This window comes from Streptomyces sp. NPDC005303 (genome assembly GCF_040607335.1).
In the GTDB taxonomy this organism is placed as follows: Bacteria; Actinomycetota; Actinomycetes; order Streptomycetales; family Streptomycetaceae; genus Streptomyces.
The window spans coordinates 1-114,086 of the sequence record NZ_JBEXGM010000013.1 but is presented as its reverse complement, the minus strand read 5'-3'; the positions used below and the strand labels follow the sequence as shown (position 1 = coordinate 114,086).

The 114,086-nt window shown below is 70.6% G+C and carries 101 protein-coding genes and 8 pseudogenes (1 of these 109 running past the window's edge); 70 read left to right on the top strand and 39 right to left on the bottom strand.

All coding sequences use genetic code 11. The annotated features are described in order from the left end of the window. Positions 1-74: the 5' portion of a TetR family transcriptional regulator gene (locus tag ABZT93_RS20300; RefSeq protein WP_356106222.1), read on the bottom strand. It extends 760 nt beyond the left edge of the window; the window shows 74 of its 834 coding nt (coding positions 1-74); the start codon lies at positions 72-74; its stop codon lies beyond the left edge, outside the window. Between the two features lie 142 nt (positions 75-216). Next, complete coding sequence (locus ABZT93_RS20295; RefSeq protein ID WP_356106220.1) at positions 217-2,022, bottom strand: 3-hydroxybutyryl-CoA dehydrogenase; 1,806 nt, start codon at positions 2,020-2,022, stop codon at positions 217-219. A gap of 376 nt (positions 2,023-2,398) precedes the next feature. On the opposite strand from ABZT93_RS20295, the gene ABZT93_RS20290 reads away from it, so the two are divergent. After that, on the top strand, positions 2,399-2,974 hold the full coding sequence (locus ABZT93_RS20290) for an adenylosuccinate lyase (protein ID WP_356106218.1): 576 nt from the start codon (positions 2,399-2,401) through the stop codon (positions 2,972-2,974). 4 nt (positions 2,975-2,978) lie between these two features. Here the strand turns inward: ABZT93_RS20290 and ABZT93_RS20285 are convergent, their stop codons facing one another. From ABZT93_RS20285 to ABZT93_RS20270, 4 genes are all read right to left on the bottom strand, one after another. Then, on the bottom strand, positions 2,979-3,509 hold the full coding sequence (locus tag ABZT93_RS20285; protein WP_356106217.1) for a GNAT family N-acetyltransferase: 531 nt from the start codon (positions 3,507-3,509) through the stop codon (positions 2,979-2,981). 41 nt (positions 3,510-3,550) lie between these two features. After that, complete coding sequence (locus ABZT93_RS20280; RefSeq protein WP_356106215.1) at positions 3,551-3,949, bottom strand: RidA family protein; 399 nt, start codon at positions 3,947-3,949, stop codon at positions 3,551-3,553. A gap of 57 nt (positions 3,950-4,006) precedes the next feature. Next, positions 4,007-5,593: an alpha/beta hydrolase gene (locus ABZT93_RS20275; RefSeq protein WP_356106213.1), complete on the bottom strand. Its 1,587-nt coding sequence runs from the start codon at positions 5,591-5,593 to the stop codon at positions 4,007-4,009. Positions 5,594-5,728: 135 nt separating this feature from the next. Further along, a complete protein-coding gene (locus tag ABZT93_RS20270) occupies positions 5,729-6,766 on the bottom strand; it encodes an Rv2578c family radical SAM protein (protein WP_356106211.1) in 1,038 nt (345 codons plus the stop codon). A gap of 134 nt (positions 6,767-6,900) precedes the next feature. Here ABZT93_RS20270 and ABZT93_RS20265 point away from each other — a divergent pair, with 134 nt between their 5' ends. From ABZT93_RS20265 to ABZT93_RS20250, 4 genes are all read left to right on the top strand, one after another. After that, entirely contained in the window at positions 6,901-7,344 is a 444-nt protein-coding gene (locus ABZT93_RS20265; protein WP_356106209.1) for an SRPBCC family protein, read from the top strand. Positions 7,345-7,492: 148 nt separating this feature from the next. After that, positions 7,493-9,877 carry an MFS transporter gene (locus ABZT93_RS20260; protein WP_356106207.1) on the top strand — a complete coding sequence of 795 codons (2,385 nt, stop codon included), beginning with the start codon at positions 7,493-7,495 and terminating at the stop codon, positions 9,875-9,877. 132 nt (positions 9,878-10,009) lie between these two features. Beyond that, on the top strand, positions 10,010-12,490 hold the full coding sequence (locus ABZT93_RS20255; protein WP_356106205.1) for a SpoIIE family protein phosphatase: 2,481 nt from the start codon (positions 10,010-10,012) through the stop codon (positions 12,488-12,490). Between the two features lie 136 nt (positions 12,491-12,626). Then, positions 12,627-13,352: a class I SAM-dependent methyltransferase gene (locus tag ABZT93_RS20250; RefSeq protein WP_356106203.1), complete on the top strand. Its 726-nt coding sequence runs from the start codon at positions 12,627-12,629 to the stop codon at positions 13,350-13,352. 21 nt (positions 13,353-13,373) lie between these two features. Here ABZT93_RS20250 and ABZT93_RS20245 read toward each other — a convergent pair whose 3' ends face one another. Then, entirely contained in the window at positions 13,374-14,492 is a 1,119-nt protein-coding gene (locus ABZT93_RS20245; RefSeq protein WP_356106201.1) for an acyltransferase family protein, read from the bottom strand. A 146-nt stretch (positions 14,493-14,638) separates the two neighbouring features. Between ABZT93_RS20245 and ABZT93_RS20240 the strand changes: the two genes are divergently transcribed. From ABZT93_RS20240 to ABZT93_RS20220, 5 genes are read left to right on the top strand one after another with little or no spacing between them, the layout of a single operon-like run. After that, positions 14,639-15,472, top strand: a complete 834-nt coding sequence (locus tag ABZT93_RS20240; RefSeq protein WP_356106200.1) for a M55 family metallopeptidase — start codon at positions 14,639-14,641, stop codon at positions 15,470-15,472. Further along, the gene (locus ABZT93_RS20235) at positions 15,465-16,769 is read left to right on the top strand and encodes a M20/M25/M40 family metallo-hydrolase (RefSeq protein WP_356106198.1); all 1,305 of its coding nucleotides are present in this window, start codon (positions 15,465-15,467) and stop codon (positions 16,767-16,769) included. Before ABZT93_RS20240 ends, ABZT93_RS20235 begins: the two co-directional genes overlap by 8 nt. A gap of 16 nt (positions 16,770-16,785) precedes the next feature. Then, complete coding sequence (locus ABZT93_RS20230) at positions 16,786-18,735, top strand: LpqB family beta-propeller domain-containing protein (RefSeq protein WP_356106196.1); 1,950 nt, start codon at positions 16,786-16,788, stop codon at positions 18,733-18,735. Further along, on the top strand, positions 18,732-19,655 hold the full coding sequence (locus ABZT93_RS20225) for an LD-carboxypeptidase (RefSeq protein WP_356106194.1): 924 nt from the start codon (positions 18,732-18,734) through the stop codon (positions 19,653-19,655). Before ABZT93_RS20230 ends, ABZT93_RS20225 begins: the two co-directional genes overlap by 4 nt. A gap of 23 nt (positions 19,656-19,678) precedes the next feature. Beyond that, entirely contained in the window at positions 19,679-20,242 is a 564-nt protein-coding gene (locus tag ABZT93_RS20220) for a GNAT family protein (protein ID WP_356106192.1), read from the top strand. Here the strand turns inward: ABZT93_RS20220 and ABZT93_RS20215 are convergent. Then, complete coding sequence (locus ABZT93_RS20215) at positions 20,214-20,561, bottom strand: DUF6204 family protein (protein WP_356106190.1); 348 nt, start codon at positions 20,559-20,561, stop codon at positions 20,214-20,216. The genes ABZT93_RS20220 and ABZT93_RS20215 overlap by 29 nt on opposite strands. 60 nt (positions 20,562-20,621) lie before the next feature. On the opposite strand from ABZT93_RS20215, the pseudogene ABZT93_RS20210 reads away from it, so the two are divergent. Further along, positions 20,622-20,795: pseudogene (locus ABZT93_RS20210) on the top strand (arginase family protein); the annotation flags it as partial. A gap of 29 nt (positions 20,796-20,824) precedes the next feature. After that, a pseudogene (locus ABZT93_RS20205) lies at positions 20,825-21,159 on the top strand (DUF5107 domain-containing protein); the annotation flags it as partial. Here ABZT93_RS20205 and ABZT93_RS20200 read toward each other — a convergent pair. Continuing rightward, a complete protein-coding gene (locus ABZT93_RS20200) occupies positions 21,152-21,502 on the bottom strand; it encodes a VOC family protein (RefSeq protein ID WP_020119141.1) in 351 nt (116 codons plus the stop codon). The pseudogene ABZT93_RS20205 and the gene ABZT93_RS20200 sit on opposite strands and share 8 nt — an antisense overlap. A 124-nt stretch (positions 21,503-21,626) precedes the next feature. Here ABZT93_RS20200 and ABZT93_RS20195 point away from each other — a divergent pair, with 124 nt between their 5' ends. Both ABZT93_RS20195 and ABZT93_RS20190 read left to right on the top strand, forming a co-directional pair. Beyond that, positions 21,627-22,133 carry a phage holin family protein gene (locus tag ABZT93_RS20195; protein WP_356106188.1) on the top strand — a complete coding sequence of 169 codons (507 nt, stop codon included), beginning with the start codon at positions 21,627-21,629 and terminating at the stop codon, positions 22,131-22,133. 33 nt (positions 22,134-22,166) lie between these two features. Then, positions 22,167-23,174, top strand: coding sequence for an SDR family oxidoreductase (locus ABZT93_RS20190; RefSeq protein WP_356106186.1), 1,008 nt, complete (start codon positions 22,167-22,169; stop codon positions 23,172-23,174). Between the two features lie 37 nt (positions 23,175-23,211). Here ABZT93_RS20190 and ABZT93_RS20185 read toward each other — a convergent pair whose 3' ends face one another. Both ABZT93_RS20185 and ABZT93_RS20180 read right to left on the bottom strand, forming a co-directional pair. After that, positions 23,212-24,303, bottom strand: coding sequence for an enolase C-terminal domain-like protein (locus tag ABZT93_RS20185; RefSeq protein WP_356106184.1), 1,092 nt, complete (start codon positions 24,301-24,303; stop codon positions 23,212-23,214). A 3-nt stretch (positions 24,304-24,306) separates the two neighbouring features. Further along, positions 24,307-25,266 (bottom strand): LLM class F420-dependent oxidoreductase, encoded by a 960-nt coding sequence (locus ABZT93_RS20180; RefSeq protein ID WP_356106182.1) that lies wholly within the window; start codon positions 25,264-25,266, stop codon positions 24,307-24,309. A 140-nt stretch (positions 25,267-25,406) separates the two neighbouring features. Between ABZT93_RS20180 and ABZT93_RS20175 the strand changes: the two genes are divergently transcribed. From ABZT93_RS20175 to ABZT93_RS20115, 13 genes are read left to right on the top strand one after another with little or no spacing between them, the layout of a single operon-like run. Beyond that, positions 25,407-27,086, top strand: a complete 1,680-nt coding sequence (locus tag ABZT93_RS20175; protein ID WP_356106180.1) for an FAD-dependent oxidoreductase — start codon at positions 25,407-25,409, stop codon at positions 27,084-27,086. After that, positions 27,083-28,930, top strand: coding sequence for a transketolase (locus ABZT93_RS20170; RefSeq protein ID WP_356106179.1), 1,848 nt, complete (start codon positions 27,083-27,085; stop codon positions 28,928-28,930). Before ABZT93_RS20175 ends, ABZT93_RS20170 begins: the two co-directional genes overlap by 4 nt. Beyond that, a complete protein-coding gene (ligD, locus tag ABZT93_RS20165) occupies positions 28,927-29,859 on the top strand; it encodes a non-homologous end-joining DNA ligase (RefSeq protein WP_356106177.1) in 933 nt (310 codons plus the stop codon). The genes ABZT93_RS20170 and ligD overlap by 4 nt, the downstream gene beginning before the upstream one ends. A gap of 44 nt (positions 29,860-29,903) precedes the next feature. Further along, positions 29,904-30,272, top strand: coding sequence for a gas vesicle protein (locus ABZT93_RS20160; RefSeq protein ID WP_356106175.1), 369 nt, complete (start codon positions 29,904-29,906; stop codon positions 30,270-30,272). Between the two features lie 58 nt (positions 30,273-30,330). After that, positions 30,331-30,759 carry a gas vesicle structural protein GvpA gene (locus tag ABZT93_RS20155; RefSeq protein WP_037706465.1) on the top strand — a complete coding sequence of 143 codons (429 nt, stop codon included), beginning with the start codon at positions 30,331-30,333 and terminating at the stop codon, positions 30,757-30,759. Then, positions 30,756-31,526, top strand: a complete 771-nt coding sequence (locus ABZT93_RS20150; RefSeq protein ID WP_356106173.1) for a GvpL/GvpF family gas vesicle protein — start codon at positions 30,756-30,758, stop codon at positions 31,524-31,526. Before ABZT93_RS20155 ends, ABZT93_RS20150 begins: the two co-directional genes overlap by 4 nt. A 6-nt stretch (positions 31,527-31,532) precedes the next feature. Further along, on the top strand, positions 31,533-31,796 hold the full coding sequence (locus ABZT93_RS20145; RefSeq protein WP_356106172.1) for a gas vesicle protein GvpG: 264 nt from the start codon (positions 31,533-31,535) through the stop codon (positions 31,794-31,796). Further along, positions 31,793-32,524: a DNA primase gene (locus ABZT93_RS20140; RefSeq protein ID WP_356106170.1), complete on the top strand. Its 732-nt coding sequence runs from the start codon at positions 31,793-31,795 to the stop codon at positions 32,522-32,524. The genes ABZT93_RS20145 and ABZT93_RS20140 overlap by 4 nt, the downstream gene beginning before the upstream one ends. After that, positions 32,524-33,654 (top strand): SRPBCC family protein, encoded by a 1,131-nt coding sequence (locus ABZT93_RS20135; protein WP_356106168.1) that lies wholly within the window; start codon positions 32,524-32,526, stop codon positions 33,652-33,654. Before ABZT93_RS20140 ends, ABZT93_RS20135 begins: the two co-directional genes overlap by 1 nt. Further along, complete coding sequence (locus tag ABZT93_RS20130; protein ID WP_007385866.1) at positions 33,651-33,989, top strand: gas vesicle protein; 339 nt, start codon at positions 33,651-33,653, stop codon at positions 33,987-33,989. Before ABZT93_RS20135 ends, ABZT93_RS20130 begins: the two co-directional genes overlap by 4 nt. Then, entirely contained in the window at positions 33,986-34,756 is a 771-nt protein-coding gene (locus ABZT93_RS20125) for a GvpL/GvpF family gas vesicle protein (protein ID WP_356106166.1), read from the top strand. Before ABZT93_RS20130 ends, ABZT93_RS20125 begins: the two co-directional genes overlap by 4 nt. Next, a complete protein-coding gene (locus ABZT93_RS20120) occupies positions 34,753-34,941 on the top strand; it encodes a gas vesicle protein (protein WP_037706474.1) in 189 nt (62 codons plus the stop codon). Before ABZT93_RS20125 ends, ABZT93_RS20120 begins: the two co-directional genes overlap by 4 nt. Continuing rightward, positions 34,938-35,225, top strand: a complete 288-nt coding sequence (locus tag ABZT93_RS20115) for a gas vesicle protein K (protein WP_356106164.1) — start codon at positions 34,938-34,940, stop codon at positions 35,223-35,225. Before ABZT93_RS20120 ends, ABZT93_RS20115 begins: the two co-directional genes overlap by 4 nt. Before the next feature lie 14 nt (positions 35,226-35,239). Here the strand turns inward: ABZT93_RS20115 and ABZT93_RS20110 are convergent, their stop codons facing one another. Both ABZT93_RS20110 and ABZT93_RS20105 read right to left on the bottom strand, forming a co-directional pair. Continuing rightward, positions 35,240-35,410 carry a hydrophobic protein gene (locus tag ABZT93_RS20110; protein WP_069760366.1) on the bottom strand — a complete coding sequence of 57 codons (171 nt, stop codon included), beginning with the start codon at positions 35,408-35,410 and terminating at the stop codon, positions 35,240-35,242. Between the two features lie 41 nt (positions 35,411-35,451). Then, positions 35,452-36,285: a class I SAM-dependent methyltransferase gene (locus tag ABZT93_RS20105; protein ID WP_356106162.1), complete on the bottom strand. Its 834-nt coding sequence runs from the start codon at positions 36,283-36,285 to the stop codon at positions 35,452-35,454. Positions 36,286-36,505: 220 nt separating this feature from the next. On the opposite strand from ABZT93_RS20105, the gene ABZT93_RS20100 reads away from it, so the two are divergent. Continuing rightward, positions 36,506-38,128, top strand: a complete 1,623-nt coding sequence (locus ABZT93_RS20100) for an ATP-binding cassette domain-containing protein (protein WP_356106161.1) — start codon at positions 36,506-36,508, stop codon at positions 38,126-38,128. 30 nt (positions 38,129-38,158) lie between these two features. Here ABZT93_RS20100 and ABZT93_RS20095 read toward each other — a convergent pair whose 3' ends face one another. Next, positions 38,159-39,262: a Vms1/Ankzf1 family peptidyl-tRNA hydrolase gene (locus tag ABZT93_RS20095; protein WP_356106159.1), complete on the bottom strand. Its 1,104-nt coding sequence runs from the start codon at positions 39,260-39,262 to the stop codon at positions 38,159-38,161. A gap of 82 nt (positions 39,263-39,344) precedes the next feature. Here ABZT93_RS20095 and ABZT93_RS20090 point away from each other — a divergent pair, with 82 nt between their 5' ends. Continuing rightward, on the top strand, positions 39,345-39,626 hold the full coding sequence (locus ABZT93_RS20090) for a DUF6158 family protein (protein ID WP_356106157.1): 282 nt from the start codon (positions 39,345-39,347) through the stop codon (positions 39,624-39,626). Positions 39,627-39,739: 113 nt separating this feature from the next. Here ABZT93_RS20090 and ABZT93_RS20085 read toward each other — a convergent pair whose 3' ends face one another. The 3 genes from ABZT93_RS20085 to ABZT93_RS20075 form a co-directional block, all read right to left on the bottom strand. Continuing rightward, positions 39,740-40,282, bottom strand: a complete 543-nt coding sequence (locus tag ABZT93_RS20085; RefSeq protein ID WP_356106155.1) for a type 1 glutamine amidotransferase domain-containing protein — start codon at positions 40,280-40,282, stop codon at positions 39,740-39,742. A gap of 62 nt (positions 40,283-40,344) precedes the next feature. After that, positions 40,345-40,797: a CBS domain-containing protein gene (locus tag ABZT93_RS20080; protein WP_356106153.1), complete on the bottom strand. Its 453-nt coding sequence runs from the start codon at positions 40,795-40,797 to the stop codon at positions 40,345-40,347. Next, positions 40,794-41,180 (bottom strand): DUF2795 domain-containing protein, encoded by a 387-nt coding sequence (locus ABZT93_RS20075; protein ID WP_356106151.1) that lies wholly within the window; start codon positions 41,178-41,180, stop codon positions 40,794-40,796. Before ABZT93_RS20075 ends, ABZT93_RS20080 begins: the two co-directional genes overlap by 4 nt. Positions 41,181-41,303: 123 nt before the next feature. On the opposite strand from ABZT93_RS20075, the gene ABZT93_RS20070 reads away from it, so the two are divergent. Then, positions 41,304-41,480 (top strand): hypothetical protein, encoded by a 177-nt coding sequence (locus tag ABZT93_RS20070; protein WP_356106329.1) that lies wholly within the window; start codon positions 41,304-41,306, stop codon positions 41,478-41,480. A 247-nt stretch (positions 41,481-41,727) separates the two neighbouring features. Here ABZT93_RS20070 and ABZT93_RS20065 read toward each other — a convergent pair. Then, positions 41,728-41,880, bottom strand: a pseudogene (locus tag ABZT93_RS20065) (SMI1/KNR4 family protein); the annotation flags it as partial. 95 nt (positions 41,881-41,975) lie between these two features. On the opposite strand from ABZT93_RS20065, the pseudogene ABZT93_RS20060 reads away from it, so the two are divergent. After that, positions 41,976-42,538, top strand: a pseudogene (locus ABZT93_RS20060) (cysteine hydrolase). Positions 42,539-43,103: 565 nt separating this feature from the next. On the opposite strand, the gene ABZT93_RS20055 reads toward ABZT93_RS20060, so the two are convergent. Then, positions 43,104-43,457: a helix-turn-helix transcriptional regulator gene (locus tag ABZT93_RS20055; RefSeq protein WP_356106150.1), complete on the bottom strand. Its 354-nt coding sequence runs from the start codon at positions 43,455-43,457 to the stop codon at positions 43,104-43,106. 172 nt (positions 43,458-43,629) lie between these two features. Between ABZT93_RS20055 and ABZT93_RS20050 the strand changes: the two genes are divergently transcribed. The 3 genes from ABZT93_RS20050 to ABZT93_RS20040 all read left to right on the top strand — a co-directional run bounded on the left by ABZT93_RS20050 (position 43,630) and on the right by ABZT93_RS20040 (position 47,176). Further along, a complete protein-coding gene (locus tag ABZT93_RS20050) occupies positions 43,630-44,976 on the top strand; it encodes an aldehyde dehydrogenase family protein (protein WP_356106148.1) in 1,347 nt (448 codons plus the stop codon). Positions 44,977-45,395: 419 nt separating this feature from the next. Then, the gene (locus ABZT93_RS20045) at positions 45,396-46,508 is read left to right on the top strand and encodes an alkene reductase (protein ID WP_356106146.1); all 1,113 of its coding nucleotides are present in this window, start codon (positions 45,396-45,398) and stop codon (positions 46,506-46,508) included. 179 nt (positions 46,509-46,687) lie between these two features. Beyond that, entirely contained in the window at positions 46,688-47,176 is a 489-nt protein-coding gene (locus tag ABZT93_RS20040) for a recombinase family protein (protein WP_356106144.1), read from the top strand. Between the two features lie 4 nt (positions 47,177-47,180). Here ABZT93_RS20040 and ABZT93_RS20035 read toward each other — a convergent pair whose 3' ends face one another. Then, positions 47,181-47,513 (bottom strand): hypothetical protein, encoded by a 333-nt coding sequence (locus ABZT93_RS20035; protein WP_356106142.1) that lies wholly within the window; start codon positions 47,511-47,513, stop codon positions 47,181-47,183. A gap of 81 nt (positions 47,514-47,594) precedes the next feature. On the opposite strand from ABZT93_RS20035, the gene ABZT93_RS20030 reads away from it, so the two are divergent. The 4 genes from ABZT93_RS20030 (at position 47,595) to ABZT93_RS20015 (ending at position 51,779) form a co-directional block, all read left to right on the top strand. Then, a complete protein-coding gene (locus tag ABZT93_RS20030; RefSeq protein ID WP_356106140.1) occupies positions 47,595-48,392 on the top strand; it encodes an RNA polymerase sigma factor SigF in 798 nt (265 codons plus the stop codon). A 199-nt stretch (positions 48,393-48,591) separates the two neighbouring features. Continuing rightward, complete coding sequence (locus ABZT93_RS20025) at positions 48,592-49,326, top strand: hypothetical protein (protein ID WP_356106138.1); 735 nt, start codon at positions 48,592-48,594, stop codon at positions 49,324-49,326. A 162-nt stretch (positions 49,327-49,488) separates the two neighbouring features. Further along, on the top strand, positions 49,489-50,733 hold the full coding sequence (locus ABZT93_RS20020; protein WP_356106136.1) for an aminotransferase class I/II-fold pyridoxal phosphate-dependent enzyme: 1,245 nt from the start codon (positions 49,489-49,491) through the stop codon (positions 50,731-50,733). Beyond that, entirely contained in the window at positions 50,730-51,779 is a 1,050-nt protein-coding gene (locus tag ABZT93_RS20015) for an MBL fold metallo-hydrolase (protein ID WP_356106134.1), read from the top strand. The genes ABZT93_RS20020 and ABZT93_RS20015 overlap by 4 nt, the downstream gene beginning before the upstream one ends. Positions 51,780-51,786: 7 nt before the next feature. Here ABZT93_RS20015 and ABZT93_RS20010 read toward each other — a convergent pair whose 3' ends face one another. Next, positions 51,787-52,407, bottom strand: a complete 621-nt coding sequence (locus tag ABZT93_RS20010) for a VTT domain-containing protein (RefSeq protein WP_356106132.1) — start codon at positions 52,405-52,407, stop codon at positions 51,787-51,789. After that, positions 52,404-53,177 carry an MBL fold metallo-hydrolase gene (locus ABZT93_RS20005; RefSeq protein WP_356106130.1) on the bottom strand — a complete coding sequence of 258 codons (774 nt, stop codon included), beginning with the start codon at positions 53,175-53,177 and terminating at the stop codon, positions 52,404-52,406. The genes ABZT93_RS20010 and ABZT93_RS20005 overlap by 4 nt, the downstream gene beginning before the upstream one ends. Before the next feature lie 83 nt (positions 53,178-53,260). On the opposite strand from ABZT93_RS20005, the gene ABZT93_RS20000 reads away from it, so the two are divergent. The 8 genes from ABZT93_RS20000 (at position 53,261) to dnaK (ending at position 63,471) form a co-directional block, all read left to right on the top strand. Beyond that, complete coding sequence (locus tag ABZT93_RS20000; protein ID WP_069760383.1) at positions 53,261-53,662, top strand: hypothetical protein; 402 nt, start codon at positions 53,261-53,263, stop codon at positions 53,660-53,662. A 64-nt stretch (positions 53,663-53,726) separates the two neighbouring features. Then, the gene (locus tag ABZT93_RS19995) at positions 53,727-55,811 is read left to right on the top strand and encodes a phage holin family protein (protein WP_356106128.1); all 2,085 of its coding nucleotides are present in this window, start codon (positions 53,727-53,729) and stop codon (positions 55,809-55,811) included. Positions 55,812-55,990: 179 nt separating this feature from the next. After that, positions 55,991-57,052, top strand: coding sequence for a MoxR family ATPase (locus ABZT93_RS19990; RefSeq protein WP_356106126.1), 1,062 nt, complete (start codon positions 55,991-55,993; stop codon positions 57,050-57,052). Next, positions 57,049-58,842 (top strand): hypothetical protein, encoded by a 1,794-nt coding sequence (locus tag ABZT93_RS19985; RefSeq protein WP_356106124.1) that lies wholly within the window; start codon positions 57,049-57,051, stop codon positions 58,840-58,842. The genes ABZT93_RS19990 and ABZT93_RS19985 overlap by 4 nt, the downstream gene beginning before the upstream one ends. A 63-nt stretch (positions 58,843-58,905) precedes the next feature. After that, positions 58,906-59,334 (top strand): OsmC family peroxiredoxin, encoded by a 429-nt coding sequence (locus tag ABZT93_RS19980; RefSeq protein ID WP_356106123.1) that lies wholly within the window; start codon positions 58,906-58,908, stop codon positions 59,332-59,334. Positions 59,335-59,427: 93 nt separating this feature from the next. After that, positions 59,428-60,771, top strand: a complete 1,344-nt coding sequence (locus ABZT93_RS19975) for a hypothetical protein (RefSeq protein WP_356106121.1) — start codon at positions 59,428-59,430, stop codon at positions 60,769-60,771. A gap of 6 nt (positions 60,772-60,777) precedes the next feature. Beyond that, positions 60,778-61,536 carry a glycerophosphodiester phosphodiesterase family protein gene (locus ABZT93_RS19970; RefSeq protein WP_356106119.1) on the top strand — a complete coding sequence of 253 codons (759 nt, stop codon included), beginning with the start codon at positions 60,778-60,780 and terminating at the stop codon, positions 61,534-61,536. Positions 61,537-61,599: 63 nt separating this feature from the next. Then, entirely contained in the window at positions 61,600-63,471 is a 1,872-nt protein-coding gene (gene dnaK / locus ABZT93_RS19965; RefSeq protein ID WP_356106118.1) for a molecular chaperone DnaK, read from the top strand. 7 nt (positions 63,472-63,478) lie between these two features. Here the strand turns inward: dnaK and narJ are convergent, their stop codons facing one another. The 4 genes and pseudogenes from narJ to ABZT93_RS19945 all read right to left on the bottom strand — a co-directional run bounded on the left by narJ (position 63,479) and on the right by ABZT93_RS19945 (position 66,001). Continuing rightward, positions 63,479-63,967 carry a nitrate reductase molybdenum cofactor assembly chaperone gene (gene narJ, locus ABZT93_RS19960; RefSeq protein WP_356106116.1) on the bottom strand — a complete coding sequence of 163 codons (489 nt, stop codon included), beginning with the start codon at positions 63,965-63,967 and terminating at the stop codon, positions 63,479-63,481. Continuing rightward, positions 63,967-64,146 (bottom strand): annotated as a pseudogene (locus ABZT93_RS19955) (hypothetical protein); the annotation flags it as partial. The pseudogene ABZT93_RS19955 and the gene narJ, both read right to left, overlap by 1 nt. 129 nt (positions 64,147-64,275) lie before the next feature. Beyond that, the gene (locus tag ABZT93_RS19950; RefSeq protein WP_356106114.1) at positions 64,276-65,076 is read right to left on the bottom strand and encodes an SAM-dependent methyltransferase; all 801 of its coding nucleotides are present in this window, start codon (positions 65,074-65,076) and stop codon (positions 64,276-64,278) included. A gap of 61 nt (positions 65,077-65,137) precedes the next feature. Continuing rightward, positions 65,138-66,001, bottom strand: a complete 864-nt coding sequence (locus ABZT93_RS19945) for a helix-turn-helix transcriptional regulator (protein WP_356106112.1) — start codon at positions 65,999-66,001, stop codon at positions 65,138-65,140. A gap of 215 nt (positions 66,002-66,216) precedes the next feature. On the opposite strand from ABZT93_RS19945, the gene ABZT93_RS19940 reads away from it, so the two are divergent. Next, entirely contained in the window at positions 66,217-66,642 is a 426-nt protein-coding gene (locus ABZT93_RS19940) for a hypothetical protein (RefSeq protein ID WP_356106110.1), read from the top strand. Here ABZT93_RS19940 and ABZT93_RS19935 read toward each other — a convergent pair. Beyond that, entirely contained in the window at positions 66,624-67,448 is an 825-nt protein-coding gene (locus ABZT93_RS19935) for a helix-turn-helix transcriptional regulator (RefSeq protein ID WP_356106109.1), read from the bottom strand. The genes ABZT93_RS19940 and ABZT93_RS19935 overlap by 19 nt on opposite strands. A gap of 461 nt (positions 67,449-67,909) precedes the next feature. On the opposite strand from ABZT93_RS19935, the gene ABZT93_RS19930 reads away from it, so the two are divergent. Both ABZT93_RS19930 and ABZT93_RS19925 read left to right on the top strand, forming a co-directional pair. Next, complete coding sequence (locus ABZT93_RS19930) at positions 67,910-68,215, top strand: 4a-hydroxytetrahydrobiopterin dehydratase (protein ID WP_356106107.1); 306 nt, start codon at positions 67,910-67,912, stop codon at positions 68,213-68,215. A gap of 435 nt (positions 68,216-68,650) precedes the next feature. Beyond that, the gene (locus tag ABZT93_RS19925; protein ID WP_356106105.1) at positions 68,651-70,528 is read left to right on the top strand and encodes a rhamnogalacturonan lyase; all 1,878 of its coding nucleotides are present in this window, start codon (positions 68,651-68,653) and stop codon (positions 70,526-70,528) included. A gap of 69 nt (positions 70,529-70,597) precedes the next feature. Here ABZT93_RS19925 and ABZT93_RS19920 read toward each other — a convergent pair whose 3' ends face one another. Both ABZT93_RS19920 and ABZT93_RS19915 read right to left on the bottom strand, forming a co-directional pair. Then, complete coding sequence (locus ABZT93_RS19920) at positions 70,598-73,267, bottom strand: cellulose binding domain-containing protein (protein ID WP_356106103.1); 2,670 nt, start codon at positions 73,265-73,267, stop codon at positions 70,598-70,600. Positions 73,268-73,561: 294 nt separating this feature from the next. Further along, positions 73,562-76,477, bottom strand: coding sequence for a glycoside hydrolase family 48 protein (locus tag ABZT93_RS19915; protein WP_356106101.1), 2,916 nt, complete (start codon positions 76,475-76,477; stop codon positions 73,562-73,564). A gap of 251 nt (positions 76,478-76,728) precedes the next feature. Between ABZT93_RS19915 and ABZT93_RS19910 the strand changes: the two genes are divergently transcribed. Continuing rightward, entirely contained in the window at positions 76,729-78,195 is a 1,467-nt protein-coding gene (locus tag ABZT93_RS19910) for a cellulose binding domain-containing protein (RefSeq protein WP_356106099.1), read from the top strand. 67 nt (positions 78,196-78,262) lie between these two features. Continuing rightward, the gene (locus ABZT93_RS19905; RefSeq protein ID WP_356106097.1) at positions 78,263-79,972 is read left to right on the top strand and encodes a glycoside hydrolase family 6 protein; all 1,710 of its coding nucleotides are present in this window, start codon (positions 78,263-78,265) and stop codon (positions 79,970-79,972) included. Between the two features lie 86 nt (positions 79,973-80,058). Here ABZT93_RS19905 and ABZT93_RS19900 read toward each other — a convergent pair whose 3' ends face one another. Beyond that, a complete protein-coding gene (locus ABZT93_RS19900; protein WP_356106095.1) occupies positions 80,059-80,835 on the bottom strand; it encodes a phytanoyl-CoA dioxygenase family protein in 777 nt (258 codons plus the stop codon). A 147-nt stretch (positions 80,836-80,982) separates the two neighbouring features. On the opposite strand from ABZT93_RS19900, the gene ABZT93_RS19895 reads away from it, so the two are divergent. Both ABZT93_RS19895 and ABZT93_RS19890 read left to right on the top strand, forming a co-directional pair. Beyond that, positions 80,983-81,843, top strand: coding sequence for a methyltransferase domain-containing protein (locus ABZT93_RS19895; RefSeq protein ID WP_356106093.1), 861 nt, complete (start codon positions 80,983-80,985; stop codon positions 81,841-81,843). A gap of 88 nt (positions 81,844-81,931) precedes the next feature. Further along, positions 81,932-82,644 (top strand): annotated as a pseudogene (locus tag ABZT93_RS19890) (SDR family NAD(P)-dependent oxidoreductase). 105 nt (positions 82,645-82,749) lie between these two features. On the opposite strand, the gene ABZT93_RS19885 reads toward ABZT93_RS19890, so the two are convergent. After that, positions 82,750-83,586: an aldo/keto reductase gene (locus tag ABZT93_RS19885; RefSeq protein ID WP_356106092.1), complete on the bottom strand. Its 837-nt coding sequence runs from the start codon at positions 83,584-83,586 to the stop codon at positions 82,750-82,752. A 299-nt stretch (positions 83,587-83,885) separates the two neighbouring features. On the opposite strand from ABZT93_RS19885, the gene ABZT93_RS19880 reads away from it, so the two are divergent. From ABZT93_RS19880 to ABZT93_RS19860, 5 genes are read left to right on the top strand one after another with little or no spacing between them, the layout of a single operon-like run. Continuing rightward, positions 83,886-85,064 (top strand): glycoside hydrolase family 88 protein, encoded by a 1,179-nt coding sequence (locus ABZT93_RS19880; protein ID WP_356106090.1) that lies wholly within the window; start codon positions 83,886-83,888, stop codon positions 85,062-85,064. A gap of 4 nt (positions 85,065-85,068) precedes the next feature. Beyond that, entirely contained in the window at positions 85,069-85,860 is a 792-nt protein-coding gene (locus ABZT93_RS19875; RefSeq protein ID WP_356106088.1) for a Tat pathway signal sequence domain protein, read from the top strand. Between the two features lie 12 nt (positions 85,861-85,872). Further along, on the top strand, positions 85,873-89,124 hold the full coding sequence (locus ABZT93_RS19870) for a glycosyl hydrolase family 28 protein (protein ID WP_356106085.1): 3,252 nt from the start codon (positions 85,873-85,875) through the stop codon (positions 89,122-89,124). Beyond that, the gene (locus tag ABZT93_RS19865) at positions 89,121-91,367 is read left to right on the top strand and encodes an alpha-galactosidase (RefSeq protein ID WP_356106083.1); all 2,247 of its coding nucleotides are present in this window, start codon (positions 89,121-89,123) and stop codon (positions 91,365-91,367) included. The genes ABZT93_RS19870 and ABZT93_RS19865 overlap by 4 nt, the downstream gene beginning before the upstream one ends. Positions 91,368-91,378: 11 nt before the next feature. After that, on the top strand, positions 91,379-93,409 hold the full coding sequence (locus ABZT93_RS19860) for a PQQ-dependent sugar dehydrogenase (RefSeq protein WP_356106081.1): 2,031 nt from the start codon (positions 91,379-91,381) through the stop codon (positions 93,407-93,409). A 23-nt stretch (positions 93,410-93,432) separates the two neighbouring features. On the opposite strand, the gene ABZT93_RS19855 is transcribed toward ABZT93_RS19860, so the two are convergent. Beyond that, complete coding sequence (locus tag ABZT93_RS19855; protein ID WP_356106080.1) at positions 93,433-95,259, bottom strand: AMP-binding protein; 1,827 nt, start codon at positions 95,257-95,259, stop codon at positions 93,433-93,435. Positions 95,260-95,579: 320 nt separating this feature from the next. Continuing rightward, positions 95,580-96,443, bottom strand: a complete 864-nt coding sequence (locus ABZT93_RS19850; protein ID WP_356106078.1) for a LysR substrate-binding domain-containing protein — start codon at positions 96,441-96,443, stop codon at positions 95,580-95,582. 182 nt (positions 96,444-96,625) lie between these two features. On the opposite strand from ABZT93_RS19850, the gene ABZT93_RS19845 reads away from it, so the two are divergent. Beyond that, positions 96,626-97,651 carry a bile acid:sodium symporter family protein gene (locus ABZT93_RS19845; protein WP_356106327.1) on the top strand — a complete coding sequence of 342 codons (1,026 nt, stop codon included), beginning with the start codon at positions 96,626-96,628 and terminating at the stop codon, positions 97,649-97,651. On the opposite strand, the gene ABZT93_RS19840 is transcribed toward ABZT93_RS19845, so the two are convergent. The 3 genes and pseudogenes from ABZT93_RS19840 to ABZT93_RS19830 form a co-directional block, all read right to left on the bottom strand. Beyond that, positions 97,587-98,813 (bottom strand): DUF4185 domain-containing protein, encoded by a 1,227-nt coding sequence (locus tag ABZT93_RS19840; protein WP_356106076.1) that lies wholly within the window; start codon positions 98,811-98,813, stop codon positions 97,587-97,589. The two genes, ABZT93_RS19845 and ABZT93_RS19840, sit on opposite strands and share 65 nt — an antisense overlap. 11 nt (positions 98,814-98,824) lie before the next feature. Continuing rightward, the gene (locus tag ABZT93_RS19835) at positions 98,825-100,687 is read right to left on the bottom strand and encodes a sialidase family protein (protein ID WP_356106074.1); all 1,863 of its coding nucleotides are present in this window, start codon (positions 100,685-100,687) and stop codon (positions 98,825-98,827) included. A 99-nt stretch (positions 100,688-100,786) separates the two neighbouring features. Further along, positions 100,787-101,470, bottom strand: a pseudogene (locus tag ABZT93_RS19830) (zinc-binding dehydrogenase); the annotation flags it as partial. Here ABZT93_RS19830 and ABZT93_RS19825 point away from each other — a divergent pair. Beyond that, positions 101,435-101,587, top strand: a complete 153-nt coding sequence (locus ABZT93_RS19825; protein WP_356106073.1) for a hypothetical protein — start codon at positions 101,435-101,437, stop codon at positions 101,585-101,587. The pseudogene ABZT93_RS19830 and the gene ABZT93_RS19825 overlap by 36 nt on opposite strands. On the opposite strand, the gene fdhD is transcribed toward ABZT93_RS19825, so the two are convergent. Then, positions 101,562-102,410 (bottom strand): formate dehydrogenase accessory sulfurtransferase FdhD, encoded by an 849-nt coding sequence (gene fdhD / locus ABZT93_RS19820; RefSeq protein WP_356106071.1) that lies wholly within the window; start codon positions 102,408-102,410, stop codon positions 101,562-101,564. The genes ABZT93_RS19825 and fdhD overlap by 26 nt on opposite strands. Continuing rightward, positions 102,380-102,580: pseudogene (locus ABZT93_RS19815) on the bottom strand (hypothetical protein); the annotation flags it as partial. The gene fdhD and the pseudogene ABZT93_RS19815, both read right to left, overlap by 31 nt. Before the next feature lie 197 nt (positions 102,581-102,777). Between ABZT93_RS19815 and ABZT93_RS19810 the strand changes: the two are divergent. The 4 genes from ABZT93_RS19810 (at position 102,778) to ABZT93_RS19795 (ending at position 106,130) form a co-directional block, all read left to right on the top strand. Next, complete coding sequence (locus ABZT93_RS19810; RefSeq protein WP_356106069.1) at positions 102,778-104,112, top strand: OFA family MFS transporter; 1,335 nt, start codon at positions 102,778-102,780, stop codon at positions 104,110-104,112. After that, positions 104,078-104,215 (top strand): hypothetical protein, encoded by a 138-nt coding sequence (locus tag ABZT93_RS19805; RefSeq protein WP_167364525.1) that lies wholly within the window; start codon positions 104,078-104,080, stop codon positions 104,213-104,215. The genes ABZT93_RS19810 and ABZT93_RS19805 overlap by 35 nt, the downstream gene beginning before the upstream one ends. Positions 104,216-104,406: 191 nt before the next feature. Continuing rightward, a complete protein-coding gene (locus ABZT93_RS19800) occupies positions 104,407-105,345 on the top strand; it encodes a beta-ketoacyl-ACP synthase III (RefSeq protein ID WP_356106067.1) in 939 nt (312 codons plus the stop codon). 107 nt (positions 105,346-105,452) lie between these two features. Further along, positions 105,453-106,130: a GntR family transcriptional regulator gene (locus tag ABZT93_RS19795; RefSeq protein WP_356106065.1), complete on the top strand. Its 678-nt coding sequence runs from the start codon at positions 105,453-105,455 to the stop codon at positions 106,128-106,130. Between the two features lie 640 nt (positions 106,131-106,770). Here ABZT93_RS19795 and ABZT93_RS19790 read toward each other — a convergent pair. Continuing rightward, entirely contained in the window at positions 106,771-106,926 is a 156-nt protein-coding gene (locus tag ABZT93_RS19790) for a hypothetical protein (protein WP_356106063.1), read from the bottom strand. Positions 106,927-107,170: 244 nt separating this feature from the next. Here ABZT93_RS19790 and ABZT93_RS19785 point away from each other — a divergent pair, with 244 nt between their 5' ends. The 6 genes from ABZT93_RS19785 to ABZT93_RS19760 form a co-directional block, all read left to right on the top strand. Next, a complete protein-coding gene (locus tag ABZT93_RS19785) occupies positions 107,171-108,352 on the top strand; it encodes an ROK family protein (protein WP_356106325.1) in 1,182 nt (393 codons plus the stop codon). Between the two features lie 114 nt (positions 108,353-108,466). Next, complete coding sequence (locus ABZT93_RS19780; protein WP_356106061.1) at positions 108,467-109,990, top strand: sugar ABC transporter ATP-binding protein; 1,524 nt, start codon at positions 108,467-108,469, stop codon at positions 109,988-109,990. Then, on the top strand, positions 109,987-111,006 hold the full coding sequence (locus tag ABZT93_RS19775) for an ABC transporter permease (RefSeq protein ID WP_356106060.1): 1,020 nt from the start codon (positions 109,987-109,989) through the stop codon (positions 111,004-111,006). The genes ABZT93_RS19780 and ABZT93_RS19775 overlap by 4 nt, the downstream gene beginning before the upstream one ends. A 17-nt stretch (positions 111,007-111,023) precedes the next feature. Further along, positions 111,024-112,076, top strand: coding sequence for a substrate-binding domain-containing protein (locus ABZT93_RS19770; RefSeq protein ID WP_356106058.1), 1,053 nt, complete (start codon positions 111,024-111,026; stop codon positions 112,074-112,076). 158 nt (positions 112,077-112,234) lie between these two features. Further along, on the top strand, positions 112,235-113,437 hold the full coding sequence (locus tag ABZT93_RS19765) for a Gfo/Idh/MocA family oxidoreductase (protein WP_356106056.1): 1,203 nt from the start codon (positions 112,235-112,237) through the stop codon (positions 113,435-113,437). Positions 113,438-113,451: 14 nt separating this feature from the next. Further along, positions 113,452-114,086, top strand: a 635-nt coding sequence (locus ABZT93_RS19760; RefSeq protein ID WP_356106054.1) for a sugar phosphate isomerase/epimerase family protein, incomplete at its 3' end; no start/stop codon positions are given.

Sequence of the window (114,086 nt, the reverse complement as noted above, 5' to 3'; positions counted from 1 at the left end):
CTCTCCGGCACGTCGGACGAGGCTGGTGTACGGGACGACTTGGCGGGCTGGGGCATGACCCGAACGTACTGCATGTGCGCAGGTTGGTGCGCGTGTCCGGGGTTTGTCCCGCCCGGGACCGGTCGGGCGCCGCCGGTCCCCGCGGGCGGGAGAGGACTGCCCGGATCGAGCAGTCCGCCCCAGTCCTCGCCGTCTGTGAACCAGTCGCCGCCGCGCTCAGCGGCGGGCATACTCGCGGAAGCCACGGCCGGTCTTGCGGCCGAGGCAGCCCGCGGCCACCAGGTGCTCCAGGAGCGGGGCCGGAGCCAGGCCCGGGTCACGGAACTCCCGGTGCAGGACCTTCTCGATCGCGAGAGAGACGTCCAGGCCGACGACGTCCAGCAGCTCGAAGGGGCCCATCGGGTAGCCGCCGCCCAGCTTCATCGCCGCGTCGATGTCGTCGAGGGACGCGTAGTGCTCCTGCACCATCTTGATCGCGTTGTTGAGGTACGGGAAGAGCAGGGCGTTCACGATGAAGCCCGCCCGGTCCCCGCAGTCGACCGCGTGCTTCCTGATCCTGACGCACACCTCGCGGACCGTGGCGTGGACGTCCTCGGCCGTCAGGACCGTGCGGACGACCTCGACCAGCTTCATCGCCGGCGCCGGGTTGAAGAAGTGCATCCCGATCACGTCCTGCGGACGCGAGGTGGCACGGGCGCAGGCGACGACGGGCAGCGAGGAGGTCGTGGTGGCCAGGACCGCGCCGGGCTTGCAGACCTTGTCCAGGGCCTGGAACAGCTGCTGCTTGATCTCCAGGTCCTCGGCGACGGCCTCGACGGCCAGGTCGACGTCCGCGAACGCCTCGTACGAACCCGCCGCGGTGATCCGGTCCAGGGTCTGCGCGGCCGCCTCGGCGGTCATGCGGCCCTTGTCGACAGAGCGCGAAAGAGACTTGCCGATACGGGACTTCGCCGTCTGCGCCTTCTCCTCGCTGCGGGCGGCGAGCACGACCTCGTACCCGGCCTTGGCGAAGACCTCCGCAATACCGGACGCCATGGTCCCGGAGCCCGCGACCCCGACGGAACGGACCTCGCGGCCCCCGGCCTGCGCGGAGTTCTCCGAGGGCGTCAGCGTGTCCGGCACGACCGTCGCGCTGCCCGGCGCCGCGTAGGTGTAGAAGCCGCGTCCCGACTTACGGCCGGTCAGGCCCGCCTCGCTGAGCTGCTTGAGGATCGGCGCGGGGGCGTGCAGCCGGTCGCGGGACTCGGCGTACATGGCCTCCAGGACCGTGCGCGCGGTGTCGACGCCGATCAGGTCGAGCAGGGCGAGCGGGCCCATGGGCAGGCCGCAGCCGAGCCGCATCGCCGCGTCGATGTCCTCACGGGAGGCGTACTTCGCCTCGTACATCGCGGCCGCCTGGTTGAGGTAGCCGAACAGCAGCCCGTCGGCGACGAAACCGGGCCGGTCGCCGACCGCGACGGGCTCCTTGCCGAGGTCGAGGGCGAGGTTGGTGACCGCGGTGACGGCCGTCGGCGCGGTGAGCACCGAGGAGACGACCTCGACCAGCTTCATCGCGGGCGCCGGGTTGAAGAAGTGCAGGCCCAGCACCCGCTCCGGGCGGGCCGAGTCGGCGGCCAGCCGGGTCACCGACAGGGCGTTGGTGCCGGTCGCGAGGATCGTCTCGGGCCGCACGATCCCGTCGAGTTCGCGGAAGATCTGGTGCTTGATCTCGTACGACTCCGGAGCCACCTCGATGACGAGGTCGGCGTCGGCCGCCGCGCGCAGGTCGGTGGAGGTGCGGACGCGGGCGAGGAGGTCCGCGCGCTCCTGCTCGGTGAGCCGGCCGCGCTCCACGCCACGGGCGGTCGCGTTCTCCAGGGCGGCGAGGGCCTTGGCGGCCTGCGCCTCGCTGATGTCGATGCCGACGACCTCGCGGCCGGCCCTGGCGAGGACCTCGGCGATACCGGTGCCCATGGTGCCGAGGCCGACGACGGCGATCGTCCTGAGCGGGGACAGAGAAGGGTCGGACAGGGGAGTGGCCATCGCGGAACTCCAGGAATGAGGGTGACGACTGGGAGCGCGACCCGGTACGCCGAGGGGCGCACCGGGTGCGTGAGGAACTGCTGAATGCGGGTGTTGCCGGGCTGCGAGCGCACACGCCCGGGCCGTCGTCGCGGACCTTGCACAGGCCCGGAGAACGGTGGAGCCGACCGGCCCTGTCCCAGGCCGGGTCGTACAGGTGGTACCTGAGGTACCGAACCGACTGCTCTCACGGCGGCTGCGTCACCAGGCCACCGCGAGGAGTTCCACGAGTGGGTAACTCGCTCGTCTGAGCTTAACCGGTGGGTAACGAGCGCGCCAGCCCCCGGATTTGTGATGTACGTCCCGCACCCCGGACCAGCCGCCTAACCTCGGGTTCATGGACGAAGAGTTGCGATCGCTCACGGAGCGCTTACGGCAGGAGTCGGGAGCGCCGGCCGCCGTCGACCGTCTGGTGGCGACGGAGGATCTGGACGAGCTGGCCGGAGTGCTCACCGAACCCGGACAGCCGCTGTGGGCCCGGGAGCTGGCCGCGTTCCGGCTGGGCCTCGCCGGGGACCGCCGGGCCTTCGAGTCGCTCGTCCTGCTGCTCAACCACCGCGATCCGCCGCGCTGCGCCGCCGCCGCGTACGCCCTCGCTCGGCTCGACGACCCGCGCACGGCTCGCGCGGCCGCCACCCTCGCCACCAACGAGCTGCGCGTCGCCTACGCCCTGCACCCGGTCCGGCTGCTGGCCGAACTGCGCGCCCCCGAGTCCGTCCCCGCCCTCATCACCACGCTGGAACGCCGACTGCGTCCGCACGACCCCTACCGCCGCGTGGCGCTCGCCTGCGTGGAGGGCCTCGGCACGCTGGCCGACGCCCGCGCCAGACCCGTACTGCACGAGGCTCTCGCGCATCCGTCGCTGGCGGAGGCGGCGGTGCACGCGCTCGCGCGGATTCCGAAGCAGCGGTGAGCTGTCAGGGGTTGAGGGTTCGCGCGTACCGCACCTCCGGCACCGGGATGCCGTCCGCCTCGAAGGGCTCCTCGGTGCCGTCGGCCTCGAAGCCCGCCCGCTCGTAGAAGCGGCGGGCACGGCTGTTGCCCTTGAGGACCCACAGGTACATGCGGTCGTGGCCCAAGGCCGTGCGGTTCCACAGGGCCTCCCGCAGCAGGGCGTGTCCGATGCCGGTGCCGTAGCGCCGGGGGTCGACGTAGACGGCGTACAACTCGGCGTCGGCGGTGCGGACTTCGCCGTCCCGGTACGGGCCGTGACAGGCCCAGCCCATGACCTCGCCGTCCCGCTCGGCCACGAGGTTCACCACTGTGCCGTCCCCCTGCCCGAAGCGGGCGCGGTGGCGCTCGGCGTCCCGCGCGACGCTCATCGCGTCGAGGTACGACTGCGGGATCAGACCCTGGTACGCGCTCTGCCAGCCGCGCACACGGATCTCCGCCACACGGTCGCAGTCGGCGAGCACCATCGGGCGGATGCGAAGGCGATCATCGTCCATGGCGGCACCCTAGGCATCCTCCGTCCGCTCCGGCCCCCGCATTATTCGGCGATCACCGCGAACGCCTCGATCTCCATCAGGAACTCCGGCCGCACCAGCGCCGCCACCTGGACCGCGGAGGCCGCCGGCAGCCGGTCGTCGGGTATGTGCTCGGCGCGGGCCGCGCGGATCGCCGGCAGGTGGGCCATGTCCGTGACGAAGTAGGTGAGTTTGACGACCTCGTCGAAGGTCGCTCCCGCGGCGGCCAGACAGCGGCGGAGGTTCTCGAAGACCTGGCGGGCCTGGGCGGCGGCGTCCCCGTCCCCGACGACCTTGCCGCCCTCGTCGACGGCGACCTGGCCCGAGACCGCCACGAAACGGCCGCGGCCCAGCACCACGTGGGAGTACTGGGCCGCGGGGGCGACCCCGTCCGGGGCGGGAATCCTGGTCAGCTCACTCATGCGTCCATGGTGGACCACGGCACTGACAACGCCCGCGCCCGGCGGAGCGTCAGACGCTCAGCCGCGGAAGCCGAGCAGCCCGTGCAGCGTCGCGCCGCGCGAGGACGTCGAGGCCGCCTTGGAGGTCAGAGGCTTCGGATCGGGCAGCGCCTGGCACACCGCGTCGGCCTCGCCGCCGCCCCGTGGCACCTTGCCGTCGGTCAGATACGCGGTCAGGTACTTGTCCAGGCACGTGTTCCCGCTCAGCGTGATGCCGTGGTTCCCGCCGCCCTGCTCGACGACGAGACTGGAGTCGGCCAGCAACCGGTGGACCGTGACACCGCCCTCGTACGGGGTGGCCGCGTCGTTCGTCGCCTGGAAGAGCAGTGTCGGCGGCAGCTTGCCGTTGGCGACGTTCACCGGGCTCAGCGACCTCGTGGGCCAGAACGCGCACGGTGCGTTGTACCAGGCGTTGTTCCAGGTCATGAACGGAGCCTTCTCGTACACGTCCCAGTTGTCCTTGCGCCACTGTCGCCAGTCGCGTGGCCAGGAGGCGTCACGGCACTGGACCGAGGTGTAGACGCTGTAGCCGTTGTCCCCGGACGCGTCCACGGCGCCGAAGTTCTCGTACACCTCGACCAGCGGGTCGGCGTTCTTGTCGTTCACGTACGCCGCGAACGCCTCGGCCAGGTAGGGCCAGTAGCCGTTGTAGTAGCCGCCCGGGATGTACGCGTCCTCCAGCTCGGAGGCGCCGACCTTGCCGTCCGCGGGCTTCTCGGCGAGGGCCGCGCGCATCGCGTACCACTTGGCCTCGATCTTCTCCGGGTCGGTGCCGAGCCTGTAGGTCGAGTCGTACGTGGCGATCCAGGCCATCAGCGCGCGGTGCCGGTCGTTGAAGGCGTAGTCCTGAGCGAGGTTGTCGTCGTACCAGACGCCGGTCGGGTCCACGATCGAGTCCAGGACCAGGCGGCGCACCCGGTGCGGGAAGAGCTTCGCGTAGACCGCGCCCAGGTAGGTGCCGTACGAGTAGCCGAAGTAGTTGATCCTCCTGGCGCCCAGGGCCTGACGGATCGAGTCCATGTCCTTCACGGCGTTGACCGTGTTGATGTACGGCAGGACGTCCGCGTACTTGCGACCACAGGCGGCGGCGAAGGACTTGGCGCGCTCCAGGTTGGCCTTCTCGATCGCGGGTGTGCTCGGCACGGAGTCGGGGCGCACCGGCTTGAAGTGGCCCGGCCTGCAGTTCAGGGCGGGTTTGCTCGCGCCCACGCCGCGCGGGTCGAAGCCGATGACGTCGTACTGCGCCGCGACCGCCTTGGGCAGGCTGGAGGCGATGAACCCGGCGAGGGTCAGACCGCTGCCACCGGGACCGCCGGGGTTGACCAGCAGCGGGCCTTGGTACTTCTTCGCGGTGTGCGGGACACGGGAGAGCGCAAGGGTGATCTGCTTCCCGCGCGGCTTCGCGTGGTCGAGCGGCACCTTGAGGGACGCGCACTGAAGCGTGGGGTAGTCGGCGGTGCCGCACTTCTTCCAGGTGGGTTTCGCGGCTGGAGCGGTCTGCGTGACGTGGGTGGGCTGCGGGGCGCTGGCGTCGGCGGGTACGGCGGTGAAGGTGCCCGCCACGACGACCGCGGCACCGCACAGCACGGCTGCGCGTTTTCTCATGGGGTCCTCCCAGGACGGAGGGTTCCGGACCGCGAGGGTCACGGTCCCTGCCGCATCGTCCCGGAAAGTACGCCCGGAAGAACGTGTTCTGATGATAGTTGACCCGATTGGGCAGTCCGATGCGCTCGAACGCTCTCAGATCAGCGTGAGTTGGGTCGGTTCGGACAGTGGCTCGACCTCGGGCTCCGGCTCCCGGATTTGCCGGGGCATCCCCGCGCCCGCGGGCCCGATGCCGTACTCCTGGGCCAGCTCATGTACCTGACGGGTGATCCGGCGCTGGTACCACTTGGGAGCGTAGGCGCCGTCCGCGTAGAGCCGCTCGTAACGGCGTACCAGATACGGGTGCTCCCGGTTCAGCCAGGCCATGAACCACTCCCGTGCCCCGGGCCGCAGATGCAGCACCAGCGGGGTGACCGAGGTGGCCCCCGCGGCGGCGATCGCGCGCACGGTGGCCCGCAGCTGCACGGGCCGGTCGCTCAGGAACGGGATCACCGGCGCCATCAGCACCCCGCACCCGATGCCGTGCTCGCCCAGCGTCCGTACGACGTCCAGGCGCCGCTCCGGAGCGGGCGTGCCCGGCTCCACCGTGCGCCACAGGTCCGGGTCGGTGAAGCCGACCGAGACCGAGATGCCGATGTCCGTCACCGCGGCGGCCTGCCGCAGCAGGTCGAGGTCGCGCAGGATCAGCGTGCCCTTGGTCAGGATCGAGAAGGGGTTCGCGTGGTCGCGCAGGGCGGCGAGGATGCCCGGCATCAGCCGGTAGCGGCCCTCCGCGCGCTGGTAGCAGTCGACGTTGGTGCCCATCGCTATGTGGTCGCCGGTCCAGCGGCGCGAGCCCAGCTGGCGGCGCAGCAGCTCGGGGGCGTTCACCTTGACCACGATCTGCGAGTCGAAGCCGAGACCGGTGTCCAGGTCGAGATAGCTGTGGGTCTTGCGGGCGAAGCAGTACACGCAGGCATGGGAGCAGCCGCGGTAGGGGTTCACCGTCCACTCGAAGGGCATGCGGGAGGCTCCCGGCACCCGGTTGATGATCGAACGGGCCCGGATCTCGTGGAACGTGATCCCGGCGAACTCGGGTGTGTCGAAAGTACGGCTGACCACCGCGTCGGCGCCGAAGAGGGCGGCGTCGGCCCGTCCGTGTTCGGCGGACTCGGTGAGGTTCTCCCAGCGCATGAGGCCTCCTCGGTAGCACTGCCCTCCGAGTGAAACACTTGTTCGAATTCCTTGGCAACCCCGATTTGGGCGGCCGTGGGCGGGGGTGGTTGGCTTGCTCCAAGCCCGAGAACTTGAAGTCCTGGAGGAAGTCGATGGCGCAGGTCGAGGCCACTACGGAGCGGATCGTCGCGGCGGACGCGGAGAAGGTGTTCGACGCCGTCGCCGACTACACCGGCACGCGGTCGAAGGTGCTGCCCGAGCAGTTCAGCGAGTACGAGGTGTGCGAGGGCGGCGACGGCGAGGGCACCCTCGTCCACTGGAAGCTCCAGGCCACCAGCAAGCGCGTGCGCGACTGCCTCCTGGAGGTCACCGAGCCCACCGACGGCGAGCTCGTCGAGAAGGACCGCAACTCCTCCATGGTCACCACCTGGCGGGTCACCCCGGCCGGTGAGGGCAAGTCACGCGTCGTCGTGACCACCACCTGGCAGGGCGCCGGCGGCATCGGCGGCTTCTTCGAGAAGACCTTCGCCCCCAAGGGGCTCGGCCGGATCTACGACTCCCTCCTCGACCGGCTCGCCACCGAGGTCGAGAAGTAAGTCCCCCGCGCCGGGCGGAGGTTGATCTCGGTCACCGGATCGAGTGGATCTCCGTACGGCCCCCCGGCGTGCCGTAACTCGTCACGCTTGCTCGTAGTTGTCGCCTTATGCGGGAAATGCGTGGCAGGCGTGACGAGGGGAACGGGACATGGGCGTGACGACTGCGCCGCACGAGGAGCGGGTCGAAGCGCCCCCGGAGGCTCCCGCCCCCACCGGTGAACTCGGCCCGCGCCGGGTGCGGTTGATCTTCTTCGGGCTGATGCTCGCGCTGCTCCTCGCCGCGCTGGAGCAGATGATCGTCGCCACCGCGCTCCCGAAGATCGTCGGTGAGCTGCACGGCCTGGACCGGATGTCCTGGGCGATCACCGCCTACCTGCTCACCGCCACCATCGGCCTGCCGGTCTACGGCAAGCTCGGCGACCTGCTCGGCCGCAAGGGCGTCTTCCAGTTCGCGATCCTCGTCTTCGTCGCCGGTTCCGCGTTGGCCGGACGGGCCGCGACCATGGACCAGTTGATCGCTTTCCGTGCGGTGCAGGGCGTCGGCGCGGGCGGCCTCATGATCGGCGTGCAGGCGATCATCGCCGACATCGTGCCGCCCCGGCAGCGCGGCCGCTTCATGGGCCTGATCGGCGCCGCCTTCGGACTCGCCTCCGTCGCGGGCCCGCTGCTCGGCGGGTACTTCACCGACCACCTCTCCTGGCGGTGGTGCTTCTACGTCAACGTGCCCTTCGGCCTGCTGACCCTGGTCGTCGTCACCGCCGTACTGAAGCTTCCCAAGCCGCGGGTGAGGCCACGGTTCGACGTGCTCGGCGCCCTGCTGCTCGCCGCCGCCTCCACCTGCCTGGTGCTGCTCACCAGCTGGGGCGGCACCGAGTACGCCTGGGACTCACGGGTCGTCCTCGGCCTCGGGGCCGGAGCGGTGGCATCCACCGTCCTCTTCCTGGTCGCCGAGCACTTCGCCGCCGAACCCCTCATCCCGCTCCGGCTGTTCAGGGACTCCGTCTTCACCGTCACCGGCCTGGTGGGCCTGGTGATCGGCGTCGCGCTCTTCGGAGCCGCCAGCTATCTGCCGACCTTCCTCCAGATGGTCGACGGCGCCAGCGCCACCGAGTCCGGCCTGTTGATGCTGCCCATGATGGCCGGCATCGTCGGCGCCTCCGTCGGCGCCGGACAACTCATCAGCCGCACCGGCCGCTACCGGAGCTGGCCGATCCTCGGCAGCGCCCTGTCCGTCGTCGGCATGTGGCTGCTGTCCCGGCTCGAAGTCGACACGCCCCGGCTGCAGTACAGCATCTGGATGGCCGTCCTCGGTGCCGGGATCGGCATGGTGATGCCGGTGCTGATCCTCGCCGTGCAGAACTCCGTCCGCCCGGCCGACCTCGGCACCGCCACCAGCGCCAACAACTACTTCCGGCAGATCGGCGGGAGCGTCGGAGCGGCGATCTTCGGCACCCTCTTCGCCGACCGGCTCGCCGACTCGCTCCGACAGCGGCTCCCGGCGGCGGAAGGGCTCCCCGATCCCGAGTCCATCACCCCGCAGCTCGTCCACGCCCTGCCCCCGGCGCTCCGCGACGACTACATCCGCGCCTACGCCGACGCCATGCCGAGGATCTTCCTCTACCTCGTGCCGGTGCTCGTCCTCGGCCTGCTGATCGCCTGCTTCCTCAAGGAGAAACCGCTGGTGTCGCACGCTGCCGACACGGAGACCGCCCCGGTCCCGCAGGTTCTCCCGCACCCTCCGGGCGAGGGGACCCCCATCTCGCTGCGCTCGCCGCGCACCGCCGCGGCCCCCGTGTGCGGCGCGGTGCAGCGCGCCGACGGGAACGTCGTGCCCCGGGCCGCCCTCACCCTGATCGACGCGGCCGGAGCGCAGACCGGGCGCGGTGCCAGCGGCGAGGACGGGCGGTTCGCGCTGTCCACGCCCGGCCCGGGGGCGTACGTCCTCATCGCCGCCGCGAGCGGGCACCAGCCGCAGGCCGTCGCCGTCACGATCGGCGAGCGCCCCGTAGAACTGGACATCGTCCTCGGCGGCGCCGGACGGCTCACGGGCCGTGTGACTACCGACGGCACACCCGTACCGGACGCCACCGTCACCCTCACCGACGCGCACGGTGAGGTGGTGGCCACCACCCGCAGCGGACCTGAGGGCTCCTACGTCATCACCGAGCTGGTCGCGGGGGAGTACACCCTCGCCGCCGGCGCACCCGCGTTCCGGCCCGCCGCGCTCCCCGTCTCCGTCCGGGCCGCCCGCGAGACCCGCCAGGACGTCGAACTCGCGGGCGGCGCGGTACTGCGCGGAACGGTGCGGACCGGTGGCGGACGGTCCGTCGAGGACGCGCGCGTGACGCTCCTGGACGTCGCCGGCAACGTGCTGGACTCCCTCACGACCGACCCCGACGGAAGCTTCCGGTTCGTCGACCTGTCCCGCGGCGAGTACACCGTCATCGCCGCCGGCTACCCGCCGGTCGCCACCGTCCTCCAGGTGGCCGGGGGCGGCCGGACGGAGCTGGATCTCCAGCTCGGACACGACTGACGGCGCGTCAGCGCGGGGGTGTGCGCCGGGGCTTTCCGGTCCGGGCCAATTCCCACATTGCCGCCCACCGTGACCGACCGGCGCCGTACGGTGGAGCAGGCGGCACAGATCTTGCGGAGAGAGGGCTGGGCCATGGACCGTGGCACCGAGAGGGGCGCACCTCCCAGCCGCGGGGCTGGGAGCAGCGCGGCGGACGGACCCGCCGCGGCCGGACGTGTCCCGCTGGCCGTGGTCGTGGTGGACCGCGACGGCCTGGTCTCGCACTGGAGCCGGGGCGCCGGCAGGTTGTTCGGCGTCGGCAAGGAGGAGGCCATCGGCCGCTCGGCGGCCGACCTGCTGCCCGTCTCCGGAGCACTCCCCGTCGCGGAGGACACCCCGCCCTACGCCGGGTACGCGGCATACGACGGACTCGGGCCCGACCTCGAGTCCTCCCTCGACAGCGGGCTGTCCTACCCGGCCGCCGGGCGCGCCCGGCTCACCGCGCCCGGCGCGGACCGTGTCGACGTCCTGTGGTGGGCCTACCCGCTGGTGGGCCCCGGCAGGGAACGGCTGCTGGTCCTGGCCGCCGACGCGGGCGGACTCCACCAGGACCTCGACCAGGACCTCGATCTGGACGAGGGCGGCAGGGGAGTGGAGCGGATCGCACCCGTCTTCGCCCTGCACACCGACTTCCCCGGCGCCGACGAACTCGCCCGCAGGCTGCCCGAGATCCTGCCCAGCATGAGCGTCGGGGAGAGCGCCCGCATCGTCGCGCAGATACTCGAACTGGGCTATCCCGTGCTGGAGTTCAGCCAGAACGACCGGGTGCCCGTCACCCCCGACTGGGGCGTGCCCCGGCGTGCCGAGCGCAGGGCCCGCCGCGAGCGGGCGGCCCGGGCGGTCGCGGCGGGCCTGCCGCTGCCGCAGGACGAACCGGACGAGGGCGAGGACCTCGAGTACGTCGCCGTACGCGAGCGTCTGGAGTTCCTCAACGAGGTCAGCGGGAAGATCGGCACCTCCCTCGACCTGGCGCAGACCATCGTCGAGGTCAGTCGCGCCGTCGTGCCCCGCTTCACCGACGTCGCCGGCACCTATCTGCGCGAACAGGTCGTCGCCGGCGAGGGATTCCCCGACGGCGTGCCGGACACCACGACCATGTGGCACCGGGTGGCGCTGGAGCACACCGACGAACCCGGCCGCTGGGACGACGTGGTGCCGGTAGGCGAGGCCATGCCGTTCCCCGCCCACACCCCGTTCTTCCAGTGCATGACCACCGGTGAGCCCGTCCTCGTGCCGCGCATCAGCGAACAGATGGGGCACGCGATCGCCTCGCAGTTCGAGAAGCGGGACATCAGGCCGCTGATCACCAGCCGCTCCATGCTCGTCGTACCGCTGAAGGCCCGCAACGTGGTCCTCGGGTTCATGATCCTCCTGCGGCACCCCGAGCGCGTGGAGTTCAACGACATGGACCGGGTCACCGGCGCCGAACTCGCCGCCCGCGCGGGCCTCGTGCTCGACAACGCGCGCATGTACACCTTCCAGGAGTCCGTCGCCGAGACCCTCCAGGACAGCATGCTGCCGCACATCCCGGCGCGCATGGCGGGCTGCGACATCGCCACCCGCTATCTGCCGGGCACGCTCCTCGGCCGGGTCGGTGGCGACTGGTTCGACTCCGTGAAACTGCCCGGCGCGCGGACGGCTCTGGTTGTCGGGGACGTCATGGGGCACGGGCTCAACTCGGCCGCCATGATGGGCCAGTTGCGTACGGCCGTGCAGACCATGGCCGCGCTCGACCTGCCGCCCGCCCAGCTGCTGCGCAACCTCGACGACCTCGCCCAGCGACTCGGCGACACCTACCTCGCGACCTGTCTCTACGCCGTCTACGACCCGATCGCGAGCGAGCTCCACATCGCCAACGCGGGGCACATTCCGCCGGTGATCGTGCGGGCCGGGGACGGGCGCAGTGAACTGCTCGACCTGCCCACCGGGGCGCCCATCGGCGTCGGCGGGGTGCCCTTCGAGGCGGTACGCGTGCGCGTGGAGCCCGGAGACCGGCTGCTGATGTGCACCGACGGGCTGGTGGAGGTGCGGGGCGAGGACATCGGGGTGGGTCTCGCGACGCTCACCGAGTCCGCCGCGCATCCGGCCGCCTCCATGGACGACGCCTGCGACGCGATCATCCGCGCGCTGAACCCGCGCGGTGGCCGCAAGGACGACGTGGCGCTGCTCATGGCCCGACTCAACGGCATCGAACCGGACGCCGTCGCCGAGTGGCGGATCTCCCTCGATCCGGTCGAGGTGGGGCGGGCCCGGGCAGTGGTGCGTGAGCAGCTGCACGACTGGGGGCTGGCGAAGCTGGCCGACGGCGCGGAGCTCATGGTGAGCGAGCTGGTGACCAATGCGGTGCGGCACTCCCACAGCCGTCCCGTCCAGCTGCGGCTCGTACGGGGGGACACCTTGCTGTGCGAGGTGGACGACGACGATCATGACCTGCCGAACCTGCTGAGTGCGGGCCCCACCGACGAGCGAGGGCGGGGACTCAGGGTGGTCAGCACGCTCGCCCGGGAGTGGGGCGCGAGTCGTACGAAGGCAGGGAAGACCGTCTGGTTCGAACTGACCCTGCCGCGTCGCTGAGGGGCGCCTGCGGTTGCGTGTCCGTCGAACTCACAGTGAAGGAATGCGCCATGCGCTTGTCCGCGTGACCTTGGCGCGATACACCGTACTGGCCCGTCAGTGTGGCGGGTTTGTGTCGCATCCTGGGGAGTTGGGCATGAGCGTGACTGGTCGGTACCGGGAGTCCTGGGAGGGCTTCTGGCGGGAGGCCCCGGGGCGGCAGGGGGCCGTCTTCTGGGACGCGGAGCCGGTGTTGACCGCCGGAGTCCACCTTGCCCACTTCGAGCCGCTCCTGGTCGACCCCGGGCTGCCCCTCGTGGACCTGGGCTGCGGGAACGGCACCCAGAGCCGTTTCCTCGCCGCGCACTTCACCCAGGTCATCGGCGTCGACCTGTCGCCCGCCGCCCTCGACCGCGCCCGCGACGCGGACCCCGAAGGACAGGTGACGTACCGGCTGCTGGACGCCTCCGACAAGCGCGAGCCGGAGAACCTGCACGCCGAACTCGGGGACACCAACGTCTACATGCGGGGCGTACTGCACCAGGCCGCGCCCGAGGACCGGCAGCAGTTGGTCGACGGGATCGCCACACTCGTCGGGGAGCGCGGCCGGGCCTTCCTCGTCGAGCTCTCCGAGGCCGCCAAGGCCATCCTGATGGGCCTGGCGCAGGGCCCCGACGGACCGCCCGCCAAGCTCGCGCCCATCTTCCGGCACGGCATCGCCCCCGGTGAGGTCGCCGACGAGGCGGTGCCCGTGTACCTCGGGGCTGCCGGGCTGACGATCGTGGCGAGCGGGGACCTGCCGCTCATCACCACCGAGTACCGGGCCGACGGCACCCGGATCGAACTGCCGTCGAAGTGGTGGGTGGTGGGCCGCACCGCCTGACGGCCCGGAGGTGAAGGCGTCCTATCGGCGTACCTGGGAGGGCACCCCGCCCGTGACGGGCGGGGTCTTCCGGAACGCCCACTCCATTCGTGGCTCCATCACACACCGGAAGACCCGCCGCACGGGAGCGGTGCACAGCACGGTCACCACGGCACCGGCGACGAGCGTGACGGCGATCTCGCCGAGCGGGGTGTGCGGCCAGCGGTGACCGGCCCAGTCGAAGTGCTTGCCGGCCTGGACGACGAAACCGTGCAGCAGATAGCCGTAGAGCGTGCCCGCGCCCAGGGTCGTGAACCACATCCGGCGCCCCGGCACCCAGGACAGGAAACAGGCGACCAGGACGAGCGAGCAGCCGAAGAGGGCGAGCGTCATCGGCGGCCCGTACCAGGCGGGCACCCCGAAGTCCTCGGCGGCGTCGCGGTGGAAGAACCAGGCGTAGTCCATGCGCGGGACCGCCCAGTACGAGAACACCACCGCGGCCGCGAAGACCGGCACCGCGAGCAGCCGCACCCGCCACTGCCGCACCAGCGAGAAGTGCTCGGGGCGCAGACACAGGCCGAGTACGAAGTACGGCAGGAACTGCAGGGTGCGTTGGAGGTCGAGGTCGTCGCCGATGGACGGGCTGAGCGTGGCGAGCGCGGCGATCGTGAGGGCGATCGGCAGCGGCCACCGCACGGCGCGCCAGATCGGCGTCGTCAGCCGCCAGATGAACAGGGCGGCCAGGAACCAGGTCAGATACAGCGGGTTCAGGAGGCTGATCGCCCGGTCCGGGACACCGTCCGACCACCGGGTGAAATAGGTGTACGCCGTCTCGAACACGACGTAAGGGACGACGACCCCGGTGACCAGCCGCTTGATCTTCGCCGGACTCGCGTCGAACGAGCGGGAGAAGTAGCCCGAGACGATGATGAACGCGGGCATGTGGAAGGCGTAGACGATCGTGTAGAGCGCGGTGACGGCACGGCTGTCGGAGCGCAGCGGCTCCCAGGCGTGCCCCATGGCCACCAGCACGATCGCCAGGTACTTGGCGTTGTCGAAGAACGCGTCGCGCTGTTTCGGGTGTCCGGGCGGGTTCTTCGGCGCGGTGGTCGCCGCCGTCCGCCGTGCCTGCGACCGGACGGGCTGTGCGGTGTCGCTCACTCTTCTCCTTGACTGTCTCCTGTGGAACACGCGAGGGAGGACAGTCGTCTTCTGTGCGTTGCCGGGGCGGCAGGGGTGAGCCGCATTCGGCTCGCCTCACCATTCGCGGGCGACGTAAACCTCCGGGACGCGTAACGTGGCGCACCATGAAGATCCTGATCAGCGCCGACATGGAGGGCGCCACCGGCGTGACCTGGCCGGCCGACGTGCTGCCCGGCACACCGCAGTGGGAGCGCTGCCGGTCGATGTTCACCTCGGACGTGAACGCCGCCGTGCTGGGCTTCTTCGACGGGGGAGCCGACGAGGTGCTCGTCAACGAGGCCCACTGGACCATGCGCAACCTGCTCCTGGAGCGGCTCGACGAGCGCGCGCAGCTGCTCACCGGGCGGCACAAGTCGCTGTCCATGGTCGAGGGCGTCCAGCACGGTGACGTCGACGGCATCGCGTTCCTCGGCTACCACGCGGGCGCGGGCCAGGAGGGCGTCCTCGCCCACACCTACCTCGCCAACTCCATCACCGGGGTGTGGCTGAACGACGTCCCCGCGAGCGAGGGGTACCTCAACGCGCAGGTGGTGGCCGAGTACGGCGTCCCCGTCGTCCTGGTCACCGGAGACGACGTGGCCTGCGAGGACGCCCTCGGCTACGCCCCCGAGGCGCTGAAGGTCGCCGTCAAGGACCATGTCTCGCGGTACGCGGCCGTGTGCCGTACGCCGGCCCGCACCGCCGCCGACATCCGGGCCGCGGCCAAGGAGTCCGTACAGCTGGCGGTCCGTCAGGAACCCGTACAGGCGGGGCCGTTCACGATCGCCGTCGAGTTCGACGCCGAGCACCTCGCGATGGCCGCCACCGTGGTGCCGGGTGTGGAGCGGATCGGGGTGCGGAAGGTGGCTTACACGAACGAGACCATGTACGGGGGAATCCGTACCTTCAAGGCGGTCACCACCATCGTCTCGGCCGCCGTGGAGGAGCAGTATGGCTGACCTGCAGGCACTGGACGAGGTCGTCCGGTTCACCTCCGACCTCATCCGCATCGACACCACCAACCGGGGCGGCGGCGACTGCCGGGAGCGCCCCGCCGCCGAGTACGCGGCCGAGCAGCTGGCCGGGGCGGGCCTGGAACCCCTGATGCTGGAGCGCACCGAGGGCCGTACGAACGTCGTCGCCCGTATCGAGGGCTCCGACCCGTCGGCGGACGCCCTGCTCGTCCACGGTCATCTGGACGTGGTGCCCGCCGAGGCCGCCGACTGGAGCGTGCACCCCTTTTCCGGGGAGGTCCGCGACGGGGTCGTCTGGGGGCGCGGCGCGGTCGACATGAAGAACATGGACGCGATGATCCTGGCCGTCGTGCGGTCCTGGGCGCGGCAGGGCGTACGGCCCCGGCGGGACCTCGTGATCGCCTTCACCGCGGACGAGGAGGCCAGCGCCGTGGACGGCTCCGGGTTCCTCGCCGACAAGCACCCGGAGCTCTTCGAGGGCTGCACGGAGGGGATCAGCGAGTCCGGCGCCTTCACCTTCCACGACGGCGGCGGACGGCAGATCTACCCCATCGCTGCGGGCGAGCGCGGCACGGGCTGGCTCAAGCTCACCGCGCGCGGCCGCGCCGGGCACGGCTCCAAGGTCAACAAGGAGAACGCGGTCACCCGGCTCGCGGCCGCCGTCACCCGTATCGGCGAGCACGAGTGGCCGCTCAGGCTCACCCCGACCGTCAGCGCGGCCCTCTCCGAACTCGCCGCGCTCTACGGCATCGAGACGGACCTCACCGACGTGGACCGCCTGCTGGAGAAGCTGGGCCCCGCCGCCAAGCTGGTCGAGGCGACCGTGCGCAACAGCGCCAACCCGACCATGCTGGAGGCCGGTTACAAGCTCAACGTGATCCCGGGGGAGGCCGTGGCCTACGTCGACGGCCGTTATCTGCCCGGCGGCGAGGACGAGTTCCGTGCGACCCTGGACCTGCTCACCGGCCCGGACGTGGACTGGGAGTTCAGCCATCGCGAGGTCGCCCTCCAGGCGCCGGTCGACTCACCGACGTACGCCACCATGCGTGCCGCCGTCGAGGAGTTCGCGCCCGAGGGACACGTGGTGCCGTACTGCATGTCCGGCGGCACGGACGCCAAGCAGTTCTCCCGCCTGGGCATCACCGGGTACGGGTTCGCGCCGCTGAAGCTCCCGGAGGGCTTCGACTACCAGGCGCTCTTCCACGGGGTCGACGAGCGCGTCCCCGTCGAGGCGCTGCACTTCGGCGTACGGGTACTCGACCGCTTCCTGCGAACGGCCTGAGCAAGTGGGGGAGAACGTGCAGACGTCGGCATACGGTTCCTGGTCCTCGCCCATCGACGCGGCGCTGGCGGCCGCGCACGACGGACACCCAGAATGGCTGGGCTTCGTCGGGGACGAGGTGTGGTGGACCGAACCCCGGCCCACCGAGGGCGGTCGCCGCACCCTGGTGCGCAGACACGCCGACGGGACCGAGGAGTCGGTGCTGCCCGCGCCCTGGAACGTGCGCAGCCGGGTCATCGAGTACGGCGGCCACCCCTGGGCCGGCGCGGTGGTGGCCGGCGAACCGCTCGTCGTGTTCGTGCACTTCGCCGACCAGCGGCTGTACCGGTACGAGCCCGGCGGCGAGCCGCGTCCCCTCACGCCCGTCTCACCGGTGGGCGGCGGACTGCGCTGGGCGGAGCCCCAGTTGAGACCCGAGCTCGGTGAAGTGTGGTGCGTCCTGGAGGAGTTCACCGGCGACGGTCCCACCGACGTCCGCCGGGTCCTGGCCGCCGTGCCGCTGGACGGCTCGGCCGTGCAGGACCGGGACGCGGTGCGTGAACTCACCGACGACCGCCACCGGTTCGTCACCGGGCCCCGTCTCTCGCCCGACGGCTCGCGCGCGGCCTGGCTCGCCTGGGACCACCCGCGGATGCCCTGGGACGGCACGGAGCTGATCGTCGCCGAGGTCCACGAGGGCACGCTCCGGGAGCCCCGCACGGTGGCCGGCGGTCCGGAGGAGTCCATCGCGCAGGCCGACTGGTCGTCCGACGGGCAGCTCCTGTACGCGAGCGATCGCACCGGCTGGTGGAACCTCTACCGCGACGGAGAGCAACTCTGCCCGCGCGAGGAGGAGTTCGGCGGCGCCCTGTGGAAGCTCGGCCACCGCTGGTTCGCCCCGCTGGACGGCGGACTGATCGCCGTCGTGCACGGCACCGGCTCGACCGCGCTCGGCATCCTGGACCCCGAGACGGGTGAACTCGTCGACGCGGCCGGTCCCTGGACCGAGTTCGCGCCCACCCTCGCCGTGCACGGCGAACGGGTCGTCGCCGTGGGTGCCAGTCCGCGCACCGCCTACGAGGTCGTGGAACTGGACACCCGCACGGGCCGGGCCCGGGTGATCGGAGCCGAGCACGACGACCCGGTCGACCCCGTGCACTACCCCGAGCCCCTGATCCGCGTCTTCACCGGCCCGGACGGCCGGGACATCCACGCCCACGTCTACCCGCCGCACCACCCCGGCTACCGGGCGCCGGGCGAGGAGCTGCCGCCCTACGTCGTCTGGGCGCACGGCGGCCCCACCGGCCGCGCACCCCTCGTGCTCGATCTCTCGATCGCCTACTTCACCTCGCGCGGCATCGGTGTCGCCGAAGTCAACTACGGCGGCTCGACCGGGTACGGGCGGGAGTACCGCAACCGGCTGCGCGAGCAGTGGGGCGTGGTCGACGTCGAGGACTGCGCGGCCGTCGCGCTCGCCCTCGCCGACGAGGGCACCGCCGACCGCGACCGGCTCGCGGTCCGCGGCGGCAGCGCGGGCGGCTGGACCGCAGCCGCCTCGCTCACCATGACCGACGTCTACGCCTGCGGCACCATCGTCTACCCGATCCTCGACCTGGCCGGCTGGGGCACCGGAGAGACCCATGACTTCGAGTCCCAGTACCTGGAGAGCCTGGTCGGACCGCTCGCCGAGGTCCCCGGACGGTACGTGGAACGCTCGCCCGTCGAGCACGCCGACCGGATCACCGCGCCCTTCCTGCTGCTCCAGGGCCTGGACGACGTGATCTGCCCGCCCGCGCAGTGCGAGCGGTTCCTCGCCCGGATCGCCGGCCGGCAGGTGCCGCACGCCTACCTGGCCTTCGAGGGGGAGGGGCACGGGTTCCGCCGCGCGGACACGATGATCCGCGCACTGGAGGCCGAACTCTCCCTGTACGCCCAGGTGTTCGGGCTGAACCCGCCCGGCGTCCCGACATTGGAGCTCACCAGGTGAAGCAAATCGTACGCCCGTCCAGGCTCGCGCCCGGAGCCCGCGTGGCCGTGGTCGCGCCGAGCGGGCCTGTGGTGGAGGAACGGCTCCAGGCCGGGCTCGACCTCCTGCGCGGCTGGGACCTCGACCCGGTGGTCGCCCCGCATGTCCTGGACACACACGGCGAGTTGGGCTATCTGGCGGGATCCGACGCCGATCGCGCCGCCGACCTCCAGCAGGCCTGGTGCGACCCCTCCGTGGACGCGGTGCTGTGCGCCAGGGGCGGTTACGGTGCCCAGCGAATGATCGACCTGCTGGACTGGGAGGCGATGCGGGCCGCCGGACCGAAGGTCTTCGTCGGCTTCAGCGACGTCACCTCGCTGCACCAGGCGTTCGCCACCCGGGCGGGACTGGTCACGCTGTACGGGCCGGCCGCCGCCGGAGCCGACTTCGTCAAGAACACCGTCGCGCAGGAGCATCTGAGGGCCACCCTGTTCGCTCCGGAGACCGTCCGCGTCCTCACCTCCCGGGGCGCCATACTGGCCCCCGGCAGGGCCCGCGGGGTCACGCTGGGCGGCTGCCTCAGCCTGCTCGCCTCCGACCTGGGCACGCGGCACGCCCGCACCGGGGCCGGGGACGGGCTGCTGCTGATCGAGGACGTGGGGGAGCAGGCGTACCGCGTCGACCGCATGCTGACACAACTCCTGCGCACCGGCTGGCTGGACGGCGTCCAGGGGATCGCCCTCGGCTCCTGGGCCGGGTGCGGACCGTACGGCCCGCTGCGAGCCGTCCTCGCCGACCGGCTCGGCGGTCTCGGCGTGCCCGTCGTGGAGGAGTTCGGATTCGGGCACTGCGAGGGGGCACTGACCATGCCGTTCGGTGTGTCCGCCGAACTCGACGCGGACACGGGCACGTTGACACTCGACGAACCCGCTCTGCGCTGAACGGGTCGTCGTAGGGTGACAGGATGCCGCACACCGCATCCCGCTATCTCGCCGAAGGCCCCCGCGTGGGCCTGCGTCACTTCACCTACGAGGACGCCGCCGAGTTCACCGCCCGGGCCAGGGAGAGCAAGGAACTCCACCAGCCGTGGCTGTTCCCGCCGGACAGTGAGAGCGCGTATCTCGCCTACGCCGGCCGGCTGATCGAGGACTCGACCAAGGCGGGGTTCCTGGTCTGCGAGAAGGACGGGGAGCGCGGCGAGGGGGCCATCGCCGGGTTCATCAACATCAACAACATCGTCGAGGGCGGCTTCCGGTGCGGTGCCCTCGGCTACGGCGTCTTCGCGCACGCCGCCGGGCGCGGGCTGATGCGCGAGGGGCTGAACCTCGTGGTCGACCACGCCTTCGGCCCGATGCGGCTGCACCGGCTCGAGATCAACGCACAGCCCGGCAACACCGCTTCCCTCGCCCTCGCCCGCAGCTGCGGCTTCCGGCTGGAGGGGTTCTCCCCGAAGATGATCTACATCGACGGGGACTGGCGGGACCACGAGCGGTGGGCGATCACCGCCGAGATGCGGGCTTCCGGTTGATCTTCATGGTGTCGAGGTCGGTGACCGTCGACTTCAGGACGCCGAAGCCGTAGCCGAGCTCCCGCAGGGCCGTCTCCGCGCGGTCCTCGGCGACCGCGCCCGCCATCTCCTCGCCGTCCGCCGCGTCCGACACCACCACGTACCGCATCGAGAAGTGCTTCAGCGGCACCGGCTCGTACGACAGCGAGCCCTCCTCGGAGAACCGCATGCTCGCCATGCCGTGATCCGCCGCCTCGGCGAGCAGCCGGGCACGGGCCTCCTCGGTGAGCCCCTCCCACGTGCCGCGGACGATCACCCGGTAGGTGTGCTGCTCGCTCACTGTCGCTCCCTCGCGTACCTCCGTGGACCGGCCGACTGTACGTCGGCGAGGACGATCCGCATGCGGAATATCGTCGTGCTGGACGCCCTCTCCAACCTCGGCCTGCGCCCGCCCGCCCCCGGCACGGTCCCCGGCTGCTACAAGCCGGCCGGAGCCCTGCGCGAGCAGCGGATCGTGCAGGGGCTGCACGCCGCCCTGGAGGGCGGCGTGGTGGTGCCGCCGCGCTACGAACGCAGTGACCACGAGCGGCGCGACGACGCGAGGCGTGGACGGCGGCCACCGCCGCGCTCGGCCGCGAGACGCTGGAGGCGCTGCTCGCGGCGGGGCGTACGGGCGAGGCGCGTTCCGTGTGGGAGCGGCTGTATCCGGCGATCCGGCCCGCGGCAGGTTCCGGCTGATCGAGGCCGGGCTGCTGCTCGCCGAGGGGCGGCCCGAGGCGGCCCGGGCCGTCTTCGACGAGGGCTTCGAGGTCGCCGACCTGAGGGAGGGCGCCGAGGCGATCGGCGGCCTGTGGAGCCGGATCAGCGACGAACCGCTGCCGCCGCACCACGACTCCCGGATGCGCGCGCCGATGGAGGGAGCCGGTCCCGCTAGGTGACGTTGCGGTCCACGTACTCGTAGACCACGCCGTCCGGATGCATCGCGATCAGATTGCGGCCCACCGGTGTGGGCACCGGGCCCGCGATGACCCGGGCGCCCAGCTCGCTGAGCAACTGGTGGGCCTCGTCGACGTCCTTCACCGCGATGGTCGCCGCGACCTTGCGCAGCACCTCCAGCTCGGCCTCGGGGCCGCTCATCAGCAGGAAGCAGCCCACCGCGGCCACCTGGACGCCGCCGCGCTCGAAACGCAGGGCCGTGGCGCCCGCGAGCCGTTCGTAGAAGACGACCGCGGCCTCCAGATCGTCGACACAGACACGCAGCGTGGTTCCCAGAATGTCCATACGGACGAGCCTAGTTGCGGCGGGCGGGCCGCGGAGATCGTTTCACGCGATCCTCCCGACCCGGCCGCCCGTACCGAAACGCGGCCCGGCGTTATGCGCACGCCTGTGCGGGTACCCGGCGGCCATGGAGTGCTTGGATCACCTGGAGCATCTGGACAGGCATCTGGTCGACGAGCTGGCGCAGGTGGCGCGCGAGACCGTACGGGACGAGCTGCGCGAGCAGACGCGCAAGCAGCGTCGTACGGCCATGCTGTACGCCGCGTCCGGCGCCGTCGCGCTGTACGCGGGAGCGGCCCTGGCACTCGCCGTGGGCCTCGCCCTCGCCCTCGGGCTGCCCGACTGGGCGGCCGCACTGATCACCGCGGTGATCCTGGGAGCCGTGGCCTACGTACTGCGCGGTGCGGCCCGGCCGTCCGCGTCCCGGCCGACCGCCGGGCGGGAGGCGGAGGCGACGGCGGCCGTGCAGGGCCGAGCCGCGGGGACGGCACCGGTGGCCGCCCCGACGAGCGGGCTCGGGACGCCGTACCCGCCCATGCCGCCCGTCGCCCCCGGAACTCCGGGCACACCGGAACCGGGCTCCGCGCCGCGGCAGGACGACAACGACCCCGAGCAGCCGCACCACCGGGCCTGACGCGTGGTGCGTGACGCAGGGAAGGAAACGCGTGTGAAGCACGGCAAGGTCGTCGTGGTGACCGGGGCCAGCGGCGGCGTGGGACGGGCCACGGCCCGTGCCTTCGCCGAACGCGGGGCCCGCATCGCCCTGCTGGCCCGCGGCCGCGAAGGTCTCGCGGCCGCCGCCGACGACGTACAGCGGGTGGGCGGTGAGGCGCTCGTCGTGAGCGTCGACATGTCCGACCCCAAGGCGGTCGACGACGCGGCCCAGCAGGTCGTCGACGCCTTCGGGCACATCGACGTCTGGGTCAACAACGCCTTCACCGGGGTCTTCGCGCCGTTCACGGAGATCACCCCGGACGAGTTCCGGCGGGTCACCGAAGTGACGTACCTGGGCTATGTGTTCGGCACCCGGGCCGCCCTCCACCACATGCTGCCGCGGGACCGGGGAACCATCGTGCAGGTGGGATCCGCGCTGGCCTACCGGGGCATCCCCCTGCAGTCCGCGTACTGCGGGGCCAAGCACGCCATCCAGGGCTTCAACGAGTCCCTGCGGTGCGAGCTGCTCCACTCGGGCAGCGGCGTCCGTACCACCATGGTGCAGCTGCCGGGCCTCAACACGCCCCAGTTCGACTGGGTGTTGAACCGGATGCCCGGGAAGGCCCGTCCGGTGGCCCCGGTGTACCAGCCGGAGATCGCCGCGCGCGCCATCGTGCACGCGGCCTCCCACGGACGGCGGCGGGAGTACTGGGTCGGCGGGTCCACCGTGGCCACGCTCCTCGCCAACGCGGTCGCCCCCGGGGTGCTGGACCGCTACCTCGCTCGCACCAACTTCGATGCGCAGCAGGAAGAGGGCGAGCACGGCGGTCCCGGGAACCTGTGGGCGCCCGCGGACGGGCCGCACGGACGGGACTTCGGGGCGCACGGGCGCTTCGACGAGGAGGCCGTGTCCAGGAGCCCGCAGGACTGGCTGTCGCGGAACCGGGGACGCATGCTCGTGGCCGCCGCGGCCGGTGGGCTGGGTGCCGCGGTGACCGCGGGGTTGCGCCGCCGGGGCTGAACGGCGGCGGGGCAGGGGAGTACCGGGGCGCCGGAGTTCAGGCCACCCGGTACTCCTCCACCTCCTCCGTCCGCAGCGTCAGACCGTGGCCCACCCCCGCCACCGGGCGGACCGTCCCTCCCGTCGGATCCAGTGCCCCGTCGAAGAACATGTCCTCGATGCGGACATGGTCGTGGAACCACTCCATGTGACGGATGTTGGGGAGCGAGGCGGCGGCCGCGGCGTGCGCGTGCGGGGCGCAGTGGGTGGAGATCTCCAGTCCGTGGGACTGCGCCAGGGCAGCCGCGCGCAGGAACTCCGTGATACCTCCGCAGCGGGTCGCGTCCACCTGGAGACAGTCCACGGCGCCGGCCGCGATCATGCGGGCGAAGTACGGCAGGTCGTAGCCGTACTCACCGGCCGTGACATCGCAGACGAGCGCGTCACGGACCAGGCGCAGGCCCGTCAGATCGTCCGAGGACACGGGCTCCTCGAACCAGCCCACGCCGTGCTCCACCAGGGCGTTGCCGACCCGGACCGCCTGCTTGCGGGTGTACGCGCCGTTCGCGTCGACGTACAACTCCGCGTCGGGGCCGATGACTTCACGGGCCGTACGGACCCGGGACAGGTCGCGCGGGACCGCCCGGCCCCAGCTCTCGCCGATCTTCAGCTTGACGCGGGGGATGCCCTGACCGTGCACCCAGCCATTGAGCTGCGCGGCCAGATGTGTGTCGTGGTACGTCGTGAAGCCGCCGCTGCCGTAGACGGGAACGTGCTCGCGGGCGACGCCGAGCAGACGCGCCAGCGGGAGTTCCAGGATGCGGGCCTTCAGGTCCCACAGGGCGATGTCGAGCGCCGAGATCGCGCACGCCGCGATGCCCGGACGGCCCGCGTTGCGGACCGAACGGCACATCGCGTCGTGCAGCGCGGGGATGTCCATCGGGCTGCGGCCCTCGACCAGCGGCCCGAGCTGCTCGGTGAGGAAGTCACCGACCGCGGCCGGGCCGTAGGTCCAGCCCGTGCCGGTCTCCTCGCCGGTCGTCACCTCGGCGATCACCATGGTCGTGGTGTCCCAGGCGAGCGTCCCGTCGGCCTCGGGGGCGTCGGTCGGCACCGTGTACACCGAGACGACCGGGCGGTGGAGTTTCATCGGTCACCCCTGCTGGAGCTGGGGCAGGACCTTCGTGCGGTAGAAGTCGAAGAAGCCGCGCTGGTCGGGGCCGATCTGGTTGACGTAGACCCGGTCGAAGCCGGCGTCGGCGAACGCGCTCAGCGCGGAGACGTGCTCGTCGACGTCGTTCCCGCACACCGCCTTCTCGCTCACCATCTCCTCGGTGACCAGCGGGCCCAGCTGTTCGAAGTGGCGCGGCGAGGGCAGGATCTGGGCCATCTCGCCGGGCAGGAACTGGTTGAACCACAGCTTGCGGACCGTACGGACGCACTCGGCGCGGTCGATGCCGTAGCAGACCTTGGTGCCGCCGATGACCGGCTTGCCGGCCCCGCCGCCCTTGCGGAACTGCTCCACCATCGACTCGTCCGGCGTCATCGTGATGAAGCCGTCGCCGACCCGGGACGCGAGCGCCGTGGCCGCCGGGCCGAAGCCGGAGATGTCGATCGGGACGGGCTCGTCGGGGATCGTGTACAGGCGGGCGTTCTCCACCGTGTAGTGCGTGCCGTGGTGGTTGACCTCCTCGCCCGTGAAGAGGCGGCGCATCACCTGGAGGGACTCCTCCAGCATCTCCAGGCGGATGTGCGCGGGCGGCCAGACATGGCCCAGCACGTGCTCGTTGAGGGCCTCGCCGGAGCCGACGCCGAGCCGGAACCGGCCGTTGGTCATCACGGCCGAGGTCGCCGCGGCCTGCGCCACCACCGCCGGGTGGATCCGCACGGTCGGGCAGGTCACGGCCGTCTCGATCGGAAGGGACACCGCTTCCGAGAGCGCGCCGATCACCGACCACACGAAGGGGCTCTGGCCCTGGGCGTCGTTCCACGGGTGGTAGTGATCGGAGATCCACAGCGAGCTGAAGCCCGCCTGTTCGGCCATCCGCGCCTGTTCGACGAGGTCCGCGGGACCGAACTCCTCGCACGACAGGAAATAGCCGTATTCGGGCATGGGGGGTACCTCCGGCGGTTCCGTGATGAGAGGGGCTCCGTCCGAGTACCCGGCGACCCGTACGGAAACCGGCGTTTGGGCGCCCTGGCCAGGGGGACGCGGAAGGCTCCCGAGGTACGCGACAGCCCCGGAGGCGAACCGTGAGTCGACCCCGCATCGTGATCGTCGGTGCCGGCTTCGCCGGGTACCGGACGGCCAAGGAACTGTCCCGAAAAGCCCGCGGCAAGGCCGACATCACCCTGCTGAACCCGACCGACTACTTCCTGTATCTGCCCCTGCTGCCCCAGGTCGCCGCCGGCATCCTGGAACCCCGACGGGTGACCGTCTCCCTCTCCGACACCCTGCCCCGGGTGCGGCTGGTCCTCGGCGAGGCCGACGGCATAGACCTGGACGGCCGCACCGTCCACTACACCGACCCCGAGGGCGGCCGCGGCACGCTCGGCTACGACCGGCTGGTGCTGGCCGCCGGGAGCGTCAACAAGCTGCTGCCCATCCCCGGGGTCGCCGAGCACGCGCACGGCTTCCGGGGCCTGCCCGAGGCGCTGTACCTGCGCGACCACGTGACCCGGCAGGTGGAGCTCGCCGCGGCCGCCGACGATCCGGAGACCTGCGCCGCCCGGTGCACCTTCGTCGTGGTCGGCGCGGGCTACACGGGGACCGAGGTCGCCGCGCACGGGCAGCTGTTCACCGACGCTCAGGTGCGCAGGCACCCGCTGCGCAAGGGGATGCGGCCGCGCTGGATCCTCCTCGACGTCGCGGAGCGGGTCCTGCCCGAACTGGATCCGCATCTGTCCCGTACCGCCGACCGCACGCTCAGGGAACGAGGCGTGGAGGTACGGATGGGCACCTCCGTGAAGGAGGCCACCCCGGAGGGGGTGCTGCTGACCGACGGCGAGTTCGTCCCGACGCGGTCGTTGGTCTGGTGCGTGGGCGTACGGCCCGATCCGCTCGCCGAGTCGCTCGGACTGCCCATGGAGCGCGGCCGGCTGCTCGTCGACCCGAACCTGCAAGTACCGGGCCGGCCCGAGGTGTTCGCGTGCGGTGACGCGGCCGCGGTGCCCGATCTGGAGAACCCGGGCCAGTACACGCCGATGACGGCGCAGCACGCCTGGCGGCAGGGCCGTACGGCGGCCCTCAACGTCGCCGCGTCGCTGGGAGCCGGGGTGCGCCGCCCCTACGAACACCGGGACCTCGGCTTCGTCGTGGACCTCGGCGGGGTCAAGGCCGCGGCCAACCCGCTGGGCGTCCCGCTGTCCGGCCTCGCGGCCGGTGCCGTCACCCGCGGCTACCACCTCGCGGCGATGCCGGGCAACCGGGTCCGGGTCGCCGCCGACTGGCTACTGGACGCCGTACTCCCGCGCCAGGCCGTCCAGTTGGGCCTCGTACGGTCCTGGTCGGTCCCCCTGGACACCGCCTCGCCGGAACTGGCACGGGTCCCGGGCCGACCGCAGGAACGCCACAAGACCGACGCACGCTCCGGCCCCGGCGCGGCCACCGAACCGGAGACCAGGCCGGGCGGGCCGACCGACGTGGGGAGCGCGGGCGAGGCGGTGATCGCGGAGGCGAAGGCACGCGAGACGGCCGAACAGGAGTCACCCGAGCGAGAGCCGGTGGAGTGGGAGTCACCGGAGTGGGAGTCCCCGGAAGGGGAGCAGCCCGACCATACGCCGCCGGACCGGTCGCCCGAGCCCGCCAAGAACCAACCGAGCCCCGAGCCCGCCAAGAACCAACCTGCCCCGAACCAACCCGGCGGTGAGCCGGGTCAAGACCCCGGCCCCGTCAAGCGCACCGACGCGGACCCCGTAGAAGGAGACTCATGAACACCGGTGAACTCGTCGAACTCGCCCAGCAGTTGCGTGTGGACAGTGTGCGCGCCTCGGCCGCCGCGGGCTCCGGGCACCCGACCTCCTCGATGTCCGCCGCGGACCTGATGGCCGTACTCCTCGCGAACCACTTCCGCTACGACTTCGACCGCCCCGAACACCCCGGCAACGACCGCTTCGTGCTGTCCAAGGGCCACGCCTCGCCGCTGCTGTACTCCGCGTACAAGGCGGCAGGCGTCGTGGACGACGAGGAGCTGCTGACCTTCCGCAAGCTGGGCAGCCGCCTCGAAGGACACCCGACCCCGCGCAAGCTGCCCTGGGTCGAGACGGCGACCGGATCACTGGGCCAGGGGCTGCCCGTGGGCGTCGGCATCGCGCTGGCCGGGAAGCGGCTGGACCGCGTCGGCTACCGCGTGTGGGTGCTGTGCGGCGACAGCGAGCTCGCCGAGGGCTCGATCTGGGAGGCCGCCGAGCACGCGGGCCACGAGCACCTCGACAACCTCACCGCGATCGTGGACGTCAACCGGCTCGGCCAGCGCGGCCCCACCCGGCACGGCCACGACCTCGACGCCTACGCCCGCCGCTTCCAGGCCTTCGGCTGGCACACCGTCGAGATCGACGGGCACGACGTGGACGCCATCGACCGCGCGTACGGCGAGGCCGAGTCCACCAAGGGCCAGCCCACCGCGATCCTCGCCCGCACCCTCAAGGGCAAGGGCGTCGCCGACGTGGAGGACCGCGAGGGACTGCACGGCAAGCCGCTCAAGAACGCCGACGACGCCATCGAGGAGCTCGGCGGCGTACGCGACCTGCGCGTCCAGGTGCAGGAGCCGCCCGCCGCCCGCATCCTGCACGCCGTCCGCGCCGGGCACGTCGAACTGCCCCGCTGGGACACCGGTGAGGAAGTCGCCACCCGTGACGCCTACGGACAGGCCCTCGCCGCCCTCGGCAACGGCCGCGGTGACGTCGTCGCCCTGGACGGCGAGGTCGGCGACTCGACCCGCACCGAGTACTTCGCCAAGGAACACGCCGACCGCTACTTCGAGTGCTACATCGCCGAGCAGCAGATGATCGCGGCCGCCGTGGGACTGGCCGCGCGCGGCTGGGTGCCGTACGCCGGAACCTTCGCGGCCTTCCTCACCCGTGCCTACGACTTCGTGCGCATGGCCTCCATCAGCGGGGCCGGCCTCAACCTCGTCGGCTCCCACGCGGGCGTCGCCATCGGGCAGGACGGCCCAAGCCAGATGGGCCTGGAGGACCTGGCGATGATGCGGGCAATCCACGGCTCGACCGTGCTGTACCCGTGCGACGCCAACCAGACCGCCCGCCTGATCGCCGAGATGGCGGACCTGGACGGCATCCGCTATCTGCGCACGGGCCGCGGCGAGAGCCCGGTGATCTACGGCCCCGACGAGGAGTTCCCGATCGGCGGCAGCAAGGTGCTGCGCTTCTCCCAGAGCGACCGGCTGACGATCGTCGCCGCGGGCGTCACCGTGCACGAGGCGCTCAAGGCCGCCGAGGCGCTGGACCAGGAGGGCATCCGCGTCCGCGTCGTCGACCTGTACTCGGTCAAGCCCGTCGACCGGGCCACCCTGCGCCAGGCCGCCGAGGACACCGGGTGCCTGCTGACCGTGGAGGACCACCGCGAGGAGGGCGGGCTCGGCGACGCCGTTCTCGACGCCTTCACCGACGGCCGGCCCGTACCGCGCCTGGTGCGCCTCGCCGTCCGTACGATGCCGGGCTCGGCCTCTCCCGAGGAGTCGCTCCATGCCGCGGGCATCGACGCCGAGTCGATCGCGGCCGCGGGCCGGCTGCTGGTGGAGCAGGCGATCGTGCCGTGACCAGGGACGACGTACGGACCGTACGCGCGGGGAAGCACACCGTCGAGGTGCACCGGCCGGACAAGGTGCTCTTCCCCGGCGGCGAGGGCGCCAAGGAGTACACCAAGGGCGATCTCGTCGACTACTACCGGTCCGTCGCGCCCTTCATGCTGCCGCACCTGCGGGGCCGTCCCCTGATGCTGGAACGGCATCCGGACGGTGTCACCGGCCCGCAATTCATGCAGAAGAACACACCGGACTCCTACCCGGAGTGGATCAGCCGGGTCGAGGTGCCGAAGGAGGGCGGCACCGTCTGCCACACCGTCTGTGACGACACCGCCACCCTCCTGTACCTCGCCGACCAGGCCTCCGTCACCCTGCACCGCTGGCTGTCCCGGGCCGGGAGCGTCGAGCGGCCCGACCGGATGGTCTTCGATCTCGACCCGGCGGGCGACGACGACTTCGCCGCGGTGCACGAGGCGGCCTGGCTGCTCGGGGAACTGCTCGACGAGCTGAAACTGCCCTCCGCGCTGATGACCACCGGCTCACGCGGGCTGCATGTGATCGTGCCCCTCAACGGCCGCCACGACTTCGACGAGGTCCGGGAGTTCGCCAAGGACGTGGCCGACACCCTGGTCGCGGGCCACCCCGACCGGCTCACCACCGCCGCCCGCAAGAAGGACCGCGGCGACCGCCTCTACCTCGACATACAGCGCAACGGCTACGCGCAGACCGCTGTCGCGCCCTTCACCGTACGCGCGAAACCAGGAGCCCCCGTGGCCGCACCGATGGCCTGGACCCAGCTGGACGATCCGGGCCTGGACGCCCGCCGCTGGACCATCGCCGACGCGGTCGAACAGGCCCGCACCAACCCCTGGGCCGGCGTCATGGCCAAGGGGCGCGCCCTCGGTCCCGCCCGGCGCAGGTTGAACGCCTTGATGCGCTCTTGAAGGTTTGGCGAAGGAACGAGCGGCCACCCGAGGTGAGAGGTGCCATGTCGAACACAAATAACTCATCCGAATCACCGAATTCACGAAACTCCCGCAAAGGGACAGAAGAGGACACGGAAGAGAACGTGGCGGAGAACCGGCGGCCGAACCCCATGGAGGTGCTGCGCAACGCGCGCAGCCAGCTCGCCGAGCTGACCGGCATGGACGCCGAGAACGTGTCGTCCTTCGAACAGACGGAGGACGGCTGGTCGCTCGAGATCGAGGTTCTCGAGCTGTCCCGCGTGCCCGACACGATGAGCCTCATGGCGAGCTACCAGGTCGAACTCGACCCGGAAGGGCAGCTCACCGGCTACCGGCGCGTTCGCCGTTACGAACGCGGGCGTGCGGACGCACAAAGGCACGGCGGCCGGTAGTCCGGGCCGCCGCACACACATTCGTTCACCAGCACACAGAGAAGGAGGCGCGGTCGACATGACCGTTGTCCCGGCACAACAGGGCGGTGGCGGAGGCGGCTCCAGCGGCCTCTACGACGTTCTGGAACTGGTCCTCGACAGGGGTCTCGTCATCGACGCGTTCGTACGGGTCTCCCTGGTCGGCATCGAAATCCTGAAGATCGACGTACGGGTCGTGGTGGCCAGCGTCGATACGTATCTGCGCTTCGCCGAAGCGTGCAACCGGCTGGACCTGGAGGCCGGACCGCGCAAGGACCCCGGTCTGCCCGACCTGGTCGGCGAGATGACCGAGTCCGGCGCCCGCGGCAAGTCCAAGGGCGCGCTCTCCGGCGCCGCGGAGACCATCTCCGACGCCTTCAAGCAGGCGCGTGAAGGGGACGGTCAGACCGAGTCCAGGCCGCGTGCCCGCAAGTCCACCGCATCGCGCAGGAAGGAGGAACAGGAGTGAGCACGTACGTGTACGGCATCACTGCCGCCTCCCATCCCACGCTGCCCGAGGAGCTGGTGGGCGTCGGCGAGCCCCCCATGCCGGTGCGGGTGCTGACGGAGGGCGACCTGGCGGCCATCGTCAGTGACTCTCCCGAAGGGCTGCGGCCCAAGCGCCGTGACCTGCTCGCCCACCAGAACGTGCTGAGCGAGGCGGGCGCGGACGGCTGCATCCTGCCCATGCGGTTCGGCAGCGTGGCCCCCGACGACGGCACCGTCACCTCGGTGCTCGCGGAACGCTCCGAGCACTACAAGGAGCGCCTGCGGACCCTCGACGGCAAGGTCGAGTACAACGTCAAGGCCACGCACGACGAAGAGGCCGTACTGCACCGGGTGATGTCCGACAACCCGGAGGTCCGCGCCATGACGGAGGCCAACCGGCAGGCGGGCGGCGGAAGTTACGACGACCGCCTCAGGCTCGGCGAGATGGTCGTGGCCGCGGTCAAGGCCCGCGAGGCCGAGGACGCCGGCGAGGTGCAGCGGGCCCTGGAGCCCGTGGCCGACGCGATCAGCGTGGGCCCCGAGTCCTCGGGCTGGCTCGCCAACGTGTCGTTCCTCGTGGAGCGCGACTCGGCCGCGTCCTTCCTGGAGGCGGTGGACGAGCTCCGCAAGGCCCATCCGCACCTCGACCTGCGGGTCAACGGCCCGCTGCCGCCGTACAGCTTCGTCGACCCGGGCCCGGCCGAACCCGCCGGCACCACGGTCGGCATCGACCACGCGGAGGAGTGAGACGCGGTGGGTCTCATCGGCGAGGTGCTGTTGCTGCCGTTCGCCCCGGTACGGGGCAGTGGCTGGGTGATCAAACAGGTGCTGCAGGAAGCGGAGCGCCTCTACTACGACCCGGCCACGGTCCGGGCCGAACTCGCCCGGCTCGAGGAGCGGCTCGAGGCGGGCGAGATCGACGAGGAGGAATTCGACCGACAGGAGGACGAACTCCTCGAACGACTGGAGATCGGCCTGCGCGGTGGCGCGGGGACTGGCGACGGGACGACACGATGAACCGAACAGGACTGGGCCTCGCCGTAGGGGCCGGATATCTCCTCGGGCGCACGAAGAAACTGAAACTGGCGTTCGCCGTCGGCACGCTCGTGGCCGGCAAGCGGATGCATCTGAGCCCGCGGGCCGTGGCCGATCTGGTCTCCCAGCAACTGTTGAAGAACCCGCAGTTCAAGGAGATAGGCGACACGCTCCGCCAGGACCTGCGAGGCGTCGGCAAGGCGGCCTCCGGTGCCATGGTGGAGCGGCAGATCGACGCGATCGCCGACCGGCTGCACGGCCGTACCGCCCAGGTCCGTGACCAGCTCTCGGACGTGGCCCCGGAGGTGCCGGGTCTCTCGGACGACGAGGACGACGAGTCCGAAGGGGACGAGGAGCCCGAGGAAGAGCAGACTGGGACGACGGAGGCCGAGGCCGACGAGGAGCCTGAGGACGAGGACGAAGAGCCCTCGGACGAGGACGAGGACGAGCCCGAGGACGACGAGGACGAGACTCCGGCTCCGGCGAAGAAGACCGCGAAGAAGGCTCCGGCCAAGAAGACGGCCGCGAAGAAGGAGCCGGGTCGCAAGCCGCCCGCCAAGAAGACGGCGCAGAGCCAGGGCCGCACGGCCGGCAAGAAGACCGCGGCCAAGAAGACCACGGCGAAGAAGACGGCCGCCAAGAAGACGACCGCGGCCAGGGGAGCCGGCCGGAGCACCCGGGCCCGGCTGCCGAAGGGAGGCGGTGAGTGATGACCGAGACGCTCGGATCCGCCACCGACAAGGCGAAGAAGAACCCGCTCACCGACGTGGCCCACAGCGAGGCCGCCGACCGGCTCAAGGAGGAGCTGCAGGAGTACGTCGCCGCACAGGCCCAGCGCATGCTGGTCGGCGTCGGCCGCAAGCTGGGCGAGACCACCGGCAAGCTGAACGACATCGCCGAGGGCAACAGCCCCGGGTTCGCCAAGCTCGCCCTCGACGGCGGCAAGAAGCTCGCCGAGGGCAAGGGGCCGCTGCGCAGTGCGCTGGAGCTCGGAGCGGGCAAGGCCAAGGACAGCGTGGTCGGCGCCTTCAAGAACCTCGGCGGCGGCAAGGGCAAGAAGAAGGGCGGCGTAGGCCAGAAGCCCACGGTGATCATCGAGTTCATCGATGTCGGAGTGGATCTGCGCACGGCCTACGACCAGTGGACGCAGTACCAGGACTTCTCCACCTTCGCGAAGGGCGTCAAGAGCGCGAACCGCGCCGACGACACCCACAGCGACTGGCAGGCGAAGATCTTCTGGTCCAACCGCGGCTGGAAGGCGACCACCACCGAACAGGTCCCGGACGAACGGATCCAGTGGACGTCGGAGGGCGCCAAGGGCACGACCAAGGGCGTCGTCTCCTTCCACAAGCTCGCCGACAAGCTCACCCGTGTCCTGCTGGTGATCGAGTACTACCCCCAGGGCCTGTTCGAGAAGACCGGCAACATCTGGCGCGCCCAGGGCCGCCGGGCCCGGCTGGACCTCAAGCACTTCGCCCGCTTCATCACGCTCAAGGGCGAGGCGGAGGACGGCTGGCGCGGCGAGATCCAGGACGGCGAGGTCGTCAAGAGCCACGAGGACGCGGTGGCGGAGGAAGAAGAGGCCGAGGGCAGCGAGGAAGAGGGCGAGGAAGAGGGCGAGGAAGAGGAAGAGCAGGAGGGCCCCGACGCCGAGTACGAGACCGAGGACGAGCCCGAGGAAGAGGGCGAGCCCGAGGACGAGTACGAGGAGTACGACGAGGAGGAGCCCGAGGAGGAAGCGGAGGACGAGGTACCCGAGGACGAGGAAGAAGTGTCCGAGGAAGAAATCCCTGAGGAAGAGGAAGAGGAAGAGTACGCCGAGGGTGGGAGCCGACGATGAGCATGCCCAGCCGGCTCCCGGATCCCTACGGCCAGGGGAGCGGAGCCAACCTGGCCGACATCCTGGAGCGTGTGCTGGACAAGGGCATCGTCATCGCGGGTGACATCCGCATCAATCTGCTCGACATCGAGCTGCTCACCATCAAGCTGCGGCTCATCGTCGCCTCGGTCGACAAGGCCAAGGAGATGGGGATCGACTGGTGGGAGGACGACCCGGCGTTGTCCTCCCGTGCCCGCCGTGACGAACTCGCCCGGGAGAACAGTGAGTTGCGTGAGCGGCTCGCGCGCCTGGAGGAGCTGGAGCCCAGCCGCCGTGCCGAGGAGGAGAGTTCATGACCGGACTGCGGTACGTGTACGCCGTCTGCCGCCCCTTCGGCACCCCGTTGCAGGCCCAACTGGCCGGGGTGGCCGGTGATCCGCCCAGACTGCTGCACCACCACGGTCTGGTGGCCGTCGTCAGCCATGTGCCGGAGCGGGACTTCGCCGAAGAGCCGCTCCGCAGGCATCTGGAGGACCTGGACTGGCTGACCGGGACCGTCCGCGCGCACCAGAGCGTCATCGACGCGCTCACCGTCGTCACCACCCCGCTGCCGCTGCGGCTCGGCACCGTCTTCCGTGACGACAGCGGGGTCCGGGTGATGATCGAGGAACGCGAGGAGGGTTTCCGGCGCACCCTCGACCGGCTTCAGGACCGGGTGGAGTGGGGCGTCAAGGTGTACGCCGAGACGGCGGCTCCGGCCCCCGCGGAGCCCGCCGAGACTCCGGCGAAACCGGCCTCGGGCCGGGACTATCTGAGGCAGCGGCGCCAGCGGGTGCGTTCGCGGGAGGAGATGTGGCAGCAGGCGGAGGCCTTCGCGACCCGGCTGCACGAAACACTTTCCGGTTACGCCGAGGACGCGCGGCTGCACGCCCCGCAGAATCCCACGCTTTCGGGGGCCTCCGGGCAGAACGTTCTGAATGCCGCCTATCTTGTGCCGCGCGGCGATTCCGAGGAATTCGTGGAAATGGTGGACCGCACCAAAGACGACGTCCCGGGAATGCGGGTGGAACTCACAGGGCCGTGGGCGGCCTATTCCTTCGCGGGGGAGGAACAGCAGCCGTGACCGTCATCGAACGTCGCGAGGTGGCTCTCGTCGACCTGCTCGACCGGCTGCTGGCCGGCGGGGTCGTCATCACGGGGGACATCACCCTGCGCATCGCGGACGTCGATCTCGTCCGCATCGATCTCAACGCGCTGATCAGCTCGGTCAACGCACAAGTTCCCTCACCGTTCGAGGAGTTGTTGTGACGGCTCGACAACGCAACCGGCTGGACCTGGAGCCCGACACGGTCGAGCGGGACCTGGTCAAGCTCGTCCTGACCGTCGTGGAGCTGCTGCGGCAGCTCATGGAGCGCCAGGCGCTGCGCCGGTTCGACGAGGGTGACCTGAGCGAGGAGCAGGAGGAGCGCATCGGGCTCACCCTCATGCTCCTCGACGACCGCATGACCGAACTGCGGGAGCGGTACGGACTGCGGCCCGAGGACCTGAACCTGGACCTCGGGCCGCTGGGACCGCTGCTTCCCCGGGAATGAATTCCCGGGAAATCTCACCACCTGTACCAACGACCCCTGCTTCCGCCCGATGTCGTCCCACGCATCAGGAACCCCAGCAACCACAGCACGAGCACAGCCAGTGCGATCCACCAGAGAATCTTCACCGCGAAACCGGCGCCGAAAAGAATCAGCACCAGAAGCAGTACGAGCAGGATGGCAATCATGATGGGACCTCCTGCTTTCCGAGTTTCCCGGAATCTGCCTCTCAGGCTTCCTTTCGGCACAGAATTTCTCCGTGCAGTACGCAGAACCAACCGTCGTCCTGCCTGCCCCACTCCCGCCAGGCCTCCGAAACGGCTCGCAGCCGCTCCACGGTGGCGTGGCCGCCCTCGATGGCCCGCTCCGCGTACTCCGAGGCCAGCGTGCGGTCCGCCCACAGTCCGCTCCACCACTCCCGCTCCTCGGCGGTGGAGTAGGTCCAGGTGCCGGAGCTCGCGGTGATGTCCGTCAGGCCCGCCCGCAGCGCCCAGGACTTCAGCCGCCGCCCGGCGTCCGGCTCACCGCCGTTGGCCCGGGCCACCCGGCGGTACAGGTCCAGCCAGTCGTCCAGCCCCGCGGACGCCGGGTACCAGGTCATGGCCGCGTAGTCCGAGTCGCGCACCGCGATGAATCCGCCCGGCCTGGTGACGCGCCGCATCTCGCGCAGCGCCTGCACCGGGTCCCCGACGTGCTGGAGCACCTGGTGGGCGTGGACCACGCAGAAGGTGTCGTCCGGGAAGTCCAGCGCGTGCACGTCGGCGACCGCGAAGTCGACGTTCGTGAGACCGCGTGCGGCGGCCGTGGCGCGGGCCTGGTCCAGGACGCCGGAGGCTTGGTCGACGCCGGTGACCTTGCCCTCCGGGACCAGTTCCGCGAGGTCGGCGGTGATCGTGCCCGGCCCGCAGCCGATGTCCAGGATCTTCATGTGGGGCTTCAGCGAGCCGAGCAGGTAGGCCGCCGAGTTGGCGGCGGTGCGCCAGGTGTGCGAGCGCAGCACGGACTCGTGGTGGCCGTGTGTGTAGACGGCGGTCTCCCGCGGCTTGTCCTGCGATTCCGGCATGACTGAGCTCCCCTTTTCGACCTGTCCGTCGGTACGCAGAACCGTACGCCCGTATGTCGAATAGTGAGACCCGTGTATTGGAATATGGACTGACGGATGATCAGTTTCCGTGAGCTCACGGGGAGAGCGCGCGACCGGCCACGGCGAACCCGCACCCGGCACGTGGCTGAGGCGATAAGCGTTTGCCCAGGTCCGGCTGCCACCTGCACAATGCGGCCTCATGGGACATCTGGAAGCCGCACACCTCGAGTACTACCTCCCCGACGGGAGGGCACTGCTCGGCGATGTGTCGTTCCGGGTAGGCGAAGGGGCAGTGGTGGCCCTCGTCGGGCCCAACGGCGCAGGCAAGACGACCCTGCTGCGGCTGATCTCCGGCGAGCTGAAACCGCACGGCGGGACGGTCACCGTGAGCGGCGGCCTGGGCGTGATGCGCCAGTTCGTGGGGTCCGTACGGGACGAGACGACCGTACGGGATCTGCTCGTGTCGGTCGCGCCGCCCCGGATCCGGGAGGCGGCGGAGGCCGTCGACAAGGCCGAACACCTGATCATGACCATCGACGACGAGGCCGCCCAGCTGAAGTACGCGCAGGCCCTGTCCGACTGGGCCGAGGTGCGCGGGTACGAGTCCGAGACGCTGTGGGACATGTGCACCATGGCCGCGCTCGGGGTGCCGTACGACAAGGCGCAGTTCCGGCAGGTGCGGACCCTGTCCGGCGGTGAGCAGAAGCGGCTCGTGCTGGAGGCGCTGCTGCGCGGCACGGACGAGGTGCTGCTGCTCGACGAGCCGGACAACTATCTCGACGTGCCCGGCAAGCGCTGGCTGGAGGAGCGGCTGAAGGAGACCCGCAAGACGGTTCTCTTCGTCTCCCACGACCGGGAGCTGCTCTCCCGGGCCGCCGAGAAGATCGTGTCGGTGGAGCCCTCGCCCGCCGGGGCGGACGCCTGGGTGCACGGCGGCGGGTTCGCCACGTATCACGAGGCGCGGCGCGAACGCTTCGCGCGTTTCGAGGAGTTGCGCCGGCGCTGGGACGAGAAGCACGCGCAGCTCAAGAAGCTGGTGCTGAACCTCCGGCAGGCGGCCAGCATCAGCCATGAGCTGTCCTCCCGCTATCAGGCGGCCCAGACCCGGCTGCGCAAGTTCGAGGAGGCCGGGCCGCCGCCCGAGCCGCCGCGCGACCAGGACATCACCATGCGGCTCAAGGGCGGGCGCACCGGCGTAAGGGCCGTCACCTGCAAGGGACTTGAACTCACCGGCCTGATGAAGCCCTTCGACCTGGAGGTCTTCTACGGCGAACGCGTCGCCGTCCTCGGCTCCAACGGTTCCGGCAAGTCACACTTCCTGCGGCTGCTGGCGGGGGACTCCACCGTGGCGCACACGGGGCAGTGGAAGCTGGGCGCGCGGGTCGTGCCCGGCCACTTCGCGCAGACGCACGCCCATCCCGAGCTCTTCGGCCGCACCCTCCTCGACATCCTCTGGAAGGAGCACGCCCAGGACCGGGGCGCCGCGATGTCCCGGCTGCGCCGCTACGAACTGACCGGTCAGGCCGAGCAGGGCTTCGACCGGCTCTCCGGCGGCCAGCAGGCCCGCTTCCAGATCCTCCTCCTGGAGCTCCAGGGCGTCACCGCGCTGCTCCTGGACGAACCCACGGACAACCTCGACCTGGAGAGCGCCGAGGCCCTCCAGGAGGGCCTGGAGGCCTTCGACGGCACGGTCCTCGCGGTCACCCACGACCGCTGGTTCGCGCGGTCCTTCGACCGGTTCCTGGTCTTCGGCTCGGACGGGCAGGTGCGCGAGACGCCGGAGCCGGTGTGGGACGAACGACGCGTGGAACGGGCCCGGTGACCGCAGGTCACCGGGCCCGTCCGAAGCCTCTCAGGCCCAGCGCAGCAGAGCTCCCAGGCCGCCCACCGGGGCCTCCTCGCCCGCCGGTGTCACCGACAGCGCCGGAGCCCCCGTCGCCACCACCGACCTGATCAGCGCGTCGTCCGCCCGGGCCGACCAGGAGTTCTGCTCACCGAGGATCTTCAGATCCGTACGGCGCACCGCCAGCTGGTCCGGGTCCTCCCCGACCCACACCACGCGGTGCGCGTCGGGCCCGTCCGGGCGGATCAGGAGTTCGTCGATACGGTGCTCGCGCGCGGCCTCGACCAGCGCGGGGACGCCTTCCACGGCCCCCGGACGGCCGTCGTCGCCCGGCGCGCGGGCCGCGAGGAACCGGTCCAGCTCCTGCTCCGCGCGCTGCCGTACGTGCTCGCTGCGGGCCCGCTCCACGTCCTCGTCGAGCAACCGGCTCCCGGCGCCGTGCTCGGCCTCCACGACCTGGCCGTACAGCCGCTTCGGCAGCCGCTCGTGCACCGACCGCTTCTCCCGGTCGTCACCGACCAGGATCAGCAGGTCGGCGCCGGTCTCCTCCTGGCAGACGGCGAGCGCGTCGGCGATCTCGGCGGCGTTGTGCTCCCAGGTGTTCTCCACCCGCAGCTGGAAGTGCCGCTCCGACCAGTCCGCGCTGCCCGTCCGGTGGACGGGCCACTGCCTGCCGGTGACCGACCCGGCGCCCTTGCGGCCCAGCGCCCCGCGCAGCTCGAAGTCAGCGCCCTTGCGGTCGACGTACGCCACCACGCACACCGGGTCCTCGCCGGCCAGCTCCAGCAGGGGCGCGGTGTGCGGCAGCGGGGCCCAGCGGACCAGGTCGGCCTCGGGCGACCTGGTCAGCGCCGGGTCCAGGACGACCTTCCCGGCCCGCGCGAAGACGGCCCGGCCGTGTGGTTCGGACGAGTGCCGCATTTCCTCCAGCGCCTCCCGCACGGCCACGCAGGTCTCCTCGTCGGCCCCCTGCGTGGACAGCTCGCGGGCGACCGCGACCGCCGCGAGATGCCGTTCGTGGGACGTGTCCTCCGTGGGGCGAGGGGCGTCGACGTACACGGAGGCCCAGGGGCCCGGATGTTCGTAGAGTGGATGCAGGAAAGCGAGATCCATGGTTCCCTCCCGGATGCCGCTCGGGGGCGGTGCGGTAATGCTTGCGGTGCGGTAATGCTTGCGGGGCGGGTACCCGAAGCGCATGAACGAACACGACGAGCGGGACACCACCATGACCGGAGTCGAACCCAGCCAGTTGGACGACCACCAGCTCATGAAGGAGCTGGAGACGATCCATCGCACCCGGCACGAAACGCTGCTCCACGGCTCGAACGACGCCCTCAGTGCCCACAACGAGCGCATGGCCCGGCTCGAAGGCGAGTATCTGCGCCGCAATCCGCGCCGGACGGTGGCCGCGGGCCGCACACGTGAGGGCGCACGTGACCGCAAGCCGGGGGAGTCGGCCACACCGGCGCTGGACTGACCGGGGAACCGCGGCAGACGGTGACCTGCCGATCACACGATCAGCAGGCCACCGGTGGTGTGCCCGGACGGTGCGCCCGGGTGGGGCGCCCGGACGGTGTGCCCGGAGTCCGCCTAAGCGGCTTCCTTCGCGAACACGTCGAGGAACGTCTCGCAGAACGCCTTGAGGTCGTCCGGCTTGCGGCTGGTGACCAACTTGTTGTTCCCGTGGTCGCAGACCTTCACCTGCTCGTCCACCCAGGTGCCGCCCGCGTTGCGGATGTCCGTCTCGAGGCTCGGCCAGGAGGTGAGCACCCGGCCCCGTACGACGTCCGCCTCCACCAGCGTCCACGGCGCGTGGCAGATCGCGGCCACCGGGCGTCCTTGGGTGAAGAAGTCCCGTACGAACGCCACGGCCTTCTCGTCCGTCCGCAGGAAGTCCGGGTTGGCCACCCCACCGGGCAGCACCAGTGCGCCGAAGGAGTCCGCGGACGCCTCGCCCACGACCTCCTGCACGGGGAAGGTGTCCGCCTTGTCGAGATGGTTGAACGCCTGGATCTTGCCGGGCTCCGTCGAGACGAGCACGGGCTCGTGCCCCGCGTCCACCGCCGCCTGCCAGGGATCGGTGAGCTCGATCTGCTCGACGCCCTCGGGCGCGGTCAGAAACGCGATGCGCATGATTCAACGTCCTTTCCTGGAAAGCTCTTTGCTAGTACGCCCCCCGGGTCGGCCGGCCCGGCTCATATGAGGTCGTGTCCATCGCTCGCGGGCTGCACGTCGGGTTCCGCGCTGCTGATGTCGGCGAGCGCCGAACCCGGATCCCGGGCCTCGGCGATGTCCCCGAGGCTCACCATGCCGACGGGCAGGCCGTCCTCCACGACCGGCAGCCGTCTTACGGCGTGGGCCCGCATCAGCGCGACGGCCTGCGTCACCGGGTCGCCGGGAGCCACCGTCAGCGGATCCGGCGTGCACACCGACTGGGCGCTCACGGTCAGCGGATCGGCCCCGTCGGCGACGGCCCGGACCGTGATGTCCCGGTCGGTGAGCAGTCCCACCACGCGCTGACCGTCGGCCACGACGACATCGCCGATGTCCTGCGCGCGCATCAGCCGCGCCGCCTCGACCAGCGAGGCGTCCGGGCGGACGGCCACCACACCGGGCGTCATCACGTCCCGCACGAGCTCCGCCGTCACGGGGTGCCCTCCGTCCGGGTCAGCGCCCGCGCGAGCTCCTGGACATTGGCGTAGCTCTCCTTGCGCGGCAGCGCCTCCACCGCCTCTGCGAGGGCGTCGGGGGCGTTCTTGCGGCGCAGCACCCGCACCAGCTCCACGGGAGTGGCGGGGAACGAACTGCGGCCCAGGAGCCGGGCCAGCTCCAGTCGGACGGTCTCCAGCGACGCCCCGTCGCTGCCCGGTGCCACGGGTCCGCCCCAGACCTGCGGATCGTCGTCGGCGGTCGGCTCCGGGTCGTTCCACTCCTCGGTCCGGGTGGGGTGCCCGGAGCGGAGCAGACCCTGGAGTTCGTGCTTCATCTCGTCGTCGCGGTGGCGGCTCAGCCGGTCGCTGCCTCGCTGCATGTCTCCCTCCAGATCTTCGGGGTCCGCACCGCGTACCCGTGCACCGGACGCCGACACAGGGTTTGCCGGACCGAAGTCGGGAGACTCGTTTCCGACCCCCCGCGCACCTCCCCTGGGAAGGACATGGCGATGGTCGTCCTCGCCGCGCTCATACCGATCCTCATGCTCGCCGCGGTGCTCGCGCTCGGCCGGTACGAGGAACTCCTGCTCCCCGAGCCGAAGGGCGACCGGCACGAACCGGCCGCCCTCCCGGCGGCCACTTCTCCCGCCCCGGCAGGAACTCCTGCACCGTCGCCTTGAGACCCGACCGAACGCCTCGAACCGACCGCGGACATCCCTTGTGCCGCGACCGCACGAGGCGTGGCTGGGTTCTCGGCCCGGCCGCGGTCCGCCGGCAGGCCGGGCACGGGGATGTGATCGGACACCCGGTGCCCTCCTGACAGAGAGCGTCATGCCGCACAGCGATCACCTGGCCCGCGCCGCCATGGGCCTGCGCCTGCTCGCCGCGCCGACGAACACCCGTGGCTGGAGGTCGCCCGGACCGCCGAATGTGGTTGAGCCAGCGTTCGTACCAGTCGAGGAAGTCGGTGGCGGAGGAGACGTTGGGGCCCCAAAAGCCGTCGCTGTTACCAATGAGGACGCGGCCGGTGAGGGGGCCGGCCACCGCGATGACGCATACGTCCGTGCAGCCCATCTCGATGGGCGACGCTGATGAGGATCTCCGAAACTTCCACCGCGGCTTGGTCGGTCCACCAGACTTGCTCTTGTTTCCCGACGGAGAAGGGACAGCAAAGCATGGCGAAGAGCGCACTTCTGGTGATGGACGTGCAACGGGACATCGTGGCCATCGCCGACGACGGTTCCGGATATCTGCCGCGCCTGGGCAGGGCGATCGACGGTGCCAGGGCTGCCGACATCCCCGTGATCTACGTCATGATCGCGTTACGGCCGGACGATCCGGAAGTCAGCCCTCGCAACAAGGTGATGACAAACGCCGTGGCGGCCGGCCTGTTCACCGAGGGGGCTCCTGGCACCGAGATCCATGACGACGTCGCGCCCCAGCAAGGCGACGTGGTGGTTACCAAGAGGCGGGGAGCGCGTTCTCGGGCAGCGACCTCGACTTGGTACTCAGGGCTCGCGATATCGACAGCCTGGTTCTCACCGGCATCGCCACCAGTGCAGTAGTGCTGTCCACGCTGTGGCACGCCATCGACCTGGACTTCGGCCTCACCGTCCTGTCGGACGCCTGCCTCGACACCGACCCCGAGGTGCACCAGGTCCTCACCGAGAAGCTGTTCCCCCAGTGGGCGGATGTCGTCACCGTCGAGGACTGGCTCAAGGCCGTCGCACCGCAATAGCGGGAGGCCACTCGGACCCTCGCGTGCGGTGGCAAGAAGGCATCACCTCCCGCTGGCCGGGTGCGGTCAGCTTGATCCGCTTAAGGGTGTGCCGCTGCTTGCGCGGCCCATCCAGACCCGCCCGCAGCATCTGGTCGATCACCGGCTGGATGGCCGCGGACAGATCGACATTGGGCTTCGGTGGCACCGGCGCTCCCTCACCGCGCAGAGCACTCCCAGCCTCTCACCGCAAACCCCAGGTGGTGTCGAAAGCCAGCGATATCGCTCCCTGCTGACACGGGGCGGCGTCGCCGCCGATCGACACCCGGTGTCAGCACTCGCATTTGCGTTTAGGCGGTCAGTGACCAGTCCGTGCAGGTGGTACGGCGGGATGGGTGGCCTGTCGCCTTGCTGGTGCACGGGCTACGGTCACTCGGCGGGTGGGCGGGAGGCCCCCCTCGCCCAACTCGGCCGTGGCATGGTCGACGTTGTGTCCGGGGTGTCGTTCCACGTGATCGAAGCCGACCGCAAGCTGGACGCCTTGCTGCGGCGGGTCGTCGCGGCCACGCAGGGGTGCCCCGGAGGGTCAGGCGCACTCGGTGTTCACGTAGGGCTCCACGCGGCCGACGCTCTCCTTGAGGACGAGGTCGAGCAGTCCGGGGAACCGCTGGTCCAGATCTTCCTTGCGCAGAGTGTTGATGCGGCGGGTGCCGACGTCGTGCTGCCGGATGAGACCGGCCTCGCGCAGGACGCGGAAGTGGCGGGTGAGCACGGATGCGGTGACGTCCTGCGTGAAGCCGCTGCAGGCCAGACCAGGGGAGACGGAGAGAGTGACGACGATGGTGAGCCGGGTCTCGTCGGTCAGCGCGCTCATGATCTTGAAGAGGTCGAGGTCGTCCGTGTCGGGGTGGACGAGGGGTGACGCGGTGCGACTGGCCATGAGGAAAGAATAGCCCCTGCCTCATGTTCGCGTTCGTGCGTACATGGGCTACAGTGAAGGCACGGATTGGCCCCCTCATCCGTCATCCACCGGGTTGCCCATCACCGGTACCACGGCATGCCACCAACGCCTTTTGACGGCGTGGCGTGCATCAAGAACGGAGCACACCCCCATGACCGTAACAACGGCCAATGAGTCCAGTACGCGCCAGAGCGAAACGGCCGCGGAGGCGGTCGGCCGCCTTCGTGCGACGTTCAACACCGGCGTCACCCGCCCACTGGACTGGCGCGTCGGCCAGTTGCAGCGGCTGCGGGCACTGCTGGTCGAGAACGAGCAGGAGCTGCTCGACGCGCTCTGGGCGGATCTGAGGAAGAACCCCGCCGAGGCCAAGATGCAGGAGATCGACTTCACCGTCGCCGACATCGACGAGACGCTGGCGAATCTCGAGAGCTGGCTTCAGCCTCGCCCGGTGGAGGTTCCTGCCCGCTTCGGTCCCACGACGACCGCCTACACCACGTACGACCCGCTCGGGGTCGTCCTGGTGATCGCCCCGTGGAACTTCCCGCTGCACCTGCTCATCGACCCCGTCATCGGCGCACTGGCCGCCGGGAACACCGTGGTGGCCAAGCCGAGCGAGATGTCGGTGCACACCTCGGCAGTGGCTTCACGCCTCCTGCGACAGTACTTCGACGCCGACGTGCTCACCGTCGTCGAAGGGGGAGCCGAGGAGACCACTGCCCTCCTGGCGCAGCGTTTCGACCAGATCTTCTACACCGGCAATGGCACGGTCGGCCGGATCGTCATGGCCGCAGCCGCCAAGAACCTCACCCCCGTCACCCTCGAACTCGGAGGCAAGTCACCGGTCTTCGTGGCGCCCGACGCCGACGTGGACGAGACCGCCAAGCGGCTGGTCGGCGCCAAGTTCGGCAACGCGGGGCAGCAGTGCATAGCCCCCGACTACGTTCTGGCTGACCCTGCCACCGCCGCCGAACTCGTCCCCGCCCTCCGCGCGGCGGTCGACGCCCAGTTCGGCTCCACCCCGCAGTCCTCGGCCGACTTCGGCCGGATCATCAACGAGCGGCACTTCGACCGGCTGACCCGTCTGCTGGACTCCGGCCGGGCGGCGGTGGGAGGCCGGCACGACCGTGACGACCTGTTCATCGCACCGACGGTGCTCACCGATGTCGACCCCGCATCGCCGGTCATGCAGGAGGAGATCTTCGGTCCGATCCTCCCCGTCGTCGAAGTCGACGACCTCGATGCCGCCATCGCCTTCATCAACGAACGCGACAAGCCACTCGCCCTCTACGCCTTCACCACGTCCGAGGCCGTCAAGTCGCGCCTGGTGAACGAGACGTCCTCCGGCGGCGTCGCCTGGGGCCAGCCGGTGATGCAACTGCTCATGCCCGGCCTGCCTTTCGGAGGCGTCGGTGAAAGCGGCATGGGCCGGTACCACGGCCGGTACTCCCTCGAAACGTTCAGTCACCTCAAGGGTGTCGCGGACGTCCCGCTCAGCTAGCCCCGCGCTTTCGTGAAGCAGGCTGCCCGATGGGCGATCGGCCGGCGGAAGTGCCTCAGGCCGGTGAGGATGAGGATCGCTGCAGACACCGATCCGTACCGACTGCGGCGGCACACCTGACTTCGTCACCTGGCCGGCTGCCGATCGTGCGCAAGGAGCGAACGCCCGTACTCCGGCAGGCAGTTGCGCTTGACCGGCGTCGACACAGGCACCGACGCCGACGCCGACGGCATGCGGCTCTCACCGCGTTCGCCGCCAACACCCCCTCGCTTTCCGGTCACGGTCCTGGAGCCGCGTCACCGTCAGCGGGCCCTCGCCTGCCCGAGGACCGTATCCGCGCCTCCTCCGGGACAGCGTGGACCTCCTGCGTCGCAGACCTTCATCCCGTTTTCCTCCGTATTGTAGAAAGAAAGAAACCCATGCCTGTCAACACTTCAGAAGTTTCACCCGTTCCATCACTTTTCTCCCCCGTCTCTCTCGGGAAGATCGAGCTCGCCAACCGCATCGTCATGGCACCGCTGACCCGGGTCCGGGCCGGTTCCTCCGGCATCCCCGGGGACCTCATGGTCGAGTACTACCGGCAGCGGGCGAGCGTCGGGATGATCATCACCGAGGGCACCTACCCCGACCACGCGTCGCAGGGGTACGTCGGTGAGCCGGGCATCGCCACCGACGAGCAGGCGGCCGGCTGGCAGCGGGTGTTCGAGGCAGTGCACGCAGAGGGCGGCCGCATCGTCCTGCAGATCATGCACGCCGGCCGCGGCACCCACCCCGACATCAACGGCGGCCGTCGCATCCTCGCCCCCAGCGCGATCGCCATCGACAACAAGACGTTCACCGAGAAGGGCGAGCAGCCCTACCCCGTACCGGAAGCGATGACCACCGCGGAGATCCGGGCAGCCCTGGAGGACTTCGTCACCGCGGCCCGCCGGGCCATCGAGGCGGGAGCGGACGGTGTGGAGATCCACGGCGCCAACGGCTACCTGCTCCAGGAGTTCCTCTCCCCGGCGGCCAACCAGCGCACCGATGGATACGGCGGCTCGCCGCAGAACCGCGCCCGCTTCGTCGTCGAGGTCGTCACGGCGGTCGCCGAGGCCGTCGGTGCCGAGCGGGTCGGGCTGCGGATCTCGCCGGAGGTCGACCTCGGGGACGTCTTCGAGACCGACCGGGACGACGTCCTGGCCACCTACGGCACCCTGCTCGACCAGTTGCGCCCGCTGGGCCTGGCCTACCTCTCCATCCTGCACGCCGAGCCGGGCGGCGACCTGGTACAGGAGCTGCGGCGGCGCTTCGACGGCAAGCTGATCGTCAACAGCGGCCCCTTCGGGGGGCAGACCACCCGCGAGCAGGCGCTCCAGCAGATCGAGGCCGACCACGCCGACGCCGTGGTCGTGGGCCGGGCCCTCATCGCCAACCCCGACCTGGTCGAGCGCTGGCAGGGTGGCCACCCGGAGAACGAGCCGCGGCCGGAACTGTTCTACGGGCCGGGCGCCGAGGGCTACACCGACTACCCCTTCGTCGAAGCGGCGTGAGACTCACGGTCACGCCTGTCCGTGCGGCAGCCCCACCCGCCCATGGACAGGCGCCCGACCGGCGACACTGTGCCCGCCCCTTTGAGCCCGCGGTCACACCGGCGATCACCGGCTCGAGGAACGTCGGGCCCGTCAGGGCGTTGACAGTCCGCAGGTTCCTGGTCAGCAGCCTGCGTTCGGTGACCTCGTCGAGAGCGCTCCAAGTTCTCAGCCGCCTTGGCTGCCTTGGCCGCCTTGAGGACCGACGACATCCTGACCGTGACCATGCTCGACGGCTCGGCCCCAACACGCTCGAGCTGATCACGTCCGCACAGGACATCGAGCACCGGGGCAACCGGCTGGAGATCCGCCAAGGCCCCCTCGCCGGCCTCTACGACCCGCACGGAGCCGGGAAGATCGTGTTCGCCACGTTCGCGGCGTTCGCCGAGGCAGAACGCGAATTCATCAGAGACCGCACCCCTGACGGGGTGGAGACCGCCACGGCCAGGGGCCGTTTCGGAGGCCGCCCGCGCGCCGTCGACGATGAAGTCCTGGCCGTCACGCGGTCCCGCCCGCTCCGCCGGCAGCCGCAGTCCGTCACCACCATCGCCAGGGATCTCGGTGTGGGCCGCTCCACCCTCTACCGCGCACTCGCCGACGCCGCCCGAACCGAGGAAGACGAGGCGTGACCCGTCAACGCTGAGGGCCAGGGTGTAGGTAGGGGTTGTAGTCGGGTTGCCGCCAAACCCCGTCGGTTCCCCCGAGTTCGGCGAGCAGGACACCTAGGTCGACCGCGGCGTCGGGGCGTCCGGCGTCCAGGGCTTGGCGGTACGCCTGCTCGGTTTCCTCGGCCCTGCCGGCGTCGGCGAGCAGGTTGCCGAGGTTGACCGCGGCGGCGGGGTGTCCGGCGTTCGTGGCCGCCTTCCGAAAACCTGCCCCGGTGTTTGGCCCGGAGGGCGGGGGGCAGGCGCACTCACAGTGCTTCAGACCGGAGGCACGTCCGTGGAAGCGGCGATCGGCCGCCACGGCCGCGCCTGTTCGCACGCGGACGCGCTTCCCACGCCCGATCGTCCACCCCAGAGCACCATCTAGGGAGTTGCGACGCAGATGCCCACTCAAGTGAGCGCGAAGCACCACCCGCACGACGACGCACCCGACACGGCCGAAGCCTTCCGCAGGCTCGCCGAGCTGCCCCCGGGACCCGAACGCGACACCCTGCGCGGACAGGTCGTCGAGGCCTGGCTGCCCATGGCCGACCGGCTCGCCGGACGCTTCCGCAGTCGCGGCGAGAGCTTCGACGACCTGCGCCAGGTCGCCGCCCTCGGCCTGGTCAAGGCCGTGGACCGCTACGACCCCGCCCGTGGCAGCGCCTTCGAGAGCTACGCCGTCCCCACCATCACCGGCGAGATCAAGCGGCACTTCCGCGACCACATGTGGACCCTGCACGTGCCGCGCCGGGTCCAGGACCTGCGCAACCGTGTCCGCCTCGCCTCCCAGGACCTCGCTCAGACCATCCCGGGACGCAGGCCCACCGTCGCCGAGATCGCCGAGCACGCGAACATGAACGAGGAGGACGCCCTGGTGGGCCTCGGGGCCCTGGAGAGCTTCACCGCCCTCTCCCTCGACGCCGAACTGCCCGGCAGCGAGGACGGCTACTCGCTCGCCGACGCCCTCGGCTCCCTCGATCCCGCACTGGACACGGTCGTCGACCGCGAGTCCGTCAAGCCCCGGCTGGCCGCGCTGCCCGAGCGGGAGCGCGCCATCCTCTACATGCGCTTCTTCGGTGACATGACCCAGAGCCGGATCGCCGAGCAGCTGGGCATCTCCCAGATGCATGTCTCCCGGCTGATCAGCCGCTGCTGCGGACGGCTGCGGGAGCAGATCCTGCGCGACGCCGTCGGCTGACGGCGTCGCGCCGACCTTCTGCGGCCCCGCGTCACCCACTCGGCCCTCCCCGTCCCGCCAATGGCCTTCGGCCGCGCGCGGGACGGGGAGGGCCGAGCTGTGATGACCGTGGGTGCGACCGTCGTGCCCCCGGTCCAGTCGTCGTGACCCCGACGCCCGACGACGGGCCCCGCAGCCGTCGGCCGAAGGAGTCCACCCCATGCGCCGCACCGCCCGTCTCCGGGCCCTGTCCGTCGTCCTCCCCGCGCTCGGCATCTCCCTGGGTGCCGCCGCGCCGAGCGCCTTCGCCGAACCGGCCGCGGAGGTCAGCCCGACCAGTGTGCAGCCGGGCGGCAGTGTCACCGTGTCCGTCTCCTGCGACCCCGGCACCGGGACGCCGCCCGCCACCGTCGACGCCACCTCGGAGGCCTTCGAGTCGCAGACCGTACGACTGCAGCTGGTGCCCGGCAACGACGACCAGGTCTCCGGACCCGCCTACAGCGGCACCGCCCGCATCGCCGCCGACCAGGAACTCGAGGACGGTGCCGACGGTGTCGGCCCGGACTCCGCGTGGACCGTCGACGGCACCTGCCCGACCGCGGACCGCGCACCGGGCAAGGCCTGGAGCGCCACCTTCACCGTCACCCGCGGTCCCGCCACCGACAGCAGCCACCGCCCGTGCACCGAGCCGCACACCGAGCCATGGACCGAACCGCGCACCGCACCGCACACCACGGAACCGCACACCACGGAACCGCACACCACCGAGCCGCCGACCGAGCCGCGCACCGACAGCTGCGCCCCCGCCGTCATCCAGAGCCCCGTCCACGCCGGTCAGGGCGGCTCCTTCACCGACTCCGTGCCCGCCCTGGTCACCGGCGGAGTGCTGATCGCGGGTGCCGCCGCGGGCGCCGTGTACCGGTTGCGCCGCAAGGCCCCCGCGACGGACTCCTGAGATCGAAACCTCAGGTCCGTGTGAGAGGAGCAACCCGCGCCCCGCCCATGGGCAGGCGGCTCCGTGGGTACTCGGAGCGCGAGGAGCACCCTCCGGCGCGAGGGGACGATACGGCGGACCGGACCGACCACCGGACAGCGCCTTACGGAGGTGGAGGTGACCATGCGGACCGACCCGGAGGGCCACGGCCCCGTCCGCTACGGCCCTCCGCTGCCCGACGACGGGCTGCCCGTACTGCCCGAGCTCACCGCCGTCCTCGCCGCCGCGGCCGCCCGCCCCCGCGCCGAGCCGGTCGGTGGCGGCCCCTCGCTCCTGGAGGCCGCCGGCGCCTACGCGGCCCGGCGTGGCCTGCCCGCCGACCCCGACCACGTGGCCGCCGCCCCCGGCGCCCCGGCCCTCCTGCTCGCCCTGACCGCCGCGCTCGGCGGTGACGTCCTGGTGCCCCGCCCCTGTGCCGCCTGGTGGGTGCCGGACGCGCGCCTGCTGGGCCGACGCGTCTTCCATGTGGCGACACCAGCTGAGTGCGGCGGTGTCCCGGATCCGTACGCCCTCCTGGAGACCGTGCGCCGGGTGCGCGCCGAGGGCGGTGACCCGCGACTGCTGGTGCTGTCCGTCGCCGACGATCCCACCGCCACCGTCGCCCCGCCCGAGGTGCTGCACGAGACCGTCGAGGCCGCCGCGGGGGAGGGCCTGCACCTGGTCAGCGACGAGACCTGGCGCGACACCGTGCACGCCCCGCACGAGACGGTCCTGTTCAGCCCGGCCGAGATGCTGCCCGACCGGGTCACCGTCGTCACCGACTTGGCCGGCAGCCTGCTCCCGACCGGCTGGCCCGCCGCCTTCGCCCGTTTCCCCCCGAACGGCAGCGGCGAGGGTCTCCGCGCCCGCGTGCTGGACATCCTGACCGCCCTCGGCGCCCACATCGCCGCCCCCGTCGCCGCGGCAGCCGCCCACGCCCTCACCGAGCCCGAACCGGTCACCGTCCGCCGCACCGCCGTAGGACACCTCCACGCGCGCGTGGCCGCCGCCGCGCACTCCGTGGTCGTCGGCGCGGGCGCGCTCTGCAGGCCCCCGCGGGCCGGCCGCCACCTGTACGTCGACCTCGGCCCGCTGCGCCCCGCGCTCGCCGCGCGGGGCGTCGGCGACGCCCAGGACCTGGAGGACTTCCTCACCGCCCGGCTCGGCATGCCCGCACCCGGCGGCCACCGCTTCGGCGACGACCTCGGCGCGCTGCGCGTACGGCTGTCCACCGGCCCCCTGCTCGGCGGCTCGGACGAGGAACGCGCGGAATGCCTCACCTCACCCGCGCCGTTGGAACTGCCACACGTGCAACGCGCGTTGAACACCCTGGAGTCGGTCTTCGACGAACTCCGCGACGACGCTCAGCGATGGGAGCCTCCTCGATGACGCAGCAGTCCGAGTCGACCACCAGCATGCGAGTGGCCGACGAGCCCTTGGCCCCCTCCTCCTTCGCGCCGCCGTCCCCGCCGCTCGCCGAACCCCGCCCGCTGGGGGAGCGCAGAGTGTGGCCGAAGTCCTTCCACGACCGTCTGACCGCCCCGCTGCCCGGCCTGAAGGCCATGGCCCGCTTCGCCCGCGAGGGCGCCGTACGGCCAGGACCCGAGGGTCTCGCCGACATCCCGAGGCTGCCCTACGCGCCCGGCCCGCTCCCCGCCGTCGACGTCCGCACGGTCGCCGTCTCCTGGGCGGGACACGCCAGTTGGGTGGTGCGGATCGGCGGCCTGACCGTCCTGACCGACCCCGTCTGGTCCCGTCGCATCCTCGGCACCCCGGCCCGCATCACCCCGGTCGGCATCGACTGGGACGCCCTGCCGCGCGTCGACGCGGTCGTCATCAGCCACAACCACTACGACCACTTGGACGCCCCGACCCTGCGCCGCCTGCCGCGCGACACCCCGGTCTTCGTCCCGGCCGGACTCGCCCGCTGGTTCCACCGCCGCCGCTTCACCGCGGTGACCGAACTCGACTGGTGGGAGGCGGCCGAACTGGACGGCGTCCGCTTCGACTTCGTCCCCGCCCACCACTGGTCCAAGCGCTCCCTCACCGACACCTGCCGCACCCTGTGGGGCGGCTGGGTCCTCACGGCCCGAGACGGCCGGCGCGTCTACTTCGCCGGCGACACGGGCTACGGCCACTGGTTCTCCCGCATCGGCCACCGCTACCCCGGCATCGACCTCGCCCTCCTGCCCATCGGCGCCTACGACCCCCGCTGGTGGCTCAGCGACGTCCACTGCGACCCGGAGGACGCGGTGCGAGCGGCCCAGGACCTCGGCGCCCGCCGCATGGCCCCCATGCACTGGGCGACGTTCGTGCTGTCGGCGGAGCCGGTACTGGAACCCCTGACGAGGGTGCGGGCGGCCTGGGAGAAGGCGGGCCTGGCTCGCGAGGACCTGTGGGACCTGCCGGTGGGAGGCTCCAGGGTGCTGGACTGACGAGCCCTCACCCGGTGGAGCGGACCCGCTTCCACACCGTCGGCGCTGCGCTGATCGCCACGGTCAGCGCGACCGCCGCCAGCACACCCTCCCAGGGCTCCTTGAACAAGGACCCGCCCAGGATCCCGATCAGCTGATACGTCACGGCCCACGCCAGACAGGCCGGCAGATTCCCCCGCACGAACCGCCGCAAGGGCCACTCGGCCATGAGGCAGGCCAGCATCACCGGAATCCGCCCCGCCGGCACCAGCCGGGACAGCACGAGGACGGCCACCCCGTGGTCGGCCAGCTTCCCCTGTGCCTGCGAGAGCCGCTCCTCCGGCGCCCGCGACCGAAGCGCCTCCAGCCACCGCGACCCGTTCTTCGACTTCATCCCACGCCGCCCCAGCCAGTACAGGGCGATGTCCCCGAGGAACGCGGCGGTGGCGGCCGTGACGAACACGTACAGCATCGAGAGAGGCGCCGCCTGATGAAACGCCACGACGGCCGCCGAACTCACCAGCGCCCCCGTGGGCACCACCGGTATCAGCGCCCCCAGAAACACCAGCAGGAACAACGTCGGGTACCCGATCGCCTGCCCGGCGGCACCGGGCGTCGCCCCCGTGGTGGCGGCCGCGAGCCACGTCACCGCGCGACCTCCAGCCGCACACTCTCCCCGTGCTCCAACCGGTGCACGTCCACGCCGGGCGCGAACCGAGCCGCCAGCCGCGCGAACTCGGCGCCCGGAGCATGGAACTCATGTGGCCGTACCGCGTCCATGCCGATCGGCCAGTACGTCCCGTAGTGCACCGGCACCGCACTGCGCGGCCCCAGCCGGGCCAGCGCCTGGGCCGCCCGCCCCGCGTCGAGGTGCCCCTCCCCGAGATACGGCCCCCACCCGCCGACCGGCAACAGCGCCACGTCGACCGGGCCGACCTCCTTGGCCATGTCGTCGAACAGCCCGGTGTCCCCGGCGAAGTACGTCCGCGCCGAGCCCTCGACGACGTAACCGAGCGCGGGGGAGCGGTGCGGCCCGAGCGGCAGCCGCCGCCCGTCGTGCCATGCGGGCACCGCGCGTATCAGCAGGTCGCCGACGCGTCGCTCGTCGCCGGGCGCCACCTCGTCCACCCGCAGGTGGGTGAGCCGGCGCAGCCCCGGCACCTGGCGTGGTGCACCCCGGGGCACGAACAGGCGCGTGCCCGGCTCCAGCCGCGCCAGCGAGGGAACGTGCAGGTGGTCGGCGTGCAGATGAGACACCAGGACCACCTCCGCGCGCCGGGCCTCCGGCGGGGGTACCGCCCCGCGGCGCCGGCGCAGATGCGCGAGCCGGCGGGTGAACAGAGGGTCGGTGAGCACACGTACGTCCGAATCCGTGACCGTGCAGGTGGCGTGGCCCCACCAGGTGATCTCCACCGGCACCTCTTTGCCTCCTTCGCGCGACTCCCCGAAGCCTACGGGCTGGAGTATGGTCGGCGGCGAAACCCGGAGGTGAGGGGGACACCATGGGAGCGGTCCATGTCACGGCGATCGCGAGTCTGACGCCGCTCGAGGAACTGGACGCCGATCCCTTCCTGGTGGACTCCCGCAGCCAGCACGCGATGTGCGCGCGCTGGGCCGCGGAGCGGGGGTACACCGTGCGGCGGGAACTGCTGGTGCGGGGCCTGCGCGCCGACCACTGCGTGCTCTGGGACGGGGTGCGCGCGGGGCGGGACCTCTTCGTGGCCCCCAGCCGCCGGGTCCTGGAGAGCGCCTTGTCCTCCGTGGAGGAGTTCACCGCCGAATGCGCCCGCCGCGGGGTGCGGGTCGAGACGGTCGGCTTCGCGGAACCCCTCTACGACGCCCAGATGAAGGCCAGCGTGCACCGCAGGCTGTCGATGCCTACGGCGGGATACGACGGACGCTGACTGTCCGACCCGTATGACACGCTGGTCCCAGCGCCCGCACCGACGACGGGCCAGGACGTGAGGTGTGCGGGGCGTGGGTGCGGGGCGTTGGCGAAGGGTGGCCAGTCAGGTCGGGCGGAGCATCACGGTATGGGTCGTCTCGACCCTGACCATGCTGGTGCTGGCCGGTATCCTGCCGGACTTCCGGCTGCAGTCCCCGACCGGTGACAGCGCGACCCGGATCGCCGTCACGGCGGCGTTCGGCGCCGGTGCCTTCGGTGTGCTGTCGGCCGTCGTGTGGCCGCTGCTCGTACGGCTGTTCCTGCTCGTACCGACACTCGTGCTCGGGCTCCTCGTCTTCTTCCTCAACGGGGCGCTGCTGCTGCTCGCCCTGCGCCTGAACCCCGCCGAGCGTGGCGACGCCGCCCCGGAGACCGCGGTCGTGGTCGCCGCCGTGATGTCCGCCGTCGCCTCCGCCACCGGCGGTGCCCTCGCGGTACGCGACGACGACGCCTACCGCCGCCGCCTGTACCGTCTCGCCGACCGCCGCCGCAGAGGCGGCCCCGCGGGCCCGGCCACCCCCGGCACGGTCTTCCTCCAGCTCGACGGCGTCGGCCACGACGTCCTGCTGGCCGCGGTCGGCCGGGGCCTGATGCCCACGATCGCCCGGTGGATCGGCCACAACGACACCCCCGGCCGCGCCCTGCGTCCCACCCACCGGCTCACCTCCTGGCGCACCGACTGGTCCAGCCAGACCGGCGCCAGCCAGCTCGGCATCCTGCACGGCAGCAACCACGACGTCCCCGCCTTCCGCTGGTACGAGAAGGACCGCGGTGAGGTGATGGTCTGCAACCGCCCGACCAGCGCCGTCGAACTCCAGCACCGGGCCGTGGCACAGGCGGGCCACGCCGGACTGCTCGCCGTCGACGGCGCCAGCCGCGGCAACCTCTTCTCCGGCGGCGCCGAGGAACAGGCCCTCGTCCTGTCCATCGCCACCCGCCGCCGCAGCCGCGAGACCCGCTCCCGGGCCGGCTACTTCGCCTACTTCTCGGACCCCGCCAACGCCGTGCGCACCGCCCTGTCCTTCTTCGCCGAGGTCGGCCGCGAGATCGGCCAGTCGACCCGCGCCCGGGCCCGCAAGGAGCGCCCCCGGGTGGGACGCGGCGGCCTGTACCCCCTGGTCCGCGCCTTCGCCACCGTCGTCGAACGGGACGTCGTGGTCGCCGCCGTCATGGGCGACATGCTCGCGGGCCGCACGGCCGTCTACGCCGACCTCGTCGCCTACGACGAGGTCGCCCACCACTCCGGGCCGACCGGCCGGGACGCAGCGAAGGTCCTGGAGCGCCTGGACCGCTCGCTCGCCCTCATCGAGAACGTCGCCGAGCACGCCCCGCGCCCGTACCGGATCGTCGTCCTCTCCGACCACGGGCAGAGCCCCGGCGAGACCTTCCGCACCCGCTACGGGCTCACCCTCGGCGACCTGGTCCGGGCCGGCTGCGGGCTGCCCGTGTCACGCAAGGCCGAGCGCACCCACAGCGGGGCCGAGGCCCGCGCCGCCGTCCGTGCCGCGCTGCGCCGACCCGGCAAGGAGGGGCGCGAGGAGTACCGGCCCGCCCGCGGCTCCGAGCCGATCGTGCTGGCCTCCGGCAATCTCGGGCTGGTCTCCTTCCCGGACGTGCACCACCGGATGACCAAGGAGGAGCTGGACGCGCGCCACCCGGCCCTGCTGACCACCCTCGCCAACCATCCCGGCATCGGCTTCCTCCTGGTGCGCAGCGAGGAGCACGGCGGGGTGGTCCTCGGACCGTTCGGCACCGAGATCCCGCTGGACCAACTGGACGAGAATCCGGGGCCGTTGGCCGACTTCGGGCCCGGCGCGGTGGAGGCCGTACGCCGCACGCACTCCTTTCCGCACACCGCCGACATCATGGTCAACTCCTGGTACGACCCGGCGGAGGGGGAGGTGCTGGCCTTCGAGGAGCAGATCGGGTCGCACGGCGGTCTGGGCGGCGCGCAGGCCAAGCCGTTCCTGCTGTCGCCGCTCGCCCTGTCGGCGCCGCCCGAGGGACTGGTCGGGGCGGAGCGGGTTCATCAGGTGCTGCGGCGCTGGCTCGACGAAGCGGGGGGTCCTCAAGTGCCGTTGACCGCGCGAGAGGAGAAAGCCGCGTAGCCGTCCGGCTGCGGGCCGGTGGGGGCCGGTCGCGCCCACGCGGCGGAGCCGCACATCGATACAGCCCCGCCCCCCTGAGGGCGCATCACTGGGCCTGAATAAATCAGCTGCGTCAGTTTCGCCCGGCGCGGACACTGTTCGAGTCGCCCCTCCCTCGAACACCCCCTGGAGCCACCGCTTTGCAGGCTGCCGTCACCGTTTCCCCCTCCCGGATACCCGAGCTCCTCCTCGGCCTCGCCACCGTGCGGCCCGTCTTCGTCTGGGGTGCGCCCGGGATCGGGAAGTCCTCCCTGGTCAGGGAGTTCGCCGCGTCGCTGGGGCTGGAGTGCGTGAGCCTGATCGGTACGCAGCTCGCCCCCGAGGACCTGATCGGGGTGCCGCAGATCCGGGACGGGCGGTCGGTGTTCTGCCCGCCGCAGTCCATCGCGCGCGACGAGCCGTACTGTCTGTTCCTGGACGAGCTGAACGCGGCCACCCCGGATGTGCAGAAGGCGTTCTACTCCCTGATCCTGGACCGCCGTATCGGGGACTACGAACTCCCCAAGGGCTCCATCGTCATCGGTGCCGGGAACCGGGCCACCGACAACGCGCTGGCCCGGCCCATCGCCTCGGCCCTCGTCAATCGCCTCACCCATGTGCACCTGGAGGCGTCCGCGAAGGACTGGCTGGCCTGGGCCGCGGGCAACGGCATCCACCCCTGGATCCTCGACCACCTCACCGACCGGCCCGACCACCTGTGGTCCAAGCCGCCGAAGACCGAGGAACCCTTCTCCACGCCCCGCTCCTGGCACATGCTCTCCGACGCGCTGCACTCCTTCGGCCGGGACCTCGACGAGGAGACCCTGAAGGTGCTGGCGCACGGCACCCTGACGCCCCGGCACGCGACCGCGTTCTGCGGGTACGTCAAGATCGTGCGCAGCCGGTTCGGCATCGAGGCGATCATCAAGGGGGACGCCGGCTGGCCGAACCGCCTGGAGGACCGCGACCTGCTCTACTACCTCGCCGAGTCCTTCCGCGGCCGCCTGGTCAAGGAACTCCCGGTCAGCAAGGAGCACATGTCGGCGAACGGCCGCCAGACCGCGTACCGCGCCAAGTCGCTGCTGGTGCAGCTCGCAGAGATCTCCGTGGAGGTCGCCCAGACCGTCATCGCCTCCGACGCCGACGGCAACCCCGTGCTGCCCTCCTGGTTCCTCGTCGAGGCGGCCCGGGACATGCCGCGCCTCGTGGAGGCGCGGCGGTGAGCCGCAGTCCCGTGAAGAAGAAGAAACGGGACCTCGCCGGTGAGGCGTTCGCCGAGGGAATGCGGCTGCTCAAGGGCAACCCCGCCCTCGCGGCCGTCGAGTTCGACGTCTGCCGCCAGGAGGAGTGCCGTCACGCACCCCGGGACGGGCTGGTGGTCGTCGACTCCGACGGCGATCTGCACGCCCACCCCGACCGGCTCGCCGAGCCCGCCGCCTGGGCCTGGGCGCTCGCCCACGCCGTCCTCCACCTCGGCTTCGGACACGTCCCGGCGGTCAAGGGCGCACGCACCCAGCCCGACCGTTTCGACCTCGCCGCCCGCTGTGTCGTCGTCAACCGCTTCCTGCTCGACTTCACCGTCGGCAAGACCCCCGAGCACCTGCCCGCCTCCTACCCCGACGGCGACGAGGAGCAGCTCGCCGCCCGCTGGCGCCGCGACGGCATCCCGGCCGTCTACGAACACTGCGGCACGGCGGGTCCCGAGCCCGATCAGCTGCTGCTGCCCTGGGCGGGCTGGCGCCAGCCCGTGGACTGGCAGCTGGCGTTCGCCACCGCCCTGACCCGGACCGTGTCTGCGGCGATGGACATGGCGGGCGGCCGCCGCGACTCCCTCGACGGCGAGGCGCCCGCGCTGCGCCCCTGGCAGCGGGCCCTGAGCTGGTTCGTCTCCTCCTACCCGCTGCTCGGTGGCATCGCGGCCGGCATCAAGCTGGTCGCCGACGCCGAACTCGCCCGCGCCCACGGCATCGCCATCGCCGCCGTGGACGCCGAGGCCGCCGAGATCTACATCAACCCCCTGCGCCGCTTCGACGACGAGGAATGGCGGTTCATCCTCGCCCACGAGATGCTGCACGCCGCCCTGCGCCACGGCGACCGCTGCGGCACCCGCGACCCCTACCTCTTCAACATCGCCTGCGACTACGTCATCAACGGCTGGCTGAACGAGATGCGGATCGGCACCATGCCCGAGGGCCTGCTGTACGACCCCGAGCTCACCGGCCTCTCCTCCGAGGAGGTCTACGACCGCATCGCCGGCGATCTGCGCCGCATGCGCCGGCTGGCCACCCTCCGCGGCAAGGGCGTCGGCGACATCCTCGGCGGCCCGCTCGGCTCGCCCCGCGACTACGTCGACCTCGACGAGTTCTACCACCGGGGTCTCGCCCAGGGCCTCGACCTGCACCAGCAGCAGGAGCGCGGGTTCCTGCCCGGCGGCCTCGTCGAGGAGATCCGCGCGCTCAGCCACCCACCGGTGCCCTGGGACGCGCGACTGGCCCGCTGGTTCGACGAGTTCGTGCCCAGCCCGCAGCCCGTGCGGTCCTACGCCCGCCCCTCGCGCCGTCAGTCCTCCACCCCCGACATCCCGCGCGCGGGCCGTTACTTCCCGCCCGAGGAGATCGCCCGCTGCACCTTCGGCGTGGTCCTGGACACCTCCGGCTCGATGAACCGCATCCTGCTGGGCAAGGCGCTCGGCGCGATCGCCTCCTACGCCGAGGCCAGGGACGTACCGGCCGCCCGGGTCGTGTTCTGCGACGCGGCCCCGCACGACGCCGGCTATCTCCCGGTCACCGAGATCGCCGAGCGGGTCCGGGTGCACGGCCGCGGCGGCACCGTCCTGCAACCCGGCATCGACCTGCTGCACCGCGCCGACGACTTTCCCGCGAGCGCGCCCGTGCTGGTGATCACCGACGGCTGGTGCGATGTGCTGCGGGTCCGGCGCGAGCACGCCTATCTGATCCCGCAGGGGGCCAGGCTGCCGTTCACCGCACGGGGGCCGGTCTTCCGCGTGAGCTGAGCCGTAGTGTGATCGGATGGATCCCGCATCCCCCGTCAGCGGGACCACACGAAAGGACTGACCGTGGCTACCACGCGCTCCGCACACACCGTCTGGGAAGGCAACCTCCTCGAGGGGAGCGGTGTCGTCAACTTCGACTCCTCCGGTGCCATCGAGGCACAGCCGGTCACGTGGGCCTCGCGCTCCCAGGACGCGAACGGCAAGACCAGCCCCGAGGAGCTGATCGCCGCCGCGCACTCCAGCTGCTTCTCCATGGCGCTGTCGCACGCCCTGAACGGCGCGGGCACCCCCCCCACCAAGCTCGTCACCTCGGCCGACGTCTCCTTCCAGCCGGGAGAGGGCATCACCGGCATCCACCTCACCGTCGAGGGCACCGTGCCGGGCCTGGACGAGGAGGGCTTCGCCGCCGCCGCGGACGACGCCAAGGCGAACTGCCCCGTCAGCCAGGCCCTGAAGTCCGTCCCGATCACGCTGGACGCCAAGCTCGCCTGAACCCGAAGGCGCCAGGTCGCGCAGACCGCTCGTCCGGGGCGGTCTGCGCGCTGCCGGGCTCCGGCGGGAGGTCCAGGTGCGGGAAGGGACGCGATGACCCTGGGAACAACGGCGGGCGACAGGGCGGAACTCGACTCCGGAGCCCGTCAACTCACCCGCGCCCTGGTGCTGTTCAGCCTCAGCGGCAGCCTGGATCCGCGGGTGCCCTCGCTCGGCAGTCTCGTCGACCGGTTCGACTTCGGCCGCTTCGCCCTGCACCTGAAGTCCAGCGAGGCGGTGCTTCCCGTGCCGGTGCTCGTGCGGGACGTGGCGCCCGGGGAGCTGCGGCTGCCCCATGGTGACCGCGGACTCGCCCTGGCGTCGGCCGAGTTCGCCGTTCTCGCCGCCCCGCGCGGTGACATCACCCTGGTCCTGGACTGCGAGTTCGCCGGGCCCACGCCCTCCGACGCGCTCGCCGCCTGGCTCGCCGACACCTGCTTCGACCGGGACCTGATCACACTCGACGGCCGGCCGCTGCTCGATGTGCTGGGACAAGGGCTCGCGCCCCGGGAGCCACTCGCCTTCGGTCAGAACGTCCACCAACTCGTCTTCCCCGGCGGGGAGTTGCGCGAGGAGCTGCTCGGTGTCGACGCGGCCCGGCAGTCGGCCGTGCTGAACGAGATCGTGTACCGCGGCCGGATGGCCACGGCGGAACCGCCCCATCTCAGCAATCATGGCACCACGCTCTCCGCGCACGGCCGCGGTGTCTCCGTCCACGTCGGCTGGGCCCGGCACGTGGAGAACGGCCTGACCCTGGTCGCCATCGGCATGGTGTCCGCGCTCGCCGTCCTCCAGCGCACACGGCTGGCCGCCTTCGAGACGATGCGGGCGAACGAACAGGCCTCGGCGAGCTCTCCGTACGAGGTCCGCTCGCTGATCTCACAGCTGTCCGCGGGGGTCAACGAGCTCCAGCTGGACCTGGCCTTCGGGGTGGAGGCGTACGTCGACAGCCTGCTGATCCCGGAGATGGTCATGGAGGCCTTCCAGTCCTCCCTGCGGGACGCGCTCGGCATCCGCGACAGCCTGGAGAACTCGGCCCGCATGGTGGAGCGCCTGACCTCGGTGATCAGTGCCCGCTCGGCGGCCCTGGACGCCGAGCTCTCGGAGCGCGACGACCGCCGGGACCGTACGGTGTCCGTGCTGGTCGCGATCGCCACCCTGATCGCCCTGCCGCCGACGCTGCTGCTCGCGTTCTTCGGCGCCAACGCCACGACCGTGAACTCCCACCGCTCCATCTTCGACCCGCGGTACCTCCCGGCGTACCTCCTGGCCTGGGTCCCCTTTCTCGTGCTCGCCGTGATCGGATACGTCCGGATCATCCGCACCGGCAGGCGCTCCGGCTCCCTGCTGACCCCGGACACCCCGACCGCCGCCCCGCACCCACCGGCCGGGAGCTGACCGCCGATGTCCCCACGACCCGCCGTCTCCGCCCACCGGGGCGGATCCGAGCGTGCCGGTGCCGCGACCTGGGAGGCCTACGAGGACGCGCTGCGGTCCGGGGCGGAGTACGTCGAGTTCGACATCCGGCGCACCGCGGACGGGGTCCTCGTCGTCCACCACGACGCCCGGGTGGGGCCGCACGGACCGCCGCTGTCCGGGATCCGGTATGCCGAGCTCAGCGAGCGCGCCGGATATCCCGTGCCGGTCGTCGACGAGGTCATGTCCCTGATCGCGGGCCGGATGGCCGGCCACCTGGACCTCAAGGAGGCCGGCTACGAGCACGAGCTGATCGACCGGGCGGTCGCCCTGCTCGGCGCGGACGGCTTCGTCGCCACCACCCTGGAGGACCGTTCCGTCGCCGCCATCGCACGGGCCTTCCCGCGGGTCCGCACGGCCCTTTCCCTGGGCCGGGACGGCAAGGAGATCGCCCGGTCCCGCCTGGCCGGCGTCCGGCTCAGCGAGCTGCTGCCGATGCGCCGGGTGCGCGCCTGCGGCGCGAGCGGGGTGGCCGTGCACCAGCGGCTGGCCCGCGCCAACGTGCTGCGTGAGGCGGTCCGGCACGACCTGTTCACCATGGTCTGGACGGTCAACGACGACACCCTGATGCGGACGTTTCTCGACCACCCGCGCGTCGACGTCCTGATCACCGACCGGCCGCGGCGGGCCGTCGCGCTGCGGGCGGAGCCGAGCGAAGAGCGTTCCGTGGGGTACCCGTCCCATTGACAGGAAGGCACTCAAGTTCTGTGCTGGAGTACGGGGACGCTCCCTGGGCGGAAGGGGACAGCGATGGGACGTGCGGTCGGGATCGATCTCGGTACCACGAACTCGGTGGTGGCCGTACTGGAGGGCGGTGAACCCACGGTGGTCGCCAACGCGGAGGGGGCCAGGACCACACCGTCGGTCGTGGCCTTCGCCAAGAACGGCGAGGTGCTGGTGGGCGAGGTCGCCAAGCGGCAGGCCGTGACCAACGTCGAGCGCACCGCGCGCTCCGTGAAGCGGCACATGGGCGACGGGAGCTGGCGCTTCCCGGACCAGGGCGACATCGACGGCACCCGGTACCGGGCGCAGGAGCTGTCCGCGCGGGTCCTGCAGAAGCTGAAGCGGGACGCCGAGTCCTATCTCGGCGAGGACGTCACCGACGCCGTGATCACGGTGCCCGCCTACTTCGACGACACCCAGCGGCAGGCCACCAAGGAGGCCGGGGAGATCGCCGGCCTCAACGTGCTAAGGATCATCAACGAGCCCACGGCGGCGGCGCTGGCGTACGGCCTCGACCGGGGCGAGGAGCAGACGGTCCTCGTCTTCGACCTCGGCGGCGGCACCTTCGACGTGTCCCTGCTGGAGATCGGCGACGGGGTCATCGAGGTCAAGGCGACCAACGGCGACACGCACCTGGGCGGCGACGACTGGGACCAGCGGGTCGTCGAGCACCTGGTGAAGACGTTCCAGGGGCAGTACGGCGTCGACCTCGGCAAGGACAAGATGGCGCTGCAGCGGCTGCGCGAGGGCGCGGAGAAGGCGAAGATCGAGCTGTCGTCGTCCTCCGAGACCACGATCAACCTGCCCTACATCACCGCCTCCGCCGACGGGCCCCTGCACCTCGACGAGAAGCTGACCCGCGCCCAGTTCCAGGAGCTCACCGCCGATCTCCTCGACCGCTGCAAGACCCCCTTCCACCAGGCGGTCAAGGATGCGGGCATCAAGCTCTCCGCGGTCGACCACGTGATCCTCGTCGGCGGCTCGACGCGGATGCCCGCGGTGACCGACCTGGTCAAGGAGCTCACCGGCAAGGACCCGCACAAGGGGGTCAACCCCGACGAGGTCGTGGCGGTCGGGGCGGCGCTCCAGGCGGGTGTCATCCGCGGTGACGTGAAGGACGTGCTGCTGCTCGACGTGACCCCGCTGTCGCTGGGGATCGAGACCAAGGGCGGCATCATGACCAAGCTCATCGAACGCAACACCACGATCCCCACCCGGCGTTCGGAGATCTTCACGACCGCCACCGACAACCAGCCCTCGGTGGGCATCCAGGTCTACCAGGGCGAACGCGAGATCGCCGCGTACAACAAGAAGCTCGGCGTCTTCGACCTCACCGGACTGCCGCCGGCGCCCCGAGGCGTCCCGCAGATCGAGGTGGCCTTCGACATCGACGCGAACGGGATCATGCACGTCTCGGCGAAGGACCTCGCGACCGGGCGCGAGCAGAAGATGACCGTGACGGGTGGGTCGGCGCTCCCCAAGGACGACATCGACCGCATGATGCGCGAGGCCGAGCAGTACGCGGAGGAGGACCGCAACCGCCGCGAGGCCGCCGAGACCCGCAACCAGGCCGAGCAACTCGTCTACCAGACCGAGAAGTTCGTACGCGACAACGACGACAAGGTCCCCGCCGACACCAAGACGGAGGTCGAGGCGGCCGTCTCCGAACTCAAACGGCTTCTGGAGGAGAACGCCGACACCAACACCCTCCGGGGCGGCGTCGAGAAGCTCGCCTCCGTCAGCCAGAAGATGGGCCAGGCGATGTACGCCCAGGCGCAGCCGTCCCAGGAGACACCCACGGAGGACGCCGGCCCGCACACGTCCCCCCAGGAGGACGAGGGCGTGGTGGACGCGGAGATCGTGGACGACGAGAGGGACCAGAAGGGCGGGGCCGCCTGAGATCCCGTCAGTCGTGCGTCCAGGCGGTCGGCAGCGTGGCGCACACCGCGTCGAGGACCGTCGCGTACGGCGTGCCGAAGTCGGTGAGCCGGGAACGGAGTTGCTCCAGGCCGTCCCGGTGCTCGGTGAGCAGGCCGAGGTCCCCGGTGCGGGCCGCGCACTCCAGCACGGCGGGGAGGAAGTCCGGCGGCTCCTCACCGGTGAACTCCAGGCCGGCGGCCCGGTAGACCTCCTCGAAACGGAGCAGCGACATCCCGCGCCGCCGGGTGTTCCCGTCCTGCCACCAGCTCAGATACAGACTGTGCCGGTTGTCGAAGTCGAAGACCCGGACGTAGTGCGCCGCCAGCTCCTGCGCGGGCGTCAGCGCCGCGTGGTCGACGAACTCCCGCAGCTGCGGGGCCGCTTCCCGCAGCAGCGGCAGGCGTGTGCGGAACCCGTCGTCGGGATACGTCAGGCAGAGCGCCGCCGCCTGGTACAGCACTGCGTCCGAGGGCATCACGCCTCCTCCGCGTCGTCCGTGGTCTGCCGTCCGCGCAGCACGTGGAAGCTCTCCACCGACACCGACACCGACACCGACACCGACACCGACACTGACACCGGCGGCAGCTGCCTGCGCCCCGAGTCCTGCCCGAACAACCCGTCCACGCCCATGCCGGGCCCGTCCGCGTGGTCGAGACCGCGACCGCCCGGCGGCGTTCACGCTCGGCACCGCACATTCCACACGTGCGCTCCCTTCCTTGTCCGCGGCTCCTTCGAACGTAGGGCGGGGCGCGGGAGCGCACCCGTTCACGGCACCCGTACGGGTCAGACCTTGCGCGCGACCCCCGCGTACACCGACACGATGCCCTCCGCCTGGGCCGCCACGTCCTCGGGGCCCGGACGCCAGCCCGACACGGGGATCACCCCGGGGCCGAGCAGCTCCAGACCGCCGAAGAAGCGGGAGAACTCGACGAGCGAACGGGGGTGGAAGGCCGTGCCGCTCCTGCGGAACTGCTCGGCCGCCTTCTCTATCGCCTGGGGGCTCAGATCGGGCGTGACCTGGGAGAGGATCACGTAACTGCCCGGGGCGAGCTCGGCGACGTACCGCTCGAGCAGCCCGTACGCCTCGTCGCTCAGGTAGTGGGTGAGCGCCACCAGGGACAGCGCGACCGGCTGGGCGAAGTCCAGGGTCTCGGCGGCCGGCCGCAGGATGGTGTCCGGATCGCGGACGTCGGCGTGGACGTAGTCCGTGGCGCCCTCCGGGGCGCTGTGCAGCAGGGCCTGCGCGTGCCGGAGGACGATCGGATCGTTGTCCGCGTACACGACCCTCGACTCCGGGGCGACCTCCTGCGCCACCTGGTGCAGGTTGGGCTCGGTCGGGATGCCGGTGCCGATGTCGAGGAACTGGCGGATCCCGGCCTCGGCGACCGTCCGCACCGCCCGGTGCATGAAGCGGCGGTTTGCCCGCGCCCCGCGCATCACCGTGCCGTCCACGGCGAGGATCCGTCGGGCCAGTTCCTCGTCCACCGGGTAGTTGTCCTTGCCGCCCAGCCACCAGTCGTACACCCGGGCCGGATGCGGCCGGCCGGTGTCCATGGCGGGGACTGCGGCGTCGGATCCGGTCATGCGGTGTCTTCTCCCCTGCGACGGTGGCATGGTGTCCCTGCCGTGTGGTCGTGCCGCCCGCTCAGAAGTCCTCGCGGCGCTCCCGCAGCAGCTTCTTCGTGCGCTCGGCCGACGCGGCCCGCGCCGACATGTGGTCCAGGACCTCCAGGTGCGTGGCGACCTCCTGGCGGGAGTCGAGATACAGCGCACCGGTGAGGTACTCGGTGAAGACCAGGTCGGGCAGCTCCGGCTCGGTGAAGCGGAACAGTGAGAAGGGCGCGTACGTCCCCGGGTGCGGGCCCTCCTCGAACTCGCACACCTGGAGCGTGACCCGGTCGCGCTCGGCGAACTCCAGGAGTTTGTCCAGCTGTTCGCGCATCACCTCGGAGCGGATGCTCACCGGGCGGCGCAACACCGTCTCGTCCATGATCGCCCACAGATGGGGCGGGTTGGGGCGCTCCAGCAGTCGCTGCCGGGCCATCCGCAGCGACACATGCCGCTCCACCGCCTCAGGACCCGTCTGCGCGATGGTCCCGGCCTCCATGACGGCACGCGCGTAGGCCTCGGTCTGGAGCAGTCCGGGCACGAAGTGCGGCTCGTAGGAGCGGATGATCCCGGCGGCGCCCTCCAGGCTCACGTACAGGCTGAACCACTCGGGCAGCACATCGTGGAACCGCTGCCACCAGCCCGGTCTGTTCGCCTCCTCGGCCAGCTGGACGAAGGCCTCGACCTGCTCCTCGGGCACGCCGTAGGTCTCCAGGAGCACCTGGACATACGGGATCTTCAGGGCGACCTCGGCCATTTCCATCCGCCGTACGGTCGCGGGGGCCACCCGCAGTACCTGCGCGGCCTCCTCGCGCTTGAGGCCGGCCGCCTCCCGCAGTTCCTGAAGCCGTCTGCCGAGCACCACCTGGCCCACGGTCGGCGCAGGTCGCCGCTCACTCACGCCACGCCTCCCCTACGCGTCGAAGCTTGCGTGCAGTGTGCCATGTTCCCGTGCCGGTCTCACCGCTCACGACCGTTCCTTCCTTACCTCCCGCGTAATCGACCGGGGCGCGGGCCGGCGGGATGGTGGATGTCAGGGGTTCCGGGCCGGCGCACTCCGGTCCGGAACCCTCCGTCCGCTTCCCCGTTTCCGACCTCGACGGAGGGTGATTCGTCATGTCCGCGACCCAGCTCATCGCGCTCGCCCGGACCTCGGACCCGCACACCATGCTGCGCCGCTTCCTCGCCCTGGACGCGGTCGTGACCGGTGCGAACGGTCTCGTGTACCTCCTCGGGTCCGGACCGGTCGGCCGGTTCCTGGGCGTCGACTCGGGGCTGCTGCTCGGACTCGGGGCCTTCCTCGTGGCGTACGGTGCCGTCGTGGGCGTCCTCGCCTCGCGCGGTCGTCCGCCGGCCCTCCCCGTGCGTGCCGTCGTCGAGGCCAACCTCCTGTGGGCCGCCCTGAGTTGTGTTGCCCTCGGACTGTGGCTGTCGCCGACCACGGCCGGTGCCGTGTGGACGGTGCTCCAGGCGGTCACCGTCGGCGGGTTCGCGCTGCTCCAGTACGCCGCGCTGAAAGCCTGTCAGGGCAGCAGTGAATGAAGGTGCTTGACCGTCGCCGGGTCGGCCGGAAGGAACGTCTCGATGGCCAGCTCGGCGACGGTCACGTCCATGGGGGTGTTGAAGGTGGACGTGGAGGAGATGAACGACAGCGTCCGCCCTTCGTGCTCGATCCGCATCGGCAGCGCGAAGTAGGGCACCTGCTCGGGCGGTTGGCCGTCGTCGAACTCCTCCGGGTCCGGCACCGGATAGGCCGCGACCTCCTCGTACAGCTCCCGCAGCCGCTCCGACCGGCGCAGGGCGATCTGCCGCCGCATCTGTTCCAGCAGATGGCCGCGCCACTCCCGCAGATTGCGGATGCGCGGGGCGAGGCCCTCGGGGTGCAGGGTCAGCCGCATGGTGTTGAGCGGTGGCTGGAGCAGAAACTCCGGGACACCCTCGAGGAGCATCATGATGCCCCGGTTCGCGGCCACGACGTGATACCCGGCGTCGAACACCAGGGCCGGATAGGGCTCGTAGCCCTGGATCAGCCGCTCGATCCCCTCGCGCACGGCGTCCAGCGCGGGGTCGTCCAGCGGGGTCTCCGGGAAGCGCGGGGCGTAACCGGCCGCGAGCAGCAGCGCGTTGCGCTCCCGCACCGGCACCTCCAGATGCTCGGCGAGCCGCAGCACCATCTCCTCGCTCGGACGGGAGCGACCCGTCTCGACGAAGCTGATGTGGCGGGCACTTGAGTCCGCCCGCAGCGCCAACTCCAGTTGACTGACCCGCCGTTGCTCCCGCCAGGCGCGCAGGAGGGGACCGACGCCCCGGTCGGACGGGGCGGCTGCAGCGGAGTGGACAATGGTCATGCGTACGACCGTAGCCGAGCAGCGGGCGCATGACCGGGCCCTGGACGACGGTGAGCGTGGCGGGGGACCGCGCCAGGGTGCGGGGCCGTCTGCCGGGGGTGCGCCGGGTGACGCCCTCGGCGCGGGCCGGGTCGCCGAGGAGGGGCTCGCCATCGGTGTCCACAGCGCGCCGGCCGGCGGAAGCGTCAAGCACGCGCTGCTGCTGTCGGTCGACCACTCGGGTGACAGCGACACGACCGGCCCCCTCTGCGGCACGGTGACGTCTGCCTGCCGCACGAGTGGGACCGGCAGGTCGAAAACCGGGCCCGGATCGCCGCGCTCGCCCGACGACCTTGCCGCCGAAGATGTCCCAGCTGGCCGCCGGGAACCCTCCTGGCCGCCGGGAACCCTCCTGACCAGGGCCGCAGCGGCACGGTTGTGGGACGCTGAAGACACCACGACCCCCAGGAAGGAGCCAGGTCATGCCCGTCGCACCCCTGTCGCAGAAGGAGATCGAGGACCGGCTCGCGGAACTGCCGGGCTGGTCCGTCGACGACGGCCGCCTCACCCGCTCGTACCGCCTCGGCACCCACTTCGCCGCGACCGCGATGGTCGTCCACGTCGCCCAGGTCCAGGAGGAGCTCGACCACCACTCCGACCTCACCCTCGGCTACAACACGGTGGCGCTGTCCGTGCACACGCACAGCGCGGGCGGCGCGCTCACGGAGAAGGACTTCGAGCTGGCGCAGCGGGTGCAGGCGCTCGCCGCCGGTCACGGAGCCCAGTGAGCCGGTGCCCGACCATGACAAGGAGGAGGCCGGCGCGGGTCCAGCCGTAGGCGCCCAGGTCGAAGCCCTCGGGCGCATCAAGGTGGAAGCAGCCACGCCCTGGTGACGGCGTCGAGCACACCGACGGGGAGCGGCGGCGCACGGTTGTCGGCGAGCACGACCGCGCCGGGCAGCCGTACCGCGGCCATGCGGGCCCTGCCGTACGTCAGGTCGGCGCCCGCGGTCAGGGCCGTGGCCGGACGGCGGCGAACCTGCGCGGGCCGGTCCCGGTGCCTCAGCCCACGTCGAGGAGGCGCGGGGTGTTCGCGGTCCCCATCGAGTCGAGCGCGCCCATGGCCAATGCCGAACTGGCCAAAAAATGCGGCAACTCGGCTCCTGCGTACGGCGACTGAGTGGGTGGAACCCGTCCGCCCCCACAGCTTCGGAGGTTCACCCGTGCAGCACCCGCACCCGCGCCCCCACCGCAGACGCCGCGCCCTCCTCCCGGCGGTGACCGCCGCGACGGCCCTCGTGGCCGCGGGACTCACTGTCCTGAACCCAGGCTCCGCCGAGGCCGCCACCGCCCGCCAGGTCGAGAAGCTCGACCGGGGCGTCGTCAGTGTGCACACCAGCAGCGGCAACCTGGTCAGCTGGCGCTGGCTCGGCACCGACCCGAACGACGTGTCCTTCAACGTCTACCGTGCCGGCACGAAGGTCAACTCGACCCCCGTCACCGGCTCCACCAACTACTTCCACTCCGGCGCGCCCGCCGAGGCCGACTACACGGTCCGCGCGATCGTCGGCGGTGTCGAGCAGGCGGACTCGGTCCACGCGGTCCAACTCCGCAGCGGCTACAAGGACGTTCCCATCAGCCCGCCGGCCGGCGGCACGACCCCGGACGGCGTCGCCTACACCTACGAGGCCAACGACGCGTCCGTCGCCGACCTCGACGGCGACGGGGCACTGGACTTCGTCCTGAAGTGGCAGCCGACCAACGCCAAGGACAACTCCCAGTCCGGCTACACCGGCAACACCGTCCTGGACGGCGTCAAGCTCGACGGCACCCGGCTGTGGCGGATCGACCTGGGCCGCAACATCCGTTCCGGCGCGCACTACACACAGTTCCAGGCATACGACTACGACGGCGACGGCAAGGCCGAGGTCGCCATGAAGACGGCGGACGGCACGGTCGACGGCACGGGCGCGGTGATCGGCAGTTCGTCGGCCGACCACCGCAACTCCAGCGGCTATGTACTGTCCGGCCCCGAGTACCTGACCATGTTCAACGGCCAGACCGGCAAGGCGATGCAGAGCGTCGACTACGTCCCGGCGCGCGGCACGGTCTCGTCGTGGGGCGACTCGTACGGCAACCGGGTCGACCGCTTCCTCGCGGGGACGGCGTACCTGGACGGGGCGCGCCCCTCGCTCATCATGGCCCGCGGCTACTACACCCGCACGGTGGTCGCCGCCTGGGACTGGCGCGGCGGCGCCTTCACGCGCCGCTGGACCTTCGACACCAACTCCTCGACCAACAGCGGCAAGGGCTACGACGGCCAGGGCTCGCACAGCCTGTCCGTCGGGGACGTGGACGGTGACGGCAAGGACGAGATCGTCTACGGGGCGATGGCGGTCGACGACAACGGCAACGGGCTGTGGACGACCAGGACCGGGCACGGCGACGCCCAGCACCTCGGCGACCTCGACCCCTCCCACGCCGGTCTTGAGTACTTCAAGGTCTCCGAGTCGACATCCCAGCCGGCGGAGCTGTACATCAACCCCGCGAACGGCACGGTGAACTGGAAACTGGCCGGGTGCTGCGACAACGGCCGCGGAGTGGCCGGTGACATCTGGGCCGGCAACGACGGTGCCGAGGTCTGGTCGGCCTCCGACACCTCGATCCGCGACGAGGGCGGTGCCACGAAGGGCCGCGAGCCGTCCTCGGTGAACTTCCTGTCCTGGTGGGACGGTGACACGGTCCGTGAACTCCTCGACGGCACCCACATCGACAAGTACGGCACCTCGTCCGACACCCGCCTCCTGACCGGAGCGTCGGTCCACTCCAACAACGGCACCAAGGCGACCCCGTCCCTGTCCGGCGACATCCTCGGCGACTGGCGCGAGGAGGTCGTGTGGCCGACCTCGGACAACACGGCGCTCCGCGTCTACTCCACGCCGTACGAGACGACGACGAAGATCACGACCCTGCTCCACGACACGATGTACCGCACGGGCCTGGCCTGGCAGAACACCGCCTACAACCAGCCCCCGCACCCGAGCTTCTTCATCGGCGACGGGATGGCGACGGCACCCAGGCCGACGGTGTACACCCCCTGACGGAGACACGGTGAGGCCCCGCCCGGTGACACCTGGCGGGGCCTCTTCGCGTGCGGAGCGGCGGCCGGTTCAGCTCACCGAGCAGTTCTGGTCGCCCAGCCTGAACGCGGTCGGTTTCCCGTTCGTCCCCGACCAACTGCCCGTGAAGCCGAAGCTGACGGAGGAGCCCGCTGCCACGTTGGCGTTCCAGCCGACGTTCTTCGCCGTGACGGTCGAGCCCGACTGGGTGGCCTCGGCGTTCCAGGTCTGGGAGACCGTCTGGGCGTCGGGGAAGGTCCAGCCCAGTGCCCACCCGGACCAGGCACTCGTACCCGTGTTGCTCAGCTGGACGTCTGCCTGGAAGCCGCCCGACCACTGGTTGGTGATCTTGTACGTCACCGTGCAGGCGCCCGTGGGAGTGGGATCCGGCGGGTCCGTCGGATCGGTGCCGCCGCCTCCGCCGCCGGTGTCGGACGTGTCGCCGTAGATCACCCCCCGGCCGTTGGTCGAGACGTACACCCGGCCGTAGACCCGGGGGTCACCCGTGATCGCCGCGCCGGTCCAACCCCACTGGTGGGCGTCGTCGTTGATGCGGGTCCAGCTCGCGCCCTTGTCGGTGGAGCGGAAGATGCCACGGACTCCGCCGATCTTCGCGCTGGCGTACAGCGTCTGGTACGACGCCCCCGTCGCCGCCTTCCCGAAGCCGATCGCGTCGGCCTGGTCGACGTTCGCGAGCCTCGTCCAGCTCGTGCCGCCGTCCGTCGAGTGCCACAGGCCGTACGCCCCGTCGCTCGCCCCGCCGGCCAGCCACACGTCGCCCTTCGCACCCGGCAGCGCCTTGAAACGCACGCTGTCACCGCTCGGGAGGCCGCTGGCCGAGGACGCCGCGAAGGTCGCCCCGCCGTCCTTGCTCATGTAGAACTTCCCGGACTTGAAGCCGTAGAAGGTCTTCGCGTCCACCCGGTCCGACTCCACGATCGCCCCGGCCGGGATACCGCTCGACGCCGACCAGGACGAACCGAAGCCCGTCGTGTACTGCACGCCCGCGCCCTCGGGGCTCCACACGAACCGGCTGCCGTCCGAGGCGGCGGCCACCGTCCCGCCACCGCTGACGCCCGAAGGGTCGGTCCCGGCGAACCAGTTGGCCCCGTTGTCCGTCGAGAACGCGACGTGCGGCCCCGAGTCCAGATTGCCGACCCGCACGACCGTGTTCGGGTTCGTCTCGGCGAAGTCCAGACTCGTGGTGGTGGTGAAGTTCGGCGACGTGAACATCATCGACGGGACCTTGGTGAGGTCCGTGTGCCGGAAACCGCCGACGTCACCGAGCGCGCTCAGCAGCGGGGCTCCCGAGGGCGGCGACGCCAGGTCGTTGACCGCCGTCTCCTCCAGGCCCTGGACCATCGGCTTGATGGTGAACTGCCCGCCGGAGTCCCAGTTCGTGAGGTTCTCCGTGCCGTAGAGCGTCGCTCCCGTCCCGTACATCATGCGATTCGAGTTGAACGGGTCGATCTCCAGCGACTCGGTCATCCACCCGAGTTTCGGGCTCTGTTCGGGTGGCGACGGGTTCGCGCCCCAGGTCAGCCAGGGGGAGGAGGAGACGTCCATCGTGTAGCGGTTCGCGCGGTTGGGGTACGACGAGTAGTCCCACGCCTTCGTCCAGGTCGCGCCGCTGTCGGTGGACCGGAAGATCTGGGTGTCGGGCCACCACGAGCTGTACGCCGTCGCCATCACCGTGCCGGGCTTCTGCCGGTCCACCGTCAGGCCGCTGAAGCCGTAGTAGGTGTCGGCCTCCGCGACCGGGCTGATGTTCGTCCAGGTGCCGGTCGCCGTCGCGTACCGCCACACTTGACCCTTGCCGCCGTCGTACGGCCCGCCCTTGTCGCTGTAGGAGAGATACAGATAGCCGCCCGCCGCGTCCAGGACACCCTTGTGGGCGAGGTAGCCCGTCGGCTGCCCGGCGAGCCTGCTCCAGCTCGCGCCGCCGTCGGTCGACCGATACACCGAGTTCTGGAGGTCGGCGACCCCGACGTAGATCGTCCGGGTCGCGCTGCCGGACGTGCCCGTGCTCTCGTCGAAGGTGACCCATACGATGCCCTGGTTGTCGCCGGCGTACCCGCTGGTGTCGCTCGGGTCCTGCTGGTAGTTGCCGACGTTCGGGAAGTTGGTCACCTGCGACCAGCTGACCCCGGAGTCCGTCGACCGCCACAGCCCCTTGCCGCTCGGCGCCCCGAGGTACAGCACGCTGTTCTTGTTCGGGTCGACCGCGAGCCGCTCGCCCATGCCCCGCCCCGGCATGTTGCCGCCGAGCTTGAAGGGCAGGTCGGTCTTCTGCCAGCTCGCGCCCCGGTTCGAGGAGCGCATGACCGCGCCGTTCGTCGGGTCCCAACCGTTGGTGTACGTCCCGACGGCCGCGTACACCTTGTTCGGGTCCACGGAGTCGGACGCCAGGCTGACCACGCCGGTGTGCCCCCAGTCGTCCCAGCCGACCGAGTCGAGCAGCGGGGTCCAGGTCTTCGAGGACTCCTGCCAGCGATAGGCCCCGCCGATGTCGGTGCGGGCGTACGCCAGGTTCTTCTCCTTGCGGTTGAAGACGATGCCCGGCACGAAACCGCCGCCGTCGATCCGGGCGTTCTTCCAGGTGTACGTGTCGGCGGCGAGCGAGACCTTCGCGGTGCTGTCGGCCGCCAGTGCGGGCGGCGTGCCGGCGAGCAGCCCGGCCGCGAGCGCGAGCACGGCCGTGAGAATGCGGGTTCTTCGCACGGGGGGTCCTTTCCGGAAAGGGGGAGGGTGGGGGGTAAGCGCTTTCCGTATGGTGCGAGAGGTGCCGGGCGACCCCCAGTGCGGGAGGGGGTCGCCCGGCTGTTCGGCCCCGCCGTCAGGTGACGGGGCCTTATACGCGGAGCCCTTCAAGCGGGTCCGGAGGAGAGACGGTGACGTGATGCGCCCTTCAGGGGCGCGGGGCTGCGTTCATTTGCGGCTCCGCCGCGCGGGCGCGACCAGCCACAACGGACCCGCAGACGACAACCGGCCTTCTCGCGGAGCGCTCGGCGGGGGCTATTCGAGAAGCTCCGCGTACGACCCCATGGCCAAGGCGATGTCCGCCTGGGCCCAGAACCGGTGATACGTGAACGACGGCACCGCGCCGCCCGCGAGATACGCCTGGATCTTCGACCAGGCCGGGTCGTTCTTGTAGAAGGAGCGGATGGACTCGAAGGTCGACGAGGAGTTGATCGCGTCACCGTTCGGCATGGTCCCGGTCCAGCCGCTCGGCACGTACACCGAGTCGTCGAAGCGGTTGTAGTCCGCCCGGTTCTCCGGCACCGCTATCCCCAGGCTGTCCTGGTAGTTGTTCCACATGCCGTCCAGCAGGGACTTGGCCGTGGAAGCCGCCTGGGTGTCACCACTGCGGTCCGCGTAGTACGTCAGGGTCTTGGCGTACGCGGCGGCCACGCCGACGTCGTTGGTGTAGTCGGCGACGGTGACGTGCAGTGAGCTGTTGGCGCCGGGGCTCGACGCGTTCCAGGTGTCGGGCTGGCCCGACCACTGCAGCGTCGACGGGATCTGGTACGTGCCGTCCGGGTTGATCGTGGTCTTGGACAGCGCCCACTTGACCCACTTGTCGAGGACCGCCTTGGCCTGCGCGTTCCCCGTCTGCTGGTAGTACTCGGCGACCCGCTCCATCGACCACGCCTGGAAGCCGAACCACTGGTTGGACGGCGGGTCGTGATAGACGGGCTGCTGGTCGTAGTACATGCCGTAGAACGTCGACTTCCCGGCCGGGGGAGTCGCGTAGCGGCCCGCCCAGCTGTTCGTCGCACCGCCCGCGATCGCGCCCTCGTCGGACTGCAGCCAGCGGTAGAACTCCAGCTGCCGGCCCAGCGAGGTGTTCCAGTCCGCCGCGCCCGTCGCCGACTTGGGCTTCAGGTCGGCGTAGGAGCTCAGCGCGTACGCGGCCATCGGGTTCTGGTAGCCGCCGTGCGCGTGACTGGATCCGATGCGCCAGGCCCAGCCCGCCGAGGTGTCGGTGGCGCCGCCCCAGGCGTAGTACCAGGACAGCAGGTACATCGAGGCGTCCTTGCCGGTACCGGCCGCGCAGGTGGACGGTCCGACACAGTTGCCGATCTTCTTGAAGTACTTGTCGTACATCGCGTAGCGCAGATAGTCGCCCATCTTCGCGGCCTTGCCCACCGTCGTGGAGACGTCGGAGCCCTTGCCCTGCTCCGTCGCCCACTTGTCGGCCCAGTACGCGGCCTGCACCGCGCGCGCGTCGGCGTCCGGAGCGTCGGTGAACTTCCACTGCTTGGCGTAGGAGGAGTCACCGGTGAAGAGGTCCAGGTAGCCGTTCTTGCCGCCGTACTTGAACTGGTCGCAGGTCGGCTGCGGCACCGTCTCCCACACCGACTCCTGCGCGCCGCGCTGGAAGGTGTTGATGTACGACGGTCCGGTGTCCGTCGGTCCCGCCTCGCACTTGCCGGGCGAGTTGCCGTAGCCGTAGACGTTGTCGACGTCCTGGAGCCAGTGCATGCCGTAGATGTCGTCCGTGCCGTACGCGCTCTTCAGCTCGCCGGCGATGGGGTCCGAGCCGACGGAGACCGAGGAGTCGAGCTTCGCCGGGTACTCGTTCGGGGTGTCCAGCTCGGGGGCGTAGGTGGCCGGCTTGGAGGCGTTGTAGAAGGAGTTGGTCGGCTGGTCGGCGTGCGTGGGGATCATGTACTTCTCCATGATGTCCCAGGCACCGTTGAACTTGGACCAGTCGCCCGTCACCTTGCCGTACATGGCCTGCAGCCACAGGAGGTAGCTGTACGCCTCCGACGTGGTCTCGTGGCCCTGGTCCGGAGCCTCGACGATCAGCGTCTCGACCGAGTGGTAGGGGATGCCCTCAGGGGAGAAGTAGCCGTTCGCCGGGTTGGTGATCTTGCCGTACAGATCCAGGAAACGGGCGTTGTACGTGCCCGTCGCCGCGATCTGGGTGACCGTCACCGAGGCCTTGGCGTGGCCGGTCGCCGTCGACTCGAAGGTCGCGGCCCCGGTGCCGGAGGCGTTGCCGGTGATGGTGACCGTCTGCGCGGTGCTCCAGTTCGACGGCGTGAAGGTGAGGGAGGCCCCACCGGTCACCGAAAGGCCGGAGTTGCCGCTGGTGCGGGCGGTCGTCACGGTCACGTTGGCCGAGGGCTGCGTCGACAGCTTCACGGTGTACGTGCCCGTCTTGCCCTGCTGGACGGCCAGTTGGGTGGCCGAGGCGACGACCGCGGGACCCGAGGCGACCGTGATGCCGACGGGCGTCGACTCACCGGACGCGCCCAGGCTGTCGTACGCCTTCGCTAGCAGCGAATGACTGCCCACGGTCAAGCTTGAGACCGAGAGCGAGTACGGCGAGGTCGTGTCGGTGCCGAGCAGCGTGGTGTTGTCGTAGAACTCCACCTTGCTGATGGTCGCGTTGTCCGCGGCCGCGGCTGTCGCCGCGAGCGGGACCGCGTCGCCCTGGGTGTAGACGGCTCCCGCGGTCGGGCTGGTCAGCACGGTGATCGGCGGCTGGTGGGCGCCGGTGCACGAGGTGCCGTTGATCGCGAAGTTCGTCGGCGCCGCGTTGGTGCCGCTGTAAGTGAACTGCGCGCCGGTGGTGACGGCGGCACCCGCGGCGATGTTCGCGTTGTACGTGGCGTTCTTGACCGTGACCGCCTGGCCGGACTGGGACCAGGTGCCGTTCCAGCCGTTGCTCAGCTTCTGGTTGCCCGCGTAGCTGTATGTCAGGGTCCAGCCGTTGATGGCGTCCGTGCCGCGGTTGGTGATCGTCAGATCCGCGGTGAAGCCGGAGCCCCAGTCGTTGGTCTTGTAGTCGACACTGCACTGAACTGACGCTGCTTGTGCGGGAGTTGAAGCCGCACTCAGCATCGCGAACGGCAGCGCCATGGCCGCCACGACAGCGGTCCACAATCGCCGGACGGTCCGGCGTCTCCTGGTGGGGGGCATTGCTGGTTCCTCCTTGTGCGGCTCGGAGAAGTCAAGGCTTGAACCAGTGGGAGCGCTCCCATAGTGAGGACGAGTGTTCAAGGGGTCAAGGTGCTTGAAGAGTCGAAATGATTCGACGGACGGGGCGACGGAAAAGTCAAGTAACCCCCTGTTCTTTGCTGTCACTTGGCGCTACCTTCCTTGACACCAGTGGGAGCGGTTCCATCAGTCGACGCGTCCGTAACGGCGCGCTGATCTGCAAGGAGTCGCTCATGCGACACCCCCCGCGTTCAGTACTTTTAGCCGGAGCCGGCGCGGTGGCCCTTCTCGGGTCCGTGACGGTACCGGTGGTCACGGCGTCCGGCGCCGCCCCCGCCTGCTCGGTGGAGTACTCCGTCACCAGCCAGTGGGACAGCGGCTTCCAGGGCGCTGTGAAAATCACCAACAACACGGCCGCCGTGAGCAGTTGGACTCTCACCTTCGACTTCGCCGGTGGTCAGAAACTCACCCAGGGCTGGAACGCGAAATGGTCCCAGTCCGGTACGACGGTCACCGCGGTCAACGAGAGCTACAACGGCTCCCTGGCCACCGGAGCGAGCGTCAGCGCCGGATTCATCGCCTCCAGGTCCGGGAACAACGCCGTACCGACCTCGTTCAAGCTCAACGGCACGGCCTGCAACACAGCCACCGAACCCACACCGGAGCCCACGGACCCGGCCCAGGAGACACCCCCCGCGCTCCGGGTCTCCGGCAACAAGCTCGTGGACTCCGGCGGCGCCACCCGCCGGCTGCTCGGGGTGAACCGGTCCGGCGGCGAGTTCATGTGCGTCCAGGGCCGCGGCATCTTCGACGGCCCGGTCGACGACGCCTCCGTCAAGGCGATCGCCGACTGGAAGGCCAACACGGTCCGCATCCCCCTCAACGAGGAATGCTGGCTCGGCCTGTCCAACATCAACCCGGCCTACGCCGGGACGAACTACATCAACGCCGTCAAGGACCTGGTCGCCAAGGTCAAGGCCCACGGCATGACACCCGTGGTCGAACTGCACTGGACCTACGGGCAGTACACCGGCAACTCCGCCGGCTGCTCCGACGTGCACGCCAGCTGCCAGAAGCCGATGCCCGACATGCAGTACACGCCCTCCTTCTGGGCCTCGGTGGCGAACACCTTCAAGAACGACCGCACCGTCGTCTTCGACCTGTTCAACGAGCCCTACCCGGACCGCGCCACCTCCACGACCACCCAGGCGTGGCAGTGCTGGCGGGACGGCGGCACCTGCCCGGGCATCGGGTACGAGGTCGCCGGTATGCAGGATCTCGTCGACAGCGTCCGGGGCACCGGCGCGACCAACCTGATCCTGGCCGGGGGGATCGCCTACTCCAACGACCTCAGCCAGTGGCTGACGTACAAGCCGACCGACCCGGCGGGCAATCTCGCCGCCGCCTGGCACGTGTACAACTTCAACACCTGCGCCGACGAGGGCTGCTGGAACTCCACGCTCGCCCCGGTGGCCGCACAGGTCCCCCTCATGGCGGGGGAGATCGGCGAGAACACCTGCGCGCACGGCTTCATCGACCGGGTCATGAAGTGGTTCGACGACCGAGGCCTGTCGTATCTCGGCTGGACCTGGAACACCTGGGACTGCTCCACCGGACCGTCCCTGATCAGCAGCTACGACGGCACACCCACAGCGTTCGGCACCGGGCTGCGTGACCATCTGCGCGCCCTGAACGGATAGCACCCGCTCAAACGCACAGCACCCGCTCGACGGACAACACCCGCGAATGAGAAGGAAACCCGCACTCATGAGTCGTACGAGAACAGCGCTCCTCGCTGCCCTGGCGCTCGTCGCCGGGGCCTCCGGGACCGCGCTAGCCGTGACCCCCGGGGACGCAGGCATCGCCGCCGTCCCCTGCACCGTGGACTACAAGGTGCAGAACCAGTGGGACACCGGCTTCACCGCCGCCGTCACTATCACCAACAACTCGACCGCCAAGTCGAGTTGGTCGCTGAAGTGGGCGTACGCCGGAAACCAGAAGGTCACCAGCGGCTGGAACGCCAAGATCAGCCAGAGCGGCACGGCCGTCACCGCGGCGAACGAGACCTACAACGGCTCGCTCGCCACCGGAGGTTCGGTCAGCTTCGGCTTCCAGGGCACCTACAGCGGCACCAACGCCGTCCCGGCCACCTTCACCCTCGACGGGGTGACCTGCAACGTCGACGGCGGCACCGGTCCGACCGACCCGCCGGACCCGGGGGGCGGCACCAAGGTCGACAACCCGTACGCCGGCGCGAAGGTGTACGTGAACCCCGAGTGGTCCGCGAAGGCGGCCGCCGAGCCCGGGGGCAGCCGGATCTCCAACCAGCCGACCGGGGTGTGGCTGGACCGGATCGCCGCCATCAACGGTGTCAACGGCGGCATGGGCCTGCGCGCCCACCTCGACAAGGCCCTGGAGCAGAAGGGCAGCGGCGAGCTCGTCGTCCAGCTGGTCATCTACGACCTGCCCGGCCGCGACTGCGCGGCGCTCGCCTCCAACGGCGAACTCGGCCCCACGGAGATCGACAAGTACAAGACGCAGTACATCGACCCGATCGCGGCGATCCTCGCCGACCCCAAGTACGCCTCGCTGCGGATCGTCAACACGATCGAGATCGACTCGCTGCCCAACCTCGTCACCAACGTCTCGCCGCGCGCCACCGCCACCGCCAACTGCGACACCATGAAGGCCAACGGCAACTACATCAAGGGCGTCGGCTACGCCCTGAACAAGCTCGGCGACGCCCCCAACGTCTACAACTACGTGGACGCCGGACACCACGGCTGGATCGGCTGGGACGACAACTTCTCGGCGACCGTCCAGACCATCAAGCAGGCGGCGACCGCCGAGGGCGCCACCGTCAACGACGTGCAGGGCTTCATCACCAACACCGCCAACTACAGCGCGCTGAAGGAGCAGTACTTCACCATCAACGACTCCGTCGGCGGCAAGTCCGTGCGCGAGTCGAAGTGGGTGGACTGGAACCGGTACACCGACGAGCTCTCCTTCGCCCAGGCCTTCCGCCAGGAGGCGGTGAACCAGGGCTTCCCCTCGGGCGTCGGCATGCTGATCGACACCTCCCGCAACGGCTGGGGCGGCTCCGCCCGGCCGACCGGGCCGGGGGCGACCACCGACGTCGACACGTACGTCAACGGCGGTCGCATCGACCGGCGCATCCACGTCGGCAACTGGTGCAACCAGGCGGGCGCCGGTCTCGGTGAGCGCCCGAAGGCCGCCCCGGCCGCCGGGATCGACGCGTACGTCTGGATCAAGCCTCCGGGTGAGTCCGACGGGTCCAGCTCCGCGATCGCGAACGACGAGGGCAAGGGCTTCGACCGGATGTGCGACCCGACGTACACCGGCAACCCGCGGAACAACAACAACATGTCCGGTGCGCTGCCGAACGCTCCGCTGTCGGGGCACTGGTTCTCGGCGCAGTTCCAGGAGCTCATGAAGAACGCGTACCCGGCGCTCTGAGTGGATGCGGGGGGCTGTGCGATGTCGGCCGCGGGTTCGTCGTGGCTGGTCGCGCAGTTCCCCGCTCCCGGAAAACCGGGGTTCGGTCAGTTCTCCTCGGCCAGGCCCCGGCGGATCGCGAACTCCACCGCCGAGTAGTCGCCGTCCGGACGCTCCAGCGCGTACGGCTCCGCCGGCAGCAGCGGCGGCTGCGCCATGAACCGGGGCCTCGTGCCGTGGTGGGGCTGGGCCGCGTGGACCAGGAAGGGGTGGCAGAGGTAGACGTCACCGGGGCTGCCGGTGGCGTGGGCGAGGGGGCGGTGGGCCGATGCCTTGTCCACCTTCGGGCCCAACTCCAGGAAGGACGCGCCCTGTTCGCCGTACGGCTCCAGGACCGGCGGTACGTCGAGATGGGAGCCCACCCTGATCCGGGTCGGGGCGTCGGCCTCGGTGACCTCGCTGAACAGGAACAGCATCAGCAGGGCTCGGTCCCTGGAGCGCAGGTTGGTGTGGTACATGCCGGGCGGCGCGTCCTCGGGGAGGTAGCTTCCTTCGATGTGCCAGCCCGCGTCGTCCGGTTCCTCCGCGTGCGGAAACCGCAACGGGAAGGTGCCCAGGGAATAGCGGGACTGCCAGCGGTTCTCGCCGACCAGCAGGTCGAACGCCTCGTGCAGGACCGGAGAGTTGACGGCCGCGGCGAAGGGCCCCTGTGCCATGTCGCCCACCCGGACCACGGGGTCCTTCCAGGTGGCCGGGTCCTCGCGGTCGTAGCCCGTCTCCCGCCACAGCAGCGACGCGCAGTGCTGGGCGACGCGGGGCGGGAAGGCGCCCTCGATCCTCACGAATCCGTCTTCGAGGAAGCGCTCCACCAGTTCGTCGTCCATGGGGTCATCCTGGAGGACCGGACGGGGCGGGCGCATCCCCTTTTCTTTGCGTCCGCTTTGCCGTGTTTTTTGCTGTCACGGCAACATCGCGGGCTTCTTCCGGTGCGTCGGCGCAAGCTGGCCCCGTCCCGAGGAGAGGCTGGCACCATGGCGCACGAACACACCGACATCGACTGGTCCAGGATGGCCGAACACCTGGAGACCCAGGCCGAACTGTTCACCCCCCTCTACGAGCGGGCCCTGGCCTGGCTCGGGCACAAGCAGACCGAGCCGGGGCTGATCGTCGACGCGGGCAGTGGGCCCGGGGTGCTTTCCTGTCTGCTCGCCGAGGCGTTTCCGGGGGCCCGGGTGGTCGCCGTCGACGGGGCCGAGCCGTTGCTGGAGCGGGCGCGGGACCGGGCCGAACGGCTCGGTGTGGCCGACCGTTTCGGCACGCTCGCCGGTGAACTGCCCGGCGTGCTCGACGACTTGGACTACCCCGCCGACCTGCTCTGGGCCAGCCGGAGCCTGCACCACCTGGGCGACCAGCGGGCCGGGATCGCCGCGTTCGCCTCGCGGCTGGCACGGGGTGGCACGCTGGCGTTGATGGAGGGCGGACTGCCGGCGCGCTTTCTGCCCCGGGACATCGGGATCGGGCGGCCGGGGCTCCAGGCGCGCGTCGACGCGCTGGAGGAGGAGTGGTTCACCCAGATGCGTTCGGAGCTGCCCGACTCCGTCGCCGAGGCCGAGGACTGGCCCGCGCTGATGGCCTCCGCCGGGCTGCGGCACACCGGCACGCGAAGCTTCCTGCTCGACCTGCCGGCACCGACGACGGATCGGGCCCGCGCGTACATCGCCGCGTCGCTGGGCCGGCTGCGGGAGGTGTTCGCGCAGCAACTGGACTCCGTCGACCGGGAGACACTCGACCGCCTGCTCGATCCGGAGGACACGGCGAGTGTGCATCGACGGGCGGATGTGTTCGTGCTGGCGGTGCACACCGTGCACACCGCCGTACGTGCTTCACCGTGACCGAGTGGCGGCGTTACTTCCCTCGGCCGACCACCGGCGAACCTGCGGCACTTGACCTGGAGACCGCTCCAGCTCACCTGTCGCGCTCATCACCGGCGGCGGCAGCGGTATCGGGGCCGCGGTCGCGCGGCAACTGCTCGACGCGGGGCACCGGGTGGCCGTCACGGGGCGGGGCGAGCCGCGGCTGCGGGCCTTCGCCGAGGAACTGGGCAACCCGGACGGCTTGTTGACGTTCGTCGGCAACGCCGCCGAGTACGGCGACATCAAGGCAGCCGTGGACGGCACGCTCAAGGAGTTCGGCAGGCTGGACTCGGTCGTCGCCAACGCGGGCTTCGCCACGCAGACACCGTGGCGACAGGGGACCCCGCCGGCTGGACCGAGATGGTGCTGACCAACGTGCTCGGCCCCGCCCTCCTCATCCGCGCCTCCATCGACGCGCTCAAGGAGACCCGCGGCCGGATCGTCCTGGTCGGCAGCGTCGCCGGGTTCGTCCACGGGCCCGGCAACATCTACGGGGCGACGACGGGGGTCCCCCCGCTCGAGCGGAGCCGAGAGTGAGGGAGGGCGGTGACCGGGCTCGCCGAGAACACCCGCCGTGAGGCGACCGAGTTCGGCGTCGGCGTCACGCTGATCGCCCCCGGCCGTGTGGAGACGCCGTTCTGGGACAGCTACGGCAGTCTTCCGCCCGGTCACCTGCGTACCGCCGACCGGATCGCCGACTCGGTCGTGTGGGCCGTATGGCAGCCGGAGGGCGTCGACATCGACACCGTGGTCGTGCGGCCGATCGGACAGCCCGTCTGACGCGCGGGGCGGAGCAAGAGGTTCGGCCGACCGGCGCCGGACACACATCGGCCGGCGGTGGGTCCCCTACGACAGGGCCCCGCCGCCGGCCGAACCGCTGTGCCGTCAGGCGGCGTTGAACGTCGACGGGTCCGGGCCCAGGCGCCGGTCCTCGTTGAGCGCGCTGATCGCCGCCAGGTCCTCGGTGTCCAGGCTGAAGTCGAAGACCTCGATGTTCTCCTTGATCCGGGACGGGGTCACGGACTTCGGGATCACGACATTGCCGAGCTGGAGGTGCCAGCGCAGCACGATCTGGGCCGGGGTGCGGTCGTGCTTCTGGGCGATGGCCACGATCGCCGGAACCTCCAGCAGACCCTTGCCGGAGCCGAGCGGCGACCAGGCCTCGGTGGCGATGCCCTGCTCCGCGTGGTACTCGCGGGCCGCGCGCTGCTGCAGGTGCGGATGCAGCTCGATCTGGTCGACGGCCGGGATCACGGACGTCTCGGCGATCAGCCGCTCCAGGTGGTCGGGTTCGAAGTTGGAGACGCCGATGGCCCGGATCCGGCCGTCCGCGTGCAGCTTCTCGAACGCCTTGTAGGTGTCGACGTACAGGTCGCGGTCGGGCGTGGGCCAGTGGATCAGGTACAGGTCCACGTAGTCCAGGCCGAGCTTGTCCAGCGAGGTGTCGAAGGCGCGCAGGGTCGAGTCGTAGCCCTGGTCGCTGTTCCAGAGCTTGGTGGTGACGAAGATGTCCTCACGGGCCACTCCGGAGGCGGCGATGGCCTTTCCGGTGCCCTTTTCGTTGCCGTAGATCGCCGCTGTGTCGATGCTGCGGTACCCGGCCTCGAGTGCTGTGGCGACGGCCTGCTCGGCCTCGTCGTCCGGCACCTGCCAGACGCCGAAACCCAGCTGGGGCATCTCCACGCCGTTGTTGAGGATGATCGGGGGGACCTTGCTGCTCACGAGCTCTTGATCCTTACGGTTGTCGTCGGGTGGCACTCCTATGGTCAACGATCACGAGCCGTGATGCATTCCTGACCGGAAAATCGGTCCGAACTGACCCGCCGGTCAGCAGGCGATGGCCGAAATTGGCCGGAAATGCATCCGATCTCTTCGGTACAGACCATTGACCGTCGACGGCACTGCCGCGACTCTGGATCGCGCCAACCGAGCGGAATCCTGAACTCGGTTCATGGATATGAATCTGTGTTGGCTTTCATCCGATGTTTCCCGTGTCTCCTGGCTCACGGAGAGGGAGGAACATGAGACGCCGTCGTCTTCGAGCCGTCCTGACGACCCTTGCACTCACCGCCGCGACCCTGGTCACCCTGCCGGCCGCCGCGCCCCCGCCCACCGGCTCCTCCACCGGCCCGCCCCCGGACCGGGACTGGTCCGTCGCCATGGTCGACTCCACCATGGCCCGCTACACGCCGAGCACCATCGGAGGCTGGTCCTACCCGGTTGGCCTGTATCTCTACGGCCAGTACCTCACCTACCGGCGCACCCACGACGCCCGCTACCTCGCGTACATCAAGAGCTACGTAGACCGCTTCGTCGGCGCGGACGGTTCCATCGGCCAGTCGTTCAACAGCCTGGACAGCATGCAGGCGGGCCGGCTGCTGGTGATTCTCCATCACGAGACGGGGGAGGCCCGCTACCGCACGGCCGCGCGCAAGATCCTCGACCGTCTCGCCACCTACCCGCGCACGGACGACGGCGGCTTCTGGCACGCCGACACCGCGAGCCGCGCCCACCAGCTCTGGGCGGACGGGGTCTACATGGTGAACCCGTTCCTCGTCGAGTACGGAGCGGAGTTCGGCGAGAGCGGCAGCACGGACGCCGAGGCGGCGCGGCAGCTCGCCGTCTACGGCGGCCACCTCCAGGTAGCGAACGGGCTGCTGAGACACGCCTACGACGAGTCGAGGACCGTGAGCTGGGCCGATCCGGAGACCGGGCTCGCCCCCGAGCACTGGTGCCGGGCGGTCGGCTGGTACTCCATGGCGCTCGTCGACGTCCTCGACGCCGTCCCCGCGGACCAGCCCCGTCGTCCCCGGCTCCTCGCGATCCTGCGGAAGCTGGCGGCCGGGCTCGAGAAGTACCAGGACTCGGCGACCGGTCGCTGGTTCCAGGTGATCGACAAGGGTGGCCGGAGCGACAACTGGACCGAGACGTCCTGCTCCAGCATGTTCACCTACGCCCTCTCGCGCGGCGCCCAGCGGGGATACCTGGACCGGCATTTCGAGGCCGTCGCACGCCGCGGCTACCAGAACGTGCTCGCCAGGCTCTCGGTCGGCTCGGACGGGCGCACCGACCTCGCCGACATCTCCGTCGGTACCAACGTCGGCGACTACGCGTACTACGTCGCCCGCACTCGGGCCACCAACGACTTCCACGGTCTGGGTGCCTTCCTGATCATGAACGAGCAACTGCGAGGTGATTAGTGGCATGAACACATCACGAAGGACGTTGCTGGGTGCCGCCCTCGGCGGTGCCACGGCGGCCGCGGTCGGTCTGCCGCAGGCGACCACCGCCCACGCCGCCTCCTGGCAGCAGAAGTGGGCCCCGTCCGCGAGCGGCGACGGCCTGGGCGCCTTCGAGACGATCGAGGACGACCGCGCCGACTCGCACACCGCCGGACAGCCGCACATCTACGCCACTGGCAACAACTGGCGTTTCAACATGCACACCGTCGACCGCGACACCTCCACCGACCGTCAGCGCCAGGAGGTCACCGGGCTGCGCAACGGCAGCGGCAGCGACTACCTGAAGTGGACGAAGGGCCAGACCTGGCGGCTCACCTACTCGATGTACATCCCGAGCTCCCTCAAGGCGACCACGACCTTCACCCACATCATGCAGATGAAGCAGCCCGGCAGCGGCACCTCGCCGATCGTCGTGCAGTCCCTGCGCCGGGTGAACGGCAAGCAGACCATCGAGCTCAAGCTCGCCATCGACGACATCCTCGTCGGCCGCACCGACCTGGACCCGCTGCACGACAAATGGACCGACGTCGACTTCCAGATCAAGGTCGGCGACGGTTCGGCGGGTTCGGTCCGCTGGATTCTGAAGTCCGGCGGCTCGACCGTCATCGACGCGTCCAAGACCGGCGTCGACACCTTCCTGGCCGACCGCGTCCGCCCGAAGTGGGGCATCTACCGCTCCCTCGGCGACACCTCCGGCTCCCTCCAGAACACCTACCTGCTGCTCACCAACCTGCGCGGCTACCAACTCGTCTGAGGAGCCGTCACCTTGCGACCCCCCACCGACCCACGCTCCCGCTCCCGAGCGGCCGCGATCGTCCTCTTCGTCGTCGCCCTCGTCCTCGGACTCGGCCACCCGGCGGCACCGGCTGCCTCGCAGGGCCCGCAGGACCCGTCCCCGGCCGCCGCCGTCTTCGACGTACGCGACTACGGTGCCAAGGGAGACGGCTCCACCAACGACACCCCCGCCGTCAACAAGGCCATCACCGCGGCAAGTTCGGCGGCGGGCGGCGGAGTCGTCCGCTTCCCGCCCGGTGACTACAAGTCGAAGAACACCATCCACATGAAGAGCCATGTGACGCTCCGGCTCGACAAGGGCGCCACCCTCCAGGGCGCCGGCGCCGACACCTACGACAAGGCCGAGTCCAACCCGTACGACGCCTACCAGGACTACGGGCACAGCCACTTCCGCGACGCGATGATCTACGGTGACCGGCTGGCCGACATCGGCTTCGTCGGTCAGGGTGTCATCGACGGCATGGGCAACCTGATCACCGGCAACCCGAAGTCAGGCGAGGCCGACAAGATCATCTCCCTGACCCGGTGTGACGGACTCACGATCGGCGACGGCCTCACCCTCCGCCGCGGCGGCCACTTCGCCGCGCTCATAAACGGCTGCAAGAACGTCACCTCGGACCACCTGACCATCGACACCGCGAGCGACCGCGACGGCTGGAACATCATCTCCACGACGAACGTCACGGTGACGAACGCGAACATCAGGGCCAACGACGACGCCCTGGTCTTCAAGAGCGACTACGCGCTGGGCGCCAAGCTCCCCAACGGCCACGTCCGCGTCAACGACAGCTTCCTTTCCGCCCGTTGCTGCAACGCCCTCATGTTCGGCTCCGAGACCTGCGGCGACTTCTCGGACTACCGGTTCGAGAACATCCGTATCGACGGCGCCGACAAGTCCGGCCTCGGCATGGTCTCCATGGACGGCGCGAAGATCTCCGACGTCCACTACCGCGACATCACGATGACGAACGTCCACTCGCCGATCATGCAGAAGATCGGCACGCGAAAGCGGTGCGGCAACAGTCCCGGTGTCGGATCGATCAGCGACATCACGTACGACGACATCACGGCCACCGGGAGCAGTCCGTCCTTCAGTCCGACCCTGTGGGGTGAGACCGGCCACCGCATCAAGGGCGTGACCTTCACCAACGTCGACATCACGGTCCCGGGCGGCAGCGGCACCATGTCCACCGGTGTGCCGGGCAACGACCCGAACGACTACAACCCCAAGGCCATCGGCACCAGGCCGGCCTACGGCTGGTACCTCCACAACGCCGACGACATCCGCTTCACCGACAGCTCGGTGAAGTTCGCCGCGGACGACGGCCGCCCGGCGTTCATCGCCAACGCGGCCGACGGCATCCGGCTCACCCGGTTCACCGCGCAGAAGGGCAGCGACTCGCCGTACGACGTCGGCCTCCAGGACGCGTCCGGTGTCTGCCTGACGGACAGTCACAACACCTCGGGAGGCGCCCTCCGCATCTCAGGCAGCCAGGACTGCGGCACGGCGGTGAAGCCGCTCGACCTGGACAACCCCCGCCAGGACTTCCTCCGTAACTCCGTCGGCGGCCTCTTCCTGCACTGGGGCCTGCGCACCGCGCCCGCCCACACCAGCTGCACCGCCTGGGAGAACGACGTCACGAACGGCGGCTGGACCCCGGACTACTGGGTGAAGGAGGCCCAGAAGCTGCACACCCAGTACCTCGTCCTCGCCTCATTCCACAGCCGTCTCGGCTACGCCCGCACCTGGCCGTCGAAGATCCCCGGCTCCTGCTCCACCAAACGGGACTTCCTCGGCGAACTGATCACCGCCGCGAAGGCCAAGGGGCTGAAGGTCATCCTCTACATGACCAACGACCCCCAGTGGTACGACGAGGGCGGCCACGAGTGGCTCGACTCGGCCGCCTACTCCGCCTACAAGGGCAAGAACATCGACCTGACCACCAACGACGGCTTCGGACAGTTCAGTTACGACAACTTCTTCGAGGTCATGGACCGCTACCCCGACCTCGGCGGCTTCTGGATCGACAACGACAACGCGTACTGGGAGAGCCACGACCTCTACCGGCAGATCTACGAGAAGCGTCCGAGCTACACGCTCAGCAACAACAACGAAGACACGCCGATCATGGACATGATCAGCAATGAGCAGAAGACGGGGATGACGCCGGCCTACGACTATCCGCAGGCGATCTACACCGCTCAACCACGGTTGACGGAGGCGGACTTCAAGCTGCCGTCCACCGGCGCCTGGTGGTACGACGGCTCGAACCCGTCCGTGGACAAGGCGCTGACCCTCGGCCGGCTCATCACCAACGCGGGCTCGTCCGTGAAGGCGCTGATGGCCGAGACCGCCCAGGTCAACGGCAAGTTCCCGGCCAACCAAGCCGCCTTCAACACCTTCGCCGACACCTACCTGGACCCCGTCTGGGAGTCCCTGCACGGCACCGAGGGCGGCGGCTACATGTACGGCGGCCTCAAGCCCGGCTTCTGGAACGACGGCGCGCACGGCGTGACGACCATCGCGAAGAACGACCCGAACCGCCAGTACATCCACGTCCTGACCCCGCCCAGCACCAGCACACTGCGCATCCGCGACAACGGCTACCGCATCGCCTCGGTCGCCAACCTCCGTACCGGCAAAGCGGTTTCGTGGTCCCAGTCCGGAGGCGTGCTCACCCTGACCGGGCTCGGCGACTGGGACCCGTACGACACCGTCTTCAAGGTCACCACCGCCGGCCGCCAGGGCATCCTCACCGGCGTCAAGGTGAGCGCGAGCGCCTCGGCGAGCGGGCACGCCGGACCGGCCGCGGGTGACGGCGACCACCTCACCTACTGGGACAACAACAAGACGCTGCCCGTGAACCTCACCTTCGACCTCGGCTCCGCAAAGAAGGTGCAGTACCTCGGGCTCAACCAGCGCGAGGACTCCGTCGCCTACGCCCGTTCCGACACCGAGCAGTCCGCGCGGATCAAGGACTACAAGGTGTACCTGAGCGACGACGGCTCGACCTGGGGGAGTGCCGTCAAGACAGGCCAACTCCCCAGTCGTCGTGGAATCCAGGGCATCGACCTGACCGCGGCCAACGCCCGGTACGTCCGCCTCGAGGTCGACACCACCTGGGCCGCCTCCACCGACACCACCCGCTACCAGCGACTGCGCATCGACGAGGCGTGGATCGGCACGTCGTACGCCACACCCGCGAACGGGGGACAGTCATGATCCGTATCAGATCGCTCACGGCCACGGTGGCCGGCCTCTTACTCGCCGCGGCGGTGCCGCTCGTGGGCACCGCCCATCCGGCGGCCGCCTCCGACAACGGCCAGTCCGTCCGGCCCGCCATGGGCTGGTCCAGCTGGAGCTTCGTACGCCGCACGCCGACCGAGGCGAAGATCAAGGCGCAGGCCGACGCGCTGGTCGCCAGTGGTCTCAAGGACCACGGCTTCGTGCAGGTCAACCTCGACGACTTCTGGCAGAAGTGCGACTCCAACGGTTTCGTCGTCGACGACTACGGCCGCTGGGCCGTCGACACGGCCAAGTTCCCCGGTGGGATCAAGGCCCTGGCCGACTACGTCCACTCCAAGGGCCTGAAGTTCGGCTTCTACGTGACCCCGGGCATCGCGAAGAACGCCGTCACGAAGAACACGCCGATCGAGGGCACCGCCTACCACGCGAAGGACATCGCGGACACGTCCAGGACCGAGAAGAACTACAACTGCAAGAACATGTACTACATCGACTACTCCAAGCCGGGCTCCCAGGAGTTCGTGAACTCCTGGGCCAAGCAGTTCGCCTCGTGGGGAGTCGACTACCTGAAGATCGACGGCGTCGGCAGCCAGGACGTCCCAGACGTCCAGGCATGGGACAAGGCACTCAGGGCCGCCGGACGGCCCATCACCTTCGCGCTCTCCAACAACCTCCCGATCGCCGACGCCTCCAACTGGCGCAAACTGGCCAACAGCTGGCGCACCCAGGGTGATGTGGAGTGCTACTGCGGGCCGGGGAGCAACGGCAGCGGCTATCCGCTCACCGACTGGTCCCACGTCTCCAAGCGCTTCGACGCGGCGGCCTCCTGGCAGCCGTACGCCGGACCGGGCGGCTGGAACGACCTGGACTCGCTGGAGGTCGGCAACGGCGACCAGGTGGGCCTGACCGCAGACCAGCGGCGCTCCCACTTCACCCTGTGGGCGATGGCGGCCTCGCCGCTGCTGCTCGGCACCGACCTCACCCACCTCGACTCCGTCGACAAGGCGATGCTGACCAATGACCGGCTGATCGGCGTCGACCAGGACGGGGTCGCGGCGAAGCGGATCGTCAACAGCGGTGCACGGCAGGTCTGGAGCAAGAGGGAGAGCGACGGCCAGTACGTCGTGGCCCTGTTCAACACCGGCACCTCGGGCAACGCGACCGTGAGCGTGAACTGGTCGCAGGCCGGCTTCACCGGCTCCGGTGACGTCACCGACCTGTGGTCCGGCTTGCACAAGGGCGTGATCGCGGACTCCTACAGCGCGACCCTGCGCCCGGGCGAGACCCGGCTCATCCGCGTCAAGCCCGTGAGCTCCCTCTCGGCGGCCGCTTCACCGGGCATGGCCGTCGCCCCCTACGAGTACCTCGGCTGGGGCAGCCCTCAGAACCCCACGTCCGTGATGGCGGCGACGGGCGTCAAGTGGTTCACGCTCGCCTTCGTCCTCTCGGACGGCACCTGCAACCCCAAGTGGGACGGCTCCCGCCCGCTCACCGGCGGCGACGACCAGGCGAAGATCAACGCGATCAGAGGGGCCGGCGGGGACGTGATGGTCTCCGTGGGCGGCTGGAGCGGTACGAAGCTCGGCGAGAAGTGCTCCAGCGCCTCGGCGCTCGCCGGCGCCTACCAGAAGGTGATCAACGCCTACCGGTTGAAGGCCCTCGACATCGACATCGAGAACACCGAGTGGTCCAACGCGACCGTCCGGCAGCGGGTCGTCGACGCGCTGAAGACGGTCAAGGCGAACAACCCGGGCCTGAAGACCGTCATCACCTTCGGCACCACCACCAGCGGCCCCGACTCCACCGGCGTCGACATGATCAAGCGGGCGGCGAACTCGGGTCTGGCGAACGACGTGTGGTGCATCATGCCGTTCGACTTCGGCGGCGGCGCCACGAACATGGGCACCCTGACCACGCAGGCCATGGAGGGCCTCAAGGCGCGGGTCAAGTCGGCGTACGGATACAGCGACGCCACCGCCTACGCCCACATCGGGCTGTCCTCGATGAACGGCAAGACCGACGACTCCGGTGAGCGCGTCCGGATCGCCGACTTCAAGACCATGCTCGCCTACGCCCAGCAGCACCACATCGGGCGCCTCACCTACTGGTCCGTCAACCGCGACCGCTCCTGCGGCTCGGGCACCGACGGTGACTCCTGCAGCGGCGTGACGCAGCAGCCGTACGACTACCTCAAGGTCTTCACCCAGTACACGGGCTGAGGGGAACAACCGTGAAAACCAACAGACTTCTGCCCTACGGCCTCGCCGCCGCCCTCGCTCTGCCGCTGGCCGGGCTGAGCCAGGGGAGCGCGCTCGCGGCCACCGACTACCAGGCGGAGGACGCGACCGTCGTACAGGGCACGGTGGCCACCAACCACACCGGATACACCGGCACCGGCTTCGTCGACTACACCAACGTCAAAGGCTCGTACGTGGAGTTCACGGTGAGCGCGGCCTCCGCGGGCACCACGGCCGTCACCTTCCGCTACGCCAACGGGACTACCACCGACCGTCCCATGGACATCTCCGTCAACGGCACGGTCGTGTCGCCGGCCGTCTCCTTCCCGGCCACCGCCGACTGGAACACCTGGGCCACCAAGACCGTCGACGTCCCGCTCACCGCGGGCTCCGCCAGGATCCGCGCGACCGCCACCACCGCGGGCGGCGGTCCCAACCTCGACCGCATCGGCGTCGACGCGGCCACCGACTCCCAGGCCCCGAGCCGCCCCGGGCAGCCCAGTTGCTCCGACATCGGCGAGGACGGGCTCACGCTGGCCTGGGGCGCCGCCACCGACAACGTGGGCGTGACGGCGTACGACCTCTACGAGCACGGCAACAAGATCGGTGAGGCGCCCGGCACTTCGACCAGCAAGGCGCTCACCGGCCTCGCTCCCGGCACCACCTACAACCTCACCGTGATCGCCCGTGACGCGTCCGGCAACACGTCCCCGGCGAGCCCCGTCGTCGACTGCACCACCAGGCCCAGCTCCGACACCACCCCGCCGACGAGACCCGGCACCCTGTCCGCGGCGGACGTCACGGCGAACAGCGCCGCACTGAGCTGGGGTGCCTCCACCGACGACCGGGCGGTCGCCGGCTACGACGTACGCAGTGACACCACCGTCTACAAGTCCGTCAGCACCGGCACCTCGACCACGCTGACCGGGCTGGCCTGCAACAGCCCGTACAGCCTGAACGTCGTCGCCCGCGACGCGGCCGGCAACGTCTCCCAGCCGAGCAACACGGTCACCTTCACCACCAAGGCGTGCGCCACCGACGGCGGTGTCCCGTCCTCGGTCTCCACCCTCTCCTCGGGCTGGACGATCCCCTGGGGCGTCTTCTGGATGCCCGATGGCAAGAGTGCGCTGGTCACCGAGCGGGACGACTTCCGGGTCCTGAAGGTCACCAAGGACGGCACGAAAACGCAGGTCGGCACCGTCCCGAACGCCGTCACCACCAACGGCGAGGGCGGACTGCTCGGCGTCGCCGTCGACCCGAAATGGGAGACGAACCACCACGTCTACTTCATGCACACCGCGTCCGAGGGCAACCGCGTGGTCCGCATGACGTACGACGGGACCACGCTGAGCGAGTACAAGGTCCTCCTGCAGGGCATCAAGAAGAACCGCTACCACAACGGCGGCCGCCTCGCCTTCGGCCCCGACGGCTACCTCTACGTCTCCACCGGCGAGGCCCAGACCCCCGACCTGGCGCAGGACAAGAACTCCCTCAACGGCAAGATCCTGCGCATGACCACAAACGGTGACCCGGCCCCCGGCAACCCGTTCGGCACCTACGTCTACAGCCTCGGCCACCGCAACCCGCAGGGCCTCGCCTTCGACCGCAACGGTCGTCTGTGGGAGGCGGAGTTCGGCAACAGCTCCAAGGACGAACTGAACCTGATCAAGCCCGGCGCCAACTACGGCTGGCCGATCTGCGAGGGCACCTGCTCCACCGCGGGGATGACCAACCCGAAGGCCACCTGGAACGTGTCGGAGGCCTCGCCGAGCGGCATCGCGATCGTGCGCAACGTCGTCTACATGGCCTCCCTGCGCGGCGAGCGGCTGTGGCGGATCCCGATCAACGGGGACAGCGAGAGCGTCGGCACGCCGACCGCGTACTACGTGGGCACCTACGGGCGGCTGCGCACGGTCACCAAGGTGCCGGGCGCCGACCAGCTGTGGCTGTCGACCACCAACTGCGACAACAACGGAGGAGCGGCGGACGGATCGGACAAGATCTTCCGCGTGACGATCAGCTGACGGGCCGTCAGGGCGATAGGCCGTCAGGCCCGGTACAGGGCCTCGACCTCGCCCGCGTACGCCGTCTCGATCGCCTTGCGCTTCAGCTTCAGCGACGGGGTCAGCAGCCCGTGCTCCTCGGTGAAGGGCTGCGCCAGGATGCGGAACGTGCGGATCGACTCGGCCTGCGAGACCAGGGTGTTGGCGGCCACCACGGCGCGCCGCACCTCGGTCTCCAGGTCGGCGTCGCGCACCAGCTGCGCCGGGGGCATCCGGGGCTTGTCACGCATCGCCAGCCAGTGCTCCACGGCCTCCTGGTCGAGGGTGACCAGGGCGGCGACGTAGGGCCGGTCGTTGCCCACGACGATGCACTGCGAGACCAGCGGATGGTCACGCACCCGCTCCTCCAGCACACCGGGGGAGACGCTCTTGCCGCCGGAGGTGACGAGGATCTCCTTCTTGCGGCCGGTGATGGTGAGATAGCCGTCCTCGTCGAGGGAGCCGAGGTCACCGGTGGCGAGCCAGCCGTCGTGCAGGGACTCGTCGGTGGCCTTCTCGTTGTTGAGATAGCCCTGGAAGACGTTGGCGCCGTAGAGCCAGATCTCGCCGTCGTCCGCGATGTGCACGGTCATACCGGGGATGGGCTGTCCGACCGTGCCGTAGCGGGTGCGCTCAGGCGGGTTGGCGGTCGCCGCCGCCGTCGTCTCGGTGAGGCCGTACCCCTCGTAGATGTGCACGCCCGCGCCGGCGAAGAAGAGCCCCAGCTTGCGGTCCATGGCCGAACCGCCGGTCATCGCGTGCCGGATCCGGCCGCCCATCGCCGCCCGCATCTTGGAGTACACGAGCTTGTCGAAGAGCTGGTGCTGCATCCGCAGCCCCGCCGACGGGCCGGGACCAAGACCCCAGGCCTTGGCCTCCATGGCTTCGGCGTACTTCACCGCCACGTCGACGGCCTTCTCGAACGGCCCGGCCTTGCCCTCCTTCTCGGCCTTGCGGCGGGAGGCGTTGAAGACCTTCTCGAAGATGTACGGCACCCCGAGGAAGAAGGTCGGCTTGAACGCGGCGAGGTCCGGCAGCAGGGCGGCCGCGTTCATCTGCGGCTGGTGACCGAAGCGGACCCCGCCGCGGACCGCCGCGACCTGGACCATCCGCCCGAAGACGTGCGCGAGCGGCAGGAACAGCAGGGTCGCCGCCTCGTCGCCCTTCTTGGAGTGGAACACCGGCTCCCAGCGCTCGATGACGGTGTCCGCCTCGTACATGAAGTTGCCGTGGCTGATCACACAGCCCTTGGGGCGGCCGGTGGTGCCCGAGGTGTAGATGATCGTCGCGACCGAGTCCGGGGTCACGGCCTGCCGGTGGCGGTGCACCACCTCGTCCTCGATGGCGGCGCCGGCGTCGTACAGCTCCTGCACCGCGCCGGAGTCCAGCTGCCACAGTCGGTGCAGCTGGGGGAGCCGGTCGATGACGGTGGCGATCGTCATCGCGTGGTCCTCGTGCTCCACGATCGCGGCCGTGCACTCGGCGTCGTAGAGCGCCCAGAAGCACTGCTCGGCGGAGGAGGTCGGGTAGACCGGCACCACCTGCGCGCCGATCGTCCACAGGGCGAAGTCGAACAGGGTCCACTCGTAGCGGGTGCGGGACATGATCGCGACCCGGTCACCGAAGCGGATGCCCTGGGCAAGCAGTCCCTTGGCGAGGGCCATGACCTCGTCGCGGAACTCCGCGGACGTCACGTCCCGCCACTGTCCGTTCTCGTCCTTGCGGCCGAGGGCGATGTGCACGGGGTCGTTCTGGGCATGCTCGAAGACGACGTCGGCCAGTCCGCCCACGGGGGGTGCCAACGCCAACGGAGGGTTGGTGAACTCGCGCAAACCCCGCTCCCCGCTCTCCCTGGCGCTCAGTGAAGCTCCGCACAGCGCCGTGAAAGCTACCACCCTGACATCCGGCGGGAGGGGGGCCGAAGCCGAGCGGTGCTCACGTATGGCCTGGTCAGTATCGGAAAATGCCCTCACATGGGGAAGGGTCGGACAGAAAACTGACGGTTGAGCGAGTTTCTGGCCCCGTAATCTCCACTGAATCTGTACGTCCCGATTACGGCTCGCAGCCCTGGTGAAACGGTTGTTCACCGGGGCGCCGTCCTCTTCTTCCCTCAGCGTCGCCGCCCCGGAATCTGTCACTCCGGTCGGAGGTCTCACCGTCGGTGCAGCCGGTCCCCGCCCGCCAGAATCGCGGAGGCGAGCGCGTCGGCCGCCCCCTGCGCCGCCGTACGCCGACGGCCGTGGACCAGTACGAAGTCCACCCGCCCCAGCTCCGGCAGCGTGAACCGGTCGGGCACCCGCACAAGGCCCGGCGGCACCAGCCCCCGGGAGTGCGCCATCACCCCCAGTCCGGCCCGCGCCGCGGCGATCAGGCCGTTCAGGCTCCCGCTGGTGCACACGATCCGCCACTCCCGCCCCTGCCGCTCCAGCGCCTCCAGAGCCAGCGTCCGAGTGATCCCCGGCGGCGGGTAGACGATCAGCGGCACCGGACGGTCCGCGTCCAGGCGGAGCCGCTCCGCGCCGATCCACACCAGCCGGTCGTGCCACACCAGCTCACCCCGGCGGTCCTCCGGCCGCCGCTTGGCGAGCACGAGGTCCAGCTTCCCGGCGGCCAGCTGCTCGTGCAGCGTGCCCGACAGCTCGACCGTCAGCTCCAGATCCACCTCCGGATGGTCGTACCGGAAGCCCTCGAGGATCTCCGGCAGCCGGGTGAGGACAAAGTCCTCCGACGCCCCGAACCGCAGTCGCCCCCGCACCCGCGTGCCGGTGAAGAACGCGGTCGCCTGGTCGTGCACCTCCAGGATCCGCCGCGCGAACCCCAGCATCGCCTCGCCGTCCTCCGTCAGCTCCACGGAGTGGGTGTCCCGGCTGAACAGCGTCCGCCCGGCGGCGTCCTCCAGGCGCCGTACGTGCTGGCTCACGGTCGACTGGCGCAGCCCGAGCCTGCGGGCGGCCTGCGTGAAGCTCAGGGTTTGCGCCACCGCCAGGAACGTACGCAACTGCGACGGATCGTACATAGTGCGAGCTTATCGCGGAACGTGATGACAGTCAGAGTGGTATGCGGGATTCCCGATCAAGGGGTGAGGGAGGACGATGGAGGGGGACCTTCCGTCCTGAGGGAGGTACCCGTCATGCCCCCGTACCGTCGTCGAACACGAGCAAGTGGAGCACCGTGAAGCGCCTGAAGTGGCCGGCCTGGATGCCGGTCGACCCGTACATCCTGCTGCTGCTCGGCACCGTGGGCCTCGCGGCCCTCGTACCGGCACGCGGGACCTCCGCGGACGTGGCCTCCGGAGCCTCCACGGCGGCGATCGCCTTCCTCTTCTTCCTGTACGGCGCCCGCCTGTCCACCCGTGAGGCCCTGGACGGCCTCAAGCACTGGCGCCTGCACGTCACGGTCCTCGCCTGTACGTTCGTGATCTTCCCGCTGCTCGGCCTCGCCGCCCGCGGACTCGTCCCGGTCTTCCTGACGGACCCCCTCTACCAGGGCCTGCTCTTCCTCACCCTGGTCCCCTCCACCATCCAGTCCTCCATCGCCTTCACCTCGATCGCCCGCGGCAACGTACCCGCCGCGATCTGCGCCGGCTCCTTCTCCTCCCTGGTCGGCATCGTCGTCACCCCGCTGCTGGCCGCCGCCCTGCTCGGCAACAGCGGTGGCGGGTTCTCGGCCGACTCACTGATGAAGATCGTGCTCCAGCTGCTCGTGCCGTTCGTGGCGGGCCAGTTGCTGCGCCGCTGGATAGGCGGCTTCGTCACGCGCCACAAGAAGGTCCTCGGCCTCGTCGACCGCGGGTCGATCCTGCTGGTCGTCTACACCGCGTTCAGCGAGGGCATGGTCCAGGGCATATGGCACCAGGTGAGCCCGCTCAGGCTCGGCGGGCTGTTGATCGTCGAGGCCGTCCTGCTCGCCCTGATGCTCGCCCTGACCTGGTACGGCTCCAAGGCGCTCCGCTTCGGCCGCGAGGACCGCGTCGCCATCCAGTTCGCGGGCTCGAAGAAGTCCCTCGCCTCCGGACTCCCCATGGCCGGCGTCCTGTTCGGCGCGCACGCCTCGCTCGCCGTGCTGCCCCTGATGCTCTTCCACCAGATGCAGCTGATGGTCTGCGCGGTGATCGCCAAGCGCCGCTCGCACGACCCCGTCCCGGACGAGGCTCGGGAGGTCAGCGCGGCGCAGTCAGCCGCAGCGTCACGAACCGCGGTCGGTACAGCGCCACGTTCCGGCTGAGCTGCGCCGAAGCGGCCCCCGTCTCCAGCCAGTTGACGTCGTAGCTGAGCACCAGGCGTCCCCCGCCACTGAGTTCGAGGTGCGCCTGCGGGTTGTACGCGGCGACCTGGCCCGACGGCAGGGACGGGGTGAAGTCCTTCTCCGGACCGTGCCACGGTCCGCTGGGGGAACAGGCCCAGTACGACGTCACGGCCGCGAGCCCCTTCGTCCCCGCGGCCATGGTGAACAGCACATACGTCCCGTCCTGCCGTACGACGGAGAAGGCGCTGCCCACCCCGGTGCGCCGCCCGTCGCCGAGTACCGGACGCGGGCGGGTACCGGTCGTCCACGCCGAGCCGTCCCAGTACTCCCAGGCGCCCGGCTCGGCCAGAGCGCCCCGCGGCACCCGGGCCACGTACGCCGAGGAGGCGGAACGGGACGCGGCCCGGCCGTCGTCGCCGCCGAAGACGTAGGTCCACTCACCGTCCTCGACCAGCGTGGTCCCGAACAGCACCCGCCGGGACGGATCCTTGACCCGCTGCTCGTCGAGGACCTTCGTGATCGACTCGACGCGCAGGTCGGGCAGCGAGAGCGTGGCGACCTCGGTGGCGGTCGGGACGCCGTAGATCCAGGGGAACTGCCCGGCGGTGCGCACCCACAGCAGGACCCGGACGACCTGCTCGTGCGAGCCGGGGGAGCGGGGTTCGACACGGGCCGCGACCGGCCAGCGCCACTGGTCCGGGCCGGGGTCCGGGAACAGGGGCGCCGGCAGGGTGCTCTCCAGGCGGCCGTCGCGCATCAGGACCGCCGAGTTGCGCACCAGGGGGGCGCTGGTGTCACGCCAGGCGTGCGGCTCGCCGAACGGGTTGGGCGGGCTGTACACCTGGCCGAGATAGGTGTCGGAGAACAGCCACAGCAGCCGCCCGTCGGGCAGCCGCACCGAGTGGGTGCCGTCGCCGCCGGTCCAGTCGTCGGCGCGGGCGCCGTCGTCGCCGTAGCGGGCGAACTCGGCGGTGAGAGGGTCGTCCGCGGACCAGGAGCCGACGGTGAGCGGTGTGCAGTCGCCGCCGCCCCGCCCGTCGCCGCCCGGGAGGGCCGTGAGCAGCATGGCTCCGAGCACCAGGGCCAGCAGCAGACCGACGCCGGTGCCGGTTCGCTGTCGTGCTCGTGCGTCCTCGGGCACGGTTCGCGACGTTAGCGGCTGTCGCCCACCTGGTCCATGGGCAGCCACAGGACGGTGCCCACGGGCGCGGCGCTCGCGCCGGTGATCTCCGCGTCGGTCAGGGCACGGTTCCAGACCCGGACCTCGTCGAGCGCGCCGGTGAAGAAGGCCCGGCGGTCCACGCGCTGCCCGATGTGCACACCGAACGGCGAGTTGCGGCTGACCGACCCCGGCACGTCCGGTGCGCCGGTCGCCGTACCGTCGACGAAGAGGGTGAGCCGGCCGCCGCCCCGACGCAGCGCCAGATGGTGCCACCGCCCGTCGTTGTACGCGCCGCTCGTGCTCACCCACGCCGTCCGCACGCTCGTCGCGCCCTCCCGAGCGGTGATCAGCCCGCGCACCCGGCCGCTCGCCGGTTCCCCGCGCAGCCACACCTGCGGCTGGGTGGTGCCGACGCCGCCCATCCACAGCAACGGCTGCTCCCCGGCCGCGGCCGAGTACCGGAACCACAGGGAAGCGGTGAAGTCCCCGGTGCCGAGCGGGAGTTCCGCGCGATACGGCAGACGTACGGCGTCGTCGGCGCCGTCGAAGTCCAGGGCGCCGCCGATCACCCCCGTCGTCTCGCGGGCGCCGCCGAGCACGGCCGCGGGCGGGGCGAGGGGAGCGAGGTCGGGGGTGGTCGGGTCGGGGCCACGGCGCGGGGTCAGCCAGTCCTCGGTGAAACGGGCGAAGCGGATCTCGTCGCGCGCGTCGGCGGTCCCGCCCTCGTACAGCAGGCCCACCGCGTCCTCGTCGACCGGGGCCAGGTCGGAGTAGCCGGACCAGTCCGTGGTGACGACGGTGCCCCGGTCCGCGGTGTCCCAGGTGCGGCCGCCGTCGTAGGAGGAACGGATCGTCATCGTGCGGCGGCGGTCCGGGTCCGCCGGGCAGGACAGCAGCAGGCGCTCACCGAGGCCGAGGGTGGCGCACTGCACCTGCGGTGCGTACAGGTCCGGCAGGGCCCGGAAGGGGGCGGTGAAGCTGTCACCGCCGTCGAGGCTGACGGCCTGGGTGCGGTGGCCGAGGTCGGTGCCGTCCTGTTCGCGTCCGCTGACGAGGAGGGAGCCGTCGGTGCGCTCGGTGAGCGTGACCTCGGAGGGCTTCTGCCGGAAGGTGCCGTCGGTGGCGACCGGCCAGGAGTCGGTGGCGCCGACCCGCCAGTGCTCCCCGCCGTCGTCGCTCACGACGAGCGCCGCGTGGTTCGCGGTGACCCGACCGCCCTCCCACGTCTCGGAGTTGACGCCGAAGACCAGCCGCCCGGCGTGCGGGCCGTGGGCGAGCTGGATGCCGTGCACGGGGCCGGTGGCGTACCAGGAGTTCTGCTGCGGCGACAGGATCTCGTCGCTCAGGTCGCGCGGCGCGGACCAGGTGCGGCCGTCGTCGTCGCTGTACTGGAGGTGCGGGGTGCGCTCGCACGGCACCGCGCAACTCCCGCTGTCCGTACGGCCCGTGTTGTACGTCTCGGCCAGCAGGACGCGGCCCGTCCGGCGGTCCACGACCGGGGCCGGGTTGCCGTGGGTGTCGCCCGCGCCCTCGTTGACCACCTGGAGGGGACCCCAGGTGCGGCCGCCGTCGGTGGACCGCTTGAGGACGATGTCGATGTCGGTGGCGTCGCCGCAGTTGAGGATCCGTCCCTCGGCGAAGGCGAGAAGGGTGCCGGCGGTGGTACGGACGATCGCCGGGATACGGAAGCAGGCGTAACCGGCGTCCCGGTCCGCCTTGAAGAGGATCCGCTGCTCGAATTCCGGTGCAGAGGCTCGGGGTTGGGCCTGAGCGGGGTCCGGCAGGGCGAGCAGGGCGGCGGTGACGGACACGGCGGTCAGGGAGGATCTCAGACGTGCGCGACTCGACGGCACGGGCGCCCTTTCAGTTCTCCGTATATCCGGATATATGACCTTCCGGTCACGGACCGTAACTCCGCGCCCCGCGCCCCACAAGAACCCCGCGCGTGTCCGTCACGGATGGAGTACGACTTTTCCGAGAGGGTGCGCCGCGACTCGATCACCTCGTGCTCCCTCGGTGTCTCCTCCAGGGTGAACTCCGCGTGGACGCGAGGCCGAAGGGTGCCGTCCAGGAACATCCGCCACAGCTCCCGTCGCCACCGCTCGTGCAACTCAGGCCGCTCGCGGGCGATGCGCGCCATCTGGAAGCCCGTCACGGACTCGGCGTCGACGAGGAGGTCGTACGCCTGGATCGTCCCGCCGCCCGAGCTGTACGCCACCAGCCACCAGCCGCCCGCCCGCTCGGGGCCGGGGCGGCCGGTGCCGGGGTGAGCAGCTCACCGCCGACCGCGTCGAAGACGTGGTCGACGGGATCCCCCCAACTGCCGTCCGTATACACGGCGATGGCGTCGGCGCCGAGCGAGCGCACGAAGTCCGCCTTGGCCGGTCTGAGACCGCGCCCACCATCCGGGAGGCACCCCGGACCCGCGCGAGCTGCACGGCGAGGTGATCCACGCCGCTCGCCGCCGCTGTGATCAGTGCCGTCTCTCCCGGCTCGGGGCGCGCCGCCTCCAGTGCGCCGAGCGCGACCAGTCCGCTGCGGACCAGTGCGACCGCGTCCACCGCCGAGGCGCCGTCGGGGACCGGGGAGGCTATGGCCTCGTGCCGCAGCGCGAAGTCGGCGTAGCCGTGGCCGAAGCGGAGCCGGACCAGGTGTTCCTGGCCTGGCAGGGCAGCCGGAGGTCGCCGCTGGTCGAAGCGTTCGTCGAGGACCTCGCCGAGGAGTCGGTCAGCTCTGGGCCGCCGTCGCCGTGAGGGTGAGTCGGTGTTCTCCCGCGTACACGTTCATGGAGCGGCCGCGCAGGAAGCCGATGAGGGTGAGTCCGGTTTCGGTGGCGAGGTCGACGGCGAGCGAGGAGGGTGCGGAGACGGCGGCGAGGACGGGGATGCCGGCCATGACGGCTTTTTGGGCGAGCTCGAAGGACGCGCGGCCGGAGACGAGCAGGATGACCCGGTTCAGGGGGAGGTCGCCCTGTTGGAGTGCGCGGCCGATGAGTTTGTCGACGGCGTTGTGGCGGCCGACGTCTTCGCGTATGTCGAGGAGTTCGCCGTGCTCGGTGAACAGGGCGGCTGCGTGCAGGCCTCCGGTGCGGTCGAAGACGCGTTGGGCTGCGCGGAGCCGGTCGGGGAGGTCGGCGAGGAGGTCGGGATCGATACGGACGGGGGGAGTGTCGGAGATGGGCCAGCGGGTCGTCGTACGGACGGCGTCGAGGCTGGCTTTGCCGCACAGGCCGCAGGAGGAGGTGGTGTAGACGTTGCGTTCGAGGGTGATGTCGGGGATCACCACGCCGGGGGCGGTCTTGACGTCGACGACGTTGTAGGTGTTGGAGCCGTCCACGGTCGCTCCGGCGCAGTAGACGATGTTCTGCAGGTCGCTCTGCTGGGCGAGGACGCCTTCGCTGACGAGGAAGCCCGCGGCGAGGGCGAAGTCGTCTCCGGGGGTGCGCATGGTGATGGCGAGGGGTTTGCCGTTGAGGCGGATCTCCAGTGGTTCCTCGGCGACCAGGGTGTCCGGGCGGGACGAGACGGCCCCGTCGCGGATGCGGATCACCTTGCGTCGTTCCGTGACTCGTCCCATATGTGCCTCAGTCCCGGTTCTGTACGTGTCTGTACGTTTTGGTAGCCGAAACGGCCCTTGCTGCAGAGACTCCCGAGGGTCACCGGTTCGTCGGGCGAGGTGGTGGCCTTCACGGTCTCATTGTCCTGCACATGGAGCGCGAGGCCGCAGCCCGCTCTGCAGCGCGCGCAGGGTGCCGGGCGCGGGACGCAATATTGTCTACAGTATGGACAGTGGTCGTGCAAGAGGGCAGGGCTGCCGCCCCGTGCCCCAACCCGCTTTGGAAACCGGCCGGTTCGACCGTTCGTCGCGTCCGGGATACCGCTCATCGCATACGGTCGACGCGCCGCCTTTTCAACTCGCTTGTTTGTTCCTACCGTCCGGGATCATGAGTCCCCCTGTCGCGCCCCCGGGCTGGAGCCGCTGGCTCGTCCCCCCGGCCGCCCTCTCGGTCCATCTCTCCATCGGACAGGCTTACGCCTGGTCCGTGTTCAAGCCGCCGCTCGAGTCCGCGCTCGGTCTCAGCGGCACACAGAGCGCACTGCCCTTCCAGCTCGGCATCGTGATGCTCGGCCTGTCCGCCGCGTTCGGCGGCACGCTGGTGGAGCGCAACGGGCCGCGCTGGGCGATGACGGTGGCGCTGATCTGCTTCTCGTCCGGCTTCCTGCTCTCCGCGCTGGGAGCGGCCACCGAGCAGTACTGGCTGATCGTCCTCGGCTACGGCTTCGTCGGCGGCATCGGCCTCGGCATCGGGTACATCTCGCCGGTGTCCACCCTGATCAAGTGGTTCCCCGACCGGCCCGGCATGGCCACCGGCATCGCCATCATGGGCTTCGGCGGCGGCGCGCTGATCGCCTCGCCGTGGTCGGCACAGATGCTGAAGTCCTTCGGCTCCGACAGCTCCGGGATCGCCCTCGCGTTCCTCGTGCACGGGCTGTCGTACGCCGTCTTCATGCTCCTCGGCGTCCTGCTGGTGCGCGTGCCGCGCAGCGAGAGGCCGGTCGAGAGCGCGCCCAGCGCCTTCGACGGCCCGCAGGTCTCGGCGCGCAACGCCGTGCGCACGCCCCAGTTCTGGTGTCTGTGGCTCGTGCTCTGCATGAACGTGACCGCGGGCATCGGCATCCTGGAGAAGGCCGCCCCGATGATCACCGACTTCTTCAACGACACCTCGACCCCGGTCTCGGTGTCGGCCGCGGCCGGTTTCGTCGCGCTGCTGTCGGCGGCCAACATGGCGGGCCGCATCGGCTGGTCCTCGACGTCCGACCTGATCGGACGGAAGAACATCTACCGCGTCTACCTGGGCGTGGGTGCGGTGATGTACGGGCTCATCGTCCTGTTCGGCGACTCGTCCAAGCCGCTGTTCATCCTGTGCGCGCTGGTCATCCTGTCGTTCTACGGCGGCGGTTTCGCGACCATCCCCGCCTACCTGAAGGACCTCTTCGGGACGTACCAGGTCGGCGCCATCCACGGCCGGCTGCTGACCGCCTGGTCCACGGCCGGTGTCCTCGGGCCGCTGATCGTGAACTGGATCGCCGACCGGCAGAAGGACGCGGGCAAGAGCGGGTCCGACCTCTACGGCCTCTCCTTCATGATCATGATCGGACTGCTCGTCGTCGGGTTCGTCGCCAACGAGTTGGTCCGCCCGGTCAGCACCCGCCACCACATCCCCGCACCGAGGGAGGCCGCCGATGTCACAGCCCGACAGCAGCCAGAGTCCGCCTGACCGGCGTCCGCTCATCGCCCTCGCCTGGGTGTGGGTGGGCGCGCCGCTCGCGTACGGGCTCTACGAGCTCGTACAGAAGGCGACGCAGTTGTTCACCAAGTAACTTTTCACCAAGTAACTGTTCACTGAGTGACCGTTCGGCAAGTAAGTGTTCGGCAGGTGTTCGGGCGTCCGAAGGGGTGAGGGAAGCCGACAACTCGGGCGCCCGTTTCCTGTGGCCTTACGTGCCCGCGTACCCGTGAGTCACTGATCAGACTGGAGGATCCCTACCCAAGGCAACAAGGGGGACCCTCCATGAACGGCTCGCGGATCGCCGCAGTCGGCCACTACCAGCCCGCCAAGGTACTCACCAACGAGGAGCTGACGGGCCTGGTCGACACCAGCGACGAGTGGATCAGGTCCCGGGTGGGGATCCGGACCCGCCACATCGCCGGTCCCGACGAGCCCGTCGACGAGCTCGCCTCGCACGCCGCCGCCAAGGCGCTGGCCGCGGCCGGGCTCGCCCCCGCCGACATCGACCTGGTCCTGGTCGCCACGTCCACCGCCGTCGACCGGTCCCCGAACATGGCCGCCCGGGTCGCCGCCCGGCTCGGCATCCCCTCACCGGCCGCTATGGACGTCAACGTGGTGTGCGCCGGCTTCACCCACGCGCTGGCCACCGCAGACCACACCGTGCGGGCCGGTGCGGCGACCCGGGCGCTGGTGATCGGCGCCGACAAGATGTCCGCGGTGACCGACTGGAGCGACCGCACCACCTGCGTGCTGGTCGGCGACGGGGCGGGCGCGGCGGTCGTCGAGGGGGCCGAGGTACCCGGCATCTCGCCCGTGCTGTGGGGATCGGTGCCCGAGATGGGGCACGCCGTGCGGATCGAGGGCGAGCCGGCGCGGTTCGCGCAGGAGGGGCAGAGCGTCTACCGCTGGGCGACCACGAAGCTTCCGGCGCTGGCCCGGCAGGCCTGCGAACGCGCGGGGCTCACCCCCGCCGACCTCGCCGCGGTCGTACTGCACCAGGCGAACCTGCGGATCATCGAGCCGCTCGCGCAGAAGATCGGCGCGGTCAACGCGGTGGTGGCCCGCGATGTGACCGAGTCCGGCAACACGTCGGCGGCGAGCATCCCGCTCGCGTTCTCCAAACTGGTCGAGCAGGGCCAGATCTCGACCGGCGACCCGGTGCTGCTGTTCGGGTTCGGCGGGAACCTGTCCTACGCCGGTCAGGTCGTCCACTGCCCGTGACGTGCGGGATGTGACGAGGCCGACGCGGGGTGTACCTGTTCTCACGACGCCGTAGACTGTAGACAAAACGCAATGGACATGTCCGCCTGTCGAGGAGGGGGACCGCGTTGTTGTCGACAGGACTGCCACAGGGATCCGTGCCGAAACTCGAACGTCCCGGTCCGTTGCGGGATCGCGTGTACGAGGCGCTGCTCGAACTGATCACGACGCGTGCGTTGCAGCCTGGCCAGCATCTTGTGGAGAGTGAGCTGGCGGGTCATCTGGGGGTGTCCCGGCAGCCGGTGCGTGAGGCGTTGCAGCGGCTGAACACGGAGGGGTGGGTGGATCTGCGGCCCGCCCAGGGGGCGTTCGTGCACGAGCCCACGGACGAGGAGGCCGACCAGCTGCTCACCGTGCGCACGCTGCTGGAGGCCGAGGCGGCCCGGCTGGCCGCCGCGAACGCGGGCAGCGCCGGTGTCGCCGCCCTGGAGGCCCTCTGCGCGGAGGGGGAGAAGGCCGTCGACGCCGACGACGTGGACGCCGCGGTCGCCCTGAATGCCCGCTTCCACGCGAAGATCATGGAGCTTGCGGGCAACGCGGTCCTCGCCGAGCTGGCGGGGCAGGTGGACCGCCGGGTGCGCTGGTACTACACACCGATCGCCCGGCAGCGCGGCCGACAGTCCTGGATCGAGCACCGGGCCCTGATCGCGGCGATCGCCGATCGGGACCAGGGGCGGGCGGCCGAGCTGATGCGGGAGCACACGGAGCACACGCGGACGTCGTATCACGCCCGTTTGCGGGGGTAGTGGTGTCGTCCGGGAGGGGCGGCCGCCAGGCGTGGATCGAGCACTGGGCCGTGTTCGCGGTGACAGCCGGCGGGGTTCAGTGTCGGGCGGCCGAGCTGATGCGGGAGCGTACGGGGCGCGCAGGGGCGTCGTATCACGCCCGTTTGCGGGGGTAGGGGTGTCGTCCCGGGAGGGGCGGCTGCCAGGCGTGGATCGAGCACTGGGCCGCGACCGCGGTGACAGCCGGCGGGGTTCAGTGTCGGGCGGCCGAGCTGATGCGGGAGCGTACGGGGTGCGCAGGGGCGTCGTATCACGCCCGTTTGCGGGGGTAGTGGTGTCGTCCGGGAGGAGCGGTCACCAGGCGTGGATCGAGCACTGGGCCGTGTTCGCGGTGACAGCCGACGGGGTTCAGGGGCGGGCGGCCGAGCTGATGCGGGAGCGTACGGGGCGTGCAGGGGCGTCGTATCACGCCCGTTTGCGGGGGTAGTGGTGTCGTCCGGGAGGAGCGGTCACCAGGCTTGGATCGAGCACCGGGCCCTGCTCGCGGCGATCGCTGGTGGGATTCAGGGGCGGGCGGCCGGGCTGCACCACGCGGCGCACTCCTGCGGCCCGCGCGTCCGCGCGTCCGCCAGGATCTGCCGCTGGCCGCCGTAACCGGGCATCAGGAACAGTGCTCGTACGCCGTCCAGCGCCCCCGCACACTCTCGGGCCGGTTCAGATCTCCCGCCACGGCCTCCACGCCCGCCGGTAACGCCTCGCGCCGCCCGGAACGGGTGACCGCCCGCACCCGCTCGCCGGACTCCGCCGGCGCGCGCACGGGTTCGGCACCCGCCTTCCCCGGCGTACCCCGTCACAAGAAGCTTGTGCTCCCCTTCGTCAGGCCCATCCTGAGGGGCCGCGCGCCGGGACACCAGAGTGCGACACGTCTTTGTCCTGAGAGTGGGGAAAGTCGGCAGCAATTTGTGCACAGCTTCTTCCCAGGTTCGGCAGCCGCTGCTACGTTCCCCTCGAAAGCACGGCAACCGGTGGCCGAATGAGGCGGGGAGGGGCTCGTGAGACGCATGACGGCGCGACCCGCGAACGCGCATCAGGCCCGGCTGCTCAAGCTGTTGCGCGACGGAGGCCCCAACTCCCGCGCGCAACTGGGCGATCAGATCGACCTGTCACGGTCCAAGCTGGCCGTGGAGGTGGACCGGCTGCTGGAGACGCGCCTGATCGTGGCCGACGGACTCGCCGCCTCCCGAGGCGGACGCCGCTCCCACAACATCCGGCTCGCCCCCAACCTGCGTTTCCTCGGCGTGGACATCGGCGCGACCTCGGTCGACGTCGCCGTCACCAACGCCGAACTGGAGATCCTGGGACATCTCAACCAGCCCATGGACGTCCGCGAGGGCCCGGTCGCGGTCTTCGAGCAAGTCCTGTCCATGGCAGCCAAGTTGAGGGCCTCGGGGCTCGCGGAGGGCTTTGACGGCGCCGGCATCGGCGTCCCGGGACCGGTCCGCTTTCCCGAGGGCGTACCGGTGGCTCCACCGATCATGCCCGGCTGGGACGGGTTCCCCGTACGGGAGGCGCTCAGCCAGGAACTCGGCTGTCCGGTCATGGTCGACAACGACGTGAACCTGATGGCGATGGGGGAGATGCACGCGGGCGTGGCACGCTCCGTGGGCGACTTCCTCTGCGTCAAGATCGGCACCGGCATCGGCTGCGGCATCGTCGCCGGCGGTGAGGTCCACCGCGGGGTGACGGGCAGCGCGGGCGACATCGGGCACATCCAGGCCGTGCCCGACGGCCGCCCGTGCGCCTGCGGCAACCGGGGCTGTCTGGAAGCCCACTTCAGCGGGGCCGCCCTCGCCCGGGACGCCGTCGAGGCGGTCGAGCAGGGGCGCTCCGAGGAACTCGCCGCACGGCACACGGCGAACGGCGGCCTGACCGCGGTCGACGTGGCCGTCGCCGCTGCCGCCGGCGACCCCACCGCCCTCGACCTGATCCGTGAGGGCGGCAACCGGACCGGTCAGGTCATCGCCGGACTGGTCAGCTTCTTCAATCCGGGCCTGGTGGTGATCGGCGGCGGGGTGACCGGCCTCGGTCACACCCTGCTCGCCGCGATCCGCACCCAGGTCTATCGCCAGTCGCTGCCGCTGGCGACCGGCAACCTGCCCATCGTTCTGGGGGAGTTGGGCCCCACCGCCGGAGTCATCGGCGCGGCCCGGCTCATCAGCGACCACCTGTTCTCACCCGCGTAAGCCACTTCTCGGTACGGCACTGTCCACCACGGCACCTTTCGATACGCCCCTCCGCACAGCGCTCCTGCTTCGCCCTGCCCTGAAACCGGCCCGCACGCCCGCCAAGGGGACCTCATGGCACCAGAACCACCGCTGCTCAGCATGTCCGGCATCACCAAGACGTTCCCCGGAGTCCGGGCCCTCGACGGCGTCGACCTCGACGTCCAGGCCGGCGAAGTGCACTGTCTGCTCGGCCAGAACGGGGCCGGGAAGTCCACCCTCATCAAGGTGCTGGCCGGGGCCCACCAGCCCGACACCGGCCGCCTGCGCTGGCGCGGCGAGGAGGTCACCCTCCGCTCACCGATCGCCGCCATGCGCCTGGGCATCGCCACCATCTACCAGGAACTCGACCTGGTGGAGCATCTGTCCGTGGCCGAGAACGTCCACCTCGGCCATGAACCCACGGCCGCGGGCTTCGTCGTACGGGGCAAGGCGGCCCGCAGGTCGACCGCCGCACTGCTACGACGACTCGGGCACCCGGAGATCGAACCGGCCCGCCTGGTCGGGGAGTTGTCGGCGGCGCAGCAGCAGATCGTGTCCATGGCTCGGGCCCTCTCCCACGACGTACGGCTGATCGTGATGGACGAGCCGTCCGCCGCCCTCGACCCGGACGAGGTCGACAACCTCTTCCGGATCGTCGGCGACCTGACCGCCGAGGGCGTCGCCGTCGTCTACATCTCCCACCGCCTGGAGGAGATCCGTCGGATCGGGGACCGGGTGACGGTCCTCAAGGACGGCCGGGCCGTCGCGGTGGGCCTCCCCGCCGAGTCGACGCCGACGCGAGAGGTCGTGGCCCTGATGACGGGCCGGAACGTCGAGTACGTCTTCCCGGAGCGGCCGCCCGCCGACGCGAAGAGTGCGGGCAGGCCGTTGCTGGAGGTCCAAGGGCTCGCCCGGCAGGGCGAGTTCGAGCCCCTCGACCTCGTCGTCCACCCCGGTGAGATCGTCGGCCTCGCCGGACTCGTCGGCTCGGGACGCTCAGAGATCCTGGAGACGATCTACGGAGCTCGAAAGCCCACCTCGGGTCAAGTAGTCGTGGGCGGAAAGGCGTTGAGGCCCGGAAGTGTCCGTGCCGCCGTCCGCGCCGGGATCGGACTCGCCCCCGAGGAACGCAAGGCGCAGGCCCTGCTGATGCTGGAGTCCGTCACCCGCAACGTCTCCGTCTCCTCCATGTCCCGCTTCTCCCGGGCCGGTTGGATCGACCGGGACGCCGAACTCGGCGCGGCCCGCGCGGCGACCCGCGAACTCTCCCTGCGGCCCGACAACCCCTCCGTGCCCATCCGCACCCTGTCCGGCGGCAACCAGCAAAAGGCCGTCCTGGCCCGCTGGCTGCTGCGCGGCTGCCGCGTCCTGCTGCTCGACGAACCCACTCGGGGGGTCGACGTCGGCGCCCGCGCCGAGCTGTACGCGGTCGTCCGGCGCCTGGCCGACGAGGGGCTGGCCGTGCTGCTGGTCTCCAGCGAGGTCCCCGAGGTGCTCGGCCTCGCCGACCGCGTCCTGGTGCTCCGCGAGGGCCGTGTCGTGCATACGGCGCCCGCCCGCGAGCTCGACGAACACCGTGTACTCGACCTCGTCATGGAAGGAAGCCCGGCCTCATGACGCAGCCTGTGTCCCCTCCCAGGGGAAGCGCCGACAAAGTGCCTTCGGTGAGCGAATCGCCCGCCTGGCGGGGGATGTTCGCCCGCGCCGACGTCCGCACCCTCTCCCTCCTCGGCGTGCTCGCCGTGCTCATCCTCATCGGCGGCATCACCAAGCCCGACGAGTTCCTCGACACCCGCAACCTCCAACTCGTCCTCACCCAGGCCTCGGTGATCGGTGTCGTCACCGTCGGCATGACCTTCGTCATCACCTCAGGCGGCATCGACCTCTCGGTCGGCGCGATCGTCGCCCTCGCCTCGGTGTGGGCCACCACCGTCGCCACCCAGGAGTACGGCTTCGCGGGCATCCTCTTCACCGCGGTGATCGTCGGCGTCGGCTGCGGCCTGGTCAACGGGCTGCTCATCGCGTACGGCGCCATGGTCCCCTTCATCGCCACGCTCGCCATGCTCGCCTCTGCCCGCGGACTCGCCCTGCAGATCACCGACGGCAGCACGCAGGTCGTCACGGTCAACAGCGTGCTGGATCTCGGCGAGCGCGACGCGTATGTGCTCGGCATCCCTCCGCTGGTCCTGGTCTTCGCGGTCGTGACGATCATCGGCTGGCTGGTGCTGAACCGCACCACCTTCGGCCGGCGCACCGTCGCCGTCGGCGGCAACGCCGAGGCCGCCCGGCTCGCCGGCATCGACGTCCGCCGTCAGCGCCTCTACCTCTACCTGCTGTCCGGACTCTGCTGCGGCATCGCCGCCTTCCTGCTGATCATCCTGTCCGGCTCCGGCCAGAACACCAACGGCAACCTCTACGAACTCGACGCCATCGCCGCCGCGATCATCGGCGGAACCCTGCTCAGCGGGGGTCGCGGCACCATCACAGGCTCCGTGCTCGGCGTCCTGATCTTCACCACGATCACCAACATCTTCGCCCTGAACAACCTGCAGAGCGACGTCCAGCAGATCGCCAAGGGCGCGATCATCGTCGCCGCCGTGCTGGTCCAGCGCCGTACCGCAAGCACGACCTGAGGAAAGGGTTCACCGCCATGCCACAGCCCACGAGCCGCTTCACCAGTCGCAGAGGTCTGCTCTTCGGGACCGCCGCCGTCGGGGCCGGTGCCCTCCTCGCAGGTTGCACCAGCAATGACTCCGGTGACGACGAGCCGGCCGCGAACGACCAGCCCGCCGCCTCCGACTCGCCGGGCAAGCCGGTCACCATCGGCTTCGCCGGACCGCAGGCAGACCACGGCTGGCTCAACGCCATCAACGACAACGCCAAGAACCGGGCCAAGAAATACTCCGACGTCACCCTGGAGATCACCGAGGGCTCCAACGACACCGCCCAGCAGATCGGCCAGATCGAGACCCTGATCAACAAGAAGGTCGACGTGCTGGTCGTCCTGCCCGCGGACGGCAAGGCCCTCACGCAGGTAGGGCTCAAGGCGATGCGCGCCGGGATCCCGGTCGTGAACCTGGACCGCATCTTCAACACCCCGCAGGCCTACCGCTGTTGGATAGGCGGCGACAACTACGGCATGGGCCTCAACGCCGGCCACTACATCGGGGAGAAGCTGAAGGGGAAGTCGAACGCCAAGGTCATCGAACTGGCCGGACTCGACAACCTGGAGCTCACCAAGCAGCGCACCAAGGGCTTCGACGACGCCTTGAAGAACTACCCCAACGTCAAGAAGGTGGCCCGGCAGGCCGCCGAGTTCACCGTGGAGTCCGGGCAGGCCAAGATGGCCCAGCTGCTCCAGGCCCAGTCGAGCTTCGACGCGCTGTGGAACCACGACGACGACCAGGGCGTGGGCGCGCTGCGCGCCATCGACCAGGCCGGCCGCAACGACTTCCTGATGGTCGGCGGCGCGGGCGCCCTCTCTGCCTTCCAGGCCATCAAGCAGGACAACGGTGTCCTCAAGGCGACCGTCCTCTACCCGCCGACCATGGCCGCCTCCGCGATCGACCTCGCCCGCGCCCTCGGCCAGTCCAAGGGCATCGGCGGCCTCGCCGAGTTCGAGATCCCGGCCTCGCTCACCCTCTACTCGGCCGTCGTCGACAAGACCAACGTCGACCAGTACATGTCCACCGGCTTCAAGTGAGGCGTCCCGACACGGGGCCTGTCTTACCGACCGGACCGGCCCCCAGCAGCGGTGCGCCCCGGCCGGGCCGGCCCGAACGGCAGGCCCCAGGAGCCCGGTTCGTCGACGGACCGGGCTGCACCCCCCACCGCGCCACGACGACGAGGAGGACATCGCGCATGGCACAGCCGCAGCAGTCAGAAGAGGCCGAGGTGCCGCCGCTCCGGGTCGGCATGGTCGGCTACGCCTTCATGGGCGCCGCCCACTCCCAGGGCTGGCGGACCGTCGGACGCGTCTTCGACCTGCCCCGCCGCCCGGTGCTCGCCGCGATCTGCGGTCGGGACGCGGAAGCCGTGCGCCGGGCAGCCGACCGGCACGGCTGGGCGGCCGCCGAGACCGACTGGCGGGTGCTGATCGAGCGGGACGACGTCGACCTCGTCGACATCTGCACCCCCGGCGACAGCCATGCCGAGATCGCCCTCGCCGCGCTCGCCGCGGGCAAGCACGTGCTGTGCGAGAAGCCGCTCGCCAACACCGTCGAGGAGGCCCAGATGATGACCCGGGCCGCCGAAGAGGCTTTCAGTCGAGGCCAGTTGGCGATGGTCGGCTTCAACTACCGCCGGGTGCCCGCCACCGCGCTGGCCCGCCGGATGGTCGCCGAGGGGCGACTGGGCAGGCTGCGGCACGTGCGGGTGTCCTACCTCCAGGACTGGCTCGTGGACCCGCAGTTCCCGCTGACCTGGCGGCTGCGCCGGGAGCAGGCGGGCTCGGGCTCGCTCGGCGACCTCGGCGCGCACATCATCGACCTCGCGCAGTACGTGGCGGGAGAGCCACTGGCCGGAGTCTCCGCCCTGACCGAGACCTTCGTACGGGAACGACCGCTGGCCGGGGGCGCCGTCAAGGGCCTGTCCGCCGTCTCCGGGACCGGCACCGGCCAGGTCACCGTCGACGACGCGGCCCTGTTCACCGGCCGCCTCACCTCCGGCGCCCTGGCCTCCTTCGAGGCCACCCGCTACGCCACCGGCCGCAAGAACGCCCTGCGCATCGAACTCAACGGTGAACGCGGCTCGTTGGCCTTCGACCTGGAACGCCTCAACGAGCTCTCCTACCACGACGCCACGGAACCCGGAACGCACGCCGGTTTCCGCCGCATCCTCGTCACCGAGCCCGACCACCCCTACCTGGACGCCTGGTGGCCGCCGGGCCACGGCCTCGGCTACGAGCACACCTTCGTCCACCAGGCCCGCGACCTCGTCCATGCGATCGCCGAGGGCCGCCGCCCCGAGCCCTCCTTCGCCGACGGACTCCAGGTCCAGCGGGTGCTCGCGGCCGTGGAGGAGAGCGCCGAGAAGAACTCCGTCTACACCCCGATAGCCGTCTGAGGAGGCTGCCAAAGATGCCGCGTCAGTTCACGCTCTTCACCGGTCAGTGGGCAGACCTCCCCCTCGAAGAGGTTTGCCGCCTCGCCCGCGACTTCGGCTACGACGGACTCGAACTCGCCTGCTGGGGCGACCACTTCGAGGTCGACAAGGCGCTCACGGACCCGTCGTACCTGGACTCCCGGCACGCACTGCTCGATAAGTACGGCCTCACGTGCTGGGCGATCTCCAACCACCTGGTCGGCCAGGCCGTCTGCGACGCCATCATCGACGAACGCCACCGGGTGATCCTGCCGTCCGCGATCTGGGGCGACGGCGACCCCGAAGGCGTCCGGCAGCGGGCGGCGGGCCGGATGAAGGACACCGCGCGGGCCGCGCGTGCCTTCGGGGTCGACACCGTCATCGGTTTCACCGGCTCGTCGATCTGGCATCTGGTGGCGATGTTCCCGCCCGCGCCCGAGTCGATGATCGAGCGCGGGTACGAGGACTTCGCCGAGCGCTGGAACCCGGTCCTGGACGTCTTCGACGCGGAGGGCGTGCGGTTCGCGCACGAGGTTCACCCGAGCGAGATCGCCTACGACTACTGGACAACGCAGCGAGCCCTGGAGGCGGTTGGTCGGCGACCGGCGTTCGGGCTCAACTTCGATCCCTC

Excerpts from the sequence above, each read along its gene's own strand:
- ABZT93_RS20295 (WP_356106220.1), bottom strand. The coding sequence starts at position 2,022 with ATGGCCACTCCCCTGTCCGACCCTTCTCTGTCCCCGCTCAGGACGATC.
- ABZT93_RS20290 (WP_356106218.1), top strand. The coding sequence starts at position 2,399 with ATGGACGAAGAGTTGCGATCGCTCACGGAGCGCTTACGGCAGGAGTCG.
- ABZT93_RS20285 (WP_356106217.1), bottom strand. The coding sequence starts at position 3,509 with ATGGACGATGATCGCCTTCGCATCCGCCCGATGGTGCTCGCCGACTGC.
- ABZT93_RS20280 (WP_356106215.1), bottom strand. The coding sequence starts at position 3,949 with ATGAGTGAGCTGACCAGGATTCCCGCCCCGGACGGGGTCGCCCCCGCG.
- ABZT93_RS20275 (WP_356106213.1), bottom strand. The coding sequence starts at position 5,593 with ATGAGAAAACGCGCAGCCGTGCTGTGCGGTGCCGCGGTCGTCGTGGCG.
- ABZT93_RS20270 (WP_356106211.1), bottom strand. The coding sequence starts at position 6,766 with ATGCGCTGGGAGAACCTCACCGAGTCCGCCGAACACGGACGGGCCGAC.
- ABZT93_RS20265 (WP_356106209.1), top strand. The coding sequence starts at position 6,901 with ATGGCGCAGGTCGAGGCCACTACGGAGCGGATCGTCGCGGCGGACGCG.
- ABZT93_RS20260 (WP_356106207.1), top strand. The coding sequence starts at position 7,493 with ATGGGCGTGACGACTGCGCCGCACGAGGAGCGGGTCGAAGCGCCCCCG.
- ABZT93_RS20255 (WP_356106205.1), top strand. The coding sequence starts at position 10,010 with ATGGACCGTGGCACCGAGAGGGGCGCACCTCCCAGCCGCGGGGCTGGG.
- ABZT93_RS20250 (WP_356106203.1), top strand. The coding sequence starts at position 12,627 with ATGAGCGTGACTGGTCGGTACCGGGAGTCCTGGGAGGGCTTCTGGCGG.
- ABZT93_RS20240 (WP_356106200.1), top strand. The coding sequence starts at position 14,639 with ATGAAGATCCTGATCAGCGCCGACATGGAGGGCGCCACCGGCGTGACC.
- ABZT93_RS20235 (WP_356106198.1), top strand. The coding sequence starts at position 15,465 with ATGGCTGACCTGCAGGCACTGGACGAGGTCGTCCGGTTCACCTCCGAC.
- ABZT93_RS20220 (WP_356106192.1), top strand. The coding sequence starts at position 19,679 with ATGCCGCACACCGCATCCCGCTATCTCGCCGAAGGCCCCCGCGTGGGC.
- ABZT93_RS20200 (WP_020119141.1), bottom strand. The coding sequence starts at position 21,502 with ATGGACATTCTGGGAACCACGCTGCGTGTCTGTGTCGACGATCTGGAG.
- ABZT93_RS20195 (WP_356106188.1), top strand. The coding sequence starts at position 21,627 with ATGGAGTGCTTGGATCACCTGGAGCATCTGGACAGGCATCTGGTCGAC.
- ABZT93_RS20185 (WP_356106184.1), bottom strand. The coding sequence starts at position 24,303 with ATGAAACTCCACCGCCCGGTCGTCTCGGTGTACACGGTGCCGACCGAC.
- ABZT93_RS20180 (WP_356106182.1), bottom strand. The coding sequence starts at position 25,266 with ATGCCCGAATACGGCTATTTCCTGTCGTGCGAGGAGTTCGGTCCCGCG.
- ABZT93_RS20170 (WP_356106179.1), top strand. The coding sequence starts at position 27,083 with ATGAACACCGGTGAACTCGTCGAACTCGCCCAGCAGTTGCGTGTGGAC.
- ABZT93_RS20160 (WP_356106175.1), top strand. The coding sequence starts at position 29,904 with ATGTCGAACACAAATAACTCATCCGAATCACCGAATTCACGAAACTCC.
- ABZT93_RS20155 (WP_037706465.1), top strand. The coding sequence starts at position 30,331 with ATGACCGTTGTCCCGGCACAACAGGGCGGTGGCGGAGGCGGCTCCAGC.
- ABZT93_RS20140 (WP_356106170.1), top strand. The coding sequence starts at position 31,793 with ATGAACCGAACAGGACTGGGCCTCGCCGTAGGGGCCGGATATCTCCTC.
- ABZT93_RS20135 (WP_356106168.1), top strand. The coding sequence starts at position 32,524 with ATGACCGAGACGCTCGGATCCGCCACCGACAAGGCGAAGAAGAACCCG.
- ABZT93_RS20130 (WP_007385866.1), top strand. The coding sequence starts at position 33,651 with ATGAGCATGCCCAGCCGGCTCCCGGATCCCTACGGCCAGGGGAGCGGA.
- ABZT93_RS20125 (WP_356106166.1), top strand. The coding sequence starts at position 33,986 with ATGACCGGACTGCGGTACGTGTACGCCGTCTGCCGCCCCTTCGGCACC.
- ABZT93_RS20110 (WP_069760366.1), bottom strand. The coding sequence starts at position 35,410 with ATGATTGCCATCCTGCTCGTACTGCTTCTGGTGCTGATTCTTTTCGGC.
- ABZT93_RS20105 (WP_356106162.1), bottom strand. The coding sequence starts at position 36,285 with ATGCCGGAATCGCAGGACAAGCCGCGGGAGACCGCCGTCTACACACAC.
- ABZT93_RS20100 (WP_356106161.1), top strand. The coding sequence starts at position 36,506 with ATGGGACATCTGGAAGCCGCACACCTCGAGTACTACCTCCCCGACGGG.
- ABZT93_RS20095 (WP_356106159.1), bottom strand. The coding sequence starts at position 39,262 with ATGGATCTCGCTTTCCTGCATCCACTCTACGAACATCCGGGCCCCTGG.
- ABZT93_RS20090 (WP_356106157.1), top strand. The coding sequence starts at position 39,345 with ATGAACGAACACGACGAGCGGGACACCACCATGACCGGAGTCGAACCC.
- ABZT93_RS20085 (WP_356106155.1), bottom strand. The coding sequence starts at position 40,282 with ATGCGCATCGCGTTTCTGACCGCGCCCGAGGGCGTCGAGCAGATCGAG.
- ABZT93_RS20075 (WP_356106151.1), bottom strand. The coding sequence starts at position 41,180 with ATGCAGCGAGGCAGCGACCGGCTGAGCCGCCACCGCGACGACGAGATG.
- ABZT93_RS20070 (WP_356106329.1), top strand. The coding sequence starts at position 41,304 with ATGGCGATGGTCGTCCTCGCCGCGCTCATACCGATCCTCATGCTCGCC.
- ABZT93_RS20055 (WP_356106150.1), bottom strand. The coding sequence starts at position 43,457 with ATGGCCAGTCGCACCGCGTCACCCCTCGTCCACCCCGACACGGACGAC.
- ABZT93_RS20050 (WP_356106148.1), top strand. The coding sequence starts at position 43,630 with ATGACCGTAACAACGGCCAATGAGTCCAGTACGCGCCAGAGCGAAACG.
- ABZT93_RS20045 (WP_356106146.1), top strand. The coding sequence starts at position 45,396 with ATGCCTGTCAACACTTCAGAAGTTTCACCCGTTCCATCACTTTTCTCC.
- ABZT93_RS20030 (WP_356106140.1), top strand. The coding sequence starts at position 47,595 with ATGCCCACTCAAGTGAGCGCGAAGCACCACCCGCACGACGACGCACCC.
- ABZT93_RS20025 (WP_356106138.1), top strand. The coding sequence starts at position 48,592 with ATGCGCCGCACCGCCCGTCTCCGGGCCCTGTCCGTCGTCCTCCCCGCG.
- ABZT93_RS20020 (WP_356106136.1), top strand. The coding sequence starts at position 49,489 with ATGCGGACCGACCCGGAGGGCCACGGCCCCGTCCGCTACGGCCCTCCG.
- ABZT93_RS20015 (WP_356106134.1), top strand. The coding sequence starts at position 50,730 with ATGACGCAGCAGTCCGAGTCGACCACCAGCATGCGAGTGGCCGACGAG.
- ABZT93_RS20000 (WP_069760383.1), top strand. The coding sequence starts at position 53,261 with ATGGGAGCGGTCCATGTCACGGCGATCGCGAGTCTGACGCCGCTCGAG.
- ABZT93_RS19975 (WP_356106121.1), top strand. The coding sequence starts at position 59,428 with ATGACCCTGGGAACAACGGCGGGCGACAGGGCGGAACTCGACTCCGGA.
- ABZT93_RS19970 (WP_356106119.1), top strand. The coding sequence starts at position 60,778 with ATGTCCCCACGACCCGCCGTCTCCGCCCACCGGGGCGGATCCGAGCGT.
- dnaK (WP_356106118.1), top strand. The coding sequence starts at position 61,600 with ATGGGACGTGCGGTCGGGATCGATCTCGGTACCACGAACTCGGTGGTG.
- narJ (WP_356106116.1), bottom strand. The coding sequence starts at position 63,967 with ATGCCCTCGGACGCAGTGCTGTACCAGGCGGCGGCGCTCTGCCTGACG.
- ABZT93_RS19950 (WP_356106114.1), bottom strand. The coding sequence starts at position 65,076 with ATGACCGGATCCGACGCCGCAGTCCCCGCCATGGACACCGGCCGGCCG.
- ABZT93_RS19940 (WP_356106110.1), top strand. The coding sequence starts at position 66,217 with ATGTCCGCGACCCAGCTCATCGCGCTCGCCCGGACCTCGGACCCGCAC.
- ABZT93_RS19935 (WP_356106109.1), bottom strand. The coding sequence starts at position 67,448 with ATGACCATTGTCCACTCCGCTGCAGCCGCCCCGTCCGACCGGGGCGTC.
- ABZT93_RS19930 (WP_356106107.1), top strand. The coding sequence starts at position 67,910 with ATGCCCGTCGCACCCCTGTCGCAGAAGGAGATCGAGGACCGGCTCGCG.
- ABZT93_RS19915 (WP_356106101.1), bottom strand. The coding sequence starts at position 76,477 with ATGCCCCCCACCAGGAGACGCCGGACCGTCCGGCGATTGTGGACCGCT.
- ABZT93_RS19910 (WP_356106099.1), top strand. The coding sequence starts at position 76,729 with ATGCGACACCCCCCGCGTTCAGTACTTTTAGCCGGAGCCGGCGCGGTG.
- ABZT93_RS19905 (WP_356106097.1), top strand. The coding sequence starts at position 78,263 with ATGAGTCGTACGAGAACAGCGCTCCTCGCTGCCCTGGCGCTCGTCGCC.
- ABZT93_RS19900 (WP_356106095.1), bottom strand. The coding sequence starts at position 80,835 with ATGGACGACGAACTGGTGGAGCGCTTCCTCGAAGACGGATTCGTGAGG.
- ABZT93_RS19895 (WP_356106093.1), top strand. The coding sequence starts at position 80,983 with ATGGCGCACGAACACACCGACATCGACTGGTCCAGGATGGCCGAACAC.
- ABZT93_RS19880 (WP_356106090.1), top strand. The coding sequence starts at position 83,886 with ATGAGACGCCGTCGTCTTCGAGCCGTCCTGACGACCCTTGCACTCACC.
- ABZT93_RS19875 (WP_356106088.1), top strand. The coding sequence starts at position 85,069 with ATGAACACATCACGAAGGACGTTGCTGGGTGCCGCCCTCGGCGGTGCC.
- ABZT93_RS19865 (WP_356106083.1), top strand. The coding sequence starts at position 89,121 with ATGATCCGTATCAGATCGCTCACGGCCACGGTGGCCGGCCTCTTACTC.
- ABZT93_RS19850 (WP_356106078.1), bottom strand. The coding sequence starts at position 96,443 with ATGTACGATCCGTCGCAGTTGCGTACGTTCCTGGCGGTGGCGCAAACC.
- ABZT93_RS19845 (WP_356106327.1), top strand. The coding sequence starts at position 96,626 with ATGCCGGTCGACCCGTACATCCTGCTGCTGCTCGGCACCGTGGGCCTC.
- fdhD (WP_356106071.1), bottom strand. The coding sequence starts at position 102,410 with ATGGGACGAGTCACGGAACGACGCAAGGTGATCCGCATCCGCGACGGG.
- ABZT93_RS19810 (WP_356106069.1), top strand. The coding sequence starts at position 102,778 with ATGAGTCCCCCTGTCGCGCCCCCGGGCTGGAGCCGCTGGCTCGTCCCC.
- ABZT93_RS19805 (WP_167364525.1), top strand. The coding sequence starts at position 104,078 with ATGTCACAGCCCGACAGCAGCCAGAGTCCGCCTGACCGGCGTCCGCTC.
- ABZT93_RS19800 (WP_356106067.1), top strand. The coding sequence starts at position 104,407 with ATGAACGGCTCGCGGATCGCCGCAGTCGGCCACTACCAGCCCGCCAAG.
- ABZT93_RS19785 (WP_356106325.1), top strand. The coding sequence starts at position 107,171 with ATGACGGCGCGACCCGCGAACGCGCATCAGGCCCGGCTGCTCAAGCTG.
- ABZT93_RS19780 (WP_356106061.1), top strand. The coding sequence starts at position 108,467 with ATGGCACCAGAACCACCGCTGCTCAGCATGTCCGGCATCACCAAGACG.
- ABZT93_RS19775 (WP_356106060.1), top strand. The coding sequence starts at position 109,987 with ATGACGCAGCCTGTGTCCCCTCCCAGGGGAAGCGCCGACAAAGTGCCT.
- ABZT93_RS19770 (WP_356106058.1), top strand. The coding sequence starts at position 111,024 with ATGCCACAGCCCACGAGCCGCTTCACCAGTCGCAGAGGTCTGCTCTTC.
- ABZT93_RS19765 (WP_356106056.1), top strand. The coding sequence starts at position 112,235 with ATGGCACAGCCGCAGCAGTCAGAAGAGGCCGAGGTGCCGCCGCTCCGG.